The 112296-nt window shown below is 64.9% G+C and carries 108 protein-coding genes, 3 tRNA genes and 1 pseudogene (2 of these 112 running past the window's edge); 59 read left to right on the forward strand and 53 right to left on the reverse strand.

All coding sequences use genetic code 11. The features are described 5' to 3' along the window. The 4 genes in view from CAG29_RS06935 to CAG29_RS06950 are tightly spaced (at most 47 nt apart) and all read right to left on the reverse strand, a layout consistent with a single transcriptional unit that may run on beyond the window. Nucleotides 1–3668, reverse strand: partial view of a type VI secretion protein IcmF/TssM N-terminal domain-containing protein gene (locus CAG29_RS06935; RefSeq protein WP_085632617.1) — the 5' portion only. 154 nt of this gene lie to the left of the window's left edge; the window shows 3668 of its 3822 coding nt (coding positions 1–3668); it begins with the start codon at nt 3666–3668; its stop codon lies off the left edge, out of view. Then, nucleotides 3665–4429, reverse strand: coding sequence for a DotU family type IV/VI secretion system protein (locus CAG29_RS06940; RefSeq protein WP_085632615.1), 765 nt, complete (start codon nt 4427–4429; stop codon nt 3665–3667). Before CAG29_RS06940 ends, CAG29_RS06935 begins: the two co-directional genes overlap by 4 nt. An 18-nt stretch (nt 4430–4447) precedes the next feature. Further along, nucleotides 4448–5779, reverse strand: a complete 1332-nt coding sequence (tssK, locus tag CAG29_RS06945) for a type VI secretion system baseplate subunit TssK (protein ID WP_085694049.1) — start codon at nt 5777–5779, stop codon at nt 4448–4450. A gap of 47 nt (nt 5780–5826) precedes the next feature. Beyond that, on the reverse strand, nt 5827–6273 hold the full coding sequence (locus CAG29_RS06950) for a type VI secretion protein (protein WP_085583618.1): 447 nt from the start codon (nt 6271–6273) through the stop codon (nt 5827–5829). Nucleotides 6274–6500: 227 nt separating this feature from the next. Here CAG29_RS06950 and tssB point away from each other — a divergent pair, with 227 nt between their 5' ends. From tssB to CAG29_RS07010, 11 genes are all read left to right on the forward strand, one after another. Further along, nucleotides 6501–7043, forward strand: a complete 543-nt coding sequence (gene tssB / locus CAG29_RS06960) for a type VI secretion system contractile sheath small subunit (protein WP_085583473.1) — start codon at nt 6501–6503, stop codon at nt 7041–7043. Between the two features lie 30 nt (nt 7044–7073). Continuing rightward, nucleotides 7074–8555 (forward strand): type VI secretion system contractile sheath large subunit, encoded by a 1482-nt coding sequence (gene tssC, locus CAG29_RS06965; RefSeq protein WP_085583471.1) that lies wholly within the window; start codon nt 7074–7076, stop codon nt 8553–8555. Nucleotides 8556–8632: 77 nt separating this feature from the next. Continuing rightward, entirely contained in the window at nt 8633–9130 is a 498-nt protein-coding gene (locus CAG29_RS06970) for an Hcp family type VI secretion system effector (RefSeq protein ID WP_003224073.1), read from the forward strand. A 15-nt stretch (nt 9131–9145) separates the two neighbouring features. After that, the gene (gene tssE / locus CAG29_RS06975; RefSeq protein ID WP_085583469.1) at nt 9146–9589 is read left to right on the forward strand and encodes a type VI secretion system baseplate subunit TssE; all 444 of its coding nucleotides are present in this window, start codon (nt 9146–9148) and stop codon (nt 9587–9589) included. After that, nucleotides 9573–11366, forward strand: coding sequence for a type VI secretion system baseplate subunit TssF (gene tssF / locus CAG29_RS06980; RefSeq protein ID WP_085583467.1), 1794 nt, complete (start codon nt 9573–9575; stop codon nt 11364–11366). The genes tssE and tssF overlap by 17 nt, the downstream gene beginning before the upstream one ends. Continuing rightward, complete coding sequence (tssG, locus tag CAG29_RS06985) at nt 11330–12355, forward strand: type VI secretion system baseplate subunit TssG (RefSeq protein WP_085583465.1); 1026 nt, start codon at nt 11330–11332, stop codon at nt 12353–12355. Before tssF ends, tssG begins: the two co-directional genes overlap by 37 nt. A gap of 1 nt (nt 12356) precedes the next feature. Then, entirely contained in the window at nt 12357–14897 is a 2541-nt protein-coding gene (gene tssH, locus CAG29_RS06990; protein WP_085694051.1) for a type VI secretion system ATPase TssH, read from the forward strand. Between the two features lie 54 nt (nt 14898–14951). Further along, the gene (locus CAG29_RS06995; RefSeq protein ID WP_085694053.1) at nt 14952–16409 is read left to right on the forward strand and encodes a hypothetical protein; all 1458 of its coding nucleotides are present in this window, start codon (nt 14952–14954) and stop codon (nt 16407–16409) included. A gap of 116 nt (nt 16410–16525) precedes the next feature. Next, a complete protein-coding gene (locus tag CAG29_RS07000; protein WP_085632607.1) occupies nt 16526–17806 on the forward strand; it encodes an endonuclease/exonuclease/phosphatase family protein in 1281 nt (426 codons plus the stop codon). 64 nt (nt 17807–17870) lie between these two features. After that, complete coding sequence (gene tssI / locus CAG29_RS07005; protein ID WP_085583457.1) at nt 17871–19880, forward strand: type VI secretion system tip protein VgrG; 2010 nt, start codon at nt 17871–17873, stop codon at nt 19878–19880. Between the two features lie 12 nt (nt 19881–19892). Continuing rightward, nucleotides 19893–20435 (forward strand): toxin-antitoxin system YwqK family antitoxin, encoded by a 543-nt coding sequence (locus CAG29_RS07010; protein ID WP_085632603.1) that lies wholly within the window; start codon nt 19893–19895, stop codon nt 20433–20435. 151 nt (nt 20436–20586) lie between these two features. On the opposite strand, the gene CAG29_RS07015 is transcribed toward CAG29_RS07010, so the two are convergent. Further along, nucleotides 20587–20982, reverse strand: a complete 396-nt coding sequence (locus tag CAG29_RS07015) for a DUF4280 domain-containing protein (RefSeq protein WP_085583453.1) — start codon at nt 20980–20982, stop codon at nt 20587–20589. A 190-nt stretch (nt 20983–21172) separates the two neighbouring features. Between CAG29_RS07015 and CAG29_RS07020 the strand changes: the two genes are divergently transcribed. Both CAG29_RS07020 and CAG29_RS07025 read left to right on the forward strand, forming a co-directional pair. Beyond that, a complete protein-coding gene (locus CAG29_RS07020) occupies nt 21173–22240 on the forward strand; it encodes a phosphotransferase family protein (protein ID WP_085694055.1) in 1068 nt (355 codons plus the stop codon). Between the two features lie 36 nt (nt 22241–22276). Further along, on the forward strand, nt 22277–23044 hold the full coding sequence (locus CAG29_RS07025; protein ID WP_085583449.1) for an SDR family oxidoreductase: 768 nt from the start codon (nt 22277–22279) through the stop codon (nt 23042–23044). 295 nt (nt 23045–23339) lie between these two features. Here the strand turns inward: CAG29_RS07025 and CAG29_RS28450 are convergent, their stop codons facing one another. From CAG29_RS28450 to CAG29_RS07035, 3 genes are all read right to left on the reverse strand, one after another. Beyond that, nucleotides 23340–23510 (reverse strand): hypothetical protein, encoded by a 171-nt coding sequence (locus CAG29_RS28450; protein ID WP_170930025.1) that lies wholly within the window; start codon nt 23508–23510, stop codon nt 23340–23342. A 204-nt stretch (nt 23511–23714) separates the two neighbouring features. Continuing rightward, nucleotides 23715–23969, reverse strand: coding sequence for a DUF1652 domain-containing protein (locus tag CAG29_RS07030; RefSeq protein ID WP_085583447.1), 255 nt, complete (start codon nt 23967–23969; stop codon nt 23715–23717). Nucleotides 23970–24136: 167 nt separating this feature from the next. Next, nucleotides 24137–25633 (reverse strand): helix-turn-helix transcriptional regulator, encoded by a 1497-nt coding sequence (locus CAG29_RS07035; RefSeq protein ID WP_085583445.1) that lies wholly within the window; start codon nt 25631–25633, stop codon nt 24137–24139. Nucleotides 25634–25798: 165 nt separating this feature from the next. Between CAG29_RS07035 and CAG29_RS07040 the strand changes: the two genes are divergently transcribed. Continuing rightward, nucleotides 25799–26008, forward strand: a complete 210-nt coding sequence (locus tag CAG29_RS07040) for a hypothetical protein (RefSeq protein ID WP_085583443.1) — start codon at nt 25799–25801, stop codon at nt 26006–26008. Nucleotides 26009–26100: 92 nt separating this feature from the next. Here CAG29_RS07040 and sigJ read toward each other — a convergent pair whose 3' ends face one another. The 4 genes from sigJ to CAG29_RS07060 form a co-directional block, all read right to left on the reverse strand. Continuing rightward, nucleotides 26101–26994 carry an RNA polymerase sigma factor SigJ gene (gene sigJ / locus CAG29_RS07045; protein ID WP_085694057.1) on the reverse strand — a complete coding sequence of 298 codons (894 nt, stop codon included), beginning with the start codon at nt 26992–26994 and terminating at the stop codon, nt 26101–26103. 3 nt (nt 26995–26997) lie between these two features. Then, nucleotides 26998–27432 carry a carboxymuconolactone decarboxylase family protein gene (locus CAG29_RS07050; protein WP_085694059.1) on the reverse strand — a complete coding sequence of 145 codons (435 nt, stop codon included), beginning with the start codon at nt 27430–27432 and terminating at the stop codon, nt 26998–27000. A gap of 319 nt (nt 27433–27751) precedes the next feature. Then, nucleotides 27752–29035: a Zn-dependent hydrolase gene (locus CAG29_RS07055; protein ID WP_085694061.1), complete on the reverse strand. Its 1284-nt coding sequence runs from the start codon at nt 29033–29035 to the stop codon at nt 27752–27754. Nucleotides 29036–29191: 156 nt separating this feature from the next. Next, complete coding sequence (locus tag CAG29_RS07060; RefSeq protein WP_085583435.1) at nt 29192–30676, reverse strand: NCS1 family nucleobase:cation symporter-1; 1485 nt, start codon at nt 30674–30676, stop codon at nt 29192–29194. A gap of 623 nt (nt 30677–31299) precedes the next feature. On the opposite strand from CAG29_RS07060, the gene hydA reads away from it, so the two are divergent. From hydA to preA, 3 genes are all read left to right on the forward strand, one after another. Beyond that, entirely contained in the window at nt 31300–32739 is a 1440-nt protein-coding gene (gene hydA / locus CAG29_RS07065; RefSeq protein WP_085694064.1) for a dihydropyrimidinase, read from the forward strand. A 181-nt stretch (nt 32740–32920) separates the two neighbouring features. Beyond that, complete coding sequence (locus CAG29_RS07070) at nt 32921–34288, forward strand: NAD(P)-dependent oxidoreductase (protein WP_085694066.1); 1368 nt, start codon at nt 32921–32923, stop codon at nt 34286–34288. Then, entirely contained in the window at nt 34289–35563 is a 1275-nt protein-coding gene (preA, locus tag CAG29_RS07075) for an NAD-dependent dihydropyrimidine dehydrogenase subunit PreA (RefSeq protein WP_085583429.1), read from the forward strand. A gap of 112 nt (nt 35564–35675) precedes the next feature. Here preA and CAG29_RS07080 read toward each other — a convergent pair whose 3' ends face one another. Further along, nucleotides 35676–36296, reverse strand: coding sequence for a TetR/AcrR family transcriptional regulator (locus CAG29_RS07080; RefSeq protein WP_085583427.1), 621 nt, complete (start codon nt 36294–36296; stop codon nt 35676–35678). Between the two features lie 147 nt (nt 36297–36443). On the opposite strand from CAG29_RS07080, the gene CAG29_RS07085 reads away from it, so the two are divergent. The 3 genes from CAG29_RS07085 to copD are packed head-to-tail and all read left to right on the forward strand — an operon-like array spanning nt 36444 to nt 38139. Then, nucleotides 36444–36878 carry a GNAT family N-acetyltransferase gene (locus CAG29_RS07085; RefSeq protein WP_085583425.1) on the forward strand — a complete coding sequence of 145 codons (435 nt, stop codon included), beginning with the start codon at nt 36444–36446 and terminating at the stop codon, nt 36876–36878. A gap of 49 nt (nt 36879–36927) precedes the next feature. Further along, nucleotides 36928–37287 carry a copper homeostasis periplasmic binding protein CopC gene (gene copC, locus CAG29_RS07090; RefSeq protein ID WP_085632595.1) on the forward strand — a complete coding sequence of 120 codons (360 nt, stop codon included), beginning with the start codon at nt 36928–36930 and terminating at the stop codon, nt 37285–37287. A 3-nt stretch (nt 37288–37290) separates the two neighbouring features. Further along, complete coding sequence (copD, locus tag CAG29_RS07095; protein WP_085694068.1) at nt 37291–38139, forward strand: copper homeostasis membrane protein CopD; 849 nt, start codon at nt 37291–37293, stop codon at nt 38137–38139. A 162-nt stretch (nt 38140–38301) separates the two neighbouring features. Here copD and CAG29_RS07100 read toward each other — a convergent pair whose 3' ends face one another. Both CAG29_RS07100 and CAG29_RS07105 read right to left on the reverse strand, forming a co-directional pair. Beyond that, complete coding sequence (locus CAG29_RS07100) at nt 38302–39441, reverse strand: HlyD family secretion protein (protein ID WP_085583419.1); 1140 nt, start codon at nt 39439–39441, stop codon at nt 38302–38304. Continuing rightward, complete coding sequence (locus CAG29_RS07105) at nt 39438–41093, reverse strand: MFS transporter (RefSeq protein WP_085694071.1); 1656 nt, start codon at nt 41091–41093, stop codon at nt 39438–39440. The genes CAG29_RS07100 and CAG29_RS07105 overlap by 4 nt, the downstream gene beginning before the upstream one ends. 352 nt (nt 41094–41445) lie before the next feature. Between CAG29_RS07105 and CAG29_RS07110 the strand changes: the two genes are divergently transcribed. Continuing rightward, the gene (locus CAG29_RS07110) at nt 41446–42396 is read left to right on the forward strand and encodes a polysaccharide deacetylase family protein (RefSeq protein WP_085694073.1); all 951 of its coding nucleotides are present in this window, start codon (nt 41446–41448) and stop codon (nt 42394–42396) included. Between the two features lie 39 nt (nt 42397–42435). On the opposite strand, the gene CAG29_RS07115 is transcribed toward CAG29_RS07110, so the two are convergent. The 3 genes from CAG29_RS07115 to CAG29_RS07125 all read right to left on the reverse strand — a co-directional run bounded on the left by CAG29_RS07115 (nt 42436) and on the right by CAG29_RS07125 (nt 44977). Beyond that, nucleotides 42436–43236, reverse strand: a complete 801-nt coding sequence (locus CAG29_RS07115) for a sulfite exporter TauE/SafE family protein (RefSeq protein WP_085583413.1) — start codon at nt 43234–43236, stop codon at nt 42436–42438. Between the two features lie 9 nt (nt 43237–43245). Next, on the reverse strand, nt 43246–44490 hold the full coding sequence (locus CAG29_RS07120; RefSeq protein ID WP_085583411.1) for an FAD/NAD(P)-binding oxidoreductase: 1245 nt from the start codon (nt 44488–44490) through the stop codon (nt 43246–43248). Between the two features lie 136 nt (nt 44491–44626). Next, the gene (locus tag CAG29_RS07125) at nt 44627–44977 is read right to left on the reverse strand and encodes a helix-turn-helix transcriptional regulator (protein ID WP_085583409.1); all 351 of its coding nucleotides are present in this window, start codon (nt 44975–44977) and stop codon (nt 44627–44629) included. A gap of 104 nt (nt 44978–45081) precedes the next feature. On the opposite strand from CAG29_RS07125, the gene CAG29_RS07130 reads away from it, so the two are divergent. Further along, on the forward strand, nt 45082–45945 hold the full coding sequence (locus CAG29_RS07130; protein WP_085583407.1) for an MBL fold metallo-hydrolase: 864 nt from the start codon (nt 45082–45084) through the stop codon (nt 45943–45945). Nucleotides 45946–45951: 6 nt separating this feature from the next. Continuing rightward, on the forward strand, nt 45952–46926 hold the full coding sequence (locus CAG29_RS07135; RefSeq protein WP_256576798.1) for a tyrosinase family protein: 975 nt from the start codon (nt 45952–45954) through the stop codon (nt 46924–46926). A gap of 13 nt (nt 46927–46939) precedes the next feature. Here the strand turns inward: CAG29_RS07135 and bkdR are convergent, their stop codons facing one another. Further along, on the reverse strand, nt 46940–47428 hold the full coding sequence (gene bkdR / locus CAG29_RS07140) for a Bkd operon transcriptional regulator BkdR (RefSeq protein WP_007988200.1): 489 nt from the start codon (nt 47426–47428) through the stop codon (nt 46940–46942). A gap of 185 nt (nt 47429–47613) precedes the next feature. On the opposite strand from bkdR, the gene CAG29_RS07145 reads away from it, so the two are divergent. The 5 genes from CAG29_RS07145 (at nt 47614) to CAG29_RS07165 (ending at nt 53896) form a co-directional block, all read left to right on the forward strand. Further along, on the forward strand, nt 47614–48849 hold the full coding sequence (locus CAG29_RS07145; protein WP_085583403.1) for a 3-methyl-2-oxobutanoate dehydrogenase (2-methylpropanoyl-transferring) subunit alpha: 1236 nt from the start codon (nt 47614–47616) through the stop codon (nt 48847–48849). Nucleotide 48850: 1 nt separating this feature from the next. Beyond that, complete coding sequence (locus tag CAG29_RS07150) at nt 48851–49909, forward strand: alpha-ketoacid dehydrogenase subunit beta (protein ID WP_085583401.1); 1059 nt, start codon at nt 48851–48853, stop codon at nt 49907–49909. Continuing rightward, nucleotides 49910–51184, forward strand: coding sequence for a dihydrolipoamide acetyltransferase family protein (locus CAG29_RS07155; RefSeq protein WP_085694077.1), 1275 nt, complete (start codon nt 49910–49912; stop codon nt 51182–51184). It abuts the gene before it with no gap. Nucleotides 51185–51191: 7 nt separating this feature from the next. Then, complete coding sequence (gene lpdA, locus CAG29_RS07160) at nt 51192–52565, forward strand: dihydrolipoyl dehydrogenase (protein WP_085583396.1); 1374 nt, start codon at nt 51192–51194, stop codon at nt 52563–52565. 311 nt (nt 52566–52876) lie between these two features. Then, nucleotides 52877–53896 (forward strand): branched-chain amino acid aminotransferase, encoded by a 1020-nt coding sequence (locus CAG29_RS07165; protein ID WP_085583393.1) that lies wholly within the window; start codon nt 52877–52879, stop codon nt 53894–53896. 90 nt (nt 53897–53986) lie between these two features. On the opposite strand, the gene dmeF is transcribed toward CAG29_RS07165, so the two are convergent. Both dmeF and CAG29_RS07175 read right to left on the reverse strand, forming a co-directional pair. After that, the gene (dmeF, locus tag CAG29_RS07170; protein ID WP_085694079.1) at nt 53987–54916 is read right to left on the reverse strand and encodes a CDF family Co(II)/Ni(II) efflux transporter DmeF; all 930 of its coding nucleotides are present in this window, start codon (nt 54914–54916) and stop codon (nt 53987–53989) included. Nucleotides 54917–54927: 11 nt separating this feature from the next. After that, entirely contained in the window at nt 54928–55203 is a 276-nt protein-coding gene (locus CAG29_RS07175; protein ID WP_085583389.1) for a metal/formaldehyde-sensitive transcriptional repressor, read from the reverse strand. Nucleotides 55204–55824: 621 nt separating this feature from the next. On the opposite strand from CAG29_RS07175, the gene CAG29_RS07180 reads away from it, so the two are divergent. Together CAG29_RS07180 and CAG29_RS07185 are read left to right on the forward strand one after the other, a co-directional pair. Next, nucleotides 55825–56196: a DUF6124 family protein gene (locus CAG29_RS07180; protein WP_085656576.1), complete on the forward strand. Its 372-nt coding sequence runs from the start codon at nt 55825–55827 to the stop codon at nt 56194–56196. A 53-nt stretch (nt 56197–56249) separates the two neighbouring features. Beyond that, nucleotides 56250–56519 (forward strand): hypothetical protein, encoded by a 270-nt coding sequence (locus CAG29_RS07185; RefSeq protein WP_085634082.1) that lies wholly within the window; start codon nt 56250–56252, stop codon nt 56517–56519. Nucleotides 56520–56639: 120 nt separating this feature from the next. Here CAG29_RS07185 and CAG29_RS07190 read toward each other — a convergent pair whose 3' ends face one another. The 3 genes from CAG29_RS07190 to CAG29_RS07200 form a co-directional block, all read right to left on the reverse strand. After that, nucleotides 56640–56978: an FKBP-type peptidyl-prolyl cis-trans isomerase gene (locus CAG29_RS07190; protein ID WP_085583383.1), complete on the reverse strand. Its 339-nt coding sequence runs from the start codon at nt 56976–56978 to the stop codon at nt 56640–56642. A 65-nt stretch (nt 56979–57043) separates the two neighbouring features. After that, nucleotides 57044–57568 (reverse strand): hypothetical protein, encoded by a 525-nt coding sequence (locus tag CAG29_RS07195; protein WP_085583381.1) that lies wholly within the window; start codon nt 57566–57568, stop codon nt 57044–57046. A 34-nt stretch (nt 57569–57602) separates the two neighbouring features. Continuing rightward, nucleotides 57603–58322 (reverse strand): hypothetical protein, encoded by a 720-nt coding sequence (locus tag CAG29_RS07200; protein WP_139831360.1) that lies wholly within the window; start codon nt 58320–58322, stop codon nt 57603–57605. Between the two features lie 160 nt (nt 58323–58482). Between CAG29_RS07200 and CAG29_RS07205 the strand changes: the two genes are divergently transcribed. After that, the gene (locus CAG29_RS07205) at nt 58483–59559 is read left to right on the forward strand and encodes a sensor domain-containing diguanylate cyclase (RefSeq protein WP_085583377.1); all 1077 of its coding nucleotides are present in this window, start codon (nt 58483–58485) and stop codon (nt 59557–59559) included. A gap of 54 nt (nt 59560–59613) precedes the next feature. On the opposite strand, the gene CAG29_RS07210 is transcribed toward CAG29_RS07205, so the two are convergent. The 3 genes from CAG29_RS07210 to moaB all read right to left on the reverse strand — a co-directional run bounded on the left by CAG29_RS07210 (nt 59614) and on the right by moaB (nt 61904). Further along, entirely contained in the window at nt 59614–59922 is a 309-nt protein-coding gene (locus CAG29_RS07210) for an RcnB family protein (protein ID WP_085694081.1), read from the reverse strand. Between the two features lie 240 nt (nt 59923–60162). Continuing rightward, nucleotides 60163–61368, reverse strand: a complete 1206-nt coding sequence (glp, locus tag CAG29_RS07215) for a gephyrin-like molybdotransferase Glp (protein ID WP_085694083.1) — start codon at nt 61366–61368, stop codon at nt 60163–60165. Then, nucleotides 61365–61904 (reverse strand): molybdenum cofactor biosynthesis protein B, encoded by a 540-nt coding sequence (gene moaB / locus CAG29_RS07220; protein ID WP_085583371.1) that lies wholly within the window; start codon nt 61902–61904, stop codon nt 61365–61367. Before moaB ends, glp begins: the two co-directional genes overlap by 4 nt. 298 nt (nt 61905–62202) lie before the next feature. On the opposite strand from moaB, the gene CAG29_RS07225 reads away from it, so the two are divergent. The 8 genes from CAG29_RS07225 to CAG29_RS07260 all read left to right on the forward strand — a co-directional run bounded on the left by CAG29_RS07225 (nt 62203) and on the right by CAG29_RS07260 (nt 69940). Further along, on the forward strand, nt 62203–63102 hold the full coding sequence (locus tag CAG29_RS07225; RefSeq protein WP_085583369.1) for a LysR family transcriptional regulator: 900 nt from the start codon (nt 62203–62205) through the stop codon (nt 63100–63102). 132 nt (nt 63103–63234) lie between these two features. Next, nucleotides 63235–64065, forward strand: a complete 831-nt coding sequence (gene fdhD / locus CAG29_RS07230) for a formate dehydrogenase accessory sulfurtransferase FdhD (RefSeq protein ID WP_085583367.1) — start codon at nt 63235–63237, stop codon at nt 64063–64065. Then, nucleotides 64062–64547, forward strand: a complete 486-nt coding sequence (moaC, locus tag CAG29_RS07235) for a cyclic pyranopterin monophosphate synthase MoaC (RefSeq protein ID WP_085583365.1) — start codon at nt 64062–64064, stop codon at nt 64545–64547. Before fdhD ends, moaC begins: the two co-directional genes overlap by 4 nt. After that, nucleotides 64544–64795 (forward strand): MoaD/ThiS family protein, encoded by a 252-nt coding sequence (locus CAG29_RS07240; RefSeq protein ID WP_085583364.1) that lies wholly within the window; start codon nt 64544–64546, stop codon nt 64793–64795. The genes moaC and CAG29_RS07240 overlap by 4 nt, the downstream gene beginning before the upstream one ends. Nucleotides 64796–64798: 3 nt before the next feature. Continuing rightward, entirely contained in the window at nt 64799–65260 is a 462-nt protein-coding gene (moaE, locus tag CAG29_RS07245; RefSeq protein ID WP_085583362.1) for a molybdopterin synthase catalytic subunit MoaE, read from the forward strand. A 179-nt stretch (nt 65261–65439) separates the two neighbouring features. Next, the gene (gene chrA, locus CAG29_RS07250; RefSeq protein ID WP_085694085.1) at nt 65440–66786 is read left to right on the forward strand and encodes a chromate efflux transporter; all 1347 of its coding nucleotides are present in this window, start codon (nt 65440–65442) and stop codon (nt 66784–66786) included. 425 nt (nt 66787–67211) lie between these two features. Next, nucleotides 67212–68576, forward strand: a complete 1365-nt coding sequence (locus tag CAG29_RS07255; protein ID WP_085656580.1) for a glutamine synthetase family protein — start codon at nt 67212–67214, stop codon at nt 68574–68576. Nucleotides 68577–68656: 80 nt separating this feature from the next. Continuing rightward, nucleotides 68657–69940: an FAD-binding oxidoreductase gene (locus CAG29_RS07260; protein ID WP_085583356.1), complete on the forward strand. Its 1284-nt coding sequence runs from the start codon at nt 68657–68659 to the stop codon at nt 69938–69940. A 114-nt stretch (nt 69941–70054) separates the two neighbouring features. On the opposite strand, the gene CAG29_RS07265 is transcribed toward CAG29_RS07260, so the two are convergent. Then, complete coding sequence (locus CAG29_RS07265) at nt 70055–70840, reverse strand: DeoR/GlpR family DNA-binding transcription regulator (RefSeq protein WP_085583354.1); 786 nt, start codon at nt 70838–70840, stop codon at nt 70055–70057. Between the two features lie 207 nt (nt 70841–71047). On the opposite strand from CAG29_RS07265, the gene CAG29_RS28120 reads away from it, so the two are divergent. Further along, nucleotides 71048–71398 (forward strand): hypothetical protein, encoded by a 351-nt coding sequence (locus tag CAG29_RS28120; protein ID WP_139831479.1) that lies wholly within the window; start codon nt 71048–71050, stop codon nt 71396–71398. Between the two features lie 197 nt (nt 71399–71595). Here the strand turns inward: CAG29_RS28120 and CAG29_RS07275 are convergent, their stop codons facing one another. Then, complete coding sequence (locus CAG29_RS07275; RefSeq protein WP_170930026.1) at nt 71596–72489, reverse strand: LysR family transcriptional regulator; 894 nt, start codon at nt 72487–72489, stop codon at nt 71596–71598. A gap of 86 nt (nt 72490–72575) precedes the next feature. On the opposite strand from CAG29_RS07275, the gene CAG29_RS07280 reads away from it, so the two are divergent. Further along, entirely contained in the window at nt 72576–73352 is a 777-nt protein-coding gene (locus CAG29_RS07280) for an NAD(P)H-dependent oxidoreductase (RefSeq protein WP_085583348.1), read from the forward strand. 63 nt (nt 73353–73415) lie between these two features. On the opposite strand, the gene CAG29_RS07285 is transcribed toward CAG29_RS07280, so the two are convergent. The 3 genes from CAG29_RS07285 to CAG29_RS07295 are packed head-to-tail and all read right to left on the reverse strand — an operon-like array spanning nt 73416 to nt 74958. Beyond that, nucleotides 73416–74093, reverse strand: coding sequence for a DUF5710 domain-containing protein (locus CAG29_RS07285; RefSeq protein ID WP_085583346.1), 678 nt, complete (start codon nt 74091–74093; stop codon nt 73416–73418). A gap of 38 nt (nt 74094–74131) precedes the next feature. Beyond that, the gene (locus CAG29_RS07290) at nt 74132–74554 is read right to left on the reverse strand and encodes an HD domain-containing protein (RefSeq protein WP_085694088.1); all 423 of its coding nucleotides are present in this window, start codon (nt 74552–74554) and stop codon (nt 74132–74134) included. 14 nt (nt 74555–74568) lie between these two features. Further along, nucleotides 74569–74958, reverse strand: coding sequence for a hypothetical protein (locus CAG29_RS07295; protein ID WP_085634079.1), 390 nt, complete (start codon nt 74956–74958; stop codon nt 74569–74571). A 160-nt stretch (nt 74959–75118) separates the two neighbouring features. Between CAG29_RS07295 and CAG29_RS07300 the strand changes: the two genes are divergently transcribed. Further along, nucleotides 75119–75550, forward strand: a complete 432-nt coding sequence (locus CAG29_RS07300) for a hypothetical protein (protein ID WP_085694090.1) — start codon at nt 75119–75121, stop codon at nt 75548–75550. Nucleotides 75551–75717: 167 nt separating this feature from the next. Here CAG29_RS07300 and CAG29_RS07305 read toward each other — a convergent pair whose 3' ends face one another. From CAG29_RS07305 to CAG29_RS07325, 5 genes are all read right to left on the reverse strand, one after another. Next, nucleotides 75718–76440 (reverse strand): hypothetical protein, encoded by a 723-nt coding sequence (locus CAG29_RS07305; protein ID WP_085583338.1) that lies wholly within the window; start codon nt 76438–76440, stop codon nt 75718–75720. A gap of 25 nt (nt 76441–76465) precedes the next feature. Beyond that, nucleotides 76466–77014, reverse strand: a complete 549-nt coding sequence (locus CAG29_RS07310) for a cupin domain-containing protein (RefSeq protein ID WP_011333561.1) — start codon at nt 77012–77014, stop codon at nt 76466–76468. Between the two features lie 431 nt (nt 77015–77445). After that, nucleotides 77446–78729: an FAD-binding oxidoreductase gene (locus CAG29_RS07315; protein WP_085583336.1), complete on the reverse strand. Its 1284-nt coding sequence runs from the start codon at nt 78727–78729 to the stop codon at nt 77446–77448. 56 nt (nt 78730–78785) lie between these two features. Continuing rightward, on the reverse strand, nt 78786–80276 hold the full coding sequence (locus tag CAG29_RS07320) for an aldehyde dehydrogenase (protein WP_085583334.1): 1491 nt from the start codon (nt 80274–80276) through the stop codon (nt 78786–78788). Between the two features lie 79 nt (nt 80277–80355). Continuing rightward, a complete protein-coding gene (locus CAG29_RS07325; RefSeq protein WP_085583332.1) occupies nt 80356–81732 on the reverse strand; it encodes a glutamine synthetase family protein in 1377 nt (458 codons plus the stop codon). Between the two features lie 282 nt (nt 81733–82014). Here CAG29_RS07325 and CAG29_RS07330 point away from each other — a divergent pair, with 282 nt between their 5' ends. The 5 genes from CAG29_RS07330 to CAG29_RS07350 all read left to right on the forward strand — a co-directional run bounded on the left by CAG29_RS07330 (nt 82015) and on the right by CAG29_RS07350 (nt 87276). Then, the gene (locus tag CAG29_RS07330) at nt 82015–82776 is read left to right on the forward strand and encodes a gamma-glutamyl-gamma-aminobutyrate hydrolase family protein (RefSeq protein ID WP_085583330.1); all 762 of its coding nucleotides are present in this window, start codon (nt 82015–82017) and stop codon (nt 82774–82776) included. A gap of 370 nt (nt 82777–83146) precedes the next feature. Further along, entirely contained in the window at nt 83147–84289 is a 1143-nt protein-coding gene (locus tag CAG29_RS07335) for an ABC transporter ATP-binding protein (protein ID WP_085583328.1), read from the forward strand. A 29-nt stretch (nt 84290–84318) separates the two neighbouring features. Beyond that, nucleotides 84319–85200, forward strand: coding sequence for an ABC transporter permease subunit (locus CAG29_RS07340; protein ID WP_170930388.1), 882 nt, complete (start codon nt 84319–84321; stop codon nt 85198–85200). Continuing rightward, nucleotides 85197–86072, forward strand: coding sequence for an ABC transporter permease subunit (locus CAG29_RS07345; protein WP_085583324.1), 876 nt, complete (start codon nt 85197–85199; stop codon nt 86070–86072). Before CAG29_RS07340 ends, CAG29_RS07345 begins: the two co-directional genes overlap by 4 nt. 106 nt (nt 86073–86178) lie before the next feature. Continuing rightward, nucleotides 86179–87276 carry a polyamine ABC transporter substrate-binding protein gene (locus CAG29_RS07350; protein WP_085583322.1) on the forward strand — a complete coding sequence of 366 codons (1098 nt, stop codon included), beginning with the start codon at nt 86179–86181 and terminating at the stop codon, nt 87274–87276. Nucleotides 87277–87448: 172 nt separating this feature from the next. Here the strand turns inward: CAG29_RS07350 and thpR are convergent, their stop codons facing one another. After that, the gene (thpR, locus tag CAG29_RS07355) at nt 87449–87988 is read right to left on the reverse strand and encodes an RNA 2',3'-cyclic phosphodiesterase (protein WP_085694094.1); all 540 of its coding nucleotides are present in this window, start codon (nt 87986–87988) and stop codon (nt 87449–87451) included. 109 nt (nt 87989–88097) lie between these two features. Between thpR and CAG29_RS07360 the strand changes: the two genes are divergently transcribed. Next, on the forward strand, nt 88098–88292 hold the full coding sequence (locus tag CAG29_RS07360) for a hypothetical protein (protein ID WP_085583318.1): 195 nt from the start codon (nt 88098–88100) through the stop codon (nt 88290–88292). 396 nt (nt 88293–88688) lie between these two features. On the opposite strand, the gene CAG29_RS07365 is transcribed toward CAG29_RS07360, so the two are convergent. Both CAG29_RS07365 and CAG29_RS07370 read right to left on the reverse strand, forming a co-directional pair. Beyond that, nucleotides 88689–89042 (reverse strand): DUF1428 domain-containing protein, encoded by a 354-nt coding sequence (locus CAG29_RS07365; protein ID WP_085583316.1) that lies wholly within the window; start codon nt 89040–89042, stop codon nt 88689–88691. A 2-nt stretch (nt 89043–89044) separates the two neighbouring features. Further along, entirely contained in the window at nt 89045–90124 is a 1080-nt protein-coding gene (locus CAG29_RS07370) for a hypothetical protein (protein ID WP_085583314.1), read from the reverse strand. Nucleotides 90125–90412: 288 nt separating this feature from the next. Here CAG29_RS07370 and CAG29_RS07375 point away from each other — a divergent pair, with 288 nt between their 5' ends. After that, nucleotides 90413–90685: a hypothetical protein gene (locus CAG29_RS07375; RefSeq protein WP_085583312.1), complete on the forward strand. Its 273-nt coding sequence runs from the start codon at nt 90413–90415 to the stop codon at nt 90683–90685. A 43-nt stretch (nt 90686–90728) separates the two neighbouring features. Here the strand turns inward: CAG29_RS07375 and CAG29_RS07380 are convergent, their stop codons facing one another. Next, nucleotides 90729–90938, reverse strand: a complete 210-nt coding sequence (locus CAG29_RS07380) for a hypothetical protein (protein ID WP_085583310.1) — start codon at nt 90936–90938, stop codon at nt 90729–90731. A 149-nt stretch (nt 90939–91087) separates the two neighbouring features. After that, nucleotides 91088–91918: pseudogene (locus CAG29_RS07385) on the reverse strand (aldo/keto reductase); the annotation flags it as partial. An 85-nt stretch (nt 91919–92003) separates the two neighbouring features. Here CAG29_RS07385 and CAG29_RS07390 point away from each other — a divergent pair. From CAG29_RS07390 to CAG29_RS07420, 7 genes are all read left to right on the forward strand, one after another. Further along, complete coding sequence (locus CAG29_RS07390) at nt 92004–92774, forward strand: alpha/beta hydrolase (protein WP_085694096.1); 771 nt, start codon at nt 92004–92006, stop codon at nt 92772–92774. A 338-nt stretch (nt 92775–93112) separates the two neighbouring features. Further along, on the forward strand, nt 93113–93979 hold the full coding sequence (locus tag CAG29_RS07395) for a CAP domain-containing protein (protein WP_085583304.1): 867 nt from the start codon (nt 93113–93115) through the stop codon (nt 93977–93979). A 119-nt stretch (nt 93980–94098) separates the two neighbouring features. Continuing rightward, on the forward strand, nt 94099–96210 hold the full coding sequence (locus CAG29_RS07400) for a type VI secretion system tip protein VgrG (protein WP_085694098.1): 2112 nt from the start codon (nt 94099–94101) through the stop codon (nt 96208–96210). Then, complete coding sequence (locus tag CAG29_RS07405; RefSeq protein WP_085632703.1) at nt 96207–96788, forward strand: DUF4123 domain-containing protein; 582 nt, start codon at nt 96207–96209, stop codon at nt 96786–96788. Before CAG29_RS07400 ends, CAG29_RS07405 begins: the two co-directional genes overlap by 4 nt. A 197-nt stretch (nt 96789–96985) precedes the next feature. Then, nucleotides 96986–97462, forward strand: coding sequence for a hemerythrin domain-containing protein (locus tag CAG29_RS07410; protein ID WP_085582574.1), 477 nt, complete (start codon nt 96986–96988; stop codon nt 97460–97462). 60 nt (nt 97463–97522) lie between these two features. Next, nucleotides 97523–98452, forward strand: coding sequence for a DUF72 domain-containing protein (locus CAG29_RS07415; protein WP_085582572.1), 930 nt, complete (start codon nt 97523–97525; stop codon nt 98450–98452). Between the two features lie 117 nt (nt 98453–98569). Next, complete coding sequence (locus CAG29_RS07420; protein WP_085694100.1) at nt 98570–100423, forward strand: ABC transporter ATP-binding protein; 1854 nt, start codon at nt 98570–98572, stop codon at nt 100421–100423. An 8-nt stretch (nt 100424–100431) separates the two neighbouring features. Here CAG29_RS07420 and CAG29_RS07425 read toward each other — a convergent pair whose 3' ends face one another. The 10 genes from CAG29_RS07425 to CAG29_RS07470 form a co-directional block, all read right to left on the reverse strand. Next, nucleotides 100432–100869 (reverse strand): GNAT family N-acetyltransferase, encoded by a 438-nt coding sequence (locus CAG29_RS07425; RefSeq protein ID WP_085694102.1) that lies wholly within the window; start codon nt 100867–100869, stop codon nt 100432–100434. A 121-nt stretch (nt 100870–100990) separates the two neighbouring features. Continuing rightward, nucleotides 100991–101893, reverse strand: a complete 903-nt coding sequence (locus CAG29_RS07430) for an NAD(P)-dependent oxidoreductase (protein ID WP_256576821.1) — start codon at nt 101891–101893, stop codon at nt 100991–100993. 369 nt (nt 101894–102262) lie between these two features. After that, a tRNA-Leu gene (locus CAG29_RS07435) sits at nt 102263–102349 on the reverse strand. A gap of 194 nt (nt 102350–102543) precedes the next feature. Then, nucleotides 102544–102617, reverse strand: a tRNA-Cys gene (locus tag CAG29_RS07440). 46 nt (nt 102618–102663) lie between these two features. Beyond that, nucleotides 102664–102739, reverse strand: a tRNA-Gly gene (locus tag CAG29_RS07445). 60 nt (nt 102740–102799) lie between these two features. Then, complete coding sequence (pgsA, locus tag CAG29_RS07450; protein WP_085582590.1) at nt 102800–103360, reverse strand: CDP-diacylglycerol--glycerol-3-phosphate 3-phosphatidyltransferase; 561 nt, start codon at nt 103358–103360, stop codon at nt 102800–102802. 32 nt (nt 103361–103392) lie between these two features. Beyond that, nucleotides 103393–105216 (reverse strand): excinuclease ABC subunit UvrC, encoded by a 1824-nt coding sequence (gene uvrC, locus CAG29_RS07455; RefSeq protein ID WP_085582566.1) that lies wholly within the window; start codon nt 105214–105216, stop codon nt 103393–103395. Nucleotides 105217–105218: 2 nt separating this feature from the next. Further along, nucleotides 105219–105860: a UvrY/SirA/GacA family response regulator transcription factor gene (uvrY, locus tag CAG29_RS07460; protein WP_085694105.1), complete on the reverse strand. Its 642-nt coding sequence runs from the start codon at nt 105858–105860 to the stop codon at nt 105219–105221. A gap of 128 nt (nt 105861–105988) precedes the next feature. After that, nucleotides 105989–106432: an N-acetyltransferase gene (locus tag CAG29_RS07465; protein ID WP_085639984.1), complete on the reverse strand. Its 444-nt coding sequence runs from the start codon at nt 106430–106432 to the stop codon at nt 105989–105991. Beyond that, nucleotides 106433–107191: a carbon-nitrogen hydrolase family protein gene (locus CAG29_RS07470; RefSeq protein WP_085582560.1), complete on the reverse strand. Its 759-nt coding sequence runs from the start codon at nt 107189–107191 to the stop codon at nt 106433–106435. A 620-nt stretch (nt 107192–107811) separates the two neighbouring features. On the opposite strand from CAG29_RS07470, the gene CAG29_RS07480 reads away from it, so the two are divergent. Continuing rightward, nucleotides 107812–108882, forward strand: a complete 1071-nt coding sequence (locus CAG29_RS07480; protein WP_085639987.1) for a 3-deoxy-7-phosphoheptulonate synthase — start codon at nt 107812–107814, stop codon at nt 108880–108882. Between the two features lie 58 nt (nt 108883–108940). Here the strand turns inward: CAG29_RS07480 and CAG29_RS07485 are convergent, their stop codons facing one another. Continuing rightward, nucleotides 108941–109987 (reverse strand): hypothetical protein, encoded by a 1047-nt coding sequence (locus CAG29_RS07485; RefSeq protein ID WP_085639990.1) that lies wholly within the window; start codon nt 109985–109987, stop codon nt 108941–108943. A gap of 399 nt (nt 109988–110386) precedes the next feature. Between CAG29_RS07485 and CAG29_RS07490 the strand changes: the two genes are divergently transcribed. Together CAG29_RS07490 and CAG29_RS07495 are read left to right on the forward strand one after the other, a co-directional pair. After that, nucleotides 110387–110668 (forward strand): peptidylprolyl isomerase, encoded by a 282-nt coding sequence (locus CAG29_RS07490; protein ID WP_085632715.1) that lies wholly within the window; start codon nt 110387–110389, stop codon nt 110666–110668. 135 nt (nt 110669–110803) lie between these two features. Next, nucleotides 110804–112296, forward strand: partial view of an extracellular solute-binding protein gene (locus tag CAG29_RS07495; protein WP_085639993.1) — the 5' portion only. 376 nt of this gene lie beyond the right edge of the window; 1493 of the gene's 1869 nt are visible here — the first part of the coding sequence; it begins with the start codon at nt 110804–110806; its stop codon lies beyond the right edge, outside the window.

A 112296-nucleotide genomic window follows, 5' to 3' on the forward strand; every position in this document is an offset into this window, starting at 1 on the left:
GTGGTGACGCTGTCGTTCTGCGCCGTGACCGGCAGGCGCAGGCTCAGCGGAAAGTCGGTGTAGTCCATGCTCGGCTGGCGCTGCACGGAGAAATGCGCGCGCATCAGGCGCAGCAGCGACCACGGCCCGCCGTACTCCCAGCCCGCCTCAAGGTCGCGCACCACCAGGTTGGGCTGCAGCGGATCGTTGACCGGCCGTTCGTTGCCGTTGCGCGCCCAGCGCAAGGTCAGGCGCACCGGCTGGCCCACCCTCCAGCGCAGGTTCGGCTGCTCGGCGCCGGGGTAATTGATCTGTTGGCTGCCGGCCAGCAGGCCCCAGGCGATCACCTGATCGGCGCCCCTCTCTTCCTCGCGGTCGGTGCGCCAGCGCACATCCAGCTCCAGGCCGAGGATGCCGCTCTTGTCCCGCACGAACAGCGGCGTCAGCCAGGTGCCGGCCTGCTTCAGGCGGTTGAGGAAATCCTCTGCCGCCAAGCGCTCCGGCGCCTGGCTCGTGGCCAGGCCCGCCAGCGCCACCGGCAGGCGCTTGTCGATCAGCTCCAGCAGGTGCTGCACCCGGGCCGGGTCGGCATCCTGCGCCTGCACGCCGTTGGCGAACGGGAAGCGGTCGGCCAGGTATTGATTGAAGTAGTTGGCCAGTTCGTTCCACGCGGCGGCAGCCTGTTGCTGTTGCAGGAACTGGCAACGCTGCATGGCCGACTGCTGCAGCTCCACGGCCCGCATCGCCAGGGTGCCGCGCCCGCCGGCGACGTTGGCGGTCTGCAGCACCTGCACGCAAGAGCCGGTGTCCATCTCGATGAAGTCACGGCTGACCAGCTGTTCGATCTGCGCGGGCGAGCTGGCGGGGTTGGCGTCCTTGTACTTGAGCAGCTCGTCGTTGAGTGCGCTGAACTGGGTCACCCGCTCGTAGTCCAGCGCCGACAGGTTGGCCTGCTGGGTCTTGAGCCACTGCAACGCCGAGGTGCGCCGCTCGGTGATGCCGAGCATGGTATTGAACTGCTGCTTGAGGCTGAGCTTCAGGTCCTGCACGTCGCTGGCGCCGTAGAGTTGCAGGCCGAGGTTCTTCGAGCCGTCCCACTGGCTGATTTCGGCCCGTCCGCCGAACAGCGGCTGGGCGACGATCTCGTCCAGGCCGCTGACGATCTGCGCCATCGCCCGGCGGTTCAACGCGCTTTGCAGGCGCGCCGCCAGGTCCGTGCGGTGCACCTCGACGAACGCCTTCTGCAGTTCCATCGCCTGCTCCGCCCGCACGTTGAACACCGCGTAGGGTTGGGTCTGGTCATTGTGGTCTTTGAGGCTCAGCCACATCGCTTGGGCCGCTGCGCTTTCGGCTGCCTGCAGCAGTGCGCCACGGTAGGCCGACGGGATCCTGGGCAATTCTTCGGCGATGTAACTCTTGTAGCTGGCGAAATAGCTCAACGAAGTGTCGAGGTCGTCGCCGTCCACGGTCTGGCCGCGCAGGTCGATGTTGTCCTGGCTGGCGCGCAGGGCGACCGACACGAAGTCGCGCTTGAACAGCGACTGCACGGCATTGTCCAGCTTGACCACATGCTCTTGCAGCGTCAGTTGCCCGCTGCCCTGCTGTACCAGCAGATTGCCCCGGGAGCCGACCTGGGCGATCCACTGGTCGCGAAAGCTCTGCTGCAGCTTGGCCGCCTGGGCCTCCAGTTGCTGCTCCACCGCCGGCCCCAGCAACGCGCTCTTGTGCACCTTGTCGAGCATTTCGCGGTAGCCCGGCACCAGGTCCTGGCCCTTGCCGCGCCCCCAGGTCGAGTTGGTCAGGGCGATCGCCACCTGCAAGTCGTCGACCAGCGCGCGCAGATCCTCCAGCTCGCCGAGGCTGTTGCCGCTGCCGACCTCCAGTTGTTCCAGGTGCAGCTTGAGGTAGCCGGCCTTGCTGACGAAATTGTCGGCCAGGAAATACTGATCCAGCCAACGTTCCATCAGCCCGGTGAAATTGCCCACGATCAGCGGCCGGTCGACGCTCAGGTCCAGCGCCTGCAGATTGCCGTCCTCGTCGGCCAGCAGCACCCGGTTGAAGAACGCGGCGTGGGGCAGCGTGCCGGCGTTGAGGTTCAGCGACAGGGCGTTGTTGCTCAACTGCACCAGATCCTCCAGCGGCGCCCGGGGATTGTTCAGGGCCTGGCCGAACCACTGGTTCTGCTGCTCCAGGCGCACGGCGCGGTCCACCAGGTCGGTGGCCTTCTGGTAGTTCTGCCACTGCGCAGGATCCTCGCTTTCGACACTGGCCCGCCGGTCGGTGCTGCGGATGCCCTTGAGCTTGGTCAGCTCGGCGTTCAGCAGATCATGCAGCGGTTCGAGCAGGTGCCGCCGGGCCGACAGGCGCAGTTGCTGTTCAAGCGTGGCGTCGAGCGACGAGAACCACGACGTCGGGAACACCAGCGACGCGAAATCCCAGCGCGGCGAGCGCTCCATCACCCGCCACAGGCTCTGCACGTTGCGCCGGGTCGGCTCGACCCGGTGCGCATCGTCGGTGACCGCCACATAGCCTTTCTGGGCGACTTGCAGCAGCCGCGCCAGCTCATGGGCGTCCTTGACCGAGGCATGCCAGACCAGCAGCATCGCCACCGCCCAGACCCCCGCGACCACCACCGCCACCCCGGCCGTCAGCCGTTGCCAGCGCTGGCGCAGGCGCAACAGGCGCGGCACGCCTTGGGCCACGCCACGCTCGCCGACGATGCGCTGGCGCCACAACTGGCGCACGAAGGCGCTTTGCTGCAAGCCGCTGTCATCGGCCGAGAACCCGTCCTGCGCATCCTCCGCCGGTTGGTTGGCGCTCAGGTAAAGCCCGCGAAAGCACGGTGCTTCACCCTGGGCGTTGCCCTGGAACACCGGCTCCAGCACGTTCTGCAAGCCGCGGCGCAGGCTTTCCAGACGCTCCGGCAAGGCGTACAGGTCGGCGCTCAGATGCCCGGACAACGTGCCGATCTCGATCACCGCTTCGGCCACCGCCCGGTGCAGGCGGTCCAGCGCCTGGTCGCTCCATTGCCCCTGCCAGACTGCGTCCCTGGCATAGGGCGACGACCAGCCCAAGGTGCGTTCGCGGGCCTCGTCCGGCAACGCGCTGATCAGCTCCTGGAACCCCGGCAATTCCTCCAGCCCAGTGACCACCACGTACACCGGCAAGCTCAGGCCGAAGCGCTGCAGCAGGTCGATGAAGCGTCGCCGGGCCGCCAGGCCGAGGCCGGTCGCCTGCTCCAGGTTGCCCAGGCGCGCGGCGGGCACGGTCCAGATCACGCCGTCCAGCGGACGTTTGCTGCGCAGGCGCAGGATCAGCCCCAGCAGCCGCCACCAGCCGCCGCGTTGCAGGTGCATGCCGTCTTCGGGCAAGAACAGCGCCTGGGGCACCACCAGCACCGCGCCTTCAGGGTCGGACCACCAGCGGCCGAACCAGGCCGGTTTGTCGGTGGGTTGCAGGCGCCACTCGGTCACCAGTTGCGTGCCTTGGACTTCGTCGCCGAGCATCAGCAGCCACGGCAACTGATAGCGGTCGCGGCTGCCCTGCTCCTGCTCCATGTGCCGCACCGCACCGTAGAAGCTGCGGATCGCCGCGCCGCTCTGGGTGCGCAGCCACCACACCGCGACGGCCAGCAGCACCAGCAGCAGGACGATGCCGACCACCCACGCCACGATCGCCAGCGTGCTCATGAGCCTTGCTCCGGCGCGGGCGCAAGTTCTGTCATCTGCAGCACCGGTTCCAGTTCCTGGCCGATGTCGCGCCACAGCATGTGCCCCAGACCGGCGAGCAGCAGCACCATCGCCGCAACGCCCAAGGCCAGCCGGAAGCCGTCCGGCAGCGCAGTGCGCACCGGCAGGTTCAGCGGCGCCGCCTGCGAGGGCTGCACCAGCCGTTGGCTGACGTCGGCCCAGTCCGCGTCGTCCTGCCAGGCGAAGGTGAACAGCGCCAGGCGCCACTTCTCCCGTTGCGCCTGGCTCTGCTCGCCGCGCAGGCGACCATGGAAGCCGAGGATCAGGCATTGCAGGTAGACGTTGGCCAGGTCGCGGGCGGTGGGTTGCTGTTCTTCAAGCAGTGTCGCGATGGCCGCCGGCACCTGCTCGCCGGCCTGGCGGCTGGCGTACAGACGCGACTCCAGGGGCTTGTCCTGCCAGGCGGCCTGCCCCGGCCAGGGCGTGAACAACAGGGTTTCGTCCACCAGCGCGACGAACGCGTACACCAGCGCCCGCACCTGCTCGGTGGCCGCGTCGCCGACCCGGGCAAACGCGGTGCGCCACAGGCGCTGCGAGGCCTGGGTCGAGAGCTCGACCACGGTGTCGACCAACGCCTGTTCGTCCTCGCCGTCCTTGGGCAACTGGCTCCAGTCCTGCGACCACTGCTGCCAGGCCTGGCGGAACGCGCTGCTCAGCGGCGCGTCTTGCAACCCCAGGCTTGCGGCATTCCCCTGCGACATGAGCGGCTCCTTGTGTGATCAGGCACTTTCACCGGTCTGCGGGACAAACAGCACCACCTGCCAGGGGCTGCTGGTCAGCTTGGCCGCCGGGGCGGCGATCATCAGCGGCAGTTGGGCGTCGAACCAGGTGCCTTCGGCGTTCACCACAAACAGGCGGGTGTCGTCGCCGACGCTGTAGGCCACCTGCTCGCTGCGGCTCATGGCCTGGTGCGTCAGGCCGCTCATGCGCTGGCGGCTGAGCAGCGCGATGTGCGGCGCCGACGCGATGATCGCGCCCCGCAGCCAGTCGCCGGCGGCCTGTTCGCTGGCGCCGTTGGGCATGCGCAGGCCGATGACCAGGCGCTGACTGGGCCGGTCCTCAGGCAACGGGATGGAAAAGCTGTGCTCGCCCCGTTCGAAGGCGATGCTGCGGTAACCGGCGCGGATCAGTTCGAGGGTGGTCTCCAGCCAGTCGAGCACCTGCCCGTAACCGCGCTGCAGCTCAAGGAAGTCCAAGGGTGCGAACGCCGGCACGCCGGCCAGCGGATCCAGCGCCGCCCATGCGCCGGCCAGGCCCAGCAACTGCACATACAGCGCCTGCGGATGGGCGATGCGCGTGTTGAGCAGGCCTTCGACTTCCGGCAGGCGCGCCCACAAGGCCGTCAACTGGCGGCGGATCTCCAGCGCATCGTCCTGGTTGCCGGCCTGCTGCGCCTGGCGCAGGCGACCGCCGAGGAACAGGCACTTCTCCCGCGCCCGCGCGCACAGCCCGGCCACCCGGCGGCCCAGCGGCGAGTCCGGCAGCAGCAAAGGCGTCGGCGGCGTGTACGGCAACGGCAGGAAGCCGCCGCCCTCCTTGCGGATCTTCAGCAGCGGCAGGCAGATCGAATCGGCCTTGTTCAGTTGCGTGCACAGGCGCGGATTGGGTCGCCACACGGTGATCGATTCGGGGAACTCGCCGCTGGTGAGGTCCGGCAGCGCCTCGCCCACCACCGATTGCAGACGCCCCTTGAGCGGCAACAGCTGACCGGCGCGCCACAACGGGCTGACGGCCAGGTACACGGTGACGGTGGCGTCGTCGGTCTCGTCCACCGCCGCGCTCACGTCCAGCTCCAGCGCCGGGCCGACGCCGGCCTGCACATCCACCGGCAGGCCGTCGGGCATCGTCCCTTGCAGCGCCAGGATGCGCACCACCCCGGCGCTCATCGCCGAGGGGTCGAACTCCAGGCGCGCCACGCCCCAGAACCACGGGTTGCAGGCCTGGGCCAAATGCGCGCCGAGCGCCTCGGCCCGCAACCCCTGCAACTGAAAATGCTGCGGCAGCAACTGCATGCCTTCATGCCAGCAAACCGCGTCAGGTAGCAGACTCATGTGATTCCCTTCGACTGCGCCGCAGGCCGGCGGCGGACGGTGCGCTTTCAGTTTTCCCTGCTGACCAGGCTCATCTCGCGGCTGTCGAACTTGAGCCAGGCGTCACTCCGGTCGTCCAGCCGCAAGCGGTGCGCTCCGGGTGTGTTATAGCTGGCGAAGACCAAAAGTCCAGCCGCCCGCTTGCCCCCCAACGGGAAGGGTTGGCGGTCGATGAATTGCCCCGGCACCAGCTCCAGTCCCCACACGCTCATCAACTGACGGTAGTCGCGCTGGTACTGCTCGCGCTCGGCGAACCACTGACTGGCGCTGATGCCCGACAGTTGCTTGAGCAGATCCGGATCGTTGACCGCGATGAAATCCACGGCGATGGGGGTGTCGTCGTTGGCCTTGGGCGCGACGTCGAGGGTCAGGCTGTCGAGATCCACTTTCGGCCCGAAGAACGAACAACCGGCGAGCAGCGCAAAACCGAACGTTAGAAAAAGTCGTGCACGCAAAATGAATTTTCCTTTTCGCAGAACAGTCCAAAAAAGTTTTCGCTTGCATTTTTATAGTCCTGTTCTAGCGTCTTGGGTAGTTCGGTTCCTACGGCCGAATGTGGAAGGTTTGTCAAAGGAACGACAGGTCATCTGCCTCCCTTTCTAACCTGTGGTCCAGCAAGGGAAAGCGATGAACGGGCCTCCCCGATGCATTGCGCCCGCCCATCGCATCGGAGTCCGCCGACATGGCAGAAAGCACCCAGCACAAGCTCGACCGGGTTCGCCCGCCCCGAGTGCAAATCACCTACGACGTCGAAATCGGCAACGCCATCGAGAAAAAGGAATTGCCGCTGGTGGTCGGGATCCTCGCCGACCTGTCCGGCAAGCCCCTGGAGCCGTTGCCGAAACTGACCGAACGGCGCTTCACCGAAATCGACCGCGACAACTTCAACGAAGTGCTCGCCTCCATCGCTCCCCGCGCCACGATCCAGGTCAACAACACGCTGACCGGCGACGAGAGCAAGCTCAACATCGAACTGAACTTCAAGCACATCGACGATTTCGACCCGGTCAAGGTGGTGGAGCAAGTCACCCCGCTGCGCCGCCTGTTCGAAGCCCGTCAGCGCCTGCGCGACCTGTTGACCAAGCTCGACGGCAACGACGACCTGGACAAGCTGCTGCGCGATGTCATCGCCAACACCGAAGGCTTGCAGGAGATCAAGTCGGCTCGCCCGGACACCGCTGTCCCGGCCGCTGACGCCGAAGCGCCGGCCGAACCGCAAGCCTGACCGTCCACTTGAATCCAGGGAGAATCCACCATGCCCGCCGCCGCCCAGAACGAAGCCAGTGAAGGCACGACCCAGACCTTGTCCCTGCTGGACAAGATCATCGCCGAGGGCCGCATGGCCCACGACGACAGCCAGCAGGACTACGCCCGCGACATGCTCGCGGAGTTCGCCACCCAGGTGCTTGACGAAGGCATGGCCATCGACAAGGACACCGTGGCCATGATCAACGACCGCATCAGCCAGATCGACGAGCTGATCAGCGCCCAGCTCAACGAAGTGCTGCACCACCCGGACCTGCAGAAGCTCGAAGCGTCCTGGCGCGGCCTGCACATGCTGGTGCAGAACACCGAGACCAGCACCCGGCTGAAGCTGCGCCTGCTCAACGTCACCCAGAAAGAGCTGCAGAACGATCTGGAGAAAGCCGTCGAGTTCGACCAGAGCGCCCTGTTCAAGAAAATCTACGAAGAGGAATACGGCACCTTCGGCGGCCACCCCTTCAGCCTGCTGGTGGGCGACTACACCTTCGGCCGGCATCCGCAGGACATCGGCCTGCTGGAGAAACTCTCCAACGTCGCCGCCGCTGCCCACGCCCCGTTCATCGCCGCCGCCAGCCCACGGCTGTTCGACATGAACAGTTTCACCGAACTGGCGGTGCCGCGTGACCTGTCGAAAGTCTTCGAGAGCCAGGAACTGATCAAGTGGCGCTCGTTCCGCGAAAGCGAAGACTCACGCTACGTGTCGCTGGTGCTGCCGCACTTCCTGCTGCGTCTGCCCTACGGGCCGGACACCTCGCCGGTGGAAGGCATCAACTACGTCGAGGACGTCAACGGCACCGACCACAGCAAGTACCTGTGGGGCAACGCCGCCTGGGCGCTGTCGCAGCGCATCACCGAAGCCTTCGCCAAGTACGGCTGGTGCGCGGCGATCCGCGGGGCCGAGGGCGGCGGCGCGGTCGAAGGCCTGCCGGCGCACACCTTCCGCACCAGCTCCGGCGACCTGTCGCTCAAGTGCCCGACCGAGGTGGCCATCACCGACCGCCGCGAAAAAGAGCTCAACGACCTCGGCTTCATCGCCCTGTGCCACAAGAAGAACAGCGACATCGCGGTGTTCTTCGGCGGCCAGACCACCAACAAGTCCAAGGTCTACAACACCAACGAGGCCAACGCCAACGCGCGGATCTCGGCGATGCTGCCGTACGTGCTCGCCGCGTCGCGGTTCGCCCATTACCTGAAGGTGATCATGCGCGACAAGGTCGGCAGCTTCATGACCCGCGACAACGTGCAGAGCTACCTCAACAACTGGATCGCCGACTACGTGCTGATCAACGACAACGCGCCCCAGGAGATCAAGGCGCAGTACCCGTTGCGCGAAGCGCGGGTGGACGTCACCGAAGTCGCCGGCAAGCCCGGCGCCTATCGGGCCACGGTGTTCCTGCGGCCGCACTTCCAGCTTGAGGAACTGACCGCGTCGATCCGCCTGGTCGCGACCTTGCCGCCGCCGGTGGCGGCCTGACCGGCCCTCGCCCGCCGGCACCGCCGGCGGGCCTCTCCCCGTTTGCCTAGCGCGACAACCTTCAGGAGTTCCAAGCGATGGATGCAATCATTCTCGACCTCGGCGGCGACATCAAAGGCGACAGCCTGCTCGAGGGCTACACGGACAAGATCGAAGTCATGTCCTACAGCCACAACGTGGCCATGCAAGTGACCAACGACGTCAGCAACTCGGAGCGCACCAGCGGCAAGCCCCACGTCGGCGAGTTCACCCTGACCAAGTTCGTCGACACCTCCACCCCGTCCCTCAACGAATACTGCTGCGCCGGCAAGCCGATCCCGGAAGCCAAGATCACCATCGGCCGCAACGCCGCCGAAGGCAGCGGCCAGCTGCTGCCCTTCATCATCTACACCCTGACCAACGTGGTGATCTCCAACGTCAGCGTCAGCGGCGGCACGGGCGGCAAGCCGGTCGAGACCCTGTCCCTGAACTTCACCAAGATCAAGTGGGAGCTCACAGCGCAGAAGGACGACGGCACCAAGGAAGGCACCGCCGCTTCGACCTGGGACATGGCCGCGAACAAGCTGGTCAGTTAAGCGGACGCCCCGGTCATGGCAGACACCGGCATCCTGGCGCCGCTGTTCGAACGGCTCGCCTCCGGCGAGCACGACGGCGCGCCGGTGTTCGACCGCCAGGCGCTGCTCGACTCGGTGCACACCGAGCTGTCGCGCCTGTTCAACACCCGCCGGGGCCCCAAGACCCTGACCCGCCCGCCCAGCGTCATCGACTACGGCATCGCCGACTGGAGCGCCCTGCAACAGCAGCGCAGCGATGACCGCCGGCGCCTTTCGCGGGACATCCGCGAAGCCATCGACCGGTTCGAACCGCGCCTGCGCCTGGGCGAGGTTCAGGTCAATCCCCTGCCCGAACATCCCCAGCGGCTGAGCATCCGCCTGCTCGGCGAACTGCGCAGCGGCCAGCGGCACTGGCCGGTGGCGTTCGTCATCGAGCCCGGCGACGAAGGGCTGGAGGTGCGCCATGAGCGACTCGATTGACCCGCAACTGCTCGACTACTACCAACGGGAACTGACCTGGCTGCGCCATGCCGGCAGTCAGTTCGCCGAGCGTTATCCCAAGGTCGCGCGGCGCCTCGAACTGTCGCCGGGCGAATGCCCCGACCCGCATGTGGAACGGCTGCTGGAAGGTTTCGCCCTGCTCGCCGCCCGCCTGCAACGGCGGCTGGACGACGACTACGCCGAGTTCAGCGATGCCCTGCTGGAGCAGCTGTACCCGCTGGCCATGCGGCCGATGCCGTCCTGCGCCATCGTGCAGTTCGAACCCGACCCGAGCAAAGGCAAGCTCGACGGCGGCTACCCGCTGCCCCGGGACACGCCGCTGTTCGTCACCACCGACAAGGGCGACAGCATCCACTTTCGCACCAGCGCGGCAGTGCGCCTATGGCCGCTGAAGGTCAGCGAAGCGTTGCTGCTGGGCAGCGACGAAGCGCAGGCCCTGACCGGCGTCGCCAGCGCCCGCTCTGCCCTGCGCCTGAGCCTGCAATGCCTGGGCGAAAGCCAGTGGCGCGAGCTGGGCATCGAGACGCTGCGCATTCACCTGACCGCCTCGCCGGTGATCAACGCCTGCCTGTGCGACCTGCTCGGCGCCCATGCCGTGCAGGTGCTGGCCGGCCCGCCGGGCAGCGTGCCCGAGGCGCTCAAGGGGTTGCCGCAGGTGGTCGGTTTCGCCGATGACGAGGCCCTGCTGCCGGACGAGGACGGCGTGCATCCGGGCATGCGCCTGCTCGCCGAATACTTCGCGTTCCCGGACAAATTCCACTTCTTCGACCTGCCGCTGGCCGGCGCCGCCAGCGACAGCCAGACCCTGTACCTGTACATCGTGTTCGACCGGGCCCCGGCCAGTCGTCTGTCGTTGCAGGCCAGCGACATCGCCCTGGGCTGCGCGCCGGTGATCAACCTGTTCCCGCGCACGTCCGAGCCGCTGCGCCCGGACGGCACCCGCAGCGAATACCGCCTGATCGCCGACAGCCACCGGGAAAACAGCGTGGAGATCCACAGCATCCGCGCCATGCGCGCCAGCTCCGCCGCCGGCGTGCAGCGGGTGCCGGCCTACTACGGCAGCCAGCACAGCGGCGGCGACCAGCAGCGTTACTGGCATGCGCGGCGGGTCAGCGGCATGACGCCCAACCGGCTCGGCAGCGACCTGCTGGTGAGCGTGGTCGACACCCGTTTCGAACCGTCGACCGACCTGCCCGACTACAGCCTCACGGCGGAGCTGCTGTGCACCAACCGTCATCTGGCCCAGAGCCTGCCGGCCGGCACGCCGCTGGGTTTCGAGCGGCCGGGGCCGGTGGCCTGGGCGCGCCTGCGCAACCCGCCGAGCCCGCAGAGCCTGCCACGCCTGGACGGCGCGTCGCGCTGGCGCCTGGTGTCGCAGCTGACCCTCAATCACCTGTCGCTGGTCGAAGGCCCGCAGGCGCTCGATGCGCTCAAGGAAATTCTCCATCTGCACAACCTGCGCGACGAAGCCAGCGCGCTGCGCCAGATCGAAGGCCTGGCGCACCTGGCCTGCGAGCGGGTGATCGGCCATGTCGGCGCCGATGCCTGGCGCGGCTGGCGCAATGGCCTTGAGGTGCAACTGCAGCTCGACCCGCACCATTTCGTCGGCAGCAGCGCCGTGCTGTTTTCCGCCGTGCTGGCGCAGTTCTTCTCGCTCTACGCGACCGCCAACCGTTTCGTGCGCACGGTGCTGATGCAGGCCGACAGGGAGGTCAAGGCATGGCAACCCCAAGCCGGCATGCCCCTGTCGCTCTGAGCCTGGGCCAGCGCCTGCGCCGCGATCCGCAGGCGTTCGAATGGCTGCAGGCGCTGTTGCTGCTGGAGCGTGAGCAGCCCCAGGCCGAGTCCCTGGGCAGCGGCACCGCGCCCCAGGCCGAAGCCGTGAAGCTGCGCGGGCCGCTGACCCCGATCTTCCCCACCAGCCAGATCGAGCGCCTGCGCGAAGAGCCGGGCCAGCCGCTGACGTTGGAGACGCCGGTGTTCGGCCTCGGCGGCCCCGACGGCCCCCTGCCCTATGCCTATCAGGAGTGGCTGCAGCAACGGGCCCGGGCCAAGGACCACGCGCCCGCCGAGTTCCTCGACCTGTTCCAGCACCGCTTGCTGAGCCTGCTGTACAAGGTGATGCGCAAGCACCGGATCGCCCTCGGTTTCACCACGCCCGGTGCCTCGCCGGTGCAGGCGCAGTTGCGGGCGTTGACCGGGCTGCTGCCCAAGTCCTTGCAGGAACGCCAGGCCGTACCCGACTGCGCGGTGCTGGCCTGCACGGCCCTGTACGCCGACGGCCGCCGCTCCCTGGCCGGGTTCGCCGCCATTGTGCGGGAGCAGTTCGAAGTGCCCGTGGAGCTCAACGCCTATGAAGGCGCCTGGCGCGAGATCCCGCCCGCCAGCCGCAGCGTCATGAAGGCCGGCGGACGCAATCTGCAGCTCGGCCGCAGCGCCGTGGCCGGCACCCGCGTGTGGGACGAGCACGCCGGCATCCGCCTGACCCTCGGCCCGTTGCCTCAGGCTGCGGCCGCGCGCTTCCTGCCGGACGGCGAAGCGCACCCGGCGCTGGCCAGCCTCGCCGCGCTGTACTTCGGCCCGGACCTGGACGTCACCCTGGTGCTGCTGATTCGCGGCGCCGGCCCGCTGAAGCTCGGGCGCCAGGCCCCAGCCCTGCTGAGCTGGAACGGCGGCCTGCAACGTCAGGCCAGCCTGGCGGTGCAGCGGATCGAAACCCGTCTTCGCCAGTTGGAGATCACCTGAGATGGAACTGGCCAGCCTGATCGGGCGCCTCAACCCCGACAACCGCCGCGCCCTCGAACGGGCCGCCCAGCGCTGCCTGCAACGGGGCCACCACTTCGTCGAGATCGAACACCTGCTGCTGGAGCTGCTCGACATCGAGGGCGGCGACCTGGCGTTCCTGCTGCCGCGCTTCGGCCTGGAGCGCGATGCCCTGACGGCGGAAATCAACAAGGCGCTGGACCTGTTCAAGTCCGGCAGCACCCGCACCCCGGCCCTGTCGAACCACACCCTCGGCCTGCTGGAGGACGCCGTGGTGCAGGCCAGCGTGCTGGGGCTCGACAGCATCCGCTCAGGCCTCCTGCTGCTGGCGCTGATCGACCGCGACGAACGCCGCAGCCTGCTGCTCAACAGCGCCTCGTCCTTGCTGCGCATCCCCAAGGAAGCGCTGCGGGCGAACCTGCTGGAGTGGACAGAGAATTCCCGCGAGCACGTCGGCCCGCGCACCGTCCCGAACGCAGGCCCGGTTCCCCGGCAGGATTCGGTGCTGAACCTGTACACCCAGGACCTGACCGCCGACGCCCACGCCGGACGCATCGACCCGATCGTCGGCCGCGACGGCGAGATCCGCCAGTGCATCGACATCCTCCTGCGGCGCCGGCAGAACAACCCGATCCTGGTGGGCGCGCCGGGCGTGGGCAAGACCGCCGTGGTGGAAGGCCTGGCCCTGCGCATCGCCGCCGGCGATGTGCCGCCGTCCTTGCAGGAGGTCAGCCTGCGGGTGCTCGACCTCGGCCTGCTGCAGGCCGGGGCCGGGGTCAAGGGCGAGTTCGAACAACGACTCAAAGGCGTGATCGACGCGGTGCGCAGCGCCGACAAGCCGATCATCCTGTTCATCGACGAAGCCCACACCCTGATCGGCGCCGGTGGCTCCGAAGGCGGCAGCGACGCCGCCAACCTGCTGAAGCCGGCGCTGGCCCGGGGCGAACTGCGCACCCTCGCCGCCACCACCTGGATGGAATACAAGAAATACTTCGAGAAGGATCCGGCCCTCGCCCGCCGCTTCCAGTTGGTGCAAGTGGAGGAGCCGGACGAAACCACCGCCGTGGAGATGCTCCGGGGCGTGGCCGCCAAACTGGAGCAGCACCACGGCGTGCAGGTGCTCGACGCGGCGATCCATGAGGCGGTGAAACTGTCGCACCGCTACATTTCCGGCCGCCAGTTGCCCGACAAGGCCATCAGCGTGCTCGACACCGCGTGCGCCCGGGTCGCCCTCGGCCAGCACGACGTGCCGCCGCCGCTGGAAAGCCTGCGTCACCGTCAGCAAAGCCTCAAGGAAGAGCTCGAACGCCTGCGCCGCGAGCAAGCCACGGGCCTGGACCACCGCGAACGCATCACCGGGCTTGAGAGCGAATCGACCGCCAACGTCCAGGCGATCCGCGAACTGGAGACCCGCTGGAGCGAAGAGCGCGTGGCCGTGCGCGAACTGCTCGACACCCGCCGCGAACTGCTCGACCTGAGCGAACGCGCCGACAGCGACAGGCCCGACGAAGCCACCGACAGCCGCATCGATCACCTGGCCGCCGAACTGCTGCGCCTGGAGGCCGGGCTCGACGCGATCCGCCAGGACGATCCGCTGGTGCCCGAACAGGTCGACGGCAAGACCGTCGCCGCCGTCATCGCCGGCTGGACCGGCATCCCCGTCGGCAAGATGCTCGCCGACGAGGCCCACGCCGTGCGCACCCTCGGCCAGCGCATGGGCCAGCGGGTGATGGGCCAGGGCACCGCGCTCGGCACCATCGCCCAGCGTCTGCAGGCCTACCGCGCCGGCCTGACCGATCCGCAGAAACCGGTGGGCGTGTTCCTGCTGGTGGGCCCCACCGGCGTCGGCAAGACCGAAACCGCCTACGCGCTGGCCGACGCCCTGTACGGCGGCGAGCGCAACCTGATCAGCATCAACCTCTCCGAATACCAGGAAGCCCACACCGTCAGCCAGCTCAAGGGCGCCCCGCCCGGCTACGTCGGCTACGGCAGCGGCGGCGTGCTCACCGAGGCCGTGCGGCGCAAGCCGTATTCGGTGGTGCTGCTGGATGAGATCGAGAAGGCCCATCCGGACGTGCTGGAGGCGTTCTACAACGTGTTCGACAAGGGCCTGATGGAAGACGGCACCGGGCTGGTGGTGGACTTCAAGAACACCGTGATGCTCGCCACCAGCAACGTCGGCGCAGAGCTGCTGCTCGACACGCCCGCCGCGCAGATCGGCTCCGAAGCCTTCAACGAAGCGCTGCACAAGGTGCTGCTGCAAGCCTTCCGCCCAGCGTTCCTGGCGCGCATGACGGTGGTCGCCTACCGGCCGCTGGACGAAGCGACGCTGGAAGGGATCGTGCTGGCCAAGCTTGAGAAACTGCGCGGACGCTATAAGGCCGCGACCGGCAAACCGTTCGAATTTGATGCCGGAATCGTCAAGGCGGTGCTCGCCAAATGCAGCGCGGCGGGTGCGCGGGATGTCGAGAATGTGTTGATGACGCAGGTGACGGGGAAGTTGGCGGAATGGGCGCTGGAATGAGCGCCGAATCACGTTTTGCAGTGGATCTGCTGACCAGGACAAGGAGAAAGCCGGATGCGTTACAAATGCGCAAGCTGTGAAACGGAGTTCAATCACCAGACGCTGACCTGCCCGGTTTGCCACTCCGACAGCATCTATCAAAGCCTGGTGGACCAGGACCCTGGCGATCTGAACAGCGTGGTGACCCGAGATGCGCACAAAGACTTTCACCGTCCCTCAACGAACCTGGGAAACTTTGATATTCACTACAGCGCGGCAAGGCACCTCATCTCCATCACGGTGAAGATTCATCCCACCTACGATGACCGCTACTACAAGGTCTTGAGCGAGGAGGAGCAGAACACCCACCTGTCCTTGACCGGCAAGCTGCTCAGAAAGGTTCAGTCGACCACTGACGCCGCGCCAAGCGCCCACAAGAAAGGCGTGCTCAGCGAGTTCACCGCAGCGGCCAAGAAAGCCATACCGCTGACCTGGAACAACCGGTTCGAAATCGTGCACAAGCGCTTCAGCGGCCCGCCGATCAAGATCGAATTCGCTCTCGAGGCGTCCGACCTGCAAAGCTCGCACTACGAAGTCGAGATCATCGATGCGAACGAACACATCTCCAACCAGGCGACGGTGCTGGAGACCGGCAGCACACCCGGCACGTCCTATCATCGGGCCATGTTCACCAGTGATGTGTCCGGCCCCAGCGGTTCAGGCTTCAAGCGCGAGCAGATCATCGGCAACCTGGTGGCCGGCTACAAGATTCCCTTTCCGAACTACAGCACAGCCTCGCCCGCCCTCCCGGTCGCCTCCTCCTCATCGGCCCATCACCCGAGCGACCACACCGGCATCGGCGCTGACCAGGACGAGCGCGCCGGCAAAAAGCTGCTGCGCGAGTTCGCCACCGAATTCAGAAGGGTCATCGCCGGCACCGACTACAAGAGGTTCAAGATCCTCGTTGAGATCAAAGCCCCCATCAACAGAACCGGGAGCCTGCTGGAATACCTGTTCAGCGAGCTTGCCCCCCAGGAAACGGAAATAGCCCGACGCAACATCCGTCACCTGTTCGGCCCGATGGGCTCAGCGGAGCGCTACATAAAAATAAGCATTGCCTCCGCCGATCCGACCTGCACGACCCCCGCCCAACATGTTCGGCAAATCATGCTGGACACCGATGCGCCGTCCCCCGCGAAGGCCTGCCCGGCACAGATAACCATCTGCCATGAGTTTGGCCACATGCTGGGGCTGCCGGACGAATACGTGTGCATCAGCCACTCGGCGGAAAACAATCTCCGGCACCTGGGCATGAATGTGTTTCGCAGCGATCACGCCTTCGAGAGCTGGAACGAGCTGCAACTGCCGAACCCCGGACAGCGCATGAGCGATGTGGTCAGGGACAATCAGAAAAGGTTCCTGCAGTTGTGCGACAGGGCCGACCTTCCTCCGCCCCTGTTCGGCCACTCCACCACCAGCCTGATGTCCGCCGGCTCGGTTCTGCATGAGCATCATGCGGTCACGCATCCTTGAGGCTTTCTGTGCCTGCATGGGCGGCGCGACGCAAATCGATGACTGGAAGGTCCGCATGCTCTGAGCGGCGGACGACCGACTGTTTCTCTGTACACGCCTCACTACAGGTCTCTGTCATGCCCTACAAAATTCTCATGTGGAACACGCAGCACCTCAACAACCAGAGCAAAAAGGAATCGGAGGCCTACCAGGCAAAAGCCGCCTACCTGATCAAAGTGCTGCTCATCAGAAGGCCGGACCTGCTTGCGCTCTTCGAGACAGGCACCACGGGCACGCCGAACGTGAGCGTGGAGAAGCTTCTCAATGCCCAGGGGTATCAGTTGGTGCATGCCCTGGACAACGAAGGCGGGATCCGCATCGACACCACGTTGGGTTCGATGGTGTTCGTCAGGAATGAATTGGCGGGGGCTTTTCAGATGCTGCCCGGCTACGTGCTGGGCGCCTCTGAGCGGCGTGCGCCGATCATCATACGGCACCGGTACAACCACGACGCCTTGGCGTTCTACCACGCCAATTCGTCCTACAAGGCCGTCGAGTTGACGGCGGAAACCATCAACTTCATCGTCGAAAACTACCGCGAAAGTTTCCGTGAACTGATTTTCTTCGGGGGCGACCTCAACGCCATGCCCCACGAGAACCACAAGGTCATCCATCCCCGGGGCCACAAGCCCCTGCAACCCAACTGCCCCCCCACCGCGGGCACCCATATCCAGATCATCAACAAGACGCGCCAGCAGGCGCAGCGGGACTGGCGCCTCAATGTCGAGTATGTGTACGACTTCGACCAAGGCATCGATGTGCCCTTGCAAACCCTTGAACACTGGCAAAAGCGGTTCAAGTGGGACGAGGCCATCACCGAGGATGAATACGTGGCGGCCGCTCGGGTGCTCGACTACGCGTACGTCACCGATACCTATCGCTGGAGCTGCGAATGCGACGGGTATGCCGAAGGCACGCCGAACGGCAGCGGCGGCTTCAAGGCCATCAGGCGCATCAGCCATGGCGAGGTGATTCGCAGCGACCATTTCCCCGTGTTCTATTTCGGCAAGAGACACGACGAAGAGGCCATGTTTCTGGTTCACATCGCCGAAGACCCTCATCTCAGCGCCTCGCTGAGGCATCGGCTCGGCGCGGCGGAGCAGCCCGTCACCCTGCGTTTCGGTTCGTTCAAATCGTCACCGGTGGTGATGGAAGCGCCGGTTGGCGCGACCTACTGGGCCTGGGCCAACGCAAAGACCCTGCGGGTTGCATCCAGCACCAACCTGGTGGCGAGCTTTCGGTACAAGAAACAGACGGGCGTCACCTGGCCGGCCATTCTCGAGTTTCCGTCGTTTTCCGGGCCCGGCGGCAGCGGTGCGGCAATCACGCTTTACGTCACCGGTATCGATTACCAGTAAGTCGGGGCCGCATGCCTCTCGACACCGCCACCCACGAACCGGACTTCCCCCAGCAGGCCCCCCCATGCCCCGCGCCACCGACAGCAACACCAGCCTCTCCCTCACCGCCTCTTCGCTGTCGGCGCTGTTCCCTGAGTCGCTGTCCGGCGACGAAGCGCTCAACGCGCTGGGCTCGCAGACCCTCAACGGCCTCAACGACGGCGCCGCCCTCACCCTGAGCAGCGCCGTCGCCACCCACGTCACCACCACCCTGCACAACGATGCGCAGAGCCGGCCGTTCGACGGGCTGGTCGCCGAGATCCGCCAGTTGCCGGCCGACGCCACCGCCGAACGCTACCAACTGCTGCTGCGCCCGTGGCTGTGGTGGCTGAACCTGGCCAGCAACAACCGGGTGTTCCAGAACCTCAGCACCTCGGACATCGTCACCACGATCTTCAACGCCCACGGGTTCAGCGACTTCAAGCTCTCGCTGACCGGCAGCTACACGCCCCGCGAGTATTGCGTGCAGTACGGCGAAACCGACTTCGCCTTCGTGTCGCGCCTGCTGGAGGAGGAAGGGATCTTCTGGTTCTTCACCCACGACGACGGCAAGCACACCCTGGTGCTGGGCGATAGTAACGATGCCTTCGTGCAGATCCCCAACGGGCCGAAGGTCAAGTACCTGGGCCAGCAGTTGGGCGAGCGTGAGCTGCACGGTATCCGCACCGGCCAAGTGTGCGTGCAGGCCGTGGCCGGGGTGTACCGGGCGACCGATTATGAATTCACCACACCCACCACCTCGCTCTACGGCCAGGCCGAGGCCGTGGCCGGGCCGCGTTCGGTGTACGAGCACCCCGGCGGCTACAACGCCAAGGCCCGGGGCGATGCGCTGACCAAATTGCGGGTCGACGGCCTGCGCAGCGAGGAGAAGCGCTTCGTCGGCGAGAGCGACTGCCGCTGGCTGGTGCCGGGACACTGGTTCACCCTCGACGGCCACGACGACGAAAGCCTGAACGTCGATTGGGTGGTGACGCGGGTCGTCCACGACGCCAGCCACCTCGACTACCGCAACCGCTTCGAAGCAATCCCCAAGGCCACACCGTTCCGTCCGCAGCGGCTCACGGCCAAACCGCGCATGCACCCGCAGACCGCCGTGGTGGTGGGCAAGTCCGGCGAGGAGATCTGGACCGACGAGTACGGGCGGATCAAGGTGCAGTTCCCCTGGGACCGCGACGGCAAGAACGACGAGACCAGCTCCTGCTGGGTGCGCGTGGTGCTGCCCTGGAGCGGCAAGGGGTTCGGCATGCAGTTCGTGCCGCGCATCGGCCAGGAGGTGATCGTGACCTTCATCGACGGCGATCCGGACCGGCCGCTGGTGACCGGCTGCGTGTACAACGGCGACAACGCCCTGCCTTACGCCCTGCCCGCCAACCAGACCCAGTCGGGCATCAAGACCCAGTCGTCCAAGGGCGGCGGCGGTTTCAACGAATTGCGCTTCGAGGACAAGAAAGACGCCGAGGAAGTGTTCCTGCAAGCGCAGAAGGACCTGAAGGTCAACGTGCTCAACGACACCACCGCCACCGTCGGCCACGACGAGACCCTCACGGTGCAGAACGCCCGCACCCGCACGGTCAAGGACGGCGACGAAACCGTGACCCTGGAAAAGGGCAAGCGCAGCGTGACCATCCAGACCGGCAGCGACTCGCTCGACGTGAAGGACAGCCGCACCGTGAAGGTCGGCGCCGACCAGAACCACAGCACCGGCGGCAACTACACCGACAAGGTCACCGGCGACTACAGCCTGACGGTGGACGGCAACCTGACCATCAAGGTCAGCGGCACCCTCACCCTGCAGAGCGGCGGCAGTTTCACGATCAAGAGCGGCGCCGACCTGGCGGTCCAGGCGAGTACGTCGATCAGCCAGAAGGCCGGCACGTCACTGGCCAACCAGGCCGGCACCTCGCTGGACAACAAGGCCGGGACTACGCTGACCAACGACGCCGGCATCAGCCTGACCAACAAGGGCGCCGCGTCGCAGACCGTGGACGGCGGCGGCATGCTGACCATCAAGGGCGGGCTGGTGCAGGTCAACTGACGGGGGAAAGGCATGGCGATCACACCGCTGGATGTGCAGCAGGACGACAGGCACCTCAAGGGCCGCCTGCAGGACGGGCAGCTCGACGGTACGTTGCAGATCAAGGACGACGGCCGGGCCCAGGCGAACCTCAACTACAGCCAGGGCGAGCTGCAAGGCACGTCCCTGCTCTATCACCCCAACGGCAAGGTCTCGGCGCAGTTGCCGTTCGTGCGCGACAAGCTGCAAGGGGTCGCCAGTTTCTACGCCCCCGAAGGCTGGCTGCAGCGCAAGGCCACTTACCGGCGCGGCTTGCTGCACGGCGAGGCATCGAACTTCTTTCCCGACGGGCAGTTGGCCGAGGCCGAGTTCTACCGCGACGGTGTGCGGGAGGGGCGCTATCAGCGGTTCCATCCCAACGGCAAACCGGCGGTTCAGGCGCGCTACCTGAACGGGCAACTGGTGGAACCGGAACAGGCGTTCGCCGACGACGGCCGGCCGCTGGACGCCGACGGCAAGCCGATCTCGCGGGTGCGCTGGTGGTTCAGGCGCTGGACGGATCCGCAGCAGGCTTGAGGGCAACGGTCGCCGGGACGGGCCTCATCGCCAGCAGGCTGGCTCCCACAAGGGAATGGTGGCTGGCTTCCGCAAGGGACTGCTGGTCAATGGCTCTCCATTGTGGGAGCCAGCCTGCTGGCGATGGGGCCGGCCCCTGCGGCGCAAGGCCTCAGGGGATGAGCATCTGCACCTGCCCCGGCATCGCGATCTTGATCACCCCCGCCCAGTTGCACATCAGCGTGCTGTTGGCGTCGATGGCCGGCATGCCGCCCAGCAGCAAGGTCGGCGCGCCGCCGGGGATCCACGGCGTGGCGGTGGCGGGAATGCACGGCATCGGCGTCAGCACCCCCAGCGCCGCCGCCGTGGCGGCGGCCACCATCGGATTGGCCATGCTCATGCACATGCCGAACGGCAGGATGTTGACCAGCGGAATGTGATCCATGATGTTCGCCGCCGGCATCCCGCCGGTCAGCGTGCGGTTGACCGGCAGCACGTTGAGCGCTGACGGCGCGGCGCCGAAACTGCATTGCAGCGTGGCGCCGGCACAGACTTGCGGACAGCCCATCTCAAAGCTCCTTGCCCAAAGCCGCAGACCCGCTAAACCTTAGCCTGCCGCGCCGCCGGGCGCACATTCCCGAGGGTGATTATCCGCCAACACGCTAACCTATAAGACCGGCGCGCCCTTGTGACCCGTCCGGCACGCCATTAGATTAGCCAATGATGTCTGGCCTCCAAAATAAGCAGAAGGGATAAGCATGGCGCTTACTGACCAGTCCACCCGTATCCGCTCCGGCGAAGAACTCGACGCCGGCCTGATCGACCCGTACCTCAAGGCGCACATTCCGGGCCTGACCGGCACTCCGCGGATCAGTCAGTTCCCCGGTGGCGCATCGAACCTGACTTACCTTCTGGAGTACCCGGAGCAGGAATTCGTCCTGCGCCGTCCGCCGTTCGGCCACAAGGCCAAGTCCGCCCACGACATGGGCCGCGAATTCCGCATCCTCAACCAGCTGCGCGACGGTTTCCCGTACTGCCCCAAGGCCTATGTGCACTGCACCGACGAATCGGTGATGGGCGCCGAGTTCTACGTGATGGAACGGGTCAAGGGCATCATCCTGCGCTCCGACCTGCCGCCGGAACTGGGCCTGGATGCGCAGAAGACCGAAGCCCTGTGCAAGAGCTTCATCGACAAGTTCGTCGAGTTGCACCGGGTCGACTACAAGGCCTGCGGCCTGGCCGACCTGGGCAAGCCTGAAGGCTACGTCGCCCGCCAGATCAAGGGCTGGAGCGAGCGCTACGAAAAGGCCCTGACCCCGGACGCGCCGCACTGGGAAGCGGTCAAGGCCTGGCTCAACGACAAGATGCCGGCCGACCACCCGACCTCCAGCATCGTCCACAACGACTACCGCTTCGACAACGTGATCCTCGACCCGGGCAACCCGATGCAGATCATCGGCGTGCTGGACTGGGAGCTGACCACCCTGGGCGACCCGCTGATGGACCTGGGCAACACCCTCGCCTACTGGATCCAGGCCGACGACCCGGCGCCGGTGCAACTGATGCGCCGCCAGCCGAGCCACGCGCCGGGCATGCTGACCCGCCGCGAGTTCGTCGACTACTACGCCGAGCGCGCCGGGATCGCCATCGACAACTTCGACTTCTACTACACCTACGGCCTGTTCCGCCTGGCCGGCATCGTGCAGCAGATCTACTACCGCTTCTACCACGGCCAGACCCAGGACAAACGCTTCGCGCAGTTCATCCACATGAACAAGCTGCTGGAGCAGATGAGCCTGCAGGTCATTTCGAAATCCAGCCTCTGAGCTCAACGCCCGAGCCCCATTGCCCAAGGAAACCCCATGTCCAAGACTCAGTTGTTCGACCTCGACGGCAAGATCGCTTTCGTCTCCGGCGCCAGCCGCGGCATCGGTGAAGCCATCGCCAAACTGCTGGCCCAGCAAGGCGCCCACGTGATCGTCTCGAGCCGCAAGCTCGAAGGCTGCCAGCACGTCGCCGACGCGATCATCGCCGCCGGCGGCAAGGCCACCGCCATCGCCTGCCACATCGGCGAAATGGAGCAGATCAGCCAGGTGTTCGCCGGGATCAAGGAACAGTTCGGACGCCTGGACATCCTGGTCAACAACGCCGCGACCAACCCGCAGTTCTGCAACGTGCTGGACACCGACCTCGGCGCCTTCCAGAAGACCGTGGACGTGAACATCCGCGGCTACTTCTTCATGTCCGTGGAGGCCGGCAAGCTGATGCGCGAGAACGGCGGCGGCAGCATCATCAACGTCGCCTCGATCAACGGCGTTTCGCCGGGCATCTTCCAGGGCATCTACTCGGTGACCAAGGCCGCTGTGATCAACATGACCAAGGTGTTCGCCAAGGAATGCGCGCAGTTCGGCATCCGCTGCAACGCGCTGCTGCCGGGCCTGACCGACACCAAGTTCGCCTCGGCGCTGGTCAAGAACGACGCCATCCTCAAGACCGCCCTGGCGCAGATCCCGCTCAAGCGCGTGGCCGACCCGAGCGAAATGGCCGGCGCCGTGCTGTACCTGGCCAGCGACGCGTCGAGCTACACCACCGGCGTTTCGCTGAATGTGGACGGCGGTTTCCTGTCCTGATCCCAGCCCAAAAAACTGTAGGAGCCAGCCTGCTGGCGATGAGGCCGGCACTGCCGACATCTCTAGTGCCTGATCCACCGCTATCGCTGGCAAGCCAGCTCCCACAGGTATCCCGGGTGTTCCCAAGAATCATGCTCACCACCAAAAACTGTGGGAGCTGCGGTGCGACGATTCGACTTGCCAGCGATTTGGCCGGCACTGCCGACATCTCTGGTGGCTGACCCACCGCCATCGCCAGCAGGCTGGCTCCCACAGGGGATCTCAGGTGTTCGCAGGAGCCCTGCACACCGCAATGTCACTGGGTGACGCAGCGGGTCGTGGTGGTGTGTCGGGTCACTTGGCCGTCGGCGTACATGTCGCCGGACACGTCGGTGTTTTCCAGGGTCTGGCAGGTGCGCACCGGCTCTGGCGGCGGTAGGGCCGGTGGAGGTGGCGGAGGGCTGGCGCAGCCGCCGAGAAGGGCCATGGCGAAAATCCACGGCAAGGGTTCAAGCACGCGTTTCCCAAGTCTGTTCATAGGTTGGCCCGCGATGAATGGATGACTCAATTCCCGCCGCTGCGCGTTGATCCACCCGGCCACGGGAAACCCACCACTCATTCTTTATAGCTCAGCCACCCGCAAGCGCCAGTGAAACGGCGCCGCGCAGCCGGGCGGGCTGTCGATTCCGCGTCAGGCCAGCCCCGGATCCGACGCGTCGAGGGAATTGCACTGCAACTCGTAACGCAGCTCCTCGACCAGCGCCGCCACCGCCTCGGGCGTGCGCAAGGCATCGACGCTCAGACCGCTGATCACCAGATCCACCTGCCCCGAGACCGGGTGATAGAGCTTCACCGTCAGCGAGTGCTCGCCGTCCACCGTGCAGGCGCAGGCCAAGGGCGAGAAGCTGTGCTCAAGCCGGGCCCGCAGCTGGGCCAGCGTGATCATAGCAAGCGCCTTGTGGGGGAGCTTGCGGTGATGAAGGGAGAATGGTTCATGGGGCGGATCCTTCAGCGGTTCTCAGGGGCGCACACGACAGGCGCCCCGCCAGCTTAAGAATCGACCCGGCGGGCAAGAACCCGAATTTGCACCGCCTCCACTAGTGCATTTGCACCTTACCGCTGGCCCCGGTTGCCCCACCCGGCGGAAAACAGCCCCCGCTCCCGGGCCCAGACGATGGCCTCGCTGCGGCTGTGCACATCGAGCTTGGAATACACCGTCGCCACATGGTTGCGCACCGTGTTCGGCGCCAGCTTCAGCCGCGCGGCGATCTCCTTGTCGGCCAGGCCCTCGCAGATCAGCCCCAGCACATCGCGCTCCCGGGCCGTGAGGTCGGTGAACGCAACGCCCGGCAACTGCGGTGCGTTGATCTTCTTCACATTGGCCAGTTTCTCGATCAGCGTGCGGCTGAACCACGAGGCGTCCTTCATCACCTCCTCGATCGCCGCCACCAGTTCCAGCTCGGTGCGCTTGCGCTCGGTGATGTCCATCAGCACCAGCAGGTAGCAGGGCCGGTCGTGGATGTTGACGGTGTCGGCGGACACCGCGCACTCCAGCAGCTCAGCGTCCTTCTTGCGCACCTGCACCTCGACGCGGTCGACCCGGCCCGCCTTCTCCAGGGCCGTCATCAGCCGTGCCCGGCTCGCCGGGTCGGCGATGAAATCCAGTTGCGCAACGGTCTTGCCGATCACCTCGTCGTCGCCATAGGCCAAGGCATCGAGGAACGCCTGATTGACATCGATCACCCGCTGCTCGTCGGCGCTGCAAACCAGGATCGGCACCGGCGTCAGGCGGAAAGCCTTGGCGAACCGCTCCTCGCTCTCGCGCAGCGCCAGCTCGGCCTTGTGCCGCAGCTCCATGTCGACGAAGGAAAACAGCATGCAGTCCTCATCGTTGAGCTGCAGCGGCTGGCCGGCCACGATCACCTGCTTGCTGCCGCCGTCGGGTAGCCGAAGCTCGGCCTGCATCTGCGGGATGGTCGCCACCTCGCGCAGGCGCTGGATCGCCAGATCCTTGCGTTCGGCCTGTTCCAGGATGTCGAGTTCGTAGGTGGAGGCGCCGATCACTTGGTCGCGGCTGTAGCCGGTCATTTCCAGGAAGCCCGGATTGACCTTGATGTAGCGCAGGTCACTGAGCCGGCAGATCACCGCCGGCGCCGGGTTGGCATGGAAGGTCTTCTCGAAGCGCTGCTCGGCGTTGGCCCAATCGGTGACGTCGCTCATGATCAGCACCAGCGACTCGGGTTCGCCGTCACGGTCGGTCAGCACCAGGCTGCGCACACTGTGCACCCAAGTGCGCTCATCATCACCGGCGGCTCTGGCCTCCACCAGCACATCGCTGAACGACTCGCCCGCCGCCACCCGATTGAGCGGGTATTGCTCAAGGGTCAAAGGATGGTTGTTGCGGTAGCGCAGGCTGAACCGCCCGGCATAGTCTTCGGCATCCTTGCCCAACGCCTCGACGCGGTCGACGCCATGCATCGCCAGCGCCGCTTCGTTGGCCCAGCGGATGCGCCGGTCGGGCTCCATCAGGATCACGCCGTCGGACAGGCCCGCAATGATCTGCTGCAACTGGCGGCGGTTGGTTTCGCTGATCAGGACATCTCGGCTCATCGGCCCTCCACAGGTTAGGGGGTGTGAGGGTTGTGACCACGCCCGTCCCGGAACGTGCGGGCGAGGTGCGCCCCGCTCCGCCCGTCCGGTCGTTAGCCCCGCAAGGAATTCTCGACTAACGTTAACGACTCAGCGACCCGCAAGCACCTGATCAAGGAGAGACAGATGACGAGCGACAACACCGCCGAACAGGTCTACCGCACCTGGTCCACCCCGATCCTGCTGGAGCTCAAGAAACGCGAGCACCAGATGGCGCCGGCCGAGCGCCTGGCGCTGCAGACCGTGATGATCGAACGACGGTTGCTGGACACCGGCAACCCCAACGGCAAGGACCGGCGCAAGCAGTCGGCGGGCCAGACCGATAAGGTCGAATGACGGCAGGCGCGAACCTGCCCGCGATGGCGAACCTGAGCCACCACAACAAGTGACTGACAGACCGCCATCGCGAGCAGGCTCGCCCCCACAGGTCAAATGACGCTGAAACCTTCCCCGAGCCCCGCCAGTTTGTCGGGGTTGCGCATGATGTAGATCCGGTTCACCCGCCCGCCCCCGTCGAAGCCGAACGTCATGGCCGCCGTGACTTCGCCCTGCGCCTTGATCAGCACGCCCTTCGCTCCGTTGATCTCCACCGGCAGCCATTCCTGCGCCTGCCAGTAGGCATGCAGCGACTGCCCGACGAAGTCCAGCACATCCGATCTGCCGAACAGGGTCTGGCGGATCGCCGACGCTTTGCCGCCGCTGTCGGCGCACAGTTCGACGTCTTCGCTCAGCAGGGCGCTGAGCGACACGGTCGAACCGCCGGCGATGGCGGCCTCAAAGGCATCGAGCAGTTGCGACTGGCGTTCGGGCTCCGGCCGGTAGCGGCCCTGCCCGTCGCCGATCCGCGCCTTGGCGCGGGACACCAGTTTGCGGCAGGCCGGTTCCTGGATGCCCAGGGTCGCGGCGACCTGCGGATAGTCGAAATCGAAGATGTCGTGGAGCAGGTAGGCCGCACGCTCCTTCGGGCTCAACCGTTCGAGCATCAGCAGGAACGCCGTGGACAGCGACGAGGCCAACTCATGCATGTGCTCGGGCGACTCATGGTGGGTGGTGTGGATCGGCTCGGGCAGCCAGGTGCCGACGTAATCGACCCGCGAGCGCTGCGCCGAACGCAGCGCATCGATGCAATGGCGGGTGCAGGCGGTGGTCAGCCAGGCCGCCGGGGTGGCGATGGAGGCCCGGTCGGCCTCCATCCATTTGATGAACAGTTCCTGGACCGCATCCTCGGCCTCCGCGCGGGAGCCGAGGATGCGGTAGGCCAGGCCGAGCAGAAACGGCCGCCGCGCCTGAAAGGTGGCAACGCTGTCCTCAGCGCGATTCATCGGTCAGTGCCTCGACACCTGCAAACGGTTCCACAGGTTGATCATGCCGATCTCCCCCGTCAAGGCAGCGATCTGCCCGTCGTTGAAATGCTCGCGCAGGGCGCTGCGCAAAGGGGCGTAGTCAGTGTGCGGGTCGAGGACGGTCAATGCCTCGGTCCACGCCAGCGCCGCACGCTCGGCGGCGTTGAAATCGCTGACGTGGCGCCAGACGAACAGGCGGTCCAGGCGTTCGTTGCTTTCCTGGGCCTCCCGCGCTTCGCGGCTGTGCATCTTCACGCAGAAACCGCATTGGTTGATCTGCGAGGCGCGCAAGTGAACCAGGTGCACCAGCGAGGGCGCAAGGTCGTGCGCGCCGAGGCTGACATGCACCTGGGCCAGGCTGTCGAAGACCTGGGGCATGGCGTGTTGCAGGTTGACCGCTTGAGTGTTGGACGACATCGCGTTGCTCCGTGTTTGAGGGATTCAACGGGATGACGATTCAGCCTCGCGGCTTGTGACACGAGACTCGACATTTCGCTGAGAGCCCCAGCCGCAGCAGCTCCTTGCGCAGGATCAACGGTTGCAGAACGGCTTCCCCGGCGTATCAGTCAAGCGCAACCAGGCGGCTGAGCTTGTCCTGGCTGATCGGCGGATCCGCAAGAAAGCGGCTCTCGCCGTCGCGGATGCCGATGACGTTAGCAACCAATCCTCGCCCTGCCCCGTCAGCCAGCCGCTGATCTCTGCGCGATGCCCGGCCCCGCTGCCTGCGGCGTCGGACTCAGGCCGCCTGCTGCCTCCCGGCCACCGCCGCCGAAGCCGCCAGCATCGCCCGCAGCAGCACGGCGCAGCCCGCCGCCAGGTCGTCCGGTGCGGCGTTCTCGATTTCGTTGTGGCTGATGCCGCCCTCGCACGGCACGAAGATCATGCCGGCCGGGCCCAGTTCGGCGAGGAAGATCGCGTCGTGGCCGGCGCCGCTGACGATGTCCATGTGCGACAGGCCCAGCCCTTTGGCCGCGCTGCGTACGGCGTCGACGCAGCCCTTTTCGAAGTACAGCGGCGGGAAGTCGGCGGTCGGGGTCAGCTCATAGGTCAGGCCGTGTTCCTCGCACGTGGTGTCGATGACTTGCTTCACTTCGGCGATCATCGAGTCCAGGCGCGCCGGTTCCAGGTGCCGGAAGTCCAGGGTCATGCGCACCTCGCCGGGGATCACGTTGCGCGAACCGGGATAGGCCTGCAGGCAGCCGACCGTGCCGCAGGCGTGGGGCTGGTGGCCGAGGGCGGCACGGTTGACCGCGCCGACGATCACCGAGGCGCCGACCAGGGCGTCCTTGCGCAGGTGCATCGGGGTCGGCCCGGCGTGGGCCTCGACACCGCGCAGCTTGAGGTCGAACCACTTCTGCCCCAGTGCGCCGAGCACCACGCCGATGGTCTTGCGTTCGTCCTCAAGGATCGGCCCCTGCTCGATGTGCGCCTCGAAATAGGCGCCGACCTTGTGGCCGCTGACCTTGCGCGGCCCGGCATAGCCGATGGCGTTGAGCGCCTCGCCGACCGTGATGCCGTCGGCGTCGACCTTGGCCAGGGTTTCGGCCAGGGTGAATTTTTCCGCGAACACCCCGGAGCCCATCATGCACGGGGCGAAGCGCGAGCCTTCTTCGTTGGTCCACACCACCACTTCCAGCGGCGCTTCGGTCTCCACGCCGAGGTCGTTTAGGGTGCGCAGCACCTCGACGCCGGCCAACACGCCGAAGCAGCCGTCGAACTTGCCGCCGGTGGGTTGGGTGTCGATGTGGCTGCCGGTCATCACCGGCGGCAGGTCCGGGTTGCGGCCCGGGCGCCGGGCGAAGATGTTGCCGACCTCGTCGATGCTGACGCTGCAGCCGGCGTCCTGGCACCACTGCACGAACAGGTCGCGGGCCTGGCGGTCGAGGTCGGTCAGGGCCAGGCGACAGACGCCGCCCTTGACCGTGGCGCCGAGCTTGGCCAGTTCCATGAGCGACTGCCACAGGCGATCGCGGTTGATGTGCTGAAGGGTCGATTGCAGGACGTCGACGGCTGCGTTCATGGGGATCTCCTCAGGCAGTTCTTATGGATGTTTCTGCGGTGTCTGTCGGGCCGCCATCGCCAGCAGGCTGGCTCCCACAGGGAATGAAGTCGCACACCGATGCTGTGTCCGACCCAAACCCTGTGGGAGCGGGCTTGCCCGCGAAGGGGCCGGCCGCTACACCGCCGTTTTCACGGCTGCAGGCTGCGTGCGCAACACGCACAGCCCGTAATAGATCAACCCGCCCAACGCCGAGCCGGTGAACCAGCCATAGCTGTAGAACCAGTTGAAGGCATCGCTGCCCAGCGACAGCAGGGTCAGCGCCACCGGCACGCCGAAGGCGATGAACCCCGCCGCGTTCCAGGCCGGGTACACGTCGTCGCGGTACAGGCCGGCCAGATCCAGGCGCTGTTTCTTGATCAGGAAATAGTCCACCACCATGATCCCGGCGATGGGCCCCAGCAGGCTGGAGTAGCCCAGCAGCCAGTTCGAGTACACGGTCTCCAGGCTGACGTCGGACACGATCAGGCCGAGCTTCTTGAGCAGTTCATGGCCCATCAGCAGCAGCCCCACCAGACCGGTCAGCAGCACCGCCTTGGTACGGTCGATGATCCGCGGGGCGATGTTCTGGAAGTCGTTGGTGGGCGAAACGATGTTGGCGGCGGTGTTGGTCGACAGCGTGGCGATGATGATCAGCGCCATGGCCACCGCGACCCACGCCGGGCTCTGGATGTGGCCGATCAGGCTGACCGGGTCGGACACGGTCACCCCCACCAGCTTCACTGACGCGGCGGTCATCACCACGCCCAGCGCGGCGAACAGGAACATGGTCAGCGGCAGGCCGAAGATCTGCCCCAGGATCTGATCCTTCTGGCTTTTGGCGTAGCGGCTGAAATCGGGGATGTTCAGCGACAGCGTGGCCCAGAAGCCGACCATCGCCGTCAGGCCTGCCGCGAAGTAACCGACCACGCTGGCGCCCTCGGGGCGTTTCGGCGGGATGGCCAGCAATTCCGTCATCGACACGTTGGGCATCGCCCACACCAACAGCCCCAGCCCCACCGCCACCAGCAGCGGCGCGGACAGGGTCTCCAGCCACTTGATCGATTCGGCGCCGCGGATCACCACCCACAGGTTGAGCGCCCAGAACACCATGAAACCGATCACCTCCCCCGTACCGCCGAGGGACTTCCAGCCCTCGAAGACCGAGCCGAGAAACAGGTGGATCGCCAACCCGCCGAACATCGTCTGGATGCCGAACCAGCCGCACGCCACCAGCGCCCGGATCAGGCACGGTACGTTGGAGCCGAGTATCCCGAACGACGACCGCAGCAGCACCGGGAACGGAATGCCGTACTTGGTGCCGGCGAAGGCGTTGAGGGTCAGGGGAATGAGCACGATGACGTTGGCCAACAGGATCGCCAGCAGCGCCTCGCCGACCGTCAGCCCGAAATAGGCGGTCAGTACGCCGCCCAGGGTGTAGGTCGGCACGCAGATCGACATGCCGATCCACAGCGCGGTGATGTGCCACTTGTTCCAGGTGCGTTCACGCACCCGGGTGGGCGCCATGTCGTGGTTGTAACGGGGACTGTCGAGGACGTCGCTGCCGGCGTCGAGTTCGAACAAGCCGTCGCGCTCGGTCACTTGCGATCTGTTCTGTTGCATGGCCGCTCCACTGTTCTTCTGATTATTTTTTTGCTCATCAGGCGGCTGCGCACGAAGGTGCGGGCCGGACGATGGCCGGAGGAATCGACAACGTTCACGCACCGGCCAAGGCGTCAGCGACGGCATCAAATTGCGTGCCGGGTTCTGCGCAGGACGCTCGGGCGGTGCCTTTGCAACGGGTCAAGCCACTGATATCCATCAGTTTAATTTTATGTTCGCAACGTCCCTGGAAAGTTGTCCGGGCACTCAGGCCGAATGCCGGGCAAGTTGTCCGAACTGTCAGGACTCAACTTGGTGCATCACATTTATTTTCGTTATGGCGCATCGCTTTCCGCCCGGTTTCAAGCGGCTGATTTCACATAGGAAATCTTGACCATATTTGCATCCTGTCAAGTGCGTCAAAATGGTGAAGGGCCTCACCATTTTGGGGATTTTTGATATTTATTCTTTTAAATCAATAAGTTATTAACCTAATAAGCTTATGAAAAATAATCTTGCCCAATCTCATATCTGCGACTAGCGTCTATTCCTGACAGACCTGACAAGATTCAACCGATTGCGCTTACCAACGATAAAAACATCTAGAACCGGCACAAGCCGGTCATGCCTGCGAGGAATCCGGAATGTCTCTGTTGATCCGTGGCGCCACCGTTGTCACCCATGATGAAAGTTACCGCGCCGATGTGTATTGCGCCGACGGCGTGATCAAGGCCATCGGTGAACACCTCGATGTTCCGGCCGGCGCCGAAGTGCTCGACGGCAGCGGGCAATACCTGATGCCCGGCGGCATCGATCCGCACACCCACATGCAACTGCCCTTCATGGGCACCGTGGCCAGCGAGGACTTCTACAGCGGCACGGCGGCGGGGCTGGCCGGCGGCACCACGTCGATCATCGACTTCGTGATCCCCAACCCACAGCAATCGCTGCTCGAAGCCTTCCACCAGTGGCGTGGCTGGGCGCAAAAGTCCGCGTCCGACTACGGCTTCCACGTCGCGATCACCTGGTGGAGCGAGCAGGTGCGCGAGGAAATGGCCGAGCTGGTGCACCACCACGGGGTCAACAGCTTCAAGCATTTCATGGCCTACAAGAACGCGATCATGGCCGCCGACGACACCCTGGTGGCGAGCTTCGAACGCTGCCTGGAACTCGGCGCCGTGCCCACCGTGCACGCGGAGAACGGTGAACTGGTCTATCACCTGCAACGCAAGCTGCTGGCCCAGGGCATCACCGGCCCCGAGGCGCATCCGCTATCGCGCCCCTCCCAGGTCGAAGGCGAAGCCGCAAGCCGGGCCATCCGCATCGCCGAGACCCTCGGCACGCCGCTGTACCTGGTGCACGTCTCGACTAAGGAAGCGCTGGACGAAATCACCTACGCCCGCGGCAAGGGCCAGCCGGTCTACGGCGAAGTGCTGGCCGGGCACCTGCTGCTGGACGACAGCGTCTACCGTCACCCGGACTGGCAGACCGCCGCCGGCTACGTGATGAGCCCGCCGTTCCGCCCGCGCGGGCATCAGGAGGCGCTGTGGCACGGCCTGCAATCGGGCAACCTGCACACCACCGCCACCGACCACTGCTGCTTCTGCGCCGAGCAGAAAGCCGCCGGGCGTGACGATTTCAGCAAGATCCCCAACGGCACCGCCGGCATCGAAGACCGCATGGCGGTGCTGTGGGACGAAGGGGTGAACACCGGGCGCCTGTCGATGCAGGCCTTCGTCGCCCTCACCTCCACCCACACCGCCAAGATCTTCAACCTCTACCCGCGCAAGGGCGCGATCCGGGTCGGCGCCGATGCCGACCTGGTGCTGTGGGATCCCGAAGGCACCCGCACCATCTCCGCCAAGACCCACCATCAGCAGGTGGACTTCAACATCTTCGAAGGCAAGACCGTGCGCGGCGTGCCCAGCCACACCATCAGCCAGGGCCGGGTGGTCTGGGCCGACGGCGACCTGCGCGCCGAACGCGGGGCCGGGCGCTACATCGAGCGGCCGGCGTACCCGGCGGTGTTCGACCTGCTGAGCAAGCGGGCCGAGCAGCACAAGCCCACTGCCGTGAAACGCTGAAATCGGCCTTCGACCTATCGCTGGCAAGCCAGCTCCCACAGTGATTGCAGTCGCACACAACGATTGTGTTCACCCAAGAACCTGTGGGAGCTGGCTTGCCAGCGATGGGGCCCTTTCAAGCACCACAAAACCACTGCCCGACAGAGGCAGAGAACCTCAAATAACCGTGAGGCACACCACCGTGATCGAGTCCCTGAACCACCTTCCGCACCCGCACGAAAGCGCCACCGCCCTGGCCGGCCATTTCACCGACCTGGCGCCGCCGCTCAACGACCGCCAGGCGCACCTGGAAGCCTCGCGCTGCCTGTACTGCTACGACGCCCCGTGCGTCAACGCATGCCCGAGCGAAATCGACATTCCCTCGTTCATCCGCAACATCCACCAGGACAACGTGCCCGGCGCCGCGCAGAAGATCCTGTCGGCCAACATCCTCGGCGGCAGTTGCGCGCGGGTGTGCCCGACCGAAATCCTCTGCCAGCAAGCCTGCGTGCGCAACAACGCCCACGAGTGCGCGCCGGTGCTGATCGGCCTGCTGCAGCGCTATGCCGTGGACAATGCGCACTTCACCGAACACCCGTTCCGGCGGGCGGCCAGCACCGGCAAGCGCATCGCCGTGGTCGGCGCCGGTCCGGCCGGGCTGTCCTGCGCCCACCGCAGCGCCATGCACGGCCATGACGTGGTGATTTTCGAGGCACGGGAAAAGGCTGGCGGACTCAACGAATACGGGATCGCCAAGTACAAGCTGGTGGACGACTACGCGCAGAAGGAACTGGAGTTCCTGCTGCAGATCGGCGGCATCGAAATCCGCCACGGCCAAAGGCTCGGCGACCACCTCACCCTCAGCGAACTGCACCAGCAGTTCGACGCGGTGTTCCTCGGCCTGGGCCTCAACGCCAGCAAGCAGTTGGGCCTGCCCCACGAAGACGCCCCCGGCCTGCTCGCCGCCACCGACTACATCCGCGAGTTGCGCCAGGCCGACGACCTCACCCAACTGCCCCTGGCCGAGCGCTGCATCGTGCTGGGCGCCGGCAACACCGCCATCGACATGGCCGTGCAGATGGCCCGCCTCGGCGCCCGCGACGTCAACCTGGTGTACCGCCGTGGCGCGGCGGACATGGGCGCCACCGGCCACGAACAGGACATCGCCAAGGCCAACCAGGTGCGGCTGCTGACCTGGGCCCAACCGGAGGAAGTGCTGCTGGACGGCCAAGGCCACGTGCGCGGCATGCGCTTCGCCCGCACCCATCTGGTGGAGGGCCGTTTGCAGACCACCGGCGAAACCTTCGAACTGGCCGCCGACGCGATCTTCAAGGCCATCGGCCAGGCGTTCGACGGCGCCGCCCTCGCCGACCCGCTGGCCCGCGAACTCAAGCGCCAAGGCGAGCGGATCCAGGTGGACGAGCACCTGCAGACCAGCATTCCCGGCGTCTACGCCGGCGGCGACTGCACCAGCCTCGACCAGGACCTGACCGTGCAGGCGGTGCAGCACGGCAAACGGGCCGCCGAGGCCATCAATGCCCAACTGACGCTCAACGTGGAGGCTGCGTAAATGGCCGATCTCTCGATTGTCTTCGCCGGCATCAAAGCCCCCAACCCGTTCTGGCTCGCCTCCGCGCCGCCGACCGACAAGGCCTACAACGTGGTGCGCGCCTTCGAGGCCGGCTGGGGCGGCGTGGTCTGGAAAACCCTGGGCGAGGACCCGGCGGCGGTCAACGTGTCCTCGCGCTACTCGGCCCACTACGGGGCCAACCGCGAGGTGCTGGGCATCAACAACATCGAGCTGATCACCGACCGCTCGCTGGAAATCAACCTGCGGGAAATCACCCAGGTGAAGAAGGACTGGCCGGACCGGGCGCTGATCGTTTCGCTGATGGTGCCGTGCGTGGAGGAATCGTGGAAACGCATCCTGCCGCTGGTGGAGGCCACCGGCGCCGACGGCATCGAGCTCAACTTCGGCTGCCCCCACGGCATGCCCGAGCGCGGCATGGGCGCGGCGGTCGGCCAGGTGCCGGAGTACGTCGAGCAGGTGACGCGCTGGTGCAAGACCTACTGTTCGCTGCCGGTGATCGTCAAGCTGACGCCCAACATCACCGACATCCGCGTCGCCGCCCGCGCCGCGCACCGGGGCGGCGCCGATGCGGTGTCGCTGATCAACACCATCAACTCCATCACCAGCGTCGACCTGGAGCACATGGTCGCCCTGCCCACCGTCGGCAGCAAAAGCACCCACGGCGGCTACTGCGGCTCGGCGGTCAAACCGATCGCGCTGAACATGGTGGCGGAAATCGCCCGCGACCCGCAGACCCATGGCTTACCGATCTGCGGCATCGGCGGCATCGGCAGTTGGCGCGACGCGGCGGAGTTCATCGCCCTGGGCAGCGGCGCGGTGCAGGTGTGCACGGCGGCGATGCTGCACGGGTTCCGCATCGTCGAGGAGATGAAGGACGGGCTGTCACGCTGGATGGACAGTCAGGGCTACGCCAGCCTTGCGGATTTCTCCGGGCGGGCGGTGGGCAACACCACCGACTGGAAGTACCTGGACATCAACTACCAGGTGATCGCGAAGATCGACCAAGAGGCGTGCATCGGCTGCGGGCGCTGCCACATCGCCTGCGAGGACACCTCGCACCAGGCCATCGCCAGCCTGCGCCAGGCGGACGGCACGCACACCTATGAAGTGATCGATGAGGAATGCGTGGGCTGCAACCTGTGCCAGATCACCTGCCCGGTGCAGGACTGCATCGAGATGGTGCCGGTGGAGTCCGGCAAGCCGTTCCTGGACTGGAACCATGATCCGCGCAATCCCTACCATGTCAGCCCTTGAGGGCGGCGGCGCCTGAACCGGCGCCATCGCCAGCAGGCTGGCTCCCACATTCTTCCTGTGGGAGCCAGCCTGCTGGCGATGAGGCCCGCCCCGGCACCTCAAGACTCAAGGCTCAGGGCTCCAGCCCGATCCCCCGCAGGATCACACCGGTCACCGTCTGCACCGCCCGCTCGAACTGCATGTCCGACAGCGGCTGGTGCTCGTTGAGTATGTTCACCTGATGATCGAAGTCGGCGTAGTGCTGGGTCGAGGCCCAGATCATGTACAGCAGGCTCGACGGTTCCACCGGGAGGATGCGCTTGTCCTCCACCCATTGGCGGATCTTGGCTTCCTTCATCTTCGCCCAGTCGTACAGGCTGGCGTCCAGCGCCTCGCCCAGGGTCGGCGCGCCGTGGATGATCTCGTTGGCCCACACCTTGGAGCCGTAGGGGCGGCTGCGCGAGTGGTTCATCTTGGCGCGGATGTAGCTGCTGAGCACCACGCGCGGGTCGTCGAACATCTCGAAGCACAGCGCGTCCTGCTTCCACACGTCCAGCAGATCCAGCAGCACCGCGCTGTACAGCTCGCCCTTGGTGCTGAAGTAGTAATGCAGGTTGGAGCGCGGCAGTTGCACTTCGGCGGCGATGTCGGCCATGGCCGTGCCGCCGAAGCCTTTTTCGGCGAACACCTTTTCCGCCGCCAACAGGATCTTCTCGACGTTACTGCGGCGGATTCCGATCTTGTGATTGCCCATGAGGGCTCCCTGTCGACAACGTTGTTGAAGACTAGCATCCGCTCTGGGCAGCGGGCGACAGCCAGGCACGATTCTTCACACACAGGCCGGCTCATCTGGTTTAGGATCGCCCCCCTTCTCCCCGTCATCCGCTGAAGGATCCTGCCCGTGAACATTCGCCAGCGCATCGCTGCGGACGATCCCGCCCTCGCCGCCCTGTGGGAACGCTCGGTGCGCGCCACCCACGCCTTCCTGCCCGAAGACGACATCCAGCGGCTGTTCCCGCTGGTGCGCGACACCTACCTGCCGGCCCTCGACGTGTGGGTGTTCGAGAACCCCGACCGCAGCCCGGCCGGCTTCATCGCGACCGATGCGGACACCGTGCAGATGCTGTTCATCGACCCGGCGCAGCGCGGCCAGGGCATCGGCCGCCGCCTGCTCGACCATGTCCGGCGCCCGCGGCTGAAGGTCGACGTCAACGAACAGAATCCCCAGGCCCACGGCTTCTACCGGCACTACGGTTTCGAAGACATCGGCCGCTCGGAGACCGACGGCGAAGGCCGACCGTTTCCGGTCATACACATGCGCCTGAAGGCCGACTGAGGCGCGCTCTATACTCAGCCCCGCGACTTCACTGAAAGGGAACTGCCCCATGCCGATGAAAACCCTGCTGACCGCCGGCGCCCTGCTGGCGTCGTTGACCGTTTCCCAGGCGTTCGCCCACGCCCACCTCAAATCCCAGGTGCCGGCCGCCGACAGCACCGTCGCCGCGCCGACGGAACTGCGCCTTAAGTTTTCCGAAGGCGTCGAGACCACGTTCACCAAGGTCACGATCACCCGCGACGGCGCGCCGGTGACGGTCAAGCCGCTGACCACCGAAGATGACAAGAAGACCTTGATCGTCACCCCCGAGGCGCCGCTGACCGCCGGCAAGTACAAGGTCGAATGGCACGCGGTGTCGGTCGACACGCACAACAGCGAAGGCGCCTATCAGTTCAAGGTCGGCCAATAGTCCATGGCCGAAGCGTTGGTGCTGTGCCGGTTCCTGCATTTCACCGTGGTGCTGACGCTGTTCGGGGCCTGGCTGTTCCGGCCGCTGCTGCTCAAGGCTGATGCGACAGACGCGGACCTTCGCTCCAGCCGCTGGTTGGCGGCCGTGGCCCTGGTCAGCGGCGTCGTCTGGGCGTTGCTGGTCACCGCAAGCATGGCCGGTTCGCTGGCGGCGGCGTTCGATCCGCAGACGTTGGCGCTGGTGTCGCAGCAGACGTTCTTCGGCCAGGTCTGGCGCTGGCACCTGTTGCTCAACGCCCTGCTGCTGATGCTGCTGTTCACGCCCTGGCGCACGCGCCGGCCGTTGCGCCAGGGCCTCGCCGCCCTGCTGCTGGCGACGCTGGCGCCGGTCGGCCACGGCGCCATGTTCGACGGCTGGCACGGGCAACTGCTGATCCTCAACCAGATCGTCCACCTGACCTGCGTCGGCGCCTGGCTCGGCGGATTGCGGGTGCTGGTGATCGTCCTGCGCCGGCCGCAAATCGCCATCGCGCCGGTGCTGCGTAGCTTCAGCGGCATCGGCTACGGGTTGGTGGCGGGGTTGCTGGTCACCGGCCTGATCAACGTGCGGGCGCTGACCGGCCAGTGGTGGCCGACGCCGCTGTTCACGGGCTTCGCCCTGATCCTGCTGATCAAGGCGTTGCTGGTGCTCGGCATGCTCGGGCTGGCGCTGTTCAACCGCCTGCGGATCAAGGACTGCGAACGGCGCGCCGCTGCCCTCAAGCGCAGCGTGACGCTGGAATGGCTGCTGGGGATCGGCGCAGTGGCGGCGGTGTCGCTGCTCGGCACCCTGCCGCCGATGATCGCCGCCTGAAGCCTCAGCGGGCGCTCACCTCTGTTGCGAATGCCACAAAACCTGTGGGAGCGAGCTTGCTCGCGATAGCGGTGGGCCTGCCGGCATTAATGCAACTGACAGACCGCAATCGCGAGCAGTCTCGCTCCTACAGGGGCAGTGGCCCGCAGGACTTGCCGGGAATCAGTGCGGCTGGGTGTCCCCCGCCGCCGTGTCGATGCTCACCACCACCGACATCCCCGGCCGCAACCGCTCGCTCTCCTGCTGGTCGGGGTCGATGGTGATGCGCACCGGCACCCGCTGGGCGATCTTCACGAAATTGCCGGTGGCGTTGTCGGCCTGCAACAGGGCGAATTCGGAACCGGTGCCCGGCGACACATGCTGCACCCGGCCGGTGAATCTGCGGTGGTTCAGCGCATCGACCGTGAAGGTCGCCGGCTGGCCGACCCGCACGTTGTCCATCTGGGTTTCCTTGAGGTTGGCGATCACCCACTTCTGGTTCGGCACCAGCGCCATCAGTTGCGCGCCGGAGTTGACGTAGGCGCCGAGGCGCACGCCGATCTGCCCCAACTGGCCGTCACGGGGGGCGATGATGCGGGTGTTGGACAAATCGATCCGCGCCAGTTGCACCGCCGCCTCGGCGCTGGCCACCGCCGCTTCCAGGGAGCCGCGGTTGACGATCACCGTCTGCAGGTCCTGCCGGGCGATCTCAAGGTTCGCCTTGGCCTGGGCCACCGACGCGGTGGTCTGGGCACTGGCGGCAAGGGTCACGTCCAGCTCGCGCCGGGACACCGAACCGTCGCTCACCAGCGCCTTGTTGCGCGCCAGGTCCGCCCCGCTCTTGCGCGCCTGGGCCTCGCTGTCGGCCAGCGCCGCCTGACGCAGCTTGATGGTCGCCTCGGCGCTGTTGCGCTGCTGCACCACGTTGGCCAGCGCGGCCTTCTGCACCGCCAGCTGCGCCAGCGACTGGTCCAGCCGCTGCTTGTAGATGCGGTCGTCCAGGCGCACCAGCAGGTCGCCTTCCTTGACGAACTGGAAGTCCTGCACCGGCACTTCGTACACGTAGCCGCTGAGCTGCGGGCCGATGATCGTCACTTGCCCGCGCACCAAAGCGTTCTCGGTGGTTTCGACGGCGCTGCTGAACGGCGGCAGCTGCCAGGCGTACAGCACGATCAGCACGCCGACCAGGGCGATGGCGGCGAACCCCAGCGACGAGATGATCCGCACCCGCAGGGAACGCGGTTCGGTGTTGGGCGACGACGGCGGCGCCACACCCTCGGGCGTGGCGGCAATGGCGTTGGTGGTGACGGTCGGTTCGGTCATGAAGAAGAGGCACCGCTGGAGGGGACGGAAGGCTTGGGAGAAACCGTGCGGGTGGTGCTGACCAGCCACAGCGCGCGGACGGAAATCCAGATCAGGGTCAGCACCGCGATCACGGCGATCAGCATGAACACATCGTTGTAGGCCAGGATGTTGGCTTCGCGGGTGGCGGCGTTGGCCAGGCTGCGGATGCCTTGCAGGTTGCGCAGGCCCGGATCGGCGATCAGCGAGCCCACCGCCGAGCCGCCGCCCTGCACGCGGGCGGCCACCTGGGGATCGGCCAGCACCAGTCGGTCGACGATGTGGCTGGAGTGGAACTTCTCGCGCGCGATCTGGAACGTGCCCAGCAACGCCGCGCCGATCAGGCCGCCGAGGTTGTTGCAGATCCCGAACAGCACCGAGAAGCTCACCAGGTTGCGCGGATTGGTCAGCACGTTGCGGGTGCCGAGCACCATGGTCGGCCCGAGGAAGAAGGTGCTGCCGAACGCCAGCAGGAACTGGCTGAAGTAGAGGTTCTGCGGGCGCGTCAGGTTGTTCGAGTAGCTGTCCATCACCGACCCGGTGGCCATCAACGCCAGGGAGATGATCAACGGCAGGAGCAAGTGCGCAGGATTGATGGTCAGCGCGCTGGTGAGCAGCCCGGCGATGCTGCCGATCAGCATCACCACGTACAGGCTGTGCAACTGCTGGCTGCCCATGTTCAGGTTCTGCATGAACCCCACGGCGCCGGTGGACTGCTCCGAAGTGACCATGCGGATCAGGATCACCGCCAGGGCCAGGCGGATCATCACCCCGCTGCCGAGCCAGCGGGTCATCAGCATCGGGTTGCTGCGGTTGTGCTCGATGGCCAGGCCCGCCAGGATCAGCACGATGGCCGCCGCCAGGGCGATGCCGATCCAGCGCGCCTCCAGCCACCAGTCGATCCGCCCCAGCGACAGCACCGCGCAGAGCAGCGCCACGCCGCTGGCGAGGATGGCGAAGGTGAGGAAATCCAGCGGTTCGAAGGTGCGGAAGCGGTCGCCCGGCGGCAGTTTCAGCATCAGCACGCAGCCCAGCGACAGCAGCGCCATGCCCATTTCGAACAGGTACAGGCCGCGCCATTCGGCGATCTGCAAGAGGTCTTCGGAGAACAGCCGCGCCAACGGCAAGGCCAGCTGCGACGCGCCCAGCCCCAGCACCAGCGCCTTCATCCGCCATTTGGCCGGGAACGCCTGCACCATGTAATACAGGCCCAGGGAACTGAGCGCCGCGCCGACCATGCCGTGGGCGGCGCGCACCGCAATCGCCGAACTCAGGTCGTTGACGAACAAATGGCCGAAGGTCACCAGCGCGTACAGCACCAGGAACACCTCGGTGAACGCCCGCAGGCCGAACTGCTGGCGGAACTTCACCAGCAACAGGTTCATCGACACGTTGGTCATCACATACGCCGCCGGCAGCCAGGCCATCTCCGCCGTGGTCGCGCCGAGCGCGCCTTGCAGGTAAGGCAGGTTGGCGACCACCAGCGAATTGCCCAGCCCGCCGGTCAGCGCCACCAGCAACCCCACCAGCGCATAGGCCAGGCGCTTGGGGTTGGAATGCAGCGGCGTCGAGGGGGAACCCGGCAGGCTGGGCTTCTCGTGGGGCTGCCAGTTGCGCGGGGCGTAGTGATCCATTGAAAGGCCTTGTGCCGGAAAGTTGAACAAGTGTGACGCAAAACCACGGCCAAACCCATATCCGCTGTGGAATCGGAACTGCTCGCAATAGCGTGGAGTCAGCCCTGTCGACGGTGACTGAAACGGCCTCATCGCGGGCAAGCCCGCTCCCACATTGACCGTGCCGTGCACAAGACCTGTGGGAGCGGGCTTGCCCGCGATGACGTCGGCCCAGGCACCGCAGGGCTTGAGGCAGACCACTGCCCCGCCCGATTCGTAAAAATTGTTTAAAGGTCATCTCGCCCGCAGCGGATGTTTCCCGCCGCCCGCCGATGCCAACCTTGCCGCACTTCTCAACTGCAAGGTGTTCGCTATGACCACGTCCAACCGTCGACGCTCCCTGCGTCCGTTAAAAAGCCTTCTGGCCGCCGCCCTGTTGCTGCCCGCCCTCGCCTTCGCCCAGGAACGCCCCTGGCCGGACGGCTCGCAGCTGGTAATTTCGGTGTCGATGCAATTCGAGACCGGCGGCCAGCCGGAAGGCGCCGAAAGCCCGTTCTCCGGCAGCCCGCTGCCCAAGGGCTACCCCGACCTGCCGGCGCAGACCTGGTTCGACTACGGCTACAAGGAAGGCCTGTGGCGGATGCTCGACCTGTGGGATCGTACCGGCATCAAGGTCACCTCCCATGTGGTCGGCGAAGCGGCGCTCAAGCACCCGGAACTGGCCAAGGCCATCGCCGAACGCGGCCACGAAGTGGCGGCCCATGGCATGCGCTGGGCCGATTCGTACAACATGAACTACGCCCAGGAAAAGCAGTTCATCGGCGACGGCGTGGCCGCCGTGGAGAACATCACCGGCCAGCGCTCGGTGGGCTACAACGCCAACTGGCTGCGGCGCAGCCCCAACACGCTGAAGGTGCTGCAGGACCTGAACTTCACCTACCACATCGACGACGTCAGCCGCGACGAACCGTTCGTGACGATGGTGCGCGGCCGCAAGTTCGCCGTGGTGCCGTACACCCTGCGCAACAACGACATCGTGCTGGTCGAGGGCCGGCATTTTTCTGCCGAGCAGTTCTACCAGCAACTGGTGCTGGAGTTCGACCGCCTCTATGCCGAGGGCGCGGAAAAACGGCGGATGATGTCGGTCAGCCTGCACGACCGCATCGGCGGCACGCCGGCGATGGTCGAGGCCATGGAGCGCTTCATCCGCTACGCCCAGTCCCATCCGAAGGTGAGCTTCATGCGCAAGGACAGGATCGCGCAGATCGTGCTGACCGAGAAGGATCCGCTGATCGACGACAGCGAAGCGGCCTATAACCACTGAGGCTTGCGGCGAGGACGCTTCCTCGCCGTCATCGCAAATTCAGGCCCGCAGCATCATGTAGGCCGCCACCACCAGGCACACCCCGGCGAACCCCACCTGCAAGGCCCGCGCCGGCACCAGGTAGCAGAGCTTGCGGCCGATGATCATGCCGACGATGCTGGCGACGATGAACGCTGCGCCCACGTGATCGATCCGCACCCCGGCGTGGAACGCACCGGCCACGCCGATGGCGGAGATCAGGCTGATCACCATCAGCGACGTGGCGACGATGCCGCGCATCTGCACATCGGTCAGTTGCTTGAACGCCGGCACGATCAGAAAGCCGCCGCCGACGCCGAGCAGTCCCGACACCACGCCGGTCACCGCCCCCAGCGCCGCGAGGGTCGCGGTGCATTTGGCGGTCCAGGCCAGGCGTCCGGTCTGCTGGTTGAGCATGCAGTTCTTCTGCCCCCAACTGGCATGGCCGTGGTCGCTCGGCCCCTCTTCCTTGCGTTCGCGGCGCAGCATGCGCCCGGCCACCATCACCATCAGCAGGCTAAAGAGGATCATCAAGATCTTCTCCGGCAATTGATGGGCGAAGTAGATGCCCAGCGGCGAAAACACCGCCCCCAGCGCCGCGATCAACAACGCCGCACGGTAGCGCACCAGCCCGTGGCGCAAGCCGTCGATGGCGCCGACCGCCGCCGCGCTGCCCACCGCGAACAGCGCCACCGGCGCCGCTTGCGTCATGCTCCAGCCCAACCCCAGCACCAGCGCCGGCACGGCGAGAATCCCGCCGCCCGCGCCGGTCAGGCCGAGGATCAGCCCCATCACCACACCAAACAGACTTGCCAGCAACATAAGCGGATCTCAGTCGACTCTGGACAGGCCGGTCAGCCATTCGCGACCCTTGAGCATGCCGTTCCAGTAGAACCACGGCAGCAACGTCGCCTTCAGCCACCACGCCGAACGGCGCGGCACGGTCGGGTCGAGGGCGAAGGTCGGCAGCAGTTTGCCGCCGTAGCCGAACTCGGCGAGGATCACCTTGCCCTTCTCCACCGTCAGCGGGCACGACCCGTAGCCGTCGTACTTGAGCGGCAGCGGCTGGCCCTTGCGCAGGGCCAGCAGGTTCTGCGCGACCACCACGACCTGCTTGCGCACCGCCGCGGCGGTCTTGGCGTTGGCGGTGCCACAGATGTCGCCCAGGCCGAACACCTCGGGGTAGCGCGGATGCTGCAGCGTGTGCGGATTGACCTCGCACCAACCGGCCGCATCGGCCAAGGGGCTCTGCGCGATGAAGTCCGGGGCGACCTGCGGCGGCACGGCGTGCAGCAGGTCGAAGGCCTTCGCCTCGCGGGTGACGTTGCCGTCGGCGTCCTTGACCTCGAACCACGCGGTCTTCGCCGGGCCGTCCACCTTCACCAGGTTCGAATTGAACGCCAGCCGGGCGTTGTACTTCTCGATGTACTTCATCAGCGGCGGCACGAAGGTCGGCACGCCGAACAGCGCAGGTCCGGCCAGGTTGAACTCCACGTCGATGCCGTTCAGCACCGAAGACTGGAGCCAGTGATCGCAGGACAGGTACAGCGCCTTCTGCGGCGCGCCGGCGCATTTGATCGGCATCGCCGGCTGGGTGAACAACGCCTTGCCGCCGCGCAGGTTCTGCACCAGTTCCCAAGTGTAGGCCGCGTGCTGGTAACTGTAGTTGGAGGTGACGCCGTGCCGGCCGAGGCTTTCCTGCAGGCCTTCGATCTTCTCCCAGGCCAGGCGCAGGCCGGGGCAGACGATCAGGTTGCGGTAGCTGACGGTGCGGTCGTCGTTGAGGGTGAGCTGGCGCTTGTCCGGGTCGACGCAGGTCACCAGGGCCTGCACCCAGGTCGCCTGGCGCGGCAGCACCGACGTCATCGGCCGCGCGGTGTCCTTCACGTCGTAGGCGCCGCCGCCGACCAGCGTCCACGCCGGTTGGTAGTAATGGTGGGTGCTCGGTTCGATCACGGTGACTTTCAGGGTCGGGTCACGCTTGAGCAGGCTGGCGACGAAACCGATGCCGGCCGTACCGCCGCCGATGACCACGATGTCCGCACTGATGGAGGGGCCCCAGTGTTGGTCGTTCATTGCTTGTTCCTTTTGCTGCACGCAAGGATGGATGCGGGAGCGAGCCGGCGCGCGATGACGGCGCGACATTCGCCATCGACATGGCCTGAACCACCGCAATCGCGATCAGGCCCGCTCCCGCAGGTGCCGTGTTTCGTTATTGGGGTCCGGGCTGTTCCCAACTCTTGAGCACCGCGCCGCAGTACAGGCCCGAGAGGGTTTTCATCACCTGGATCACTTCGTGACTGGCGAGGCCGTAGAAAATGTACTTGCCTTCACGGCGGGTCGCGACCAGCCCTTCATCGCGCAGGATGCCCAACTGCTGGGACAGGGTCGGCTGACGCACGCCGGTCATCTTTTCCAGGTCGCCGACGTTGCGTTCGCCCTGGGTCAACTGGCACAGGATCAACAGCCGGTCCTCGTTGGCCAGGGCCTTGAGCAGCGAACAGGCCTTGGAGGCCGACGCCCGCAGTTGGGCGACTTCACATTCGGTCAGACTGGATTGCATTTGCAGGAAGCCTTCAACGTCACTTAAGCTGCGAACATTATGTTTTTACATAAAGTGTTGCAACCCATGACTGACATCTCGTCCCCTTTCACAGGTTCATCTCCATGCCCGCACTGATTGAAGCCTTCCTCGACCCCGTCTCCTCGACCTACAGCTACGTGGTCTACGAGGCCGACGGCGGTCAGTGCGCGATCGTCGATCCGGTGCTCGACTACGACGGCGCTGCCGGCCGCACCTGCACCGCCCAGGCCGACAAGATCATCGCCTTCGTCCGCGCCCATGGCCTGCACGTGCAATGGCTGCTGGAAACCCACGCCCATGCCGACCACCTCTCCGCCGCGCCGTACCTGCGCCGGGAGCTGGGCGGCAAGATCGCCATCGGCCAGGCAATCAGCAAGGTGCAGGACGTGTTCAAGGCGCTGTTCAACCTGGAGCCGGAATTTTGCGTCGACGGCTCGCAGTTCGATCACCTGTTCGCCCCCGGCGAATCCTTCATGATCGGCGGCCTCAAGGCCACCGCCCTGCACGTCCCCGGCCACACGCCGGCGGACATGGCCTACCTGATCGACGGCGAGCAGATCCTGGTCGGCGACACCCTGTTCATGCCGGACGTCGGCACCGCCCGCTGCGACTTCCCCGGCGGCGACGCCCATCAATTGTTCAAGTCGATCCACAAGCTGCTGGCCTTCCCCGCCAGCGTCAAACTCTACGTCTGCCACGATTACCCGCCGGCCGGCCGCGGCCCGCAGTGCCAGACCACCGTCGGCGAACAGCGCAAAAGCAACATCCATGTGCACGACGGCATCGATGAGGCGGCGTTCGTCCAGATGCGCACCCGGCGCGACGCCGGGCTGGGCATGCCGACGCTGCTGCTGCCGGCGATCCAGGTGAACGTGCGGGCGGGCAACCTGCCGCCGGCGGAAAGCAACGGCGTGACGTACCTGAAAATTCCGCTCAATGCCTTTTGAGGCGGAATGCCCGACACCTTTGCGATTCTTTTTCCCACGGGTGCCGGCGAAAGGGTCGAATTGAACGAAGCGTCCTCCATGCGGAAACTCGAATGCGCAAACATTCAATGGAGTTTTCGCAATATGGACATTCGCATCAACCACCGGGACATGACGCCGGATCAGAAATCCCGTTTCGTCAGGGCCGTCCTCACGCTGAAAAACGATGTCGACAGCGTGCTGCGGCCCGGACAGCAGAGCCGCTACGACGACTTCGTGCAGATCCACAAGAACTCGATGGGCAGGGGCAATCCGCTGGTTCCCAATCCCCACGCCACCCCTTTGTTCTACCCTTGGCACCGAGTCCTGCTGCGCCAGTTCGAACTGGCCCTGCAGTCCGCCGTCGACGCCCCCGACATCACCCTGCCCTACTGGAACTGGCAGCTCACCGGCGCCGACAACCCCTTCACCTCGGACTTCATGGGCGCCAACGGCGACAATCTGGACCGGCAGCACCTGATCAGCGGCCCGTTCACCCTGGAGGCCAACCGGTTCAGGGTCGCCGTATGGGACACCGACATCGCTCCCACGCCGGACAACATCAGTCTGCGCCGCAACTTCGGGCAGGCCGGCAGGCTGCCCGGGCCGGACGAGGTGATCGACGTGCTCAATCGCCCCTCCTACCAGCAAGATGCCAACGGATGGGAATTGGTCTCCCAACGCCAGTTGCACAATCCGGTGCATGGCTGGATCGGCGGCAACATGGCGGAAGCGTCCTCCCCCAACGACCCGATCTTCTTCCTGCACCACTGCTACATGGACCTGCTGTGGGAACGCTGGAAGCAACAGCACCGCAGCAGCGGCAAGCCATTTGCGGAGCCGTTGCTGAATCAGACCCTGGTCTTCCACCCGGACAACGAACCGGCGCCGTGGCCGCAGACCTTCACCGTACAAGAGACGATCGACACGCAAGCGCTCAACTACAGGTACGCCTCCGTCTGACCGCCCGTGGGGCTCAACTGCCCAAGGTCAACCCGTTCGCCGGCAGCGGCAGCGCGGTCTTGTAGCGCACCTGCTTGAGCGCAAAGCTTGAGCGGATGTTCGCCACGCCCGGCACCTTGGTCAGAAAGTCCATCATGAAGCGCTCAAGCGACTGGATCGTCGGCACCAGCACCCGGATCAGGTAGTCCGGGTCGCCGGCCATCAAGTAGCACTCCATCACTTCGGGGCGGTCCGAGATCGCCTCTTCGAAATGCTGCAAGGCTTCCTCCACCTGCTTCTCCAGGCTCACATGGATGAACACGTTGACGTGCAGGCCCAAAAGATCCGCATCGAGCAAGGTCACCTGCTCGCGGATCACCCCCAGTTCCTCCATCGCCTTGACCCGGTTGAAGCACGGCGTCGGCGACAGGTTGACCGAACGGGCGAGGTCGGCGTTGGTGATGCGCGCATTCTCCTGAAGGCTGTTGAGAATGCCGATGTCGGTACGGTCCAGTTTGCGCATGAGACAAAACCACCTGTTTTTTATGTTTATGCAGATTTTCTATCTGCAAATGATCTTCAGCGCAACGAAACACAGAGAAATATTCTTCTTGGCCGGGCCTATGATTGTTGTAGGACAAGAATTCTTTTACCGAAGAACGACTGTCAGCTCACTACAAGAAATTCACAAGATCGAGCGTAGAAGCCATGACCCAAGCGTATGAACCGCTGCGTCTGCACGTGCCCGAACCCTCGGGCCGCCCAGGCTGCAAAACCGACTTCTCCTACCTGCATCTGACCGACGCCGGCACGATGCGCAAGCCTTCCATCGACGTAGAGCCCGCCGACACCGCAGACCTGGCCCGTGGCCTGATCCGCGTGCTCGACGACCAGGGCAACGCCCACGGCCCCTGGGCCGAAGACGTGCCGGTCGAGATCCTGCGCAAGGGCATGCGCGCCATGCTCAAGACGCGCATCTACGACAACCGCATGGTGGTCGCCCAGCGTCAGAAAAAGATGTCGTTCTACATGCAGAGCCTCGGCGAGGAAGCCATCGGCAGCGCCCAGGCCCTGGCGCTGAACATCGATGACATGTGCTTCCCGACCTACCGCCAGCAAAGCATCCTGATGGCCCGCGAAGTGCCGCTGGTGGATTTGATCTGCCAGTTGCTGTCCAACGAGCGCGATCCGCTCAAGGGTCGCCAGCTGCCGATCATGTACTCGGTCAAGGACGCCGGTTTCTTCACCATCTCCGGCAACCTCGCCACCCAATTCATCCAGGGCGTGGGCTGGGGCATGGCCTCGGCGATCAAGGGCGACACCAAAATCGCCTCGGCCTGGATCGGCGACGGCGCCACCGCCGAATCGGACTTCCACACCGCCCTCACCTTCGCCCACGTCTATCGCGCCCCCGTGATCCTCAACGTGGTCAACAACCAGTGGGCGATCTCCACCTTCCAGGCCATCGCCGGCGGTGAAGCCACCACCTTCGCCGGACGCGGCGTCGGCTGCGGCATCGCTTCCCTGCGCGTGGACGGCAACGACTTCGTCGCCGCCTTCGCCGCCTCCGCCTGGGCCGCCGAACGCGCCCGCCGGGGCCTGGGCCCGACCATGATCGAATGGGTCACCTACCGCGCCGGCCCGCACTCGACCTCCGACGATCCGTCCAAGTACCGCCCGGCCGACGACTGGAGCCACTTCCCGCTGGGCGACCCGATCGCTCGCCTGAAGCAGCACCTGATCAAGATCGGCCACTGGTCGGAGGAAGAGCACGCCGCCGCCAGCGCCGAGATCGAGGCCGAAGTCATCGCCGCCCAGAAGCAGGCCGAGCAGCACGGCACCCTCACCAGCGGGCAGATCCCGAGCGCCGCGACCATGTTCGAAGACGTATACAAAGAGATGCCGGAGCACTTGAAGCGCCAGCGTCAGCAGTTGGGGGTCTGAGATGAACGATCACAACAACAATATCCAGCTGGAAACCGCCATGACCACGACCACCATGACCATGATCCAGGCCCTGCGCTCGGCCATGGACGTGATGCTTGAGCGCGACGACAACGTCGTGGTGTTCGGCCAGGACGTCGGCTACTTCGGCGGCGTGTTCCGTTGCACCGAAGGCCTGCAGACCAAATACGGCACCTCGCGGGTGTTCGACGCACCGATCTCCGAGAGCGGCATCGTCGGCACCGCCGTGGGCATGGGCGCCTACGGCCTGCGCCCGGTGGTGGAAATCCAGTTCGCCGACTACGTGTACCCGGCCTACGACCAGATCATTTCCGAGGCGGCGCGCCTGCGCTACCGCTCGGCCGGCGAGTTCACCGCGCCGATGACCCTGCGCATGCCCTGCGGCGGCGGCATCTACGGTGGCCAGACCCACAGCCAGAGCATCGAGGCCCTGTTCACCCAGGTCTGCGGCCTGCGCACCGTCATGCCGTCCAACCCCTACGACGCCAAAGGCCTGCTGATCGCCTCCATCGAAAACGATGACCCGGTGATCTTCCTGGAGCCCAAGCGCCTGTACAACGGCCCGTTCGACGGCCACCACGACCGCCCGGTGACCCCGTGGTCGAAACACCCCGCCGCCCAGGTGCCGGACGGCTACTACACCGTGCCGCTGGACGTCGCCGCCATCACCCGTCCGGGCAAGGACGTGACCGTGCTGACCTACGGCACCACCGTCTACGTGTCGCAGGTGGCCGCCGAAGAGAGCGGCGTGGACGCCGAGGTCATCGACCTGCGCAGCCTGTGGCCGCTGGACCTTGAGACCATCGTCAAGTCCGTGAAGAAGACCGGCCGCTGCGTCGTGGTGCACGAAGCCACCCGCACCTGCGGTTTCGGCGCCGAGCTGGTGTCGCTGGTGCAAGAGCATTGCTTCCATCACCTGGAAGCCCCGATCGAGCGCGTCACCGGTTGGGACACCCCCTACCCGCACGCGCAGGAGTGGGCGTATTTCCCAGGGCCGTCCCGAGTGGGCGCGGCGTTGAAACGGGTCATGGAGGTCTGAATGGGCACGCACGTCATTAAAATGCCGGACATCGGCGAAGGCATCGCAGAAGTAGAACTGTCGCAGTGGCACGTCAAGGTCGGGGATCTGGTCGTCGAAGACCAGGTGCTGGCCGACGTCATGACCGACAAGGCCATGGTCGACATCCCGTCGCCGGTGCACGGCAAGGTCATCGCCCTCGGCGGGCAGCCAGGTGAAGTGATGGCCGTCGGCAGCGTGCTGATCAGCATCGAAGTCGAAGGCGCCGGCAACCTGAAGGAGTCCGCCGCGCCGGCTCCGGTCAAGGAAGCCCCGGCCCCCGTGGCGCCGAAGGTCGAGGCCGTCATCGAAAGCAAACCTGCCGCCGCACCGCGTCCGGCCGCCGTTTGCCAGGGCCCGATGGTGGCCCGCGAGGCCGGCGACCGTCCGCTGGCCTCCCCGGCGGTGCGCAAGCACGCGCTGGACCTGGGCATCCAGCTGCGCCTGGTGCGCGGTTCCGGCCCGGCCGGCCGGGTGCTGCACGAAGACCTCGACGCCTACCTGGCGCAAGGTCAGTCGAACGCTTCGGCGCCTGCCGCCAACGCTTACGCCCAGCGCAACGACGAAGAGCAGATCCCGGTGATCGGCATGCGCCGCAAGATCGCCCAGCGCATGCAGGAATCCACCCAGCGCGCCGCGCACTTCAGCTACGTCGAGGAAATCGACGTCACCGCCATCGAAGAGCTGCGCGCGCATCTGAACGACAAGCACGGCGCCAACCGCGGCAAGCTCACCCTGCTGCCGTTCCTGGTGCGGGCGCTGGTCGTCGCCCTGCGCGACTTCCCGCAGATGAACGCCCGTTACGACGACGAGGCCCAGGTCATCCACCGCCTCGGTGCGGTGCATGTCGGCGTCGCCACCCAGAGCGACGTCGGCCTGATGGTGCCGGTGGTGCGCCACGCCGAAGCCCGCAGCCTGTGGGACAGCGCCGCAGAGATCGCCCGCCTGGCCAACGCCGCGCGCAACGGCAAGGCCAGCCGCGACGAACTGTCCGGCTCGACCATCACCCTGACCAGCCTCGGCGCGCTGGGCGGCATCGTCAGCACCCCGGTGCTGAACCTGCCGGAAGTGGCCATCGTCGGCGTGAACAAAATCGTCGAACGGCCGATGGTCGTCAAAGGCCAGGTGGTGATCCGCAAGATGATGAACCTCTCCAGCTCCTTCGATCACCGCGTGGTCGACGGCATGGACGCGGCGCTCTTCATCCAGGCCATCCGTGGCCTGCTCGAACAACCCGCGACCCTGTTTGTGGAGTGAGGCACGCATGCAAACCCTGAACACCACCCTGCTGATCATCGGCGGCGGCCCCGGCGGCTACGTGACGGCGATCCGCGCCGGCCAGCTCGGCATCTCGACCATCCTGGTCGAAGGCCGCTCGCTGGGCGGCACCTGCCTGAACATCGGCTGCATCCCGTCCAAGGCCCTGATCCATGTGGCCGAGCAGTTCCAGCAGACGCAGCACCACAGCCAGCATTCGGCGCTGGGCATCAGCGTCGGCGCGCCGACCCTCGACATCGGCAAGAGCGTCGAGTGGAAGGACGGCATCGTCGACCGCCTGACCACCGGCGTGGCGGCGCTGCTGAAGAAGAACAAAGTGCAGGTCATCAACGGCTGGGCCAAGGTCATCGACGGCAAGACCGTCGAGGTCGGCGACACCCGCATCCAGTGCGAACACCTGGTGCTGGCCACCGGCTCGAAGACCGTCGACCTGCCGATGCTGCCGATCGGCGGGCCGATCATCTCGTCCACCGAAGCCCTGGCGCCCACGTCGGTGCCCAAGCGCCTGATCGTGGTCGGCGGCGGCTACATCGGCCTGGAACTGGGCATCGCCTACCGCAAGCTCGGCGCCGAAGTCAGCGTGGTCGAGGCCCAGGACAGGATCCTGCCGGCCTACGACGCCGAACTGACCCAACCGGTGCACGAAGCCCTCAAGCAACTGGGCGTGAAGCTGTACCTCAAGCACAGCGTCCTGGGCTTCGACGGCAAACTGCAGGTGCGCGACCCGAACGGCGAAACCCTGAACCTGGAAACCGACCAGGTGCTGGTGGCCGTCGGCCGCAAGCCCAACACCCAGGGCTGGAACCTCGAAGCGCTGAACCTTCAGATGAACGGCGCCTCGATCAAGATCGACAGCCGCTGCCAGACCAGCATGCGCAACGTCTACGCCATCGGCGACGTGGCCGGCGAGCCGATGCTGGCCCACCGCGCTATGGCCCAGGGCGAAATGGTCGCCGAGCTGATCAGCGGCAAGACCCGCGAGTTCAACCCCACCGCCATCGCCGCCGTGTGCTTCACCGACCCGGAGCTGGTGGTGGTCGGCAAGACGCCGGACGAGGCCAAGGCCGCAGGGCTGGACTGCATCGTGTCGAGCTTCCCGTTCGCGGCCAACGGCCGGGCCATGACGCTGGAGTCCAAAAGCGGCTTCGTGCGGGTGGTCGCCCGCCGCGACAACCATGTGATCGTCGGCTGGCAAGCGGTCGGCGTCGGCGTGTCGGAGCTGTCCACGGCGTTTGCCCAAAGCCTGGAGATGGGCGCGCGGCTGGAAGACATCGGCGGCACCATCCACGCCCACCCGACCCTGGGCGAGGCGGTGCAGGAAGCGGCGCTGCGGGCCTTGGGGCATGCCTTGCACATTTGATTCAGGAAGATAGAGGGGGGTCAGTGATGGCCCCTTCGCGGGCAAGCCCGCTCCCACAGGTTTTGTGTCGTTCACACTGATGCGGCGGGCTGATTCCTACAGGGGATCAGGCTGCCCGCAGAATCTACGGTCACCGCAAGGCCTGTGGGAGCGGGCTTGCCCGCGATTTCTCAAGGGCGACACGATTTATCTGCCCGTCATCCGATAGTCCGGGCTGCGAAACCGGATCAGAATGAAGTATTGTTGTGCCCATCCAAAAAAACGTCAGAAGCCTTGACCGTTTCGACGGTTGTTCAGTGATAGAGGGTGTCATGGGTAACGAAAGCATCAATTGGGACAAGCTGGGTTTTGACTACATCAAGACCGACAAACGCTATCTGTCGTACTTTCGCAACGGCGAGTGGGACAAAGGCACCCTGACCGAAGACAACGTGCTGCACATCAGCGAAGGCTCCACCGCCCTTCACTATGGCCAGCAGTGCTTCGAAGGCCTGAAGGCCTACCGTTGCAAGGACGGCTCGATCAACCTGTTCCGCCCGGACCAGAACGCCGCCCGCATGCAGCGCAGCTGCGCCCGCCTGCTGATGCCGCACGTGTCCACCGAGCAGTTCATCGAGGCGTGCAAGCAAGTGGTCCGCGCCAACGAGCGCTTCATCCCGCCGTACGGCACCGGCGGCGCGCTGTACCTGCGTCCGTTCGTGATCGGCGTGGGTGACAACATCGGCGTGCGCACCGCGCCGGAGTTCATCTTCTCGGTGTTCGCGATCCCGGTCGGCGCCTACTTCAAGGGCGGCCTGACCCCGCACAACTTCCAGATCTCCACCTTCGACCGCGCCGCCCCGCAAGGCACCGGCGCCGCCAAGGTCGGCGGCAACTACGCGGCCAGCCTGATGCCGGGCTCCCAGGCCAAGAAGGCGCACTTCGCCGACGCCATCTACCTGGATCCGCTGACCCACAAGAAAATCGAGGAAGTCGGTTCGGCCAACTTCTTCGGGATCACCCACGACAACAAGTTCGTCACCCCGAACTCGCCGTCGGTGCTGCCGGGCATCACCCGCCTGTCGCTGATCGAACTGGCCAAGACCCGCCTGGGCCTGGAAGTGGTCGAAGGCGACGTGTTCATCGACAAGCTGTCGGACTTCAAAGAAGCCGGCGCCTGCGGCACCGCCGCCGTGATCACCCCGATCGGCGGCATCAGCTACCAGGACCACCTGCACGTGTTCCACAGCGAAACCGAAGTCGGCCCGGTCACCCAGAAGCTCTACAAAGAGCTGACCGGCGTGCAGACCGGCGACATCGAAGCGCCGGCGGGCTGGATCGTCAAGGTCTGACCTGACGCCCGGCAACGCAAAAGCCCCTCACCGAGCGATCGGTGAGGGGCTTTTTCATGCCCGTGCGTCAGCCTTTCGGCGTGCCGCAGGTCAGGCGCTGCGCAGTTCGACGGTCAGGTGCGACAGCTCATGCACCGGCGCCAGACGCTCGCGGATCGCCTCGGCGCTGACGCCGGCGGCCGCCACCACGCTGACGATGGCCGCCCGCGCCTGCGGGCCGACCTGCCAGACGTGCAGGTCGCTGATGCGCACATCGTCCGAGGCTTCCAGCAGCTCGCGGATCTCTTCGGCCACCGGCTCGTCGGTGGCGTCGAGCAGCACGGCGGCGCTGTCGCGCATCAGGGTGTACGCCCACTTGGCGATGACCACGGCGCCGACGATGCCCATCACCGGATCCAGCCACACCCAACCCAGATACCGGCCCGCCAGCAGCGCGGCGATGGCCAGCACCGACGTCAGCGCGTCGGCCAGTACGTGCATGTAGGCCGAGCGCAGGTTGTTGTCGTGATGGTGGTGATGACCGTGGTCGTGGCCGTGTTCATGATGATGCCCGTGGTCATGGCCATGATGCCCCATCAACATGAAGGCGCTGACCAGGTTGACCGCCAGCCCCACTACGGCAATCACCGTGGCTTCGCCGAAGGCCACCGTGGTCGGCTGGAACAGGCGCAGGGCCGATTCGCCAGCGATGCCGAGCGACACCAGCCCCAGCACCATGGCCGAGGCGAAGCCGGCCAGGTCACCGACCTTGCCGGTGCCGAAACTGTAGCGGCGGTTGCTGGCGTTGCGCCGGGCGAACCCATAGGCCGCCGCCGCGATGCCCAAGGCGCCGGCGTGGGTCGCCATGTGGAAGCCGTCGGCCAGCAGCGCCATGGAGCCGGTGATATACCCGGCGGCGATTTCGCCGATCATCATCACGAAGGTCAGCGCCACCACCCACAGGGTGCGGCGAGCGTTCTCGTCGTGGGAGGCGCCGAGGAACTGATGGTCGTGGGCGAAGCGTTGAGCGTTGGGCGTCATGGCGTGTGGGCTCACTTGGAATAACGGCGGATGGCTTGCAGCAACTCTTCCACGCCTTGGGCGCGGGCTTCGTCGCTGAGGTCGGGGTGGGCGACGTGCTCACGGGCATGGGCCTCGATGAACTGCTCCATCAGGCCGTTGACCGCCCCACGGATCGCCGCCATCAGGTGCAGGGTCTTGCCGCAGTCGGCCTCGGCCTCCAGCGACCGCTCCACCGCCTGCACCTGGCCGGCGATGCGCCGCACCCGGTTGAGCAGCTCGGTCTTGTGTTCGTGCGTGTGCGACATACCTATACCCCCTACCCCTATATTGGGCGCAATGATCGCCGTTCGGCCCGGGCCTGGCAAGGTGGTTTTCGGGGGAAGGGATGAATGGAGTGCCGCGAGATCCATGCTCCGGTCTCAGCCTGCATTACCTTTACCGGCGCCATCGCCAGCAGGCTGGCTCCCACAGTGGGTCTCGGGTGGATGCTGAATCTGAGTTCACCGCAGTACCCTGTGGGAGCCAGCCTGCTGGCGATGGCGTCAGTGAGGGCACCACAGGGCTGGACGGCCTGAACCCCCGAAAAATAAAGCATCATTTCAGCATCATCCGCCAGGCTACGTTGCCTTGCGCCTTTGCCTACAACTGCGCCAGAATCCGCCGGCTTGTGCGGTTTGGGGGGCGTCGGTAACTTGATTCGCGTCACTGAAGGGTCAGTGATCGGGTTTAGTCGCCCGACGTCTCACGAATTGTAAAGCAGCCATTCAGGCGGGTTTTTCAGTACCTGCTCTCTATGGTGGCTGTACGCAGGGCGCCTTCGGGCGCGCCGGATTCGTGAGACCTGCCGGTCGACTAACCTGCGTGCAGCCGCCTCCCCCTCGATTAGTCGCGACGGGTAGGCAGCCTTAATCTTCGAGGTCTCACATATGTTCAAGTACACGCCTAATCCACCAGAAACAGAAACTGACGAATCCGATCCAACCTCGCCCTACTCCACCCCCGACTCCCGCAAGCTCCACGAAGCCGCCGAGCGCGCCCTCGACCACTACCTCAAGCCCGAAGCCCCGAAACGACGAAGATCCCGGCCGATGTTCCTCATCGCCCCGGACATGGACCAGGAATCCCTGCTGGCCCACGCCTGCGAATCCATGGCCTCGGCCAACACCCTGCTCAACGACTTCGCCGCCCTGCTGGAACCGCCCTACCGCAACACCGTGCTGGGCATCGCCCAAGTGGTGATGCTCGGCGAACTGGCCGTCAACCGCGCCCTCGACAACATCGACCCGCCCAACCGCTGAGCAACCCCGTGGCGAGGGCGCTCGTTCCTCGCCACACACCGGGAGAACCGACCATGCCTCATCAACCAGATGCACACGTCGTCGCGGCCCTGATGTCCATCGGCCTCAACGAGCGGGATCACCGCTGGGCCCAAAGAACCTGCCTGGCGCTCTACGAAAGTGAAAGGGAATCGGTGGTGGCGTCCGCCGTGCAGGCACTCGGACAGCTCGATGCGCTGGATCCGGAACAACTGTTGCCCACGCTCGAACGGCTGAAACGCCGGTTCCCGTCATGGGAAACCTCAGCGTTCCACCGGCTGGAAGCAAAGGCGATGGCCGCCTGAAAGACCGCGTCTTCGTTCATCGCGAGCAGGCTCGCTCCCACAGGGTGACTGCACTCCTCTGTGGGAGCGAGCCTGCTCGCGATGACGTCGGCCCACCGACCGCCAAACATGAGCCCTGGCTCAATCCTCCCGCGTCAACACCTCCAGCAACTCAATCTCAAACACCAGGTTCGAGTTCGGCGGGATCTTGCCCATCGTGCGCTCGCCGTACCCCAGGTGCGCCGGCACCAGCAGTTTGCGCTTGCCGCCCACTTGCATGCCCATCAGGCCTTGGTCCCAGCCCTTGATCACCCGACCGGTGCCGATCACGCACTGGAACGGCTTGCCCCGGCTCCAGGACGAGTCGAACTCGGTGCCGTCCTCCAGCCAGCCGGTGTATTGGGTGGTGATCAATGCGCCTTTGACGGCGGCCTTGCCTTCGCCCACCTGCAGATCGATAACTTGAAGCTGTTCGTTCATGGCAGTGCTTTATTCCGAGTATTGAGCGGAGGCTTTTCTCAGAAAAACACTCGCTCGGCAACTCATTACATGGCCCCGGCGTCCGGATGGCCCTGCTTCCAGGCCATGCTTTTGTCCTGCTTGTCTTTGGCATCCACGGCGAAGTCCTTGTCGAAAATCGCCTCTGTCACGATTGAAGTGTTGGCACTGCGCTTCTTGTCGGCGACCACGCCAATCTGACTGCCTATTGTGAACTCAGTAAAACGCGACGGGGGAATGCCATGCAGATCCAGGAGTTTGACGGTATCGCCTTCACGCACTTCGATCTGTTTTTTCTTCGCATCGACGCTGACGACTTCAAGGGGGGAAATCGTTATCAGCGTCGGATCCCACGCATAAATGCCGCCGCTGCCTACGCACGTCTGGCTGGTGGGCTGTATCTCACCGTCCGCCAGACGATGAGGCTCTTTGTTGCAGTCGACGAAAATGCCTGACTGGTCGGATGTCGCCAGCCCCAGGTACTTTTCACCGGTGGGCAACTTCAAGATCTGTTCGCCCTGGGCGCCATAGGCCAGCAACGTCAACATCAGCGTGATCACGTGTTTATTCATCGCACACCTGCCATCGATCCAATCAGTGTTGCCGTCACGGAAGCCAGTCGAAGCGCTTCCGGGCGATCCGTGTGCCGTCAGGTATTTCATATCCGATGTAGGACACTTGTTTCTTGGGTATCTGGTAAACATTGCCGAACGAGTCATAACGCTGCGGTTGGCTGTTTGTCCTCATCAGCACTTTCTGCACCAGCACGTAATACGTCGTGTCGGTTTCGATGAGCAGTACGGCTTCCGTCGCGCTGTCTTTTGTCTGTAGAGGCTGCCCAAGCACCGCAGGGAAAACCTTCGCGTACTTTTCCTCGAAATGCAGTTGAACGGGGCGCAGCACACCGCCGTCCCGCACCTGCTGCGCCTGCAAGGTGCCGAAATACTCGGCCAGACTGGCTGTGCCCCATAAGCCGCCGACCAGAAACAGCACAAACAGCACTTTATGAATGAAATGCCAGAACGGTTTCTGATCAAGCGCCCAGGCACTGTTCAGCCCGACGTAAACAATGGCTCCCACCGCCAGAATGATCGGAACCCACACGCCGAACAGCTTCGCGGCCGTCCAAGCGAACGCAAGATAAAAATAAATGGAGATGTCCAGCGAGATCAGGGAAATGCCGAACGTCTTGAAGTAATAAAACAGATGCAGCCAGGAATAGAAAAACAGATAGGCGCCAAACAAGAGGGTCGGCCCGCCGAAGTGAGTGGACAACGGCGAACCGTCTGCCGAAGGCACTCCCGCTGTCGTGCTTGGCTGAGTCACACCGATAGTCTCCCTGCCAAAGGCCTGTGGCCGCGTTCATTGCATAACCGACAAGTCTAGTGCCGATCAGGAAGAATGCGATGCATCCCAATTGTCGTGTGATTTAAGATAGCCACCCGCCATCACTCTCGGACCGATACGCCATGACGGCAGCGCTTGAATGACTCAATTCTGGATCAGCCTGGCCCTCGGCACCGTCATGCTGGCTGTGATCATTGTCTTGATCCGGCGCGAGCGAGCCTTGCGCCGGCAGCTCGCCGAGTACCGCGAACTGCTGACCCGCGCCGCCGAGGGCCCGCACATCCGGCAGGACGGCGACGCCGAGCGTTTCAAGCGCAGTCAGTATTTTGCCCGGATCGGCACCTGGGATTGGGAGGTCGACACGGACCGGTTGTATTGGTCGGACGCGATCTTCGGCATGTTCGGGTTCAAGATCGGTGAAGTGACGCCCTCCTACGCGCTGTTCTGCTCCTGCGTGCATCCGGACGACCGCGCCAAGGTGCGGGCCGGCGAGCTGCGGTGCCTGGAGACCGGCGAGAACCACGACGAGGAATACCGTGTGGTCTGGCCCGACGGCACCATCCGCTGGCTGCGGGAAACCGGCAACGTGGTGAAGAACGACCACGACACGATGATCAAGATGATGGGCGTGGTGCGCGACATCACCGAGGAGAAGGCCTCGGCCAGTTACCTTCAGCACCTGGCCCACTTCGACCCGCTGACGGGCCTGCCCAATCGCCTGGTGCTGGAGGAACGCCTGTCTCAGGCGCTGGAGCAGGCGCGGCTCACCGCGACCCGTGTGGCCCTGGTGTTCGTGGACCTCAACGGCTTCAAGGCAATCAACGACCGTTACGGCCACGCCGCCGGCGACCGCGTGCTGATCACCACCGCCACCCGCCTCAAGCGCATCCTGCGCGCCAGCGACACCGTCGCGCGGATCGGCGGCGACGAGTTCGTGGTCATCCTCCAGGGCCTGGCGCCGGGCCTGAACCTGCCGGACGAAGCCCGCCGCATCTGCCAGAAGATCTTCGTCGAACTGTCCCCGCCGATCACCATCGGCAACGACCAGCGCCACATCGGCAGCAGCCTGGGGGTCGCGGTGTTTCCCGACCATGCGCCGACCATGGATCGCCTGCTGCACATCGCTGACCTCGCGATGTACGAGGCCAAGCGCAGCGGGAACAATCAGTATCGGTTGGGGGGCGGTCAGGTGTTGAGCGGCACTCGCGTCGAGTGACGCTCAGGATTTGGGTGTGCAATCAGTCTTCCCTGACCAAGTGCGGCCACAGGCTCAACGCACCACCGGCTGAATCTCAACAATGGTCCCGTTGGTGATCATCACCATCACGTATTTGTCGTCGATCTGTACCCATTGCGCCTGTGGCTCGGGATCCCTGAGGCCTTTGCGGCGCCAGTCGGTGATTGCCTTTTCGTTGCGTTGGTAGAGGTCCGGAGCGCGGTCGTTGACCTTCAAGGCGCGGTTGCCGGTCGGGGACTGCACGCTCGGGGCGCTGGAGGTCTCGGCCGCTTGCAGGGGTGTTCCGGTGGCGGCGAGGCCGGCGGCCAGGGCCAGGGTGGCGATCAGGGTTTTGCTGTTCATCGGTGAAGCTCCTGGGTAGGCGGATACCTGAACTCCGACTGTGGAGCGCCGGAATCATTCCTTGCGGATTGCGAATGGCTGGACAGTGTAGTCGCCGACACGGCCGCCATGCCTTGCAGGGCCAGCGCCCACAGGATCCTTGCTCAATCCGTGAACGACACAAACCTGTGGGAGCCCGCCTGCTGGCGATGGCGCCCGTCGAGGCGCCGCGCAGGGTTCAGCGTTCAACCCGCACAGGGCTCAGAACAGTTCGCTGAAGGGAATGAAACGCAACGGGTCGCCCGCACGGTGGGTCGTATGCTCGGGGATCTCCGCCAGGCCGTCCGCCCAGGTCGCGCCCAGCAGCACGCCGGAGCTCTGGTTCGGGTACAGCACCGCCCGTCCCGCCTCCAGCCGCACCCGCAGGTACTCGCGGCGACTGCCGGGCTTGGGCCAGTCGAAGCCGGCGGCCACCGTGACGCTCAGCGGCATCACCTCTTCCACGCCCTGGATGCGCAGCAGATACGGCCGCGCCAGCAAGCCGAACGTCACCAGCGCCGACGTCGGATTGCCCGGCAGGCCGATCACCGGCACGGCGCCGAAGCGGCCCACCGTCAGCGGCTTGCCGGGTTTGATCGCCAACTTCCACAGCAGCGGTTTGCCGTCGTCGCGCAGCACCTGGCCGAGGCAGTCGGCATCCCCCGCCGACACGCCGCCGGTGGTGAGGATCAGGTCCGCGGCCACCTGCAACTGCTCAAGCTTGAGCCGTGTCTGCGCCGGACGGTCCGGCAGGATGCCGGCGTCGATCACCTCGCAGCCCAGCTCGCCCAACCAATGGCTGAGCAGCGTGCGGTTGCTGTTGTAGATGCTGCCGGGGCGCAGCGGTTGGCCGGGCTCGACCAGTTCATCACCGGTGGACAGCAACGCCACCCGCGGGCGGCGCACCACCGGCAGGTGCGTCAGGCCTTGCCCCGCCGCCACCGCCAACTCGAACGGCCCCAGGCGTTTGCCCGCGCGCAGCAGCACATCGCCGGCCCGGTTTTCCTGGCCTTGGGGGCGGATGTTCTGGCCGGCCTTCAGCGGTTGCAGAAAACGCACCCGGCCGTCCTCCAGCACTTCGGTGTTCTCTTGCATCTCCACGCAGTCGGCCCCCGGCGGCACCGGCGCGCCGGTGAAGATCCGCGCGCAGGTGCCGGGCAGCAGCGCATCCGGCGCCAGACCGGCATAGACCCGCTGGGACACGGCCAGTGGCTGGCGGTGCAGGTCGGCCAAGCTCAAGGCGTAGCCGTCCATGGCGCTGTTCGGCCAGGGCGGCAGATCCAGGGTCGCCACCAGGTCGCTGGCCAGCACCCGTCCCCTCGCCTCGTCGAGCGGCACCGGTTCGCTGTCCGGCAGACGTTGCGCGTCGGCCATCGCCAACAATTGGTCGAGGGCTTCCTCGACCGGCATCAACGGCGCGCGGCTCATCCGCGCGGCCCGCAGGCCTGCACCGGCTTGAGGTGCGGGACGAAATTGCACGGGCGGTGACGGTTGTCCAACTGCTCGGCCAGGATGCCTTCCCACGCGGTGCGGCAGGCGCCGGTCGAGCCCGGCAGGCAGCACACCAGGGTGCCGTTGGACAGCCCGGCCAGCGCACGGCTCTGCACGGTGGAGGTGCCGATGTCGAGAATCGAGATGGCGCGGAACAGCTCGCCGAAGCCGTCGATCTGCTTGTCCAGCAGGCAGGCCACCGCTTCCGGCGTGCTGTCGCGGCCGGTGAACCCGGTGCCGCCGGTGATCAGCACCACCTGGATGCCGTCGTCGGCGATCCAGTTCGCCACCTGGGCGCGGATCTTGTACAGGTCATCCTTGAGCAGGTTGCGCTCGCTGAGGGTGTGGCCGGCCTCCAACAGACGGCTGACCAGCAACTGGCCGGACGTGTCGCTGGCGTAGTCGCGGGTATCGCTGACCGTCAGCACGGCAATATTCAGGGGAACGAACAGGGCATCCGATTTGGCACTCACGGGAATTCTCCGGCAGTTATCGATTCAACTGAACCAGAGCCTAAGTGCCACTTATGAGGAGTGTCTAATCACTCTAACCAACCGCTCTATCGACCCGCTCTATCGACCGTTTCCGGCCTGTTGCGACCCTCGTCCGCCCCCCTGGGAACGGGCCCGATAGAGACCGTCGATAGGCCGTTAAAAACCTCCGATTGGACGCACGGCGCGACGGATGGGATCGTGGCGCCCTGCGCGCCCCGTGCGCCCTGCGCAACTGCGTCAATACTCATACCCACTTTCCCATCGAGCAGGTGCCGTCATGGACATCAAACAACTCAAGTTCCTGATCGCGCTGGACGAGACCCGCCACTTCGGCCAGGCCGCCGCCCGCTGCCACATCACCCAGCCGACCCTGTCGATGCGCCTGCGCAACCTGGAAGATGAACTGGACCTGGTGCTGGTCAACCGCGGCCAGCGCTTCGAAGGCTTCACCCAGGCCGGCGAACGGGTGCTGGCCTGGGCCCGTACGCTGCTGGCCGCCCACGACGGGCTGTTCGCCGAGGCCGCCGCGTGCCGGGGGCAACTGGTGGGCAGCCTGCGCCTGGGCCTGGTGCCGCTGAGCAACTTCAACCCGGTCAATTACATCCAGGGCCTGTCGGGCACGTTCCCGGAGCTGAAGTACAGCCTGACGTCGATGAGCTCGGACGAAATCATCGAGAACCTGGGCAACAACCAGCTGGACCTTGGGGTGTGCTACCTGGATCACGTCAACCCGAACTATTTCGAGTTCTTCGAGATCGGCGAGACCCGCGTCGGCCTGCTCTACGACACCCGCCACTTCCACTTCGACGGCCCGGAAATGAGCTGGGAGGACGCCGCCGAACTGCCGCTGGGCATGATCACCACCGGCATGCACTACCGCAAATCCATCGACCTGAGCTTCCGCAGCCGCGGGCTCAACCCGCAGCCGATCATGGAAAGCGATTCGACCTATCAGCTGCTGCAGGCGATCCACCAGGGCTTCTGCTGCTCGATCATGCCGCTGGACAGCGGGCTGGAAGAGCCCATCGAACACCTGGCCTTCATCAACCTGCCGGACGCCAGCGTGCTGGCCCCGCTGGGGCTGGTGATGCGCAAGACCGAGCCGCGTTCGGCCATCGCCGAGAAGTGCTTCGCCGAGGCGCGGCGGATGTTCGGGATTCAAGCGCCCGGGGTTTGAGAAGCTGATCCTGAAACCACCTGCTGTCCACCATCATCGACCAATCCAATCACCGCATCGGAACAAGCGATTGGACGCACTTCGAGGACCTCCGTAGCCTGATCCCCATTCAGCGCTGCGAGGCTTTTTCCGATGGTGTGCCCGATTGAACCGACCGCAAACGACAGCGCCACCGACGCCCCGGCGCCGGTGGCCTACCGTGAATACCTGGACGATGCCCCGGTGTCCCACGCCGCCCTGGCGGCGGAGATCGCCCTGGCCATCACCTACAACGGCCTGAGCCAGGCGGTGATGATGGTCTCGCCGGGCGACGTCGAGGATTTCATCCGCGGCTTCAGCCTGAGCAACGGGATCATCGACAGCCCCGACGAAATCTACGACATCCGCCTGACCCGGTTCGACCAGGCCTGCCAGGCCGACGTGCAGATCTCCAGCCGCGCGTTCTGGGCGCTCAAAGATCACCGCCGGCAGATGGCCGGCACCAGCGGCTGCGGCCTGTGCGGCGTCGAGGCGCTGGAGCAGGCGTTGCCGCAACTGGAGATCCTGCCGCCGGCCCCGTTGCCGCCGGCCGCGCACCTGGCCGGCATCCGCCAGCGCATCGAACAGGCCCAGCCGATGGCCCGCAGCAGCGGCGCCCTGCACGCGGCGCTGTACTTCGGCGCCGAGGGCGAACCCTTGCTGTGCCGCGAAGACATCGGCCGCCACAACGCCCTCGACAAGCTGATCGGCGCGATGCGCTTCGCCGGCCTCGACCCTCGCCAGGGCTTCGTCGCGGTCACCAGCCGCTGCAGCCTGGAGCTGATCCACAAGGCCGTGCGTGCCCGCCTCGGCACGCTGGTCAGCCTCTCGGCACCCACCGCGCTGACTGTGCGCTGGGCGCGCCGGCACCGGCTCAACCTGATCCACATCCCCCACCGCAGCGCCCCGAGAATCTACAGCCCGATCCAGGAGCAACCCGAATGAGCGACACCCTCACCCACCTCGACGACCAGGGCCGGGCCAACATGGTCGATGTCACCGACAAGGCGCCGACCCGGCGTGAAGCCAGCGCCCAGGCCTGGGTGCACATGCGCCCTGAGACCCTGCGGATGATCCAGGCCAACGGCCACCCCAAGGGCGACGTGTTCGCCGTGGCGCGGATCGCCGGGATCCAGGCAGCCAAGCGCACCCACGAGCTGATCCCGCTGTGCCATGCGCTGCTGCTCAGTTCCATTCACGTCGAACTCAAGGCCTGCGAGCCGGACCGGGTGCAGATCGTCGCCACCTGCCGCCTCACCGGCCAGACCGGCGTCGAGCTCGAAGCGCTGACCGCCGCCAGCGTCGCCGCGCTGACGATCTACGACATGTGCAAGGCAGTGGACCGGGCGATGGTCATCGGCGACATCCGCCTTCTGAGCAAACAGGGCGGCCGCTCCGGCCACTTTCAATGGGAGACCCCGCAATGATCCTGATCAACTACTTCGCCAGCTACCGCGACCGCCTCAACCTGGGCGGCGAAAAGATCCCCGCCAGCGACGCATTGGCCTGCGTCGAGGACGTGCGGCAGATGCTCATGGCCCGCGGCGAGCTGTGGCGCGAGGTGCTCGGCGCCGGCAACCTGATGTGCGCGGTGAACCAGGAGCTATGCCAGACCGACCAGGCGATCGAGGACTTCGACGAGATCGCGTTCTTTCCGCCGGTCACGGGAGGCTGAGGCATGGGGGTTCGAGTCCAGCGCAAAAGCTTCGATGCCGGCCAGTTGATCGCCGACCTGCACGCCCGGAATCCGCGGGTGGGCGCAGTGGTGAACTTCATCGGCTACGTGCGTGACCTGAACGTCGGCCAGCCGGTGAGCGAGCTGTTTCTGGAGCACTATCCGGGCATGACCGAGAAGTCCCTGGCGCAGATCGCCGAACAGGCCCGCGAGCGCTGGCCGCTGCTGGCGGTGGAGATCGTGCACCGGGTGGGCGCGCTGACGGTGACCGAGCCGATCGTGTTCGTCGGCGTCAGCAGCAAGCACCGGCATGCAGCGTTCGAGGCCTGCGCGTTCATCATGGACGTGCTCAAGACCCGCGCGCCATTCTGGAAACGGGAGACCACGCCGGCCGGCGCGCATTGGGTCGAGGCCCGGGAGAGCGATCAGTCCGCCGCGTTCCGCTGGAGCCTGGCCCACGCTTGAGTTCGGCATCAGGACTGGATCGGCGGAATGTGCCTCGTGGCGAGGGAGCAAACGCCCTCACCACACATGCAGGCCCTTCCCATTCCCACTGAAAAAGCGCAGCGCCCGCTCACGCACTCCCTCGCTTCACAAAAGCCTGATTAGATAGGCGCTCCAAACACCTCGTCCAGGAGCCGCCGGTGAGCGACACGCCCCCCAAGGATCTGCCCAAACCCGACCCCGTCAGCCTGCGCCAGGCCTGGCGCTTCTGGCTCAAGCTGGGCTGCATCGGTTTCGGCGGCCCGGCCGGGCAGATCGCGATCATGCATCAGGAACTGGTGGAGCGCCGGCGCTGGATCTCCGAGAAGCGTTTTCTGCACGCGCTCAACTACTGCATGCTGCTGCCCGGCCCCGAGGCCCAGCAACTGGCGACGTACATCGGCTGGCTGCTGCACCGCACCTGGGGCGGCGTGGTGGCCGGGGCGCTGTTCGTGCTGCCGTCGCTGTTCCTCCTGATCGGTCTGTCGTGGGTGTACATCGCCTTCGGTGACGTGCCGGCGGTGGCCGGGGTGTTTTACGGGATCAAGCCGGCGGTCACTGCCATCGTCCTGCACGCGGCCCACCGCATCGGCTCTCGGGCCCTGAAGAACGCCTGGCTGTGGGCGATCGCCGCAGCCGCCTTCGTGGCGATCTTCGCCTTCAACGTGCCCTTTCCGCTGATCGTGCTGGGCGCCGCGCTGATCGGCTACGTCGGCGGCCGCTGGGCGCCGCAACGGTTCACGGCCGGCGGCCATCGCAGCGGTGAGAAATCCTACGGTCCGGCCCTGATCGATGACGACACCCCGCCGCCCGAGCATGCCCGATTCAATCCGGGGAAACTGCTGCGCCTGGCGTTGGCCGGCGCCGCGCTGTGGTGCCTGCCGATGGCGCTGCTGACCGCGCTGTTCGGCTGGCACGGTACGTTCACGCAGATGGGCTGGTTCTTCACCAAGGCGGCGCTGCTCACATTCGGCGGCGCCTATGCGGTGTTGCCTTACGTGTATCAGGGAGCGGTCGGCCACTACGGCTGGCTGACGCCCGCGCAGATGATCGACGGCCTGGCGTTGGGCGAGACCACGCCGGGGCCGCTGATCATGGTGGTGGCGTTCGTCGGCTTCGTCGGTGGCTACGTGCAGCCGGCCTTCGGCCCGGAACACGCGTTCGCCGCCGGGGCGCTCGCCGCCGCGCTGGTGACCTGGTTCACCTTCCTGCCTTCGTTCCTGTTCATCCTGGCGGGCGGGCCGCTGGTGGAGTCGACCCACAACGAACTGAAGTTCACCGCGCCGCTCACTGCGATCACGGCGGCGGTGGTCGGGGTGATCCTCAACCTGGCGTGCTTCTTCGCCTGGCATGTGTTCTGGCCCCAGGGGCTCGCCGGCCGGCCCGATGTCTTTTCGGTGCTGCTGGCTCTGGCGGCGGCCATCGCGCTGTTCTTTTTCAAGCGCGGCGTGATCGAGGTGTTGATCGTTTGCGCCCTAACGGGGCTGGGGGGCTACCTGCTGCGTTGACCCGCCGTCAGCGACGGATGCGGCGGAATCAGGCGTTTACTTGTGCGCGGATTCCCCCTTACTATCCAGCCACACCGGCCTGGCGGGGCACTCCCGCCGCCGACGTTTTCCGCCAACGGAAACACGCGTCATGAGCACGTCACCCCAACAACGACAAACGTTGAACGTCTCTTCTGCGTGCGCCCTCCCTCACCGGGGGTGCGCATGAACCGCATCGTCAATCTCCCCATGGCCCTGAGCCGCTCCAAGCTGCGTCACTCCGCACGCCCGCCGGATATCGCCCTGCCCGTCTGATCGCGTCCGTCCGGACCGCGACAGCCCTCCCCTTGCCATCCGATATCCCTGCCGGAACGCCCGGGCCTTGGCCCGTTGCCGCGTCCGGCCCGAACCTGCGCGCCTGTGCGGCGCCACCGTGAGTGATTGACATGAAATTCGCAGCCATTGAAGACGCCCGTACCTTTCTGGAGCAGAACCCCGACATCGACATGTTCGAGCTGTTCATCCTCGACGCCAACGGCGTGCCGCGCGGCAAGCTGCTGCACCGCGAAGAACTGCTCGCCGTGTACGAAAGCGGCCGCCCCCTGCCCAGCACCATCCTCGGCCTGACCGTGCACGGCGAGGACGTGGAAAACTCAGGCCTGGTGTGGGACGTCGGCGACATCGACTGCCGCGCCTACCCGCTGCCGGGCAGCCTGGTGCGCCTGCCGTGGCGGCAGATCCCGACCGCCGCCGTGCAGGTCAGCATGCACCCGCAGCAAGGCATGCCGGCCAGCATCGCCGACCCGCGCCACCTGCTGATCAAGGTCATCGAACGCCTGAAGGCCGAGGGTTTCCACCCGGTGATGGCGTGCGAGCTGGAGTTCTACCTGCTCGACGCCCGGCGCGACGGCAACGGCCGGCCGCAACCGGCGCTGGACGCCGACGGCGGCCGACCGCGGCACACACAGGTGTACGGCCTGCGTGAATTGGAGCAGATCGAGCCGTTCCTCGCCGACCTGTACAGCGCCTGCAAGCTGCACGGCATTCCGGCCCGCACGGCAATCTCGGAATACGCGCCGGGCCAGGTGGAAATCACCCTTGAACACGGCGATGCGCTGGAGGCGATGGACCAGGCCGTGCGCTACAAGCGGCTGGTCAAGGCCGTGGCGCACAAGCACGGCATGCAGGCGACGTTCATGGCCAAGCCGTTCGACCACCTGGCGGGCACCGGCATGCACATGCACGTCAGCCTGGCGGACGCTGAGGGGCGCAACCTGTTCGCCTCGGAGGATCCTGCCGGCACGCCGCTGCTGCGCACGGCCATCGGCGGCATGCTCGCCTCGCTGCTCGATTCGCTGCTGCTGTTTTGCCCCAACGCCAACTCCTACCGGCGCTTCCAGGCCAACAGCTATGCGCCGCTGGCGCCGACCTGGGGCGTGGACAACCGCACCGTCAGCCTGCGCGTGCCGGGCGGGCCGGCCCCTACCCGGCATGTCGAACACCGCATCTGCGGCGCCGACGCCAACCCCTATCTGGCGGCCGCGGCGATCCTCGCCGGCATCCACCGCGGCATCAAGGACAACCTCGACCCGGGCGAACCGGTGCAAGGCAACGGCTATGCCCAGGCCAAGGAGCTGCTGCCGACCGACTGGCTGACCTCGCTCACCGCCCTGCAGAACTCGGCCTGGGCCCGGGATGCGCTGGGGCAGGATTTCCTCGGGGTGTACCTGGCGGTGAAACGCGCGGAGTACCGGCAGTTCATGGCGGAGGTGGGTGAGCAGGATTGGCGCTGGTACCTGACCGAGGCCTGAACCCCGCTGCTGAATCCCCCTGTGGGAGCCTCCGCTCCCACAGGGGCTGCAACCGACTTGAATTCCGTGTGGACACTGTCATGACCGAACGCTGCAATTCCTACTACACCGCCACCCTCGACCGCGACACCGACTACCCCACTTTGCAGGGGCGGCACAGCGTCGACGTGGTCATCATCGGCGGCGGCTTCACCGGCGTCGCCACCGCCGTGGAACTGGCCGAAAAGGGCCTGAAAGTCGCCATCGTCGAAAGCCACAAGATCGGCTGGGGCGCCACCGGGCGCAACGGCGGCCAGGTCACCGGCAGCCTCTCCGGCGACGGCGCGATGCGCAAACAGATGCGCCGCACCCTGGGCGACGACGTGGACGATTTCATCTGGCACCTGCGCTGGCGCGGGCACGAGATCATCAAGAACCGGGTGGCGAAATACGCCATCGCCTGCGACCTCAAGCACGGCCATCTGCACGCCGCCTACAAGCCGGCCCACCTGGACGGCCTGCGCAGCGACTACGAAGAGGCCGTGCGCCGGGGCATGGGCGATGACGTCAGCCTGCTCGACCGCAGCCAGGTGCGCGACCTGCTGCAAAGCGACCTCTACCACGGCGCCATCAAGAACACCCGCAACCTGCACCTGCACCCGCTCAACCTGTGCATCGGCGAGGCGCGTGCCGCCGAAAGCCTGGGCGCGCTGATCTTCGAGCACAGCGAAGTGCTGGAGATCCTCCACGGCGACAGGCCCGGCGTCAGAACCGCCCACGGCCAGATCGACGCCAGCCAGGTGCTGCTGGCCGGCGACGTCTACCACAAGCTCGAACCGGGGCAGCTCAAGGGCAAGATCTTCCCGGCCATGGGCGGCATCGTCACCACCGAGCCCCTGGGCGACCTGGCCCGGCAGATCAACCCCGAGGACCTGGCGGTGTACGACTGCCGCTTCGTCCTCGACTACTACCGCCTCACCGCCGACGGCCGCCTGCTCTTCGGCGGCGGCGCCAACTACAGCGGCAAGGACTCGCGGGACATCGCCGGCGAACTGCGCCCGTGCATCGAACAGACCTTCCCCGCGCTCAAGGGCGTGAGGATCGACTACCAGTGGAGCTGCGCGATGGGCATCGTCATCAACCGCATCCCGCAGTTGGGCAAGCTGTCGGACAACGTCTGGTATTGCCAAGGCTATTCCGGCCACGGCATCGCGACCACGCACATCATGGGCGAGATCATGGGCCGGGCGATCACCGGGCAGATGACGCAGTTCGACACGTTCGCCGCCTGCTCGCACATTCGCGTGCCGATGGGGGATCTGCTGGGCAATCCGATGCTGGCGGCGGGGATGTGGTACTACCAGATGCTGGAAAAACTGCGCTGACCCCATAGGCCCAATCCCCAGCAGGCTGGCTCCCACAGTGAATGTGCGGCGAACACAAAACCTGTGGGAGCCAGCCTGCTGGCGATGGGGCACCCACCCCCCAACCGCAACACCTCAGTCAGGCAACTGCTCCACCGCAATCCCCAACCGCCGGTAATCCTCCACGCTGCCCGACGCCACATGCCGCTCGGTGATCAACGTGTGCAGCCGCTCGCAGGGCGCCACCACGAACGGCTCCACCGCACCGAGCTTGTCCGCCGTGGTCACGGCGATCACCTGCGCCGCGCTGTCGAGCAACGCCTGCTTCACCGGCACTTCATCAAAGTGCAGCGAGGTGATCCCCACCTGCGGATGAATCGCGCACACCCCGGTGAACGCCAGGTCCGCCTTGATCGAACCGATCAGGCGCAACGCCTCCTGGCCGCCGGCGGACAAGGTCTTCGGGTTGAGTTGCCCGCCCGCCAGAATCACCTTCACCCCTTGGTATTCGGACAGCGCGACCGCCGTCATCGGTGCAGCGGTCACCGCGGTGATGCGGATGTCCGCCGGCAGCGAACGCGCCACCTGCAGGGTGGTCGAGCCGGAATCGAACATGACGATTTGCCCGTCGCGCACCTTCTGCGCGGCGTATTTGGCCAGTCGGACCTTCACCTCGTCGATCTCGTCCAGGCGGGTGAGGAAATCCTTGCCGGTGTCTTTCGGCCGGGGCAGCGCCCCGCCGTGCACCCGCTGCACCAACCCGGCGCTGTCGAGCTCGGCCAGGTCGCGGCGGATGGTGTCTTCGGATACCGCGAAGTGCTGGCTCAGCTCGGAGGCCATGACCTTGCCGTCACGTTCGAGGATCAAGAGGATTTTCTGGCGGCGCAGGGACGGGAGTTCGGCGGCGGAATGGTCGTGCATGGTTTTGCCTGATTTTGCGTTTTCTTGCAAGATTAGCCGCCACAAGGCAGAAGCACAATGACCTACGCATCACCGGCTACCGCGTTAGCGCAAGGAATGCTAACGACCTGTCAAACCTGACAGGTCAAAGAACGCCGCTACCGACTTAACATGCCCTGACATAAGCACCTGGCAGCCATTGCCTGCCGATTACATGAGGAGAAACTCATGCCTGGGCTCAACAAGACATTAGCCGCCGTGTTTCTTGTCGGGGTCGTGTCGGCAAACGCAACTCTGACACGAGCCGATGTATGTGAAGATGCCTGGAAAACCTCATCAGCCAGCAAGACCTGTGACCTGAAGAGGATGATCATGCAACTTCCGGAAAGCTCGTTCGACGAAGACCGCTTCTGCCTGGTCGAGGCTTCTTGCCTGACCGGAGACACCCGTCAGGAAAATCCCGGAGCTTTTGCGACGCGTCAGATCTACGTCCGCAGTGACTACACCGCCAGACCCTACTTGCAGCAAGTTCCGAACCTGGTGAATTGCAAAGGCGTGCTGAAACTCAATCGGTGCTGAATGTGCAGGTGCCGACCGGGCGGCGTTATCAATGACTTCGATCATTGGAATCACGCATCCGAATTTTTTCTTTTGCGCAGGCCTAGGCACAATGGCGCCGTCAAAAAACGCTTAGGATTAGCCCGCCATGAACCTCAATTTCGCTTTCGCCTGCATGATCGTCGTGTCGTTCGCCATCGCCCTCGGCCACGCGTGATTCAGACGGACGCCGCCAGGTGCTCGCGCAACCACTTGTGCGCCGGGTCGCGGTGCGAGCGCTCGGCCCAGAGCATCGCCATCTCATAGCCCGGCACCGCCAGCGGCGGCTCTACCGCTTGCAGGGTTGAGCTGTCGCGGACCAGCCGCGACGGCAGCATCGCCACCAGATCGGTGCTCGCCAGCACCGATTTGAGCAACAGGAAGTGCGGCACCGACAGCACCACCCTTCTCGACAGCCCCGCCTCTGCCAACGCCTTGTCCGTCACCCCGAAAAAGCCCCCGCCTTCCGGCGACACCAGCACGTGCTCCAGCGCGCAGAAGCGCTCGCGGGTCAGTTCGCCCTGCAGGCCAGGATGGCCGATGCGGCCGGCCAGCACGTAACGCTCGGTGAACAGCGCCCGGCGGTGCAGCTCCAGCGGGGCGTCTTCACTGGTGTGCAGCGCCAGATCGATGACGCCCTGCTCCGCCTGCTTGACCAGATGCTGCGGCGACAGGTCCAGCACCGCCAGCCGCGTGCCCGGCGCCTGGGCGCGCAGGCCGCCCAGCGCCGGGAGCAGCACGGTCGATTCGCCGTAGTCCGACGCCGCGACCTTCCAGGTGTTGTGCGCCTTCGCCGGTTCGAACGGGCTGGCCGGCGCCACCGCCCTCTCCAACGCCTCCAGCGCCTCGCGCAACGGTTCGCGCAACTCGTCGGCCCGTGCCGTCGGGCGCATGCCCCTGGGGCCCGGCAGCAGCAACGGGTCGCCGAAGATCTCGCGCAGCTTGGCCAGGTGCACGCTCACCGAGGGCTGCGACAGGTTCAGCCGCTCGGCGGCGCGGGTGACGTTGTGCTCCGACAACAGCACGTCGAGGGTCAGCAGCAGGTTGATATCCAGCCGTCGCAAATTATTCACTGCTATACCTGATATGTCAGAGATTCATTTCCACTATACCGGCTGGATGCCGATCCTGCTTTCACCCAATCAAGGAGCGTTTCCCCATGAATGTGCTGATGGTCTATGCCCACCCCGAACCGCAATCGCTCAACGGCGCCCTCAAGGACTTCACCGTCCGCCACCTGGAAGCCGCCGGCCACACCGTGCAGGTGTCCGACCTCTACGCGATGAACTGGAAGGCCGCGATCGACGGCGACGACAGCCCCGAACGCGACCGCAGTGCGCCCTTCGAACCGTCGCGCGACTCCAAGCGTGCCTACCGGGACGGCACACAAGCGGCCGACATCGCCCGCGAGCAGGAAAAACTGCTGTGGGCCGACACCCTGATCCTGCAGTTCCCGCTGTGGTGGTTCTCGATGCCGGCGATTCTCAAGGGCTGGGTCGAACGGGTCTACGCCTGCGGCTTTGCCTACGGCGTGGGCGAACACTCCGAGAGCCGCTGGGGCGAGCGCTACGGCGAAGGCAACCTGAAAGGCAAGCGGGCGATGCTGGTGGTGACTGCGGGCGGCTGGGACTCGCACTACGGCCCGCGCGGCATCAACGGGCCTATCGACGACCTGCTGTTCCCGATCCAGCACGGGGTGCTGTACTACCCCGGCTTCGATGTGCTGCCGCCGTTCGTGGTGTACCGCACCGGGCGGATGGACGAGGCACGGTTTGCCCGCACCTGCGACGAACTGGGCTCACGGCTGGATGAGCTGTGGAGCACCCGGCCGATTGCGTTCCGGCAGCAGAACGGCGGGGATTACGAGATTCCTTCGTTGACGCTCAAAGAGGATGTGGCGCCGGAGCGTACGGGGTTTGCTGCTCACCTGCGCTGACCTGCACGGGTCATGCTCACGTATCCCAGTGCTACGTCTGCATGACCCGCAATGAATGGGCAATCAACCGTTCTTGAGTCGCATGCAATCCATGAAGTCTTCGGTCGCCCATCCGACGCTGCCGTTGCCATCGAAGCGCTCATTGATCAAGTGCAGTGTCATTGAGGACGCTGCCTGCGCAGACATCGGGAAAAACGCACCGCCTGGCTCACTGTGCATGAAAAAGTCGCCCAGTTTGGCAGAGCAATGTTCACAGTGATTCATGTAGTAAATCGCTCCCGCCATCTTGCTGTGATCGGGCTGGTAGCGAGTGGAGTAGGTACGAAGTTGTTTGATGACCGATGGCGACAATGTCCTGATGTTTGACAACCCGACCCGGACCCCGTGACTTACCCAGTAGCCCAATCCGCTTTCCAGGGAAAAGCCGGTGTCCTCGTCCTCTTCGGCATATTCGAATTGCTCGTGCTCCTCCGGGAGCTTGAATGAGAAAACGCGGGTGGGGCAGTAGCACTTCCAGCACTCCGTTGACGACTGCAAGATGAAATAGTACGGGGAGCGCAGGTAAAACTCCGGCTCATGCTCCAGACCGGGCTCCTCCGGTCGAGGCAACCAACGTGCAAAAGCCTCAGTGCTCACACCCTCCGGCACAAACCAGGTCTTTGCTTGGGCATCCCACCGCGCGCCCAGCAACTTGGCTTGATCCTTTTCCGCATACGGTACCTTCAAATCTATCCGTGCCATCTACCGCTCTCTTCTTCCATGTTTGAATCAAACTGCCGTCAGGATCGCAACCGGCCGATCGCCCGCCGGTACTTCTCGATCCGCTCAAGATCCTCCCACCCCGGCGAGGCGATCCGCGACAGGTCGCTGTTCTCTTCTAGATCCGCCAGCTTCACCGCCCGCCCGATGGGGTTCAGGGCCACCCGCTCGATGAAGTCCTCGTAGGCTTCGCCCGGCACTTTGGTCACCGATTCGATGGCCGTCAGCACCGTTTCGCTGAACCCCTCCTTGCGCAGATCGTCGAGGCTGACATCGCAGTCCTCGACCACATCGTGGAGCACGGCGACGATGCGTTCCTCCAGGCTGCTCATGCGCAACATGACTTTCATAGGATGCAGAATGTACGGCGCCCCGCCCTTGTCCACTTGCCCCGCATGGGCCGTGGCGGCGATGGCGATGGCGCGTTCCAGCGTTTGAGTCATGGGATGTCCTCGGTTCAGACGCCGTACCGGCCGCCGACGTGAATGTTGCGTTTAAGCCAACTGCCGACGGCCTTCAACCGCCCCACCGGTTTTGCCGGCTCGGCGTAGCGCTGGAGGATCAACGAAACCAGGGCGGCCTGATCCGCCATCGGCTGCGCATCGATCAACTCGGCCACCCACGGGCAACCGGCTCTCTTGAGATGTACGCGCCACTCGCCGGGCCAGTCGTCCAGTTCGTCCAGCGCCAACCACCGCACCCCGCCCTGCTCCGCATGCCCGCCGCCGATGGATTGCTCGAAACAGAACGGCGTGCCCGGGCGGGACAGGTCGAGGCTGAAAATATAGACGTCCTGGGTGAGGTGCTGCGTGGTGGGGGCGTTGTTGCGGCTGCCGATGGTGATCATGGCGGTTGTCCGATCCTTGGGGATGCTGTCAGTCTGCAATTGTTCCCTGTCTGTCCGGTCGGCGCAACGGCACAACCCCGATGGAACCTCCCCGGCGAGCCCGCTCTCGAAACCATAGGCGCCCCTCCATGACCCGACATGGCGCCAAGGGAGAGCTCCGATGAACATCCGACCCCTGTTCCTGATTGCCGCATCCTGCGTGATCCCCACCTGCGTCTCGGCCCAGGGCTGCGATGTCCTGACCCGTTCCTCCAGCGCTTCGGTACCTGCCGTGGAAACCCACAGCTGCTACGAATACGAAGGCATGCCCGCCGGTGCCATCGACTGGTCCTGCAGCAACGAAAGCAAGGACATGCTCAACAGCACCAAGAAAAAGGTCGAGCACTGCGCCGATGGCTACCGGGCCTCGTGCATCGCGACCATGACCCAGGAATCCCTGGCCAATCCGCATTCCACCAGCAAGGACAAGAGCGCCAAATCGCTGAACATTCCCGACCGGGCGCAGGTGAGCACCTATTACTACAGCGCGGAGGATCTGGCCCAGGCGAAAACCGATTGCGAAAATGGCGGCGGGCACTGGAAATTGAAGTGAGCGAGCTTGCGGCTTGCCAGGACAGCCCCGTAACGTCACCACCAATCGCCAGAGTTTCGGCTCAGGGCGTGAGTGATGTGTTTGGAGTTATAGAGCAACCAAGGTTCGATGTTCTTGGCCAGAACATTTGAAGATGCCGGTCTTACACAAATAAATCCGTCACTTTTCTACTTGGCTGCCCGCGAGCAAAACATCTTCTGGGCAAGTTCGATGTGGCCCGAGCAATACATTTTCTTCGCGATGTCGTTCGTGAGCTTGTAGCGCCTCAAGTGGCCGACATCACCCTCAATCAATAGATCGAGCTCTGCCTTGACCTCTGAAAAGTGGATCGCCGCGTATTTTTTTCCCAACGAACTCAGCCGGATGGAGTCCTGCTTGATGGTCCAGGTCGGCACAACAAAGAATTCCCAGTTGTTCAGATCGCGAATGTCCTGGGTCTCCTGCTTATCGTCCTTGAAATGCGCAAGGATAAAAAAGTCAGACCAGCGGCGATAAATCTCGATGGCCTTTCCATAAGGCTTTGAAATGTAGTTGTTCCACACATACCCTTGCCGGGGCTCAAGATCGAACTTTACGTTCTTGCTGCCGCTGGAAGTGGACTTGACCTCGATCCCCCAGCCAAAGCGGGTGCTGTGGCAATGGTTCTTAAAGTCTGGGGAAAAATCCGGAACACCCCTGCCGTAGGTCAGATCCACCACGTCCCAGTCCTTGCGGGTCTTGTAGTGTTCTGCAAGGGTGCGATCCGAACAAAGCGCCAGGTAGACCAGGTACTCCGCGAAATTGCCGCGGGAGGTCGGCGACTTCAGGTCGGCATAACACCACTGCCATGCATCCAGCAATGTCGCGCTGGCGATGCGCGTGTTGGTAAAGGGGGAATGTAACTCAAGCATCAGGCTTGTCACTCTCCCTTAAACATCAGAAGTTAGCCGGCGTATTCGCACTAATAATCTCCGCCTCATCCGCCCCGATATTTCGGAACTTATGCGGCAGCGTGGTCGGGAAGTAATACCCGTCCCCCGCGCTCAGCACGCTCACCTGCCCGTCCACCGTCAGTTCCACGGTGCCACGGGTCACCAGGCCACATTCTTCGCCTTCGGCGTGCACGATCGGCTCTTCGCCGGAGCTCGCGCCGGGCGCGTACTGTTCGCGCAGCAGGCGCATCTGGCGGCTGGGGACGGAGGCGCCGATCAGCAGCAGGCGCAGGCCATGGCGGCCGAGGTCAGGTTGTTCGTTGGCGCGGAAGACGTATTGGTGTTCGCGCGGGGGCTGGTCGAAGGTGAAGAAGTCGGCCAGGGACATCGGTATGCCTTCGAGCAGCTTTTTCAGCGAGCTGACGGAAGGGCTGACGCGATTCTGTTCGATCAGGGAGATGGTGGCATTGGTCACGCCGCTACGCCGGGCCAGCTCGCGCTGGGAGAGTTTGTAGCTTTCGCGTACTAGTTTGAGTCGAGAACCCGTATCCATGACAGCCTTATGTTGAGGTACTTAAGGGCAATGGGGGTGGGTGGCGGGTGACGCGCCGGGGGCGCGGATCACGTTGCTCCCGTGTCCCGGAACCGTGAAAGGCGGCTATTAAATCACGTTTGGTGGTGTTGCTCAGCAGGTTCGATGGACGGTGGGTGAAATGAGCCTGCCGGGGGTGAACCCGAAGTAAATGCAGGGCCTGTGGGAGCTGGCTTGCCAGCGATTCGATGGCACTTTCAACATCATTTTTGCTGATAGACCGCTATTGCTAGTCGAATCGTCGCGCCGCAGCGCCCACAGGTTTTTGGGGTTTCAGTGGGATAGGCGGTGCCTGGGCTGACCTCATCGCTTGCAGGCAAGCGCCTACAGGGGTGTGGGGTTGCGGGCAAAAACCGGCGGCGCCTGTGCGGGGCCGCCGCCGGGGAGGTAAATCAGATGCCGAAACGGTCGCGCAGCGAGTAGTACGCGGCGCCCATGGCGGTGAGCGGGGCCTGGAAGGTGCGGCCGCCGAACATCGGCATGTGCGGCAGGGAAGCGAAGGCGTCGAAGCGTTCGGCGTCGCCGCGGATCATTTCCGAGATCAGCTTGCCGGCCAGGTGCGAGCAAGTGACGCCGTGGCCGCTGTAGCCCTGCATGTAATAGGCGTTCTTCTCGATGCGGCCGAACTGCGGCATGCGCGACATGGTCAGCAGGAAGTTGCCGGTCCAGCGGTAGTCGATCTTCACGTCCTTGAGCTGCGGGAAGGTCTTGAGGATCTTCGGGCGGATCAGGGTTTCGATGTCGTCCGGCTCGCGGGCGCCGTAGACCACGCCGCCGCCGTACAGCAGCCGGTTGTCCGCGGTGAGGCGGTAGTAGTCGAGCAGGTAGTTGCAGTCCTCGACGCAGTAGTTGTTGGTGATCAGGCTGCGGGCCTGCTTCTCGGTCAACGGTTCGGTGACGCAGATCTGCGAGCCGCACGGCATGCTCTTGGCCGTCACGCGGTTGTCCAGGCCCTGCGGCAGGTAGGCGTTGCCGGCGATCAGCAGGTACTTGGCGCGCACCTGGCCTTTGGCGGTGCGCACGACATTGGGCTCACCGTACTTGATTTCCACAGCGGCGGACTGCTCGTAGATCTTGCCGCCCAGGCGCACGATGGCCGCGGCTTCGCCGAGGGCCAGGTTCAGCGGGTGGATGTGGCCGCCCTGCATGTCCAGCAGGCCGCCGACGTAGGCGTCGGAGCCGACTTCACGACGGATGTCCGCCGCGTCCAGCAGCTTGAGGTTGCGGTTGCCGTAGCGTTCCCAGCTGCGCTTCTGCTCGGCGAGGCCCTTGAGCTGCTTCTTGTTCATCGCCGCGAAGATGCCGCCGGGGCGGTAGTCGCATTGGATGTCGTATTGCTTGATGCGCGAACGGATGATGTCGGCGCCTTCGAAGATCATGCTGCCGAGGATCTCGGCGGTCTTGTCGCCGTAGCGCGCCTCGATCACATCGACGTCGCGGCTGTAGGAGTTGACCAGTTGCCCGCCGTTGCGGCCGCTGGCGCCGTAGCCGACCTTCGCCGCTTCCAGCACCGTCACCTTGTAGCCGGCCTCGGTCAGGAACAGCGCCGAGGACAGGCCGGTGTAGCCGGCGCCGATGATGCAGACATCGCAGTCCACCGCTTCTTCCAGGGTCGGAAAGTCGATGGTTTCGTGGCGGGTGGCCGCGTAGTAGCTGTTGACGTGTTGCTGTTTCATTTTCTTGTTCTCCGAGGGCCGCCGGCACGTGCCGGCGGCCGCCGCTGCAAAATAGGTCAGAGCTTGATCCAGGTCGCTTTCAGCTCGGTGTACTTGTCGAAGGCGTGCAGCGACTTGTCGCGGCCGTTGCCCGACTGCTTGAAGCCGCCGAACGGCGCGGTCATGTCGCCGCCGTCGTACTGGTTGACCCACACGCTGCCGGCGCGCAGGCCACGGGCGAAGGTGTGGGCCTTGCTCAGGTTGCTCGTCCAGACCCCGGCGGCGAGGCCGAAGATGCTGTCGTTGGCGATCTGCAGCGCCTCTTCGACGGTGTCGAAGGTGATCAGCGACAGCACCGGGCCGAAGATCTCTTCGCGGGCGATGGTCATGGCGTTGGTCACGCCGTCGAAGATCGCCGGCTGCACATACAGGCCGCCGGTCTCTTCGAGGGTGCGCTGGCCGCCGGCGATCAGTTCGGCGCCCTGCTCCCGGCCGATGCCGATGTAGCGCAGGACGTTGTCCAGCTGCCGCTGATCGACCACCGCGCCGACGGTGGTGGCCGGGTCGAGGGCGTGGCCGGGTTTCCACGCCTGCAGCGCTTCCACCAGCAGCGGGATGAATTGCTCGCGGATCGAACGCTCCACCAGCAGACGCGAGCCGGCGGTGCAGACTTCGCCCTGGTTGAAGGCGATAGCGCTCGCCGCCGCTTGTGCGGCCGCACGCAGGTCCGGCGCATCGGCGAACACCACGTTGGGGCTCTTGCCGCCGGCTTCGAGCCACACGCGTTTCATGTTGCTTTGGCCGGCGTAGATCATCAGTTGCTTGGCGATGGCCGTGGAGCCGGTGAAGGCCAGCACGTCGACGTCCATGTGCAGCGCCAGCGCCTTGCCGACGGTGTGGCCGAAGCCCGGCAGAACGTTGAACACGCCTTTGGGAATGCCCGCGTCCAGCGCCAGTTGCGCGATGCGGATCGCGGTCAGCGGGGACTTCTCCGACGGCTTGAGGATGAACGAGTTGCCGGCGGCCAGGGCCGGGGCGAACTTCCAGCTGGCCATGATCAGCGGGAAGTTCCACGGCACGATGGCCGCGACCACGCCGGACGGCTCGCGGGTCACCAGGCCCAGTTGGTCGTGGGGCGTGGCGGCGACTTCGTCGTAGATCTTGTCGATGGCCTCGGCGCTCCAGCGGATCGCGTTGGCGGTCGCCGGCACGTCGATGCTCATCGAGTCGCTGATCGGCTTGCCCATGTCGAGGGTTTCCAGCAGCGCCAGTTCTTCCTGGTGCTCAAGGATCAGATCGGCGAAACGGATCAGGATGCGCTTGCGTTCGGCCGGGGCCTTGTTGGCCCAGACGCCGGAATTGAAGGTCTGACGGGCGACTTCGACGGCAAGGTTAGCGTCGGCTTCGTCGGTGCTGGCCACGGACGCCAGGAAGCGGCCGTCGACCGGGCTCAGGCATTCGAACGTGGCGCCGCCGATGGCCGGGCGGTACTCGCCGTTGATGAAGGCGCGGCCTTCGAGGGTCAGGGACTGGAAACGCTGTTCCCAGTCGTTGCGGGTCATGGTCATGGCTGTGGCTCCCACAGGGAATGGAGTGTTCTTTCGGACTTGTGGTTTGCGCCGGACACTGTGGATCCGGCGGTGGTCTTCAGACCGTATGCAGGTACCAGTTGTACTCAAGGTCGGAGATCGAGTTCTCGAACTCGGCCAGTTCGCTTTCCTTGCACGCGACGAACACGTCGATGTACATCGGGTCGATGTACCGGGCCATGACTTCGCTGTCGTCCAGCACCCGCAGCGCGTCGCGCAGGTTGTTCGGCAGGCTCTGTTCGTTCTGCTCGTAGCTGTTGCCTTCGGTCGGCGCCGGCGGCTCGATCTTGTTGGTCAGGCCGTGGTGCACGCCCGCCAGCACCGACGCCATCAGCAGGTACGGGTTGGCGTCGGCGCCGGCCACGCGGTGTTCGATGCGCACGGCGTCCGGCGAGCCGGTCGGCACACGCACGGCCACGGTGCGGTTGTCGATGCCCCAGCTCGGCGAGTTCGGCACGTAGAACTGCGCGCCGAAACGACGGTACGAGTTGACGTTCGGGCAGAGGAAGGCCATCTGCGCCGGCAGGGTCTCCAGCACACCGCCGATCGCGTGACGCAGCGCGGCGTTCTGCTCGGGATCCTCGCTGGCGAAGATGTTGTTGCCTTCCTTGTCCAGGATCGAAATGTGCACGTGCAGACCGTTGCCCGCCTGGCCCGGGTACGGCTTGGCCATGAAGGTGGTGTCCATCTCGTGGTCGTAGGCGATGTTCTTCACCAGACGCTTGAGCAGGATCGCGTATTCGCACGCCTTGATCGGGTCGGACACGTGGTGCAGGTTGACTTCGAACTGCGCCGGGGCGCTTTCCTTGACGATGGCGTCGGCGGGGATGCCCTGCTCTTTCGCGCCTTCGAGGATGTCTTGCAGGCAGTCGACGTATTCGTCGAGGTCGTCGATCAGGTAGACCTGGGTCGACACCGGGCGCTTGCCCGACACCGGCGAACGCGGCGACTGCGGACGGCCGTTCACGTTGTCCTGGTCGATCAGGTAGAACTCAAGCTCGAACGCGGCGCAGATGGTCAGGCCCAGTTCGTCGAACTTGCGCACCACGTTGGCCAGCACTTCGCGCGGGTCGGCGAAGAACGGCTCGCCTTCGAGTTCATGCATGGTCATCAGCAGTTGGGCGGTCGGACGCTTCTGCCATGGCTCGATGCTGAGGGTGCCGGGAATCGGGTAGCAGATGCGGTCCGCGTCGCCGATGTCCAGGCCAAGGCCGGTGCTCTCGACGGTGGAACCGTTGATGTCGAGGGCAAAGAGCGAAGCCGGCAGGTTGATGCCTTTCTCGTAGACCTTGTGAAGACTGGTGCGCTCGATGCGCTTGCCGCGCACCACACCGTTCATGTCTGCAATCAGAAGGTCGACGTACAAAACCTCAGGATGTTTCTTAAGGAATGCGTTTGCTTCGTTGAGTTGAACGGCACGCAGAGGGACCGACATGATGCACCTATTTAGCTGTTAATTATTATGTTCACTGCTGTTTCGCGGAGCCAGTCAACCCGAACGGCAAAGTGAAGTCAATAGCGAACACAGGGCCGTTCAGCGTTTATTTTTCGGGCTTTTTTTAACATTCGCGTGCCGACGCTGGCGCCAGAGCGGCGGAAATCCTGAAGATTGGATGAACGGCGTTTAGAATTTTTTACATGGCAGTTGTTAATTAAAATAAACGCGGCTAAGCTCCGGAAAAGCTCGTTCAAGTGTCAAACTTCGAGGTGAATAAAAATGGCATTCAAGCCATTGATCGGCGTTACTGCGTGCGTCAAACAGATCGGCCTGCACCCCTACCACATCAGCGGCGACAAGTACGTGCGTGCTGTCAGCGTCGCGGCGCAGGGGCTGCCGGTGGTCATTCCTTCCCTGGGCGGACTGACGGAGATCGGCGACCTGCTCGGTCAGCTCGACGGCCTGCTGCTCACCGGCTCGCCCTCCAACGTGGAACCCTTCCACTATCAGGGCCCGGCCAGCGCTCCCGGCACGGATCACGATCCGGCGCGGGACGCCACCACTCTTCCCCTATTGCGTGCGGCCATTGCGGCGGGCGTTCCGGTGCTCGGCATCTGCCGCGGCTTCCAGGAAATGAACGTGGCCTTCGGCGGCAGCCTGCACCAGAAGGTGCATGAGCTGCCGGGCATGCTCGACCACCGCGAAGCCGACAGCCCGGATGTCGCCGTGCAGTACGCCCCGGCCCATGCCGTGACGGTGCTGGCCGGCGGCGTGTTCGAGGCGCTGGAGCTGCCGGGCGAATTTCAGGTCAACTCCATCCACAGCCAGGGCATCGACCGCCTCGCCCCCGGCCTGCGCGCCGAAGCGGTGGCGCCGGACGGCCTGATCGAGGCGGTGTCGGTAGAGCACAGCCCGACGTTCGCCGTCGGCGTGCAATGGCATCCGGAGTGGCAGGTGCTGGACAACCCGCCCTACCTGAAGATTTTCCAGGCGTTCGGCGCGGCCTGCCGGCAACGTGCGGCGCAGCGCCACCAGCGCTGACCTCCCCGTAGACGCAACACCCTTTACTGCCCCCACGGGAGCGGCGGTTGTGCGTGTGCACATCCGTCACCCGTGAAAACAACGAAACCGCAATAACAACAAGTACGACCAGGCAGCCAGGACGGCGGCGCCGAACAAGCCGGATCGGCAGGAGTGTCGGCAATCGGATCGATGCAAAACCCTGTGGGAGCTGGCTTGCCAGCGATGAGGCCTTCACCCTCGACATTGAGGGTGACTGACCCGCCGCCATCGCTGGCAAGCCAGCTCCCACAGGGGGATGCGGTCCGAGAGGAATGACTCCAAACGATCTGCAATCCACTTTTGAGCCAGGCCATTTGGCCCGGCGACTGAAACCTGTTGGGAGTTTCACATGGCAAACGCCTCCAGCACTTACAGGAAGGCCCTTGAAGGTCATCAGCAACCGAAGAAGGTTCTGGTGAAAGTCGATCGCGTCACCAAGAAATTCGACGAAACCACCGCCGTGGACGACGTGTCCCTGGAGATCCATCAGGGCGAGATCTTCGCCCTGCTCGGCGGCTCTGGTTCCGGCAAGTCGACCCTGCTGCGCATGCTCGCCGGTTTCGAGCGTCCCACCGACGGGCGGATCCTGCTCGACGGCGTGGACATCACCGACATGCCGCCGTACGAACGACCGATCAACATGATGTTCCAGTCCTATGCGCTGTTCCCGCACATGACGGTGGCGCAGAACATCGCCTTCGGCCTCAAGCAGGACCGTTTGCCGGCCAGCGAGATCGACGCCCGCGTGGAAGAGATGTTGCGCCTGGTGCACATGACCCAATACGCCAAGCGCAAGCCGCACCAACTGTCCGGCGGCCAGCGTCAGCGCGTGGCCCTGGCCCGTTCGCTGGCCAAGCGGCCCAAGCTGCTGCTGCTCGACGAACCGATGGGCGCGCTGGACAAGAAGCTGCGCTCGCAGATGCAGCTGGAGCTGGTGGAGATCATCGAGCGCGTGGGCGTGACCTGCGTGATGGTGACCCACGACCAGGAAGAGGCCATGACCATGGCCGAGCGCATCGCGATCATGCACCTGGGCTGGATCGCCCAGGTCGGCAGCCCGGTGGACATCTATGAGGCGCCGGTCAACCGCATGGTCTGCGAATTCATCGGCAACGTGAACGCCTTCGACGGCACCGTGGTGGAAGACCTCGAAGGCCACGCGATCATTCACAGCCCCGACCTTGCGCAGAAGATCTACGTCGGCCACGGCGTCAGCACCTCGGTGCAGGACAAATCGATCACCTACGCGATCCGTCCGGAAAAGATGCTGGTCAGTTCCCTCAAGCCCGAAGCCCGCTACAACTGGTCCGAAGGCAAGGTGCACGACATCGCCTACCTCGGCGGCCATTCGGTGTTCTACGTCGAGCTGCCCGGCGGCAAGATCGTCCAGTCGTTCATGGCCAACGCCGAACGCCGCGGCGCACGGCCGACCTGGGACGACAAGGTCTACGTCTGGTGGGAAGACGACAGCGGCGTGGTGCTGCGCTCATGAGCACTCTCAATCAGCGGCTCATGCGGTGGGTGCCCAGCGGACGCAAGTTCGTCATCGGGACTCCTTTCATCTGGCTGTTCCTGTTTTTCATGCTGCCGTTCTTCCTGGTGATGAAGATCAGCTTCTCGGAAGCGGCCCTGTCGATTCCGCCCTACTCGGAGATCTACACCTACGCCGAGCAGAAATTCCAGCTGCTTCTCAACATCGGCAACTACAGCATGCTCGGCGAAGACGAGCTGTACCTGTCGGCCTACCTCGGTTCGCTGAAGGTCGCGCTGCTCAGCACGCTGATGTGCCTGGTGATCGGTTTTCCGATGGCCTACGCGATCACCAAGGCCAGCAAGGAAGCGCAGAACGTCCTGCTGCTGTTGATCATGATGCCGACCTGGACCGCGATCCTGATCCGCGTGTACGCGTGGATGGGCATCCTCAGCAACAACGGCCTGCTCAATGCGTTCCTGATGTGGACGGGGCTGACCGATCACCCGATCGAGATCCTCAACACCAACACGGCGGTCTATATCGGTGTCGTGTATGCGTACCTGCCGTTCATGGTGCTGCCGCTCTACGCCAACCTGGTCAAGCACGACGCCAGCCTGCTTGAGGCCGCGCAGGACCTGGGTTCGAGCAACTTCAACAACTTCTGGAAAATCACCGTGCCGCTGGCCAAGAACGGCATCATCGCCGGCTGCATGCTGGTGTTCATCCCGGTGGTGGGCGAGTTCGTCATTCCGGAACTGCTGGGCGGCCCGGAAACCCTGATGATCGGCCGCGTGCTGTGGCAGGAGTTCTTCAATAACCGCGACTGGCCGGTGGCGTCCGCCCTGGCGGTGGTGATGCTGCTGATCCTGATTGTGCCGATCCTGCTGTTCAACCGCAGCCAGGCCAAAGAGATGGAGGGACGGGGATGAAACGTTTCGGATTTTCCAAGTTCATGCTGATCTTCGGCCTGACGTTCATTTACCTGCCGATGCTGATCCTGGTGATCTACTCGTTCAACGCCTCTAAGCTGGTGACGGTGTGGGGCGGCTGGTCGGTGAAGTGGTACGCCGGCCTGCTCGACAACACCCAGCTGATGGGCTCGGTGGTGCGCTCGCTGGAGATCGCCTGCTACACCGCGATCGCCGCCGTGGCGCTGGGTACGCTGGCGGCGTTCGTGCTGACCCGCGTCACCCGCTTCAAGGGCCGCACGCTGTTCGGCGGCCTGGTCACCGCGCCGCTGGTGATGCCTGAGGTGATCACCGGCCTGTCGCTGCTGTTGCTGTTCGTGGCCATGGCACAATTGATCGGCTGGCCCCAGGAGCGCGGCATCGTCACCATCTGGATCGCCCACACCACGTTCTGCGCGGCCTACGTGGCGGTGGTGGTGTCGGCGCGCCTGCGCGAGCTGGACCTGTCGATCGAGGAAGCCGCGATGGACCTGGGCGCCAAGCCGTTCAAGGTGTTCTTCCTGATCACCATCCCGATGATCGCGCCGTCGCTGGCCGCGGGCGGCATGATGTCGTTCGCCCTGTCGCTGGACGACCTGGTGCTGGCCAGCTTCGTGTCCGGCCCCGGCTCGACCACGCTGCCGATGGAAGTGTTCTCGGCGGTGCGCCTGGGCGTGAAGCCTGAGATCAACGCCGTGGCCAGCCTGATCCTGCTGGCGGTGTCGCTGGTGACGTTCCTGGTCTGGTACTTCGGCCGCAAGGCGGAAGCCAACCGCAAGCGCGCGATCCAGGAAGCCATGGACCAGACGGCCAACGAGTCCTGGCAACAGCCGCAGCGCGCGGCGACGGCCTGACGACTGCGGGAGCCTGACTGTCATGACTGTGGCGAGGGGGCTTGCTCCCTCGCCACAGGGTTTTATCCGCAATGTGTTTTTGAACAAGAAAAATGGAGTTTCACCGATGAAAATGTTTGGCAGGACTCTGCTGACACTGTCCTTATTGGGCGCAATCGCCACGGGCGCCCAGGCCAACGACAAGGTGCTGCGCGTCTACAACTGGTCCGACTACATCGCCCCCGACACCGTCAAGAAGTTCGAGGACGAGACCGGCATCCAGGTGACCTACGACGTGTTCGACAGCAACGAGACCCTGGAGGCGCGTCTGCTGGCGGGCAAGTCCGGCTACGACATCGTCGTGCCGTCCAACAGCTTTCTGGCCAAGCAGGTGAAGGCCGGGGTCTACCAGACCCTGGACAAATCCAAGCTGCCGAACTGGAAGAACCTCAACCCGGTGCTGCTCAAGAACGCCGCCGCCAGCGATCCGGACAACGCCCATGCCTTCCCGTACATGTGGGGCTCGATCGGCATCGGCTTCAACCCGGACAAGGTGCGCGAAGTGCTCGGCAAGAACGCGCCGGTCAATTCCTGGGATCTGCTGTTCAAGCCAGAGAACGCCGAGAAGCTCAAGGCCTGCGGAATCAGCTTCCTCGACTCGCCGACCGAGATGCTCCCGGCCGCCCTGCACTACCTGGGCTACCCGGTGAACGACAAGGACGCCCGGCACATCGCCGAGGCCGAAGCGCTGTTCATGAAGATCCGTCCGTCGGTGGCGTATTTCCATTCGTCCAAGTACATCTCGGATCTGGCCAACGGCAACATCTGCGTGGCCGTCGGCTACTCCGGCGACGTGCTGCAGGCCAAGGCCCGCGCCGAAGAGGCCGGCAACAAGGTGACGATCGACTACAGCATCCCCAAGGAAGGCGCCGGCAGCTTCTACGACATGGTCGCCATCCCCCGCGATGCGGCCAACGTCGAGAACGCCTACCTGTTCATGAACTTCCTGATGCGCCCGGACATCATCGCCGAAATCACCAACAGCATCGGCTACAGCAACGCCAACCAGGCCGCCACGCCGCTGGTGGACGAAGCGATCCGCAACGATCCGGGCTCGTATCCGCCGCAGGAAGTGATGGCCACGCTGTACGCGGTGCCGGATCAGCCGATCGCCACGCAACGGATCATGACCCGGGGCTGGACGCGGGTGAAGCTCGGCAAGTGAACCTGCGGGAGCGAGCAGGCTCGCTCCCGCAAGGGATGCAGCAAGATTCAAGACAACGGTTTCCCGTTCATGCAGCGCCTTACCACCGCTGCACCCTCTCTCTGAACGGCCTCACCTGGCACTCCTCGGTTCAGGTGAATTCAGGCGCCCTCGGGCGCCTTTTTTTGTCGGTTCAGGCCAGCGGCCATTCGGCCAGGGCGCGGTAACGGCCCTTGTGGGATTCGAACAAGGCGAAGCGCTCGGCCCGCAGGAAGAATTCCGGCGGCGTGGCGGATTCCGGGACGGGTTCGCGAAAGTCGCGCATCAGGGTCAGGTGCGGCCGAAATACCCGGGGCGGCTCTTCGAAACCGAACGGCAGCATCGCCTGCTCCAGCGCGTACACCAGCCGCAGCAGCGCCGGCGGTGCCTGTTCCGGCGCCAGCGACAACACACCGGCCTTGCGCCACACCTGCAAGCGATCCAGCGAAATCCTCAGCGCCGCCCCCGGCGTGCTCACCTTGGCGGCCGCTTCGCACACCTGCGCAATCTGCGCCAACGGCACCGCGCCGAGAAACAGCAGCGTCAGGTGAAAGTTGTCCGCCGGCACCGGTTTGCCGACCCTCAGGTTCAAGGCGCTGCGCCATTGGGCAATGGCCTTGCGCTGCGCCGGCGGGCAGTCCAGGGCAAAGAACAGCCGCTTGAACGGTTGATCCCCAGGTAAATCGTCCTTCATGGCCCTTCCCCTTCGCGGGTCGTGATCCTGTGGATTCTACACGGCCGTTTTCTGGCGGCCCGCGACATGAAGGTTATAGTTCAGGGATGGCCATCGACCGGAGACCGCCATGCGCGAGATCCTCAGCAAAGAACCCTGGTGGGCCCGACCGCCGAATCCCGGGCAGGACGAAACCGAACTGGAATGGGGCTGGCTGGTGCACTACAGCGAAGGCGAGCCGCGCTTCGAATTCATCCACGAGCGGCCGACGGACGAACAGATCCGCTTGCGCAAGAGCTGCCGGATCACACCGTCGGCAGAGTAGGCCTGAGCCATTGCCCGCCGCAAATCCTGTGGGCGCTTGCCTGCAAGCGATACGGCCAGCACTGCTGGCATCTCCGGTGCCTGATCCACCGCCATCGCCAGCAGGCTGGCTCCCACAGAGGATTGCGGGTATCCGCAGTATCTTTGTTCACCACAAAAACCTGTGGGAGCTGGCTTGCCAGCGATGAGGCCAGCACTGCCGACATGTGTGGAGCCTGACCCGCCGCCATCGCCAGCAGGCTGGCTCCCACAAGAGATCCCGGCACACCGCAAAACCTGTGGGCGCCGCGGTGCGACGATTCGACTTGCCAGCGATGAGGTCGGCACTGCCAACATCTGTGGAGACTGATCCACCGCCGTCGCAGGCAAGCCAGCTTCCACGGAGATGCGGTGGGCTTCAGGATTCGACGAGGTGCCTGAAGCCGCCGAAGATCATGCGCTGGCCGTCGAACCCCATCGGGTTGGCGTCCGGCTGCATGCGCGGGTCGTCCATCATTTTGGCCATGCCGGCGTCGCGGGTCGCCTTGTCCGGCCAGATCAGCCAGCCTGCGGACACGGTTTCGCCTTCCTTGAGCTTCACCGCCATCGGGAACGACGTGACCTTGCCGTCCGGTACGTCATCGCCCCAGCACTGCACAACGTCCCGGGCGCCGTATTCCTTGAACAGTTTCGCGGCGACCGCACAGTGCTTTTCATATTGCCCGCGGTTGGCGTTCGGCACGGGCGCCACAAAGATATCGATGTAAGCCATGGTCATTCTCCTTGAGGATCGGGTTGGATCTGCTGACTGGTCGATTCCGGCGGCCGCCATTCGACACGCTGGAGGCCCTGCCCGACCGACGGCTCTTCGCGGCCGCCCAGGCTGCCCTCGACCTGCCCCGCGATGTGCAGCGTGCCGGCCATGACGCCGGTCGTCGGGTTCTGCACCAGTTTCAGCCAGGCCTTGTCGAACGTGTTGCCCAGGCTGCTGCGGATCAGCGCTTCGCTGTCCGGCCGGTCGTTGGCCTGGATGATCGCGCGGATGCCCGCCACGCCCACGGAGATCAGCGCCCCGGCGAGTTTCCCCGCCGCGGCCGCCACCGCGCCGGCGGCGCCGCGCGGGGCCATTTCCGCTTCCATGCGCTGGCTGGCGCGCCGGGCCACCGGGGCCATGCCGGCATCGGTCGAGGCGATGCCCTTGGCGCCGCCGTCGGTGTGGATCTTGTCGATCAGCGCGGCGTAGGCCGGCAAGGTGTTCAACGGTTCGGTGCTGATGACCTGGTACAGCGACGCATCCCGGGCCGGCGGCGGCCCGAGGGCGATGGCGGGAATCTTCTGCAGGCGCCCGTTGAGTTGGGCGACGGGCACGCCGTGACGCTGGGCGATGAGCGGCATCTGCTTCGCCATCTGCTGCGCATAGAACGCCGTGGACTGACCGAGGATCGCGTCCGGGTCGATCTCCACGGCCACCGGCGCCAGTACCCTTTCCTGATACTGATCAAGCAGATACGCCGCCAGGCGCTTGGCCGACGCGTCCTGTTCGCCGCCGGCGCTGATCGTGTACCAGCTGACTTTCATCGACAGCCATTCCTGGGTCCAGTAGCTACTGAACCACGGAATGAAATTTTCTTCAGTTTGCTGATAGACCCGAGTGCGCCAATGTTCCATCGAACCCCGGGCGAACAGCTTGACCTGCTCGGTGGCCTGCTGCGACGCGCTGAGGATTTCCCGGTCGATCTGTTGCCAGGTGGCGGGCGAGACCACCACCGCCGGCGCGCTGACCGGGGCCCGCGCCGACGTGGCGCAGCCGGCCAGCAGAAACAGTGCGGCGACGGCCAGCGCGCGCAGGTTCACGGTGGTGTCCTTCAGGGAGCCGGGGCGGTATGCGTTTGAGTATAGGTGGGCCGGTCAGCGGTGAGGGGGATGTGCAGGCCCTGTCGCGAGCAGGCTCGCTCCCACAGGAGATTGCCGTGCTGCTCAAACGGTGAAGGCCAGCCTGCTGGCGATCGAAGGGCCGACAGGCTCACCGCCACACCCGAACCATCATTGCCGTCGATGTTCACCATTACGACGATTGCCTTCCGCGCAAGGGTCGCCTGGCGCAGGATTCACCCAACCGCAACACATCGAGGAGTCAACACCATGAGCCACCCCGTCACCCTCGCCGTGAGCTTCCCGGTGTTCGGCAGCAACTACTATGACCAGCACGCGGTGTCGCGCAAGGCACAGGCACTGGTGTTCAACGAAGATTTCGAAGATCTGCTGATGCCCGCCGCCAGTCATCATTTCAGCAACGGCGTGGTGGGCCTCAACGATCAGTTCCGTTTTCTGAGCGACATTCTCGCCACCCATCTGCTGGATCTCGAGGCCTCGGTGCCTGCGCGTTCCCGCGTCCGGGCGAGCGCTCACTTTTAATGCCAAGGGCGCTCCCGGCCGGGAGCGCCCTCTTTGCGTTCACTCAATCGTCGTTGTCGTCGCGGTCGCGGTGATGACGACGCCACTCGCGCCGGTCGTCGCGGTCATCCCAGCGCCGGTCGTGGTCGTAGTAGCGGCCACGGTCGCGGTCGTAATACCCGCCATGGCGGTAGTCATCATCAAAATCCGCGACACAGCCGCCCAGCAGGACGGCGGCGGAAACGGTCAGCAGCAAGGTTGTTGCAGGCTTCATTCAGGGCTTCCCAAAACCAGGGTCAAGACGACGGAAACGGCCGGCGCTGCCCTCGCCTCTTGGCCCGGTGCGCGCCGCCGCAGATACGACCGGGCAAACCGCCGATGATTCAGCGGGTGCCCGCCACCGTCTGTCGTCTCGTGCCGTTCTCAGCCCACCAGCGCGATCAATTGCTGACGCTGCGCGTCGGTCAGCGTCAACCCGAACCCGGCGCCGGCGTTGTCGGCCATGCTGCGCGGGTTGCCGGTGCCGGGAATCACGCAGGTGACCGCCGGGTGGGCCAGCAGAAACTTGAGCAGCAGCTGCGGCCAACTCGTGACCTGCACCTGCGAAGCCCACCCCGGCAGCGGTCGGCCCCGCAGCCGCTCCAGCAGCGCGCCGCCGCCGAACGGCCGGTTGCAGATCACCGCCACCCCGCGCTCGCGGCACAACGGCAGGATGCGTTTTTCCACGGCGCGGTCGTCGAGGGCGTAGTTGATCTGCAGGAAGTCCACCTGTTCGGCCCGCAACACCGCTTCGACCTCGTCATGGGCCGACGGCGCGTAATGGGTGATGCCGATGTAGCGGATGCGCCCCCGGGCCTTCCAGTCGCGCAAGGTCGGCAGGTGGGTCTGCCAGTCCAGCAGGTTGTGGATCTGCATCAGGTCGACGCAGTCGGTGCGCAGCAGACGCAAGGAGCGCTCCATCTGCGCGATGCCCTCTTCTCGGCCGCGAGTCCAGACCTTGGTGGCCAGAAAGGCCGGCGAGCGCGGTTCGTGGATCGACAGCAGCCCGCCGACGGTCTCTTCGGCGCGGCCGTACATGGGCGAGCTGTCGATGACCGTCCCGCCCTTGCTGAACAGCTCGCCGAGCACCGCCGGCAAGGGCCGGTGCAGCGGATCGCCCGGCGCAGCGTCGAAGGCGCGGTAGGTACCCAGCCCTACCGTCGGCAGCGCTTCGCAGGTCGAGGGGATGGCGCGGGTCTGCATGGTCTGGCCTCCTGCGGCACTGAGCGAGGCGCTGGGGCGAGGGTTCGCTGGGCTACACTGCGACAACCCGCCTGCGCGCCCCGTTAAAGTTAGCCGAATGTCACGAACCCTGATGTCACTCGTCGCCTTGGCCGTCGCCGCGTACCTGATCCTGTGCGCGGCGCTGTTCGTGTTCCAGCGCGCGCTGATCTATTTCCCCCAGCCTGCGGCGGTGGATTCGCCGGATACGCGGCTGACGCTGTCCACGCCGGACGCCGACATCCGTGTGAGCGTCCGGGAACACCCCGGCCCCAAGGCGCTGATCTACTTCGGCGGTAATGCCGAGGACGTTTCGCTCAGCCTGTCGGCGCTTGCCCGGGCCTTTCCCGGTCAGGCCGTGTATCTGCTGCACTACCGGGGTTTTGGCGGCAGCGGCGGTTCCCCGTCCGAAGAAGCCATTGCCCGGGATGCCCTGGCGCTGTTCGACCGGGTGTACGCCAGCCATCCCCAGATCGCGCTGATCGGGCGCAGCCTCGGTTCCGGCGTCGCCGTCCGGCTGGCCAGCCAGCGGCCCGTGCAGCGTTTGATCCTGGTCACGCCCTACAACAACCTTGAGGAACTCGCCGCCCGCCAGTACCCGTGGGCGCCGGTCAAGTGGCTGCTCAAGGACCGTTTCGAGTCCGGCCGCTACGCAGCGCACATCCAGGTGCCGACGCTGCTGCTGGCTGCGAGCGACGACGAGGTGATTCCCCGCGCCAGCACCGAGCGGCTGCTGCGCAGCTTTCCCGAGGGCGTGGCGACGCTCAGGGTGATCGCGCCTGCAGGGCACAACTCGATTGCCGAGCGGCCGGAGTACCTGGAATGGATGGGCGAGGCGCTGAACCGCTGAGGGTTGCCGGGCGGTGACGGTGGCGTTGCTTCCACAGGATTCGGGGAATCGACACAGAACCTGTGGGAGCAACTGTCTTGGCTACACCCTGCGGCGCCTGAACGGTCGCCATCGCCAGCAGGCTGGCTCCCACAAGGGATCCCGGTGGCCCGCAGGATCCCAGTGCCAGAGAAAACACCGCAACGGCCTACAGGAACGCCCGTCCCAGACACTTCGTCGGCCCGCCGCGATTCTCACCGCCGCCCCGTGAACCAAGCCTCAAAAGCCCAGTCCTACCCGCGCCGCCTTTCGCGGTTCATTTCACTAAAGCGCCGTCCCCCTTAAGAGCCGCCCCTTCCATGCGCCACGCCGTTCGTCCGTCCCGCTTCGTTCCGCTGTGCCTGCTGTTCCTCTCGCCGCTGCTTGCCGCCCCCGCCCATGCCGGTGCGGAACGACAATTGGCAACCGCCATCAACGACTTGCGCGCCCACCCCCAACGATGCGACCGCCGCCCGACGCAACGCCTGGCGCCGCTGGCGCTCAAGCAGGATCTGGCCCTGCCCATCGGCTACGGTTATGGCGGCGGGTTGCGCGAGCGCCTGAAGGGTCAAGGGTACGCGGCGGTGTCGGTGCGCAGCATCCGGATCGTCGGGGCCGAAGACGCCGACGAGGCGTTCGACCAATTGCAGGACGACCACTGCGGCGCCCTGCTCGACGCCCAGTACGCCGACATCGGCATCAGCCGCGCCCGCAACGAATGGCAAGTGGTGCTGGCGCGGCCGGTGCTCGACAGCCGGGTGGGCGACAACCGCAGCGTCGGCAAGGCCCTGCTGGCCGAGGTCAACGCGGCCCGCGCCCGCCCGCGGATGTGCGGGCGCCAGCGGTTCGCCGCCGCCCGCCCCTTGAGCTGGAACCCGGCCTTAGGCGCCGCCGCCCAAGGGCACAGCAAGGCCATGGCCTACGGCAACTACTTCGCCCACCGCGACCCCGACGGCGACATGCCCTCCGACCGCGCCCGCGCCGCCGGCTACCGCGGACGGCAGATCGGCGAAAACATCGCCGCCGGCCAAGGCTCGCCGGGCAAGGCCATGGCCGGCTGGCTCGCCAGCCCCGGCCACTGCGCCAACCTGATGAACCCGATGTTCACCCAGGTCGGCGCCGGGTTCGCCAGCGATGTGCGCAGCGATCAAGGGGTGTACTGGACGATGCTGTTCGGCGCACCTTGACCGACCCTGACGCAGGCGCGCAAAGGCGTTCAATGACGCAAGCCCGTTTCATCGTTTTTTGATAGCATCCGGGCTTTCATGCACCCTCAGTGCTGCTATTCCAAGGAACGGATTCAAGCATGCTGGACGCCAACGCTACGCACATCACCCTCACCCTCGAAGGCGCCAACGCGGACTTCCAGGTGCTCAGCTTCACCGGCCGCGAAGCCCTCAACCAACCGTTCCGCTTCGATCTCGAACTGGTCAGCGCCCGCCCCGACCTCGCCCTCGAAGAGCTGCTGCACAAGCCCGGCGTCCTCACCTTCGGCGCCACCGGCGAGGGCAAGATCCACGGCCTCGTGTACCGCATCGAGCAGGGCGACTCCGGCCGCACCCTCACCCGCTACAGCCTGAGCCTGGTGCCGCAGCTGGCCTACCTGCGCCACAACCACGACCAGCAGATCTTCCAGCAGCTCACCGTGCCCAAGATCATCGCCCGGGTGCTGGAGGACCGCGGCATCCTCGCCGACGCCTACAGCTTCCAGCTCGGCGCCGAGTACCCCGAGCGCGACTACTGCGTGCAGTACGACGAGTCCGACCTGCACTTCATCCAGCGCCTGTGCGAGGAGGAAGGCATCCACTTCCATTTCCAGCACAGCGCCAGCGGCCACAAGCTGGTGTTCGGCGACGACCAGACCGTGTTCCGCAAGCTCAAGCCGGTCAGCTACCAGCAGGACTCCGGCATGGCCGCCGACAAGCCGGTCGTCAAGCGCTTCAACCTGCGCCTGGAGACCCGCACCAGCCGCGTCGCCCGCCGCGACTACGACTTCGAGAAGCCCAAGATCCTGCCCGAGGCCGCCGCCAAGTCGGCGTTCATGCCGGACCTTGAGGACTACGACTACCCCGGCCGCTTCACCGCCCGCGAGCGCGGCAAGCAGTTGGCCACCCGCGCCCTGGAACGCCACCGCAGCGACTACGCCCTGGCCGAGGGCAAGGGCGACGAGCCGACCCTGGCCTGCGGCCACTTCCTGACCCTGGCCGAGCACCCGCGCGCCGAGTGGAACGACCTCTGGCTGCTGCTGGAGGTGATCCACGAGGGCAAGCAGCCCCAGGTCCTGGGCGAGAACGTCACCAGCGACGTCACCGACGGCAAGGACGACTTCCACCAGGGCTACCGCAACACCTTCCTCGCCACCCCGTGGGACGCCCACTACCGCCCGGCCCTCGAACACCCCAAGCCCCGCGTGCTCGGCAGCCAGACCGCCGTCGTCACGGGACCCGCCGGCGAGGAGATCCACTGCGATCAGTACGGGCGGATCAAGGTGCAGTTCCACTGGGACCGCGACGGCCAGGCCGACGACAAGACCACCTGCTGGCTGCGCGTGGCCAGCGGCTGGGCCGGCGCGGCCTACGGCGGCATCGCCATCCCCCGCGTGGGCATGGAGGTGCTGGTCACTTTCCTTGAGGGCGACCCCGACCAGCCGCTGGTCACCGGCTGCCTGTACCACAAGGAAAACGTCGTCCCCTACGACCTGCCCGCGAACAAGACCCGCAGCACCTTCAAGACCCTCAGCTCCCCCGGCGGCAAGGGCTACAACGAACTGCGCATCGAGGACCGCAAGGGCGCCGAGCAGATCTACCTGCACGCCCAGCGCGACTGGGACGAGAACATCGAGCACGACCAACGGATCCGCATCGGCAACGAACGGCACGACACCGTCGAGGCCAACGCCTACAGCGAGTTCAAGGTCGAGGAGCACCGCATCACTCATCTGAATCGCATCAGTGAAATGCGCGCCGACGACCACCTCACCGTCGCAGTGACCCAACACGTGAAGGTCGGCACCGGGCAGTTCGTCGAGGCCGGCACCGAAATCCATTACTACGCCGGCCAGAAAGTCGTGGTCGAAGGCGCAATGGAACTGACGGCCAAGGCCGGCGGCAGCTTCGTGAAGGTGGATGCGGGTGGGGTGACCATCAGCGGGGCCGAGGTGAAGGCCAATACCGGCGGGGCGCCGGGGGTGGGAAGCGGGATTGCGATCCTGGCGCCCGTCATCCCGTGGGCAGCGGACCGGGATAAAAACGGGCAACTGCTGAAGCCCGCCACGGTTGCCGGGCCGCCCGAGGCGCCTTTACCTGCCCCCACGATCGCCGAACGCAAGCAGGCCCGCCTTCAACGCCAGAACAGCCAGGCCCTGACCCTCAAGCGTGCGGCCGAAAACGGCACGCCTTTCTGTGAGGTCTGCTCATGACCAACGCCCTGCCTGAGTTGGATCTGGGTCTGATGACATGGCTCATGGGCGAGTTGTGGCACGAGGGCGTTCACCCCGGCGCACCGCAGGTCTACGCCTTGCTCGACGGTGGCCGAGACGAACGGATCGAACCCATGGTCCGTTCAAGCGGGGCGGAATTCACCTGCCTGTATGCCGGCAAGCTCGAACCGGCGCTGTCCGCCGTCGCCCCCTACCTGGTTCATCTCGATCCGCACCAGCCGTTCACCGGCGCACTGCTGGATGCCGGCTGGGGAGCCAGTTGGGGCTATTTTGTCGTTGCGCCGGCGGACGTCTCCCTTCGCCAGTTACGACGTCACTTTCGAACCTTGCTCAAGGTCGAGGATTTCACAGGCAACCCGCTGGTGTTCCGCTTTTACGATCCGAGGGTGCTGCGCGCGTACTTGCCCACCTGCCTGCCGGAGGAACGTTCCGCGCTCTTCGGCCCTTGCAGGCGGTTCATCGCGGAAACCGCAACGCCCGGTTCGCTGATTGCCTATCCAGCCGTTGCCTCTGCCGATGCCGGCGGGCATGTGCGTACGCTGCCGTCGTTCAAATGAAGCGGGCGGCCGCTCAGCGTCCGTAATCTGCAATGCCCGTTCGCCGCGTTTCATGCAGGCTGCATGAAGGCCCTTTGCGACTGGAGCCTGCAACCCACTGATTCGCTTGGCGCTTTCCTCAGCGCCGGTTTGGCACGCCCTGTGCGATGAATCAGCAATCACGCCTGTGATCCATCCACCACCATAGGGTAAGCGCCATGAACGCCATCGACCTCCTTAAAGCCGACCACGAACGCGTCAAGGACATCCTCGCTCGCTTGAGCGAATCGACGGAGCGGGCCTTGAAAAAACGCACCGAACTGCTGAGCAAACTGGAGACGGAAATCTCCATCCATACGCGCCTGGAAGAGGACATCCTCTATCCGGCCTTCAAGCAGGCCGGCAGCAAAGAACAGGACGTGATGTATTTCGAAGCCAAGGAGGAACACCGCACCGTCGATAGCCTGGTGTTGCCCGACCTCAAAGCCACCGACCCAGGAACGCCCGAATTCGCCGGCCGAGTGAAGGTGGTGCGCGAGCTGCTGGAGCATCACATCGAAGAAGAGGAAAAGGAAATGTTTCCCCAGGCCAGAAAACTTCTGGGCAAAGCCGCGCTGGATGAGCTGGGCGTGGAGATGGAAACCCTGAAAGGCAAGCTCAAGAAAGAGATGGCCAACGAGCACGTTGCGGCATGAGCCTAAGTCGCGAACGCTCCGTCATCGTCAAGGACGATCCGGCAGCAAAGGGGGCTGACGATGGGCAGTGAGGTGCGCATCGGCCTATCAGGCTGGCGCTATGCCCCTTGGCGAGGCGATTTCTATCCCGAAGGCCTTATTCAAAGGAAAGAACTCGCCTACGCTTCGCGGGCCGTCAACAGCATCGAAATCAACGGCTCGTTCTATGCCCTGCAAACGCCCGAGCGGTACGCGCAATGGGCGCAGCAGACCCCCGACGGCTTCGTGTTCAGCGTCAAGGCGCCCCGCTTCATCACCCACGTCAAACGCCTGCGGGACATCGAAGAGCCTTTGGCCAACTTCTTTGCGTCAGGTGTGCTCGCGCTGCGCCGTAAGCTGGGGCCGATCCTGTGGCAGTTTCCGCCCAGCTTCAAGTTCGACGAAACCCTGTTCGACGAATTTCTCCGGCAATTGCCCCACACCAGCAACGCCGCCAAGCGCCTGGCGAAACACAGCCAGGAACGCCTGCACAAAGAAGGCTACCTGGAGAGCACCGCCGGATTGGCCATGCGCCACGCGGTGGAAATCCGCAACGACAGTTTCCTGTCCCCGGCCTTCATTGACCTGTTACGCCGGCATGGCGTTGCGCTGGTGGTGGCCGACACCGCCGGCAAGTGGCCCTGCATCGAAGACCTGACCGGCGACTTCGTCTATCTGCGACTGCATGGCGACAAGAAGCTTTACAGCAGCGGGTATTCGGAAAAGGCCCTGAAGCGCTGGAGTGAACGCATCGATCTCTGGCGTCAGGGGAAGCAGCCCGACGATGCCCGGCTGGTGCAGCACAAGGCAGGCAGGCGGCGCAGGTCGCGGGATGTCTTCTGCTATTTCGACAATGACATCAAGGTGCGGGCCCCCTATGACGCCTACCGGCTGCTGCAGATGCTCGACCTGGCCGGTCAGTTGTCCGTCACGCCCGGCAGGTTGCCGGACGACGATTCCATGCTCTCATGAGGCCAGGGCCCTGCATCGGCGCAACGCCGATCCCTTGGCATCCGTTCTTGACCGTCTACCCTCAAGACCACCGCGCAGTGGCACAATCCCCTCATCTTGACGCCTTCGGAGGCCACAATGCTTCGCGTGTTTGAACGAATGCTGGATCCTTTTCCGCCCGATGAGGCACCGCCTCCGCCGGTAGGGCTGGCCCGTTTCCTGTGGGCCTGCACGCGCGGTGCCCGGGGCTATGTCCTTGCGCTCGCCCTGCTGAGCGCCGGCGTGTCGGTGTACGAGGCTTGGCTGTTTGCCTTCCTCGGGCAAGTGGTGGATCTGCTCGCCACCTGGCAGGCCGGCGGCGCGGTGAGCGACCAGGAAACGCAAGTGCTGTGGGGCATCGGCATCGTGCTGCTCACCAGCGTCGGGCTGGTGGCCCTGCGCACGATGGTGCAGCACCAGATACTGGCGATCAATCTGCCGCTGAGACTGCGCTGGGACTTCCACCGGCTGATGCTGCGCCAGAGCCTTTCATTCTTCGCCGATGAGTTCGCCGGCCGTGTCACGACCAAGGTGATGCAGACGGCGTTGTCCGTGCGGGAAGTCTTGTTCACCGTCATCGAAATCGCCCCCGGCATCGGGGTCTACTTCATTGCGATCATCGCCCTGGCCGGCGGCTTCGATCTCAAGCTCATGCTGCCGTTCATCGCGTGGGTGGCCCTGTTCGGGCTGGCCATGCTGTATTTCGTGCCGCGCCTGGGGCAAGTCGGACAGGAGCAGGCCCATGCCCGGTCTTCGATGACAGGACGGGTTTCGGACGCCTACAGCAACATCACCACCGTCAAGCTGTTCTCCCACTCCAAACGGGAGGCCCATTTCGCCCGCGCGGCGATGGAGGACTTCAAGCAGACCGGGTTTCGCCAAATGCGCCTGGTCAGCCAGTTCGAGATCGTCAACCAGGCGTTGGTGGTGGCGCTGATACTCGGCGCCGGCGGTTATTCGCTGTGGCTGTGGCACCACGGCGAGGTCGGCACCGGGGCGGTCGCCGCCATCACCGCCATGGCGTTGCGCATCAATGGCATGTCGCATTGGATCATGTGGCAAATGACGTCGCTGTTCGAAAACATCGGCACCGTTCAAGACGGCATGGTCACCCTGACCCGCGGACCTAAGGTGCAAGATGCGCCGAACGCCGGCGTGCTGGTGCCCTTCGGCGGCGCGGTGACCTTCGACAAGGTGCGTTTCACCTACAACGGCGAGCGCCAGGTGTTCGACGGATTGAGCCTGAGCATCCGTCCCGGCGAAAAGATCGGCCTGGTGGGCCGCTCCGGCGCCGGCAAGTCCACGCTGATCAATCTGCTGCTGCGTTTCCATGACGTCGACAGCGGCGAGATCCGCATCGACGGGCAGAACATCGCCAAGGTCACCCAGGACAGCCTGCGCAGCGCCATCGGCATGGTCACGCAAGACACCTCCCTGCTCCATCGCTCCATCCGCGACAACATCGCCTACGGCCGCCCGGACGCGACCGATGAGCAAATCCACCTGGCCGCCGCCAACGCCCAGGCCGATGGTTTCATCCGCCAGCTGAGCGACCGGCAAGGCCACACCGGCTACGACACACTGGTGGGCGAGCGCGGCATCAAGCTGTCCGGCGGCCAGCGCCAGCGCATCGCAATTGCCCGCGTGATGCTGAAGAACGCCCCGATCCTGTTGCTCGACGAGGCCACGAGCGCCCTGGATTCGGAAGTCGAAGTCGCCATCCAGGAAAGCCTCGACGAGATGATGCAGGGCAAGACCGTCATCGCCATCGCCCACCGGCTGTCCACCATCGCGGCCATGGATCGCCTGATTGTCATGGACGAGGGACGTATCGTCGAACAAGGCACCCACGCCGAACTGCTCGAGCGGAACGGCATCTATGCCCGGCTTTGGCAGCATCAGAGCGGTGGGTTCCTGGGTGAAGACCAAGGGTTGGCGCAGGCGATGGAATAGATGAGCGATCAGCGGCTCAGGAACTTCACAAAAATCAGTTCCGGGTCGCCCGGATCGAGATTCTCGACGACGCCGCTCGCCTGAAACCCGGACTGCGCCAACAACTGGCGCATGGGGCCGTTCGACGCATTGGTTGACGTGAAGATCTTCTCAGCGCCCGTGACGCGCTCCAAATGGGCCACGATCTGCCGCCCGACCCCGGAGCGCCGGTGGGTGCTGGAAACCATCACCAGCGAAATGAACCATTGCCCGAAGAAGCCCCGGTTCAGGCAGCCATAGCCAACCGGAGCGCTCGCATCATGGGATCCGAGGGCAACCCAGCACTCGGACGAGCCCACGGCCGTTTCGATCAATGCGCGGCGGTCGGCATCGCTTGCCGCCAGCGGATCGAGGCGGTAGAGGCTCTCCAGATCGCCCGGTAACGCTTGCCTGATGACCCTGTGCATGATCGTTTCCCTCCGGTTGGATAGGCGCCGGCAAATGATGGAGACATGGCCATTTCCCGGTCATCCCGTCATGGCCATGTACCCTTCTCCGACTCAAGCCTCCTGCCGAGCCACCAGGGGCTCAGTCGACAGCCTCGGCCATGAATGATTGGGCGATGGCCGATACGTCCTGGTCGCCATGCCCCATGGATTGCGCGCGCTGGGCCAGTTGACACACAGCGTCGAAGACCGGGGTACGGGCACCGCACGCGTGCATAGACTCGGCAATGTACCCGAACGCGCCTACGTGCACATCGAGCGTCGCCTGATCGCCCGCGAAATCTTGCTCCTCGATCCGGCGCACTGCGTCTGAAAGCGCATCGGAGACGAAAAACCGCGAAGCATCGGACAGAAGCCGAGCCGTCTTCGCGGCGGACATTCCAAAAGGCCGGCTCGCGCCTACGGCTTCGTAAAAGGCGACCATCGCGGCAAATGAGTACGCGTGGAGCATGGTCGCAAACGCCAGCGCTTCGTCCCAGGGAAGAAACACCGCGTTTCCGCTGAGCGCTTTCAGTAACTCTCGGTGTTGCTCGAAAGCATCATGCTCGCCGGTGTAGATGCAATAGCTTTCGGGATTCCCGACATTGCGCGGATACGCCACGATCATGCCTTTGACGTAACGGCCGCCCGCGCGATTGACGAGTGCCTGAAGCGACAGGCCGTCCTCTCTCGAGCCCGTTGAGAAGTTGACGATCGTACGGTTGTCGAGCGCACGACTCATGCCATCCGCCCCAAGAAGCTCGTGTACTGCGGCGTCGTCCAAAAGCACGAGCACTGCAACAGGGCTCGCCGCCAGGGCGGCTTCTGCAGACTCACAGAGGTGGGCGCCGGCGGCGACGAGCGTCTCAGCCTTGCCTGGCGAACGATTCCAGACCGCCACGCGTTTCCCTTGCTTGAGAAACGCCCGCACCATAATCCTCCCCATAGCCCCAAGGCCCAGGACGGACACATCAAAGCCGGATTGAGAGTTGCCATTGTCGCGCACGATATTGTCCCCTTTGTCTATGCATGCTCTGTGGTTACGGAGTTGCCGAACATGATCAACCGACCAAGTCAGATGATAAAAAGCAAGCGATGTGCCAGATCTCAACGGATCGATGCAGAGGATGGGAATCAAATACTTACGCTTTAACGGGCAAGGTAGTCTGGTACATTCATACCCAATGCGCATCGGCTACGTCGGCGGAGTGCGACCACATGGGTATTTTTGAAGCGATCGTTGGCGAATGATGTCGACAGCCGGGCAGCCGGAAAAAGTCAGGCTTACGAAGTGAATTGCGGAAACACGTTCTTTTTTGCGGGACAAAAACAAAAAGGCTTGCGTGAGAAATCTCACGCAAGCCTTTGATTTGTATGGTGCCCGAAGCCGGAATCGAACCGGCACGCCCTTACGAGCGGGGGATTTTAAGTCCCATGCGTCTACCAGTTTCGCCATTCGGGCGGTAGCGCGGTGTCGCTCTGCGTCTTTGCCCTTCTCCCGGTTCGGCAGAAAGAGCGGTTGCACAGCAGACGGGGAAATATATACATCACTTCCCTGTGAAGCAAGTTGGCATAAGCCGTTTTCAGGTCTGAATGTTGCCAGGGCTGAAAATAAAAAAGCTCCGTAAATCATGGATCTACGGAGCTTATTTAAAGTGGAGGCCGAGGTCGGAATCGAACCGGCGTAGGTGGATTTGCAATCCACTGCATAACCATTTTGCTACTCGGCCTCAAAACATTTGCTGTCTAGTAGCACAACAACAAACGTGTACAAATTGGAGCGGGAAACGAGACTCGAACTCGCGACCCCGACCTTGGCAAGGTCGTGCTCTACCAACTGAGCTATTCCCGCTTGGTGTGGCGCATTCTATAGATTTAAGAAGCGCCGTCAACCCTTTGATTCAAAAAAGTTTTATTTTTTTTCCACATCGGTCTTCAGGTGCGGCCAGGCAGCCCGCAGGTACTGAACCATCGACCACAGCGTCAGGCCGGCGGAGACCATCAGCAACGCATAGCCCAGCAGGACCCAGAAGCTGAAGTCCTTCGGGTTGGCCAGCAGGATCACCAGCGCGAGCATCTGCGCGGCGGTTTTCCATTTGCCCAGGTTCGAGACGGCGACATGGGCGCGGGCGCCCAGTTCCGCCATCCACTCGCGCAGTGCCGAGACGACGATTTCGCGGCCGATGATGACGGCGGCCGGCAGCGTCAGCCAGAAGTTGCCGTGTTCCTGCACCAGCAACACCAGGGCTACCGCCACCATGAGCTTGTCCGCCACCGGATCGAGGAACGCCCCGAACGGTGTGCTTTGCTTCAGGCGGCGAGCCAGGTACCCGTCAAGCCAGTCGGTTGCCGCAGCGAAGGCGAACACCGAGCTCGAGGCCAGGTAGCTCCACTGGTAAGGCAAATAGAACAGCAGAATGAAGATCGGGATGAGCAGGACGCGGAGTACGGTGATCAGGTTCGGGATATTCATCGACACAACTGGCTACGAGGTGAATGGGCATATTACTCACTATGCAGGTTCGCATAAATCGACTCTGCAAGCTTTTTGCTGATGCCCGGTGCTTTGGCGATTTCTTCGATGCTTGCACGAGACAGCTCCTGCAATCCACCAAAATGTTTCAGCAAGTCGCGGCGGCGGGTCGGCCCCACCCCGGCGACGCCTTCCAGCGTCGAGGTTCGCCGGGCCTTGCCGCGCCGGGCCCGGTGGCCGGTGATCGCGAACCGGTGGGCCTCGTCGCGGATCTGCTGGATCAGGTGCAGCGCCGGCGAGTCGCCGCGCAAGGTGAACTCATGCGCGGCATCATTCAGATACAAAGTCTCGAAACCCGCCTTGCGGGTCGCACCCTTGGCCACCCCGAGCAGGATCAGGTCCGGCACAGCCAGTTCGTTGAGCACATCGCGGGCCATCGACAGCTGCCCCTTGCCGCCGTCCACCAGCAGGATGTCCGGCAGCTTGCCCTCCCCGTCCTTCAGCTTGCTGAAGCGCCGGGTCAGGGCCTGGTGCATGGCGGCATAGTCGTCACCGGCCGTCACGCCTTCGATGTTGTAGCGCCGGTAGTCCGACTTGATCGCCCCCTCGGGGCCGAACACCACGCAGGAGGCGACGGTGGCCTCGCCGCTGGAATGGCTGATGTCGTAGCACTCCAGGCGCTGCGGCGGTTCGTCTAGGTTCAGCACGTCGGCCAAGGCCTCGAAGCGTGCGGCGACATGCTGCCGGTTGGCCAGCCTCGCGCCCAGGGCCTGCTCCGCGTTGGTCACCGCCAGTTGCTGCCAGCGCGCCCGCGTGCCGCGCACACGGTGGCTGATGGTCAGCTCCCGGCCGCGCAGCGTGTGGATCGCCTCGATCAGCGCCGGGAAGTCGTCGTGCATCACATTGACGATCAGCTCGCTCGGCAGGTCGCGCTCCGGGCTGCTGATGAAATACTGGCCCAGGAACGCCGACATGACCTCGGAGACATCCTCCTCGATCCCGACCTGGGGAAAGAAGTTCTTGCTGCCCAGCACCCGCCCGCCCCGCACGCTGATCAGGTGCACGCATGCGCCGCCCGGGTTGACGAAGGCGGCGATGACATCGATGTCGCCGGTGCCGCCCTCCATGCTCTGCTGGTCCTGAACCCGGCGCAGCAGCGCTATCTGGTCACGCAGCTCGGCCGCATGTTCGAACTCCAGATTGATCGCCGCCTCTTCCATCGCCGTGGACAGCTCATTGGTCAACGCATGGCTGCGCCCCTCAAGGAACATCACCGAGTGGCGCACGTCTTCGGCGTACACCTGCGGCTCGACCAGCCCGACGCAAGGCGCCTTGCAGCGTTTGATCTGGTACTGCAGGCACGGACGGGTGCGGTTCTTGTAGTAGCTGTCCTCGCACTGACGGACGAAGAACGTCTTCTGCAGCAGGCTGAGGCTTTCGCGGATCGCGCCGGCGCTGGGATAGGGGCCGAAGTACTTGCCCTTGGCCTTCTTGGCGCCGCGATGGATGCTCAGCCGCGGAAACGGGCCGTCCGACAGGAACACGTAGGGATAGGACTTGTCGTCGCGCAACAGGATGTTGTACGGCGGCCGCCATTCCTTGATCAGCGTCTGCTCAAGCAGCAGCGCCTCGGTTTCGTTGGCGGTGATGGTCGTCTCGACCTGGGCGATGCGGCCCACCAGCGCAGCGGTCTTCGGTGCGAGGCCGGTCTTGCGGAAATAGCTGGCCAAGCGCTTTTTCAGGTTCTTGGCCTTGCCGACGTACAGCAGGCGCGCGTCGCTGTCGAACATGCGGTACACGCCGGGGCGCCCGCTGACGGTCGACAGGAAGGCGCCGGAATCGAATGGGTCGGCCATGGTCAGAGGCTGGCGTCCACCATGCCGTGACGAACCGCCAGCAGCGTCAGCTCGACATCGCTGCTGATCGAAAGCTTCTCGAAGATGCGGTAACGGTAGGTGTTGACGGTTTTGGGCGACAGGCACAGTTTGTCGGAAATGATCTGAACCTTCTGACAACCGACGATCATCAACGCGATCTGGATCTCACGCTCGGACAGGGCGTCGAACGACGAGTCGTTGGTGGGCTGAAAGGACTTGATCGCCAGTTGCTGGGCAATCTGCGGGCTGATGTAGCGCTGACCGGCGAACACCAGGCGAATGGCCTGCACCATTTCCGCAAGGCCCGCGCCCTTGGTCAGGTAACCGGCGGCCCCTGCCTGGAGCAACCGCGTCGGAAACGGGTCTTCCTCGCACACGGTCACCGCGACCACCTTGATGTCCGGATGGCTGCGCAGCAGCTTGCGCGTGGCTTCCAGGCCGCCGATGCCGGGCATCTTGACGTCCATCAGCACCACATCGGGCTTCAGTTCCCGGGCCTTGATCAGGGACTCTTCCCCGGACTCGGCCTGGCCAACCACCTGCAGGCCATCGATATCGGCCAGCATCCGTGTAATGCCTGTACGAACGAGATCATGGTCATCGACCACTAGCACCCTAATCAAGCAGACACCTCGCGAAACGGTCTTATTGAGTTGCCGGACACCTTAGCAAAAAAGTACCGGACAGACCTAGCGAAAAGCCGAAGATAAAAAGTTTCAATTTTTCATCCAGCCCTTGCCGGGCCTGCGTTTCAGAGCACAAGCGTACTCGGATCCAATTCCATCCGCAGGAAACACTCGTCCTCGCCCTGCACGGCAAATCCCTGTCTTTCATACAAGTTCCGGGCCGGATTGCTCTTGAACACGGTCAGGCGCACGGCCGGGCGCCGTTCCTGACGCGCCATCGCAGCAACCTGACCGATTGCCCAGGCGCCGGCGCCCTGGCGGCGGTGGGCTTCGGCAACCTGCAACTCACGAATATAGATCGCCCGCGCATCGCGGCTCAGGCTGAAAAAGCCGGATGTCACCCCGTCATGCACGATCAGCCAGCTCTCACGCCCCGCCCAGCCCGCGTCGAACCCTTCGTCCTGCCACAGCAGATCGTACTGAATGTAGTAACGCAGCATGTTCCGGCAGGTGAGTTCCCGGGCGAACGCCAGATCGGCGGGGCTTGCCGGCCGTCGCTCAAACGCCATTCAGACCTCCGGCACAGCGGTGACCTGCCCTTGCCATACGCCGGCCCGGCGCCGGGCGACGACCAGGCAGCTTCCGGCACCGGGCGCCGCAACGACCAGGGCGCCATCTTCGGCCCAGATGGCGCTGCGCCCGGCCGACTGCCATCCGCCGGTCTCGCCGCCATGGTTGGCCATCAGCACCGTCATCCCATGCTCACGGGCGTAGCTTTGCAACATGGCACTGTCGGGCCCATAGCCCTTTTCGCTGATCAGCACCCCGGCGGCATAACACTGCGCGCCCAGCCGTCGGGCCGTTGCAGCATGGCTGGCATGGGTGAAGTCGGCGCAGACGGCCAGCGCGACGGTCTCGCCGCCGATCGTCAATGCCGCACCGCCCTGGCCCGGCGCGAAATAGCGATCCTCGCCCGTATGCAGGTGCTGCTTGCCGTAGATGCCCAGCGAACCGTCAGCACCCAGCACCAAGGCGCCGATCAGCACCGGACCGTGCGGCTGCAGCCGAATCGGCATGCCGACCACCGCGGTCACCCTCAGCTCGCGGGCGAGATCGCGCAACGGTTGCAGCACGGCGTCCTGGGGATCGACGGCCAGCCCGGCGGCCAGCGCGCCCTCGTACCCGGTGAGCGACAGCTCCGGAAAGACCAGCAGCTCCACGCCCTGATCGGCGGCTTGCCGGATGAAGCCGCAGTGGCGCGCAATGTTGGCGCACAGATCGCCTTTCACGGAAACGGACTGGGCGGCGGCGATCGTCAGATCTGACATGGTTTGTCCTTGGGGATTGGCTCGATGCCAGAGTGTGTCACAACATCGACTGCACTCAAGCGATAGAGACTGACGGAACCTGCGATAGCAATTTCTGATTGCTGAGCCGCACAGGCCTCTAGTAAGCTCGGCCCCAACCTAACGGAGACACACCATGTTCAACGTCCCTTCCCAGCTCGACACCGCCAGCGCCCTGCGCTCGGTTGCCGCTGCCCGGTCGGCTGACGTCTGCGCTCCGGCCGGTTTTTATTTTGGGTATTGGTTTAGCCACTGGCGCGCCTGATACCCACATGGCGCCCATATGAACGGGTCGCCCACCAGAGAATTCTCAACCCCCGGTCGGCCTCCCGACCGGGGGTTTTGTTTTTCAGGCCCAAACCTTTTTCCGCGACACACCAGACACTTTTGAGGAATCACGACATGAACTACGCCACCTATTACCGCTACGACAGTTTTACCGCCTGGCGATTTACCAGCCTCCGCTCGGGACAGCCTGCCGCCTCCGATCGGTCACCCCAAGGTGGCAAGCACACACTCGAAGCCAATACGGCCCCTTGTCGAACACCCCAGTAGGGACGAGAGCGCGGGAAGCACCCGCCACTCGCCCAGGAAGCTTGAATATGAACTCGTCCGTTTCTGCGTTGCCGCTGTCCACCCTCGATTCCGCCAACGAATCGCTGACCCTGCGCCTGCCCACCTCGTTGCAGCTCAAGCAGCAGTTGCCCCTCGGCAATGTCCTGAGCCAACAAGTCGCCGCCCACCGCCAGGCGATCCGTGCCATTCTCGACGGTGAAGACCACCGTTTGCTGGTCATTGTCGGGCCCTGCTCGATTCACGATCCCCGCTCCGCCCTCGAATACGCCGAAAAGCTCGCCCGTTTGAGCCACGATGTCAGCGACCAGATGCTGCTGGTGATGCGCGCCTACGTCGAAAAGCCCCGTACCACGGTCGGCTGGAAAGGCCTGGCCTACGATCCGCGCCTGGACGGCAGCGACGACATGGCCGGCGGCCTGACGCTCTCGCGCGAACTGATGCTGGAGATGATCCGCCTGGGCCTGCCCATCGCCACCGAATTGCTGCAGCCCATGGCCGCCGGCTACTTCGACGACCTGCTCAGCTGGGCCGCCATCGGCGCACGCACCACCGAATCGCAGATCCACCGGGAGATGGTCAGCGGCCTGCCCATGCCGGTCGGCTTCAAGAACGGCACGGACGGCGGCGTCGCCATCGCCGTGGATGCCATGCGTTCCGCCGCCCATGGTCACCGGCATTTCGGCATCGACAGCCAGGGCCACCCGGCCGTCGTCCAGACCCCAGGCAATCCCGACACCCACCTGGTGCTTCGCGGAGGCCACAAAGGGCCGAACTTCGACCGCGACAGCGTTGCCGACATCCAGACTGCCCTGGCCCGCCAGCCGGTTTCGGGCCGGATCATGGTCGATTGCAGCCACGCCAACAGCGGCAAGGATCCCCTGCGTCAACCCGCCGTGTTCAACGACGTGCTCGAACAGCGCCTGCAAGGCAACCGCGCATTGATCGGCATGATGCTGGAGTCCCATTTGTTCGACGGCTGCCAACCCTTGAGCGGAACCTTGCGTTACGGCGTTTCGATCACTGACGGTTGCTTGGGCTTCATCCCAACGGAACAGCTTCTGCTGCAGGCCGCAGAACGTTTGCGCAATCAGGCGTAGACCGGCAACGACAGCCTTCCGGATCGCCATGAACCGGAAGGCCTGTGCCCACGCCCGGCTACGCGCTGATCTGCACCCACGCCACCTCAGACTCTTGACTGACATCGTCCAGCCGTTCGACCGAGTAGGAAACACGCACCACGGTGCCTCGATGTTCTCTCCAGAACCGGTACGGCACGATGAAGTCCAAGGACTGCCAGGCCGTTTCCGGGGTGATTTCCCGATAGTCGCGATGGTTGAAGCGTTCACCGTCGCATCGCAGGTACACCAGCTCACCGTTTTCGGCCTGTGCGTTGCCGATCACCACAGTGATGCCGTCAAGGGTCTGGTCCACGTCAAGCACACCGCCTTCGGCGCCCACCACCTGTGGAGCGGCCAGCGGTTCCCGCACCAACGGCGCGACCTTGATCCGGGTCGTCTCCGACTGTCTAACCTTTCCCTGCTTCTGTTCTACCCGGTAACTGACGGTGACCTCCTCGCCCAAGGACGCTGCGATCCTGTCATGGGCGATCCACAGAGAAAGCGGTGCCCCCACTGAAGCCGGCGCTACGGTCAAGGTGTCCTCCACCTGCCCCGTTTCACCTTGCCAGGACAGCTGAATGCAGTCGCCTTCGGCCATGGCGGGGTATGGGCGAATCGTGACGGGGGTTCCCTCGGGCACCCGATCAGGATCGAGGGCACCACCGACGGCTTCCTCGACGATCGGCGCAAGCAGCCCGCCTTGCGGCTCGCCGATGAGCAACGGCAGCCGCTCGGACGAGACCGTCTCACCGTGCCGGGCGCGGTGAAGCGTCCAGTGCACCTGCGCGCTGCCGCCCTCCAGCGCGGCGATGCAGTCACCCTTGATGACGAACACCACGTCGCACCCCACCTGTTGCCGGCTGACATGGCGGATCTGGGAGTGCCCCTCGGGAACGCCTTCGGCGTCCAGGCCGCTCCAGTGCAGCACCAGCCTGTCGCCGTTGGCCATGCCGGGGTAAGCCGCCACCGTGACGACGGCCTTGTTCCAGGCCGGATCGAGCATGCCGTCATTCAGGTGGGCGACCGAGGGCGCCGGCAAGGTCGGGGCCGCGCCACACGTGAGGGTTGATTCATTCATGTTCATTTACCGATCCACTCCTTGGATTGACCGCTTTGCGATAAAGCGTCGTGTACCGCCTATTGAACGCTGTCCGGAACAAAAGAGATGTCGGGGCTTTTCGATACGGCGTCCGGAAACTGCCGCCACGCACGGTAGGCATCCGCTGGCGAGATCGAGCAAACCGGGCAAAAGATTTCCAATTGTTCCGACTCAAGCCTCAAGAAGGGATGAACCCTCCTACGCGCTCTCATCCCACTCAGGTCGCGCCGATTCCGCTCCCGCCGCCTGCCCGACAGGCAATCGGTCCGCAACCGGCTAACCTTTGACACCCAGGCACCGGACAGCCGGATGGAACATTGCCGAGAAATCGCCCGTCGAATCCGGTAGGCTCCACCCTTTATCGATTTGATTGGAGAGTTACCCATGGCCCGAGCCACCGCCCGCCACATCCTGGTTTCCACCGAAGCCAAGTGCAACGAACTCAAGGCCGAGATCGAAAACGGCGCCGATTTCGCCGAAGTGGCCAAGAAGAACTCCACCTGCCCGTCCAGCCGCGACGGCGGCAACCTGGGCTCGTTCGGCCCGGGCCAGATGGTCAAGGAATTCGACACCGTGGTGTTCAGCGCACCGGTCAACACCGTGCAAGGCCCGGTGAAGACCCAGTTCGGCTACCACCTGCTGGAAGTCACCAGCCGTCAGGACTGATCCACCGTCCGGTCTGCAGTGCAACGGCCCGCCCTTCGGTGGGCCGTTGCGTTTCGGTTGTGCGATACGGCTGGCGACTGGCCCGTCGCTCGCGTACAACTGGCGCTTATCGATCACCCGGCTCTAAGGCTGACAATGCGACTGGCTTTCCCCACTTTGATGTTCACTGCCGTGGCCCTGCTGCTGGGTGCCGCCGGTGTGGACGCCGCACCGCAACACGCGCTCACCGTCTATGGCGAACCGGCCAAGTACCCCGCCGGCTTCAGTCACTTCGACTACGCCAACCCGCAGGCGCCCAAGGGCGGGACGATGCGCCGCTCGGCCATCGAGATCGGCCACTTCGACCATGTCCTGCCGTACATCGACAAAGGCATCGGCGTCACCCAGATCGACGGTCTGCTCTATTCGCCGCTGGCCCAGCGCTCGCTGGACGAGCCCTACACCGTCTACGGACTGGTCGCGCAACAGATGGAACGCTCGGAGGACGGCCTGTCCCTGCGCTTCTTCATCAACCCCAAGGCGCGCTTCGCCGACGGCCAGGCGATCACCGCCGAAGACGTGCGCTACACCTACGACCTGCTGATGACCCAGGGCAGCCTGCGCTACCGCACCCAGTTCGCCGACGTCAAAGGCGTCGAGGTCGAAGCGCCGCTGACCGTGCGTTTCGATTTCAAGAGCAACGAAAACCGCACCCTGCCGCTGGACATCGCCACCCTGCCGGTGTTTCCGCAGCATTGGTGGAAGAGCCGCGACTTCGCCGGCGGCGGCGGATACGAGCCGCCGCTGGGCAGCGGCCCGTACCGGGTCGGCAAGGTCGATTCCGGGCGCAGCATCACCTTCGAGCGCAATCCCGACTGGTGGGGCAAGGACTTGCCCGTGAGTCGCGGGCTCTACAACTTCGATCACTTCAGCATCGAATACTTCGGCGACACCGACGTCGCCCGCCAAGTGCTGCGCGGCGGCGCCTACGACTACAACCGCGAGTTCTCCGCCACTGGCTATTCCATCGGCTACGACAGCCCGGCCCTGAGCGACGGCCGCCTGCAAAAGGCCCACCTGGCCACCGAGGCGCCGCAATCGGCCCAAGGCTTCGTGTTCAACCTGCAGAAGCCGGTGTTCCAGGACCGCCGCGTGCGTCAGGCGCTGGCCATGCTCTGGGACTTCGAGTGGAGCAACCGGCAGATGATGCGCAACCTGTACATCCGCCAGCAGAGCTACTTCTCCAACACCGACCTGGCCGCCCGCGAACTGCCGGACGCCGCCGAGCTGAAGATCCTCGAACCGCTGCGCGGGCAGATTCCCGACGAGGTGTTCACCCAGGTCTTCGAAGCGCCGAAGACCGACGGCAGCGGCCTGATCCGCGACAAGCAGCTCCAGGCGCTGGAACTGCTGGAGCAGGCCGGCTGGAAACCGGACGGCGACCAGTTGGTCAACGCCCAGGGCGAACCGCTGGCGTTCACCTTCCTGGTCAGCCAGAACGGCATGGACCGCCTGCTGCTGCCGTACAAGCGCACGCTGAAGCAGATCGGCATCGACCTCAGCATCCGCCGCATCGACTCTTCGCAGTACGTCAACCGCCTGATGAGCCGTGACTACGACATGATCGTCACCGGTTACCCGGTCACCAC

The sequence above is a fragment of the Pseudomonas sp. B7(2017) genome (assembly GCF_002112745.1).
Classification (GTDB): Bacteria; Pseudomonadota; Gammaproteobacteria; order Pseudomonadales; family Pseudomonadaceae; genus Aquipseudomonas; species Aquipseudomonas ekonensis.

Excerpts from the sequence above, each read along its gene's own strand:
- CAG29_RS07265 (WP_085583354.1), bottom strand. The coding sequence starts at position 70,840 with ATGCACGACCATTCCGCCGCCGAACTCCCGTCCCTGCGCCGCCAGAAA.
- CAG29_RS07120 (WP_085583411.1), bottom strand. The coding sequence starts at position 44,490 with ATGAACGACCAACACTGGGGCCCCTCCATCAGTGCGGACATCGTGGTC.
- CAG29_RS07050 (WP_085694059.1), bottom strand. The coding sequence starts at position 27,432 with ATGTCGTCCAACACTCAAGCGGTCAACCTGCAACACGCCATGCCCCAG.
- CAG29_RS07195 (WP_085583381.1), bottom strand. The coding sequence starts at position 57,568 with ATGAATAAACACGTGATCACGCTGATGTTGACGTTGCTGGCCTATGGC.
- CAG29_RS07130 (WP_085583407.1), top strand. The coding sequence starts at position 45,082 with ATGCCCGCACTGATTGAAGCCTTCCTCGACCCCGTCTCCTCGACCTAC.
- CAG29_RS07225 (WP_085583369.1), top strand. The coding sequence starts at position 62,203 with ATGGACATCAAACAACTCAAGTTCCTGATCGCGCTGGACGAGACCCGC.
- sigJ (WP_085694057.1), bottom strand. The coding sequence starts at position 26,994 with ATGAATCGCGCTGAGGACAGCGTTGCCACCTTTCAGGCGCGGCGGCCG.
- CAG29_RS07310 (WP_011333561.1), bottom strand. The coding sequence starts at position 77,014 with ATGGATACGGGTTCTCGACTCAAACTAGTACGCGAAAGCTACAAACTC.
- CAG29_RS07300 (WP_085694090.1), top strand. The coding sequence starts at position 75,119 with ATGAACATCCGACCCCTGTTCCTGATTGCCGCATCCTGCGTGATCCCC.
- CAG29_RS07180 (WP_085656576.1), top strand. The coding sequence starts at position 55,825 with ATGTTCAAGTACACGCCTAATCCACCAGAAACAGAAACTGACGAATCC.
- CAG29_RS07315 (WP_085583336.1), bottom strand. The coding sequence starts at position 78,729 with ATGAAACAGCAACACGTCAACAGCTACTACGCGGCCACCCGCCACGAA.
- CAG29_RS07025 (WP_085583449.1), top strand. The coding sequence starts at position 22,277 with ATGTCCAAGACTCAGTTGTTCGACCTCGACGGCAAGATCGCTTTCGTC.
- CAG29_RS07080 (WP_085583427.1), bottom strand. The coding sequence starts at position 36,296 with ATGGGCAATCACAAGATCGGAATCCGCCGCAGTAACGTCGAGAAGATC.
- CAG29_RS07145 (WP_085583403.1), top strand. The coding sequence starts at position 47,614 with ATGACCCAAGCGTATGAACCGCTGCGTCTGCACGTGCCCGAACCCTCG.
- CAG29_RS07105 (WP_085694071.1), bottom strand. The coding sequence starts at position 41,093 with ATGGATCACTACGCCCCGCGCAACTGGCAGCCCCACGAGAAGCCCAGC.
- lpdA (WP_085583396.1), top strand. The coding sequence starts at position 51,192 with ATGCAAACCCTGAACACCACCCTGCTGATCATCGGCGGCGGCCCCGGC.
- CAG29_RS07350 (WP_085583322.1), top strand. The coding sequence starts at position 86,179 with ATGAAAATGTTTGGCAGGACTCTGCTGACACTGTCCTTATTGGGCGCA.
- moaE (WP_085583362.1), top strand. The coding sequence starts at position 64,799 with ATGGGGGTTCGAGTCCAGCGCAAAAGCTTCGATGCCGGCCAGTTGATC.
- CAG29_RS07425 (WP_085694102.1), bottom strand. The coding sequence starts at position 100,869 with ATGCACAGGGTCATCAGGCAAGCGTTACCGGGCGATCTGGAGAGCCTC.
- CAG29_RS07055 (WP_085694061.1), bottom strand. The coding sequence starts at position 29,035 with ATGAACGCAGCCGTCGACGTCCTGCAATCGACCCTTCAGCACATCAAC.
- CAG29_RS07395 (WP_085583304.1), top strand. The coding sequence starts at position 93,113 with ATGCGCCACGCCGTTCGTCCGTCCCGCTTCGTTCCGCTGTGCCTGCTG.
- copD (WP_085694068.1), top strand. The coding sequence starts at position 37,291 with ATGGCCGAAGCGTTGGTGCTGTGCCGGTTCCTGCATTTCACCGTGGTG.
- CAG29_RS07400 (WP_085694098.1), top strand. The coding sequence starts at position 94,099 with ATGCTGGACGCCAACGCTACGCACATCACCCTCACCCTCGAAGGCGCC.
- CAG29_RS07135 (WP_256576798.1), top strand. The coding sequence starts at position 45,952 with ATGCCCGACACCTTTGCGATTCTTTTTCCCACGGGTGCCGGCGAAAGG.
- CAG29_RS07330 (WP_085583330.1), top strand. The coding sequence starts at position 82,015 with ATGGCATTCAAGCCATTGATCGGCGTTACTGCGTGCGTCAAACAGATC.
- CAG29_RS07465 (WP_085639984.1), bottom strand. The coding sequence starts at position 106,432 with ATGGCGTTTGAGCGACGGCCGGCAAGCCCCGCCGATCTGGCGTTCGCC.
- CAG29_RS07210 (WP_085694081.1), bottom strand. The coding sequence starts at position 59,922 with ATGAACAGCAAAACCCTGATCGCCACCCTGGCCCTGGCCGCCGGCCTC.
- tssI (WP_085583457.1), top strand. The coding sequence starts at position 17,871 with ATGCCCCGCGCCACCGACAGCAACACCAGCCTCTCCCTCACCGCCTCT.
- pgsA (WP_085582590.1), bottom strand. The coding sequence starts at position 103,360 with ATGAATATCCCGAACCTGATCACCGTACTCCGCGTCCTGCTCATCCCG.
- hydA (WP_085694064.1), top strand. The coding sequence starts at position 31,300 with ATGTCTCTGTTGATCCGTGGCGCCACCGTTGTCACCCATGATGAAAGT.
- CAG29_RS07035 (WP_085583445.1), bottom strand. The coding sequence starts at position 25,633 with ATGAGCCGAGATGTCCTGATCAGCGAAACCAACCGCCGCCAGTTGCAG.
- CAG29_RS06970 (WP_003224073.1), top strand. The coding sequence starts at position 8,633 with ATGGATGCAATCATTCTCGACCTCGGCGGCGACATCAAAGGCGACAGC.
- CAG29_RS07100 (WP_085583419.1), bottom strand. The coding sequence starts at position 39,441 with ATGACCGAACCGACCGTCACCACCAACGCCATTGCCGCCACGCCCGAG.
- CAG29_RS07405 (WP_085632703.1), top strand. The coding sequence starts at position 96,207 with ATGACCAACGCCCTGCCTGAGTTGGATCTGGGTCTGATGACATGGCTC.
- copC (WP_085632595.1), top strand. The coding sequence starts at position 36,928 with ATGCCGATGAAAACCCTGCTGACCGCCGGCGCCCTGCTGGCGTCGTTG.
- CAG29_RS07295 (WP_085634079.1), bottom strand. The coding sequence starts at position 74,958 with ATGATCACCATCGGCAGCCGCAACAACGCCCCCACCACGCAGCACCTC.
- preA (WP_085583429.1), top strand. The coding sequence starts at position 34,289 with ATGGCCGATCTCTCGATTGTCTTCGCCGGCATCAAAGCCCCCAACCCG.
- tssH (WP_085694051.1), top strand. The coding sequence starts at position 12,357 with ATGGAACTGGCCAGCCTGATCGGGCGCCTCAACCCCGACAACCGCCGC.
- CAG29_RS28450 (WP_170930025.1), bottom strand. The coding sequence starts at position 23,510 with ATGGCCCTTCTCGGCGGCTGCGCCAGCCCTCCGCCACCTCCACCGGCC.
- CAG29_RS07420 (WP_085694100.1), top strand. The coding sequence starts at position 98,570 with ATGCTTCGCGTGTTTGAACGAATGCTGGATCCTTTTCCGCCCGATGAG.
- CAG29_RS07480 (WP_085639987.1), top strand. The coding sequence starts at position 107,812 with ATGAACTCGTCCGTTTCTGCGTTGCCGCTGTCCACCCTCGATTCCGCC.
- CAG29_RS07290 (WP_085694088.1), bottom strand. The coding sequence starts at position 74,554 with ATGACTCAAACGCTGGAACGCGCCATCGCCATCGCCGCCACGGCCCAT.
- CAG29_RS07260 (WP_085583356.1), top strand. The coding sequence starts at position 68,657 with ATGACCGAACGCTGCAATTCCTACTACACCGCCACCCTCGACCGCGAC.
- CAG29_RS07000 (WP_085632607.1), top strand. The coding sequence starts at position 16,526 with ATGCCCTACAAAATTCTCATGTGGAACACGCAGCACCTCAACAACCAG.
- CAG29_RS07380 (WP_085583310.1), bottom strand. The coding sequence starts at position 90,938 with ATGAAGCCTGCAACAACCTTGCTGCTGACCGTTTCCGCCGCCGTCCTG.
- tssC (WP_085583471.1), top strand. The coding sequence starts at position 7,074 with ATGCCCGCCGCCGCCCAGAACGAAGCCAGTGAAGGCACGACCCAGACC.
- CAG29_RS07240 (WP_085583364.1), top strand. The coding sequence starts at position 64,544 with ATGATCCTGATCAACTACTTCGCCAGCTACCGCGACCGCCTCAACCTG.
- tssE (WP_085583469.1), top strand. The coding sequence starts at position 9,146 with ATGGCAGACACCGGCATCCTGGCGCCGCTGTTCGAACGGCTCGCCTCC.
- CAG29_RS07325 (WP_085583332.1), bottom strand. The coding sequence starts at position 81,732 with ATGTCGGTCCCTCTGCGTGCCGTTCAACTCAACGAAGCAAACGCATTC.
- CAG29_RS07305 (WP_085583338.1), bottom strand. The coding sequence starts at position 76,440 with ATGCTTGAGTTACATTCCCCCTTTACCAACACGCGCATCGCCAGCGCG.
- tssG (WP_085583465.1), top strand. The coding sequence starts at position 11,330 with ATGGCAACCCCAAGCCGGCATGCCCCTGTCGCTCTGAGCCTGGGCCAG.
- CAG29_RS07155 (WP_085694077.1), top strand. The coding sequence starts at position 49,910 with ATGGGCACGCACGTCATTAAAATGCCGGACATCGGCGAAGGCATCGCA.
- CAG29_RS07115 (WP_085583413.1), bottom strand. The coding sequence starts at position 43,236 with ATGTTGCTGGCAAGTCTGTTTGGTGTGGTGATGGGGCTGATCCTCGGC.
- CAG29_RS07345 (WP_085583324.1), top strand. The coding sequence starts at position 85,197 with ATGAAACGTTTCGGATTTTCCAAGTTCATGCTGATCTTCGGCCTGACG.
- tssK (WP_085694049.1), bottom strand. The coding sequence starts at position 5,779 with ATGAGTCTGCTACCTGACGCGGTTTGCTGGCATGAAGGCATGCAGTTG.
- CAG29_RS07040 (WP_085583443.1), top strand. The coding sequence starts at position 25,799 with ATGACGAGCGACAACACCGCCGAACAGGTCTACCGCACCTGGTCCACC.
- CAG29_RS07365 (WP_085583316.1), bottom strand. The coding sequence starts at position 89,042 with ATGGCTTACATCGATATCTTTGTGGCGCCCGTGCCGAACGCCAACCGC.
- CAG29_RS07165 (WP_085583393.1), top strand. The coding sequence starts at position 52,877 with ATGGGTAACGAAAGCATCAATTGGGACAAGCTGGGTTTTGACTACATC.
- CAG29_RS07280 (WP_085583348.1), top strand. The coding sequence starts at position 72,576 with ATGAATGTGCTGATGGTCTATGCCCACCCCGAACCGCAATCGCTCAAC.
- CAG29_RS07390 (WP_085694096.1), top strand. The coding sequence starts at position 92,004 with ATGTCACGAACCCTGATGTCACTCGTCGCCTTGGCCGTCGCCGCGTAC.
- CAG29_RS07150 (WP_085583401.1), top strand. The coding sequence starts at position 48,851 with ATGAACGATCACAACAACAATATCCAGCTGGAAACCGCCATGACCACG.
- CAG29_RS07185 (WP_085634082.1), top strand. The coding sequence starts at position 56,250 with ATGCCTCATCAACCAGATGCACACGTCGTCGCGGCCCTGATGTCCATC.
- CAG29_RS07205 (WP_085583377.1), top strand. The coding sequence starts at position 58,483 with ATGACTCAATTCTGGATCAGCCTGGCCCTCGGCACCGTCATGCTGGCT.
- CAG29_RS07125 (WP_085583409.1), bottom strand. The coding sequence starts at position 44,977 with ATGCAATCCAGTCTGACCGAATGTGAAGTCGCCCAACTGCGGGCGTCG.
- CAG29_RS07110 (WP_085694073.1), top strand. The coding sequence starts at position 41,446 with ATGACCACGTCCAACCGTCGACGCTCCCTGCGTCCGTTAAAAAGCCTT.
- CAG29_RS07410 (WP_085582574.1), top strand. The coding sequence starts at position 96,986 with ATGAACGCCATCGACCTCCTTAAAGCCGACCACGAACGCGTCAAGGAC.
- CAG29_RS06995 (WP_085694053.1), top strand. The coding sequence starts at position 14,952 with ATGCGTTACAAATGCGCAAGCTGTGAAACGGAGTTCAATCACCAGACG.
- CAG29_RS07375 (WP_085583312.1), top strand. The coding sequence starts at position 90,413 with ATGAGCCACCCCGTCACCCTCGCCGTGAGCTTCCCGGTGTTCGGCAGC.
- CAG29_RS07190 (WP_085583383.1), bottom strand. The coding sequence starts at position 56,978 with ATGAACGAACAGCTTCAAGTTATCGATCTGCAGGTGGGCGAAGGCAAG.
- CAG29_RS07490 (WP_085632715.1), top strand. The coding sequence starts at position 110,387 with ATGGCCCGAGCCACCGCCCGCCACATCCTGGTTTCCACCGAAGCCAAG.
- CAG29_RS07485 (WP_085639990.1), bottom strand. The coding sequence starts at position 109,987 with ATGAACATGAATGAATCAACCCTCACGTGTGGCGCGGCCCCGACCTTG.
- CAG29_RS06940 (WP_085632615.1), bottom strand. The coding sequence starts at position 4,429 with ATGTCGCAGGGGAATGCCGCAAGCCTGGGGTTGCAAGACGCGCCGCTG.
- CAG29_RS07320 (WP_085583334.1), bottom strand. The coding sequence starts at position 80,276 with ATGACCATGACCCGCAACGACTGGGAACAGCGTTTCCAGTCCCTGACC.
- bkdR (WP_007988200.1), bottom strand. The coding sequence starts at position 47,428 with ATGCGCAAACTGGACCGTACCGACATCGGCATTCTCAACAGCCTTCAG.
- CAG29_RS07255 (WP_085656580.1), top strand. The coding sequence starts at position 67,212 with ATGAAATTCGCAGCCATTGAAGACGCCCGTACCTTTCTGGAGCAGAAC.
- CAG29_RS07335 (WP_085583328.1), top strand. The coding sequence starts at position 83,147 with ATGGCAAACGCCTCCAGCACTTACAGGAAGGCCCTTGAAGGTCATCAG.
- CAG29_RS07020 (WP_085694055.1), top strand. The coding sequence starts at position 21,173 with ATGGCGCTTACTGACCAGTCCACCCGTATCCGCTCCGGCGAAGAACTC.
- dmeF (WP_085694079.1), bottom strand. The coding sequence starts at position 54,916 with ATGACGCCCAACGCTCAACGCTTCGCCCACGACCATCAGTTCCTCGGC.
- CAG29_RS07285 (WP_085583346.1), bottom strand. The coding sequence starts at position 74,093 with ATGGCACGGATAGATTTGAAGGTACCGTATGCGGAAAAGGATCAAGCC.
- fdhD (WP_085583367.1), top strand. The coding sequence starts at position 63,235 with ATGGTGTGCCCGATTGAACCGACCGCAAACGACAGCGCCACCGACGCC.
- CAG29_RS07015 (WP_085583453.1), bottom strand. The coding sequence starts at position 20,982 with ATGGGCTGTCCGCAAGTCTGTGCCGGCGCCACGCTGCAATGCAGTTTC.
- CAG29_RS07415 (WP_085582572.1), top strand. The coding sequence starts at position 97,523 with ATGGGCAGTGAGGTGCGCATCGGCCTATCAGGCTGGCGCTATGCCCCT.
- CAG29_RS07360 (WP_085583318.1), top strand. The coding sequence starts at position 88,098 with ATGCGCGAGATCCTCAGCAAAGAACCCTGGTGGGCCCGACCGCCGAAT.
- tssF (WP_085583467.1), top strand. The coding sequence starts at position 9,573 with ATGAGCGACTCGATTGACCCGCAACTGCTCGACTACTACCAACGGGAA.
- moaC (WP_085583365.1), top strand. The coding sequence starts at position 64,062 with ATGAGCGACACCCTCACCCACCTCGACGACCAGGGCCGGGCCAACATG.
- CAG29_RS07060 (WP_085583435.1), bottom strand. The coding sequence starts at position 30,676 with ATGCAACAGAACAGATCGCAAGTGACCGAGCGCGACGGCTTGTTCGAA.
- CAG29_RS07470 (WP_085582560.1), bottom strand. The coding sequence starts at position 107,191 with ATGTCAGATCTGACGATCGCCGCCGCCCAGTCCGTTTCCGTGAAAGGC.
- tssB (WP_085583473.1), top strand. The coding sequence starts at position 6,501 with ATGGCAGAAAGCACCCAGCACAAGCTCGACCGGGTTCGCCCGCCCCGA.
- glp (WP_085694083.1), bottom strand. The coding sequence starts at position 61,368 with ATGAGCCGCGCGCCGTTGATGCCGGTCGAGGAAGCCCTCGACCAATTG.
- CAG29_RS28120 (WP_139831479.1), top strand. The coding sequence starts at position 71,048 with ATGCCTGGGCTCAACAAGACATTAGCCGCCGTGTTTCTTGTCGGGGTC.
- CAG29_RS07010 (WP_085632603.1), top strand. The coding sequence starts at position 19,893 with ATGGCGATCACACCGCTGGATGTGCAGCAGGACGACAGGCACCTCAAG.
- thpR (WP_085694094.1), bottom strand. The coding sequence starts at position 87,988 with ATGAAGGACGATTTACCTGGGGATCAACCGTTCAAGCGGCTGTTCTTT.
- CAG29_RS07030 (WP_085583447.1), bottom strand. The coding sequence starts at position 23,969 with ATGATCACGCTGGCCCAGCTGCGGGCCCGGCTTGAGCACAGCTTCTCG.
- uvrC (WP_085582566.1), bottom strand. The coding sequence starts at position 105,216 with ATGGCCGACCCATTCGATTCCGGCGCCTTCCTGTCGACCGTCAGCGGG.
- CAG29_RS07175 (WP_085583389.1), bottom strand. The coding sequence starts at position 55,203 with ATGTCGCACACGCACGAACACAAGACCGAGCTGCTCAACCGGGTGCGG.